The organism is Paenibacillus sp. GCM10023252 (assembly GCF_042653305.1).
Classification (GTDB): Bacteria; Bacillota; Bacilli; order Paenibacillales; family Paenibacillaceae; genus Pristimantibacillus.
Genome location: NZ_JBHSHW010000022.1, coordinates 1 through 115,343, shown reverse-complemented (window position 1 = coordinate 115,343; position 115,343 = coordinate 1). Strand labels below are relative to the sequence as shown.

Genomic DNA, 115,343 nt, shown 5'->3' with positions numbered 1-115,343 from the left:
GCGGTCCAGGAACGCCATCCTGATGTAGATATCTACATCGCAGCGCTGGATGAGCGCTTGAATGATAAGGGATATATCGTCCCGGGTCTTGGCGATGCCGGAGACCGGATGTTCGGTACGAATTAGTAACTAGCATGAGGAGTGAGAGATCAGGATGTCTAAGCTTAAGGTAATGACCATCTTCGGGGTGCGCCCGGAAGCGATTAAGATGGCTCCGCTCATCTTGGAGCTGCAGAAGCATCCCGAAGAGATTGAATCGATTGTATGCGTAACAGCCCAGCATCGCCAGATGCTCGATCAAGTGCTGGAAGTGTTCAACATTACGCCTGACTATGACCTGGACGTAATGAAGGATCGCCAGACGCTGAATGAGATTACAATTCGCGTGCTCCAGGGGCTGGAGCCCGTGCTACGCGAGGCGAAGCCGGATATCGTGCTCGTACACGGCGATACGCTGACGACGTTCCTCGCGAGCTATGCTTCCTTCCTCCAGCAGATTAAGGTTGGCCATGTGGAGGCAGGCCTTCGGACATGGAACAAGCTGTCGCCTTATCCGGAGGAGATGAACCGCCAGCTGACAGGTGTCCTTGCAGACGTTCACTTCGCACCGACGGATTGGTCGGCCGGCAATCTGCTCAAGGAGAACAAGTCGGAGGAGCAGGTCTATGTGACGGGCAATACTGTAACGGACGTGTTCCAATATACGGTGAAGCCGGACTTCGCGCATCCTGTGCTCGAATGGGCGGAGGGGAAGCGTCTTATTCTAATGACCGCCCATCGCCGGGAATCGCAGGGTGAGCCGCATCGTCAGATCTTCCGTGCCGTACGACGTATAGCTGATGAGTTCGAGGATGTCGCGATTGTGTATCCAGTTCATCCAAGCCCGGCCGTTCGCGAGCCGGCGCAGGAGCTGCTCGGCGACCATCCGCGTATTAAGCTGATTGATCCGCTGGATGTCGTCGATCTTCATAACTTCTACCCGCACACCCACCTCATTCTGACGGACTCCGGCGGATTGCAGGAAGAGGCGCCTTCCTTCGGTGTTCCTGTGCTTGTCCTGCGGGATACAACGGAGCGTCCAGAGGGAGTCGGAGCAGGTACGCTGGAGCTTGTAGGTACCGATGAGCATGCGGTATACGACAGGACTCATGCTTTATTGACAGACTCGCAGCTATACGACAAGATGAGCGAAGCCGCTAATCCTTACGGGGATGGACAAGCGTCAGTCCGAATCGTGCAGGCGATCCTGCATCATTTTGGCAGAAGAGACCAGCGCCCGGATTCGTTCACACAACGTTCATAGTTCCTGCATGAAGATACGGATGCCAGCCTAATCTACAGCATACAGTGCTACTGTACGGTTTGGCTGGCTAAGAACACTAGTGATATCAAGGCTTCTCAGCCTTTTGTTCACGGAATGTTTGCAGTTATTACAATTGACAAACCTTGCAACGCTTCGATAAAATATATGAGGATTGACAGGGGTAGACCATGAACAAGAAGAGCAATAAGGATAATCCGCTCATAGCCGCTGGCTTGGTCGGAGTGATGGGAATTTCTGTCGTTATTTGTATCTTTTTGGGTTACTTGATTGGTTCATATGCCGGAGACCGCTTAGGCGGAGAGAAGGCGTGGATCGTTGGAGGAATTCTTGTTGGTCTGGCTGTCGGCATTCTCTCAGCCATCATGCTGGTGAAGAAGGTTCTGGAGGACACCGATGGATAACATCATGAAGACTGCAATGCAGGCTGTTCTGGCCATTGTAACCGCTTGTCTGCTTCTATGGGCGCTCTTGCCTGACTTGCGGACGGTTGCAGCAGGCATAATAGTCGGTCTGGCAGCAAGTTCCATGAATGCGCTTTTGCTGAGGCGCCGGGCTGAGATGGTTGGCCATGCGGCAGCAGGGCAAGGGAAGCGAAGAATGGGACTTGGATTAGGCAGCCGTATAGCTATGATTCTCTTAGCCACTATGGTTGCTTATAAGAACCCGGAAACGCTTCATCTCCCTTCCGTGCTCGCAGCTTCAATCGTCGTCCCTCTCCTGGTATTGGCATCAGCTTATTATCACAATAGTCGTCAATCTTAGCGGAAAGGGGTGAAACAATTACATGCATGAATTTCCCATAGTACCAGTTGAACTAGGTGGCTTGACGCTCAACTTAGACCTCTCTGCCATCCTGGCTATACTGGTATCGTGTGTGGTCACATTCTTGATTGCACGTCTGGCTGTCAGCAATCTGTCGGTAAGCAATCCGTCCAAGATGCAGAACTTCCTGGAATGGGTCGTTGACTTCGTTCACAACACGATTGCGAGCACGATGCCGCTGAACAAGGTTAAGCCTTACCTGTCGCTCGGTATGACGCTCATTATGTTCATCTTCGTCTCCAACCTGCTCGGCTTGCCGCTGGGTGTGGTAACGGAAGTGGACAAGCCGATTGAGTGGCTTCATATTACCGAAGAAGATATTAAGGTTGCAGAAGAGAACCACGAGCACATCGCGATCGCTTGGTGGAAGTCGCCAACTGCTGACCTCTCGGTTACAGCCGGCCTCGCGCTTATCGTCTTCGTTATGATTCACTTCTTAGGTCTGAAGCTGAACCGGAAGTACTACTTGAAGCACTACTTCGAGCCGTTCCCGGTATTCTTCCCGCTTAACCTGATCAAGGAGATCGCGAAGCCGATTACACTGTCGCTTCGTCTCTATGCCAACATCTTTGCCGGTGAGGTTCTCATCTCTACGATTCTGATGCTAGGCATTATCGGTACGCCGTTCTTGATTGCATGGCAGGCTTTCAGTATTTTCGTAGGTGCGATTCAGGCGTTCCTGTTCACTATTCTAACGATGGTGTACATCTCGCAAGCGACGATCCACGACGAGCATTAAGATTGTACAAGGGTTCAGGTTTCACCCCGGACGTACGTTCGACATGAGTAGCTGGAAATACATGATTCACCCAATATGAGACCAATTTGAGGAGGATTTTTCACAATGGAAATGTTAGCAGCAGCTTTAGCAGTAGGTTTGGGCGCACTGGGCGCAGGTATCGGTAACGGTCTGATCGTCAGCAAGACAGTAGAAGGTATCGCTCGTCAACCAGAACTTCAAGGTAAGCTTCAGACGACTATGTTCATCGGGGTAGGTATCGTAGAAGTTGTGCCTATCATCGGCGTAGTTATCGGCTTCTTGGCTTTCTTCAGCTAAGAATAACCGAGCTATATTTGGCGGGGAAGGCCTTTAAGCCCTCTTCGCCTTCGTTATGATTAATGGTGTAGATGGTTCAAGAAAGGAGAGGCAGCTATGCATTTTTTACCTGAATCAACAATAATTGCGATGGTGGCATTCGGAATCCTGTACTTCCTGCTGAGCAAGTACGCATTCGGCCCGTTGTTCGCTATTATGGAGCAGCGCCGTCAGATGGTTCTTGAGCAGATGAATACAGCTGAGTCAAGCCGCAAGCAAGCTGAGTCTTCCATGGAAGAACAGAAGCAAGCCCTTCAGCAAGCCCGCAAAGAGGCTTACGATATTATCGAGCAAGCTCGCGTAACGAGCACGAAGACAGCGGATGAGATTGTTCAATCTGCGAAGTCCGAAGCCACTCGTCTGAAGGACGATGCGCTTAGAGACATCGAGAGTGAGAAGAACAAGGCAGTTGCCGAGCTTCGCGGCGAAGTGGGCAGCATCTCCGTTAAGATTGCGTCCAAGATTATCGAGAAGCAGGTTGACGAGAAGTCACAGGAGCAGATCGTTAATCAATATCTGAAGGAAGTTGGAAGCAAATGAGCCGCGATGCGGTCGTAGCGAAGCGCTACGCTAAAGCATTGTTCGACATCGCTCAGGGACAAAGCCTCGTTAATGAGATTGAAGCCCAGCTTAAGCTGATTGTATCTGCTATCGAGGAGAACAAGGACCTCGGCAGATTCCTTGCCTCACCAAGCATCGGTACGGAACAGAAGATTGCCCTGCTGCGCGGAGCATTCGGAGATCAGATCTCGGTCATCCTGAACAACACGCTTGAGCTGCTTGTCACACGCGGCCGCCTTGATATCCTCTCGGACATCGCAGAGACGTTCACGAAGATTGCAGGCGAGGCGTTAGGCCAAGCTCAAGCTACCGTATATACAGCCCAGCTGCTGACAGACTCCGAGCTATCGGATGTTGCTGCACAGTTCGGTGCAATCTCGGGGAAGAAGATCCTTGCACAGCAAGTCGTTGAGCCTTCCCTGTTAGGCGGCATTCAAGTCCGCATCGGCAATCGTCTGTATGACGGAAGCCTGTCGGGTAAGCTTAGCCGTCTTGAGAAATCATTAAAATCACTAGCACTGTAGATAGGGGTGAACGAATTGAGCATTAGACCTGATGAAATCAGCACGCTGATTAAACAACAGATCGAACAATATAAATCCGAGATTCAAGTCGTTGATGTCGGTACAGTCATTCAAGTCGGTGACGGTATTGCCCGCGTTCACGGTCTTGAGAACGCAATGGCAGGCGAATTGCTTGAGTTCTCCAACGGTGTTGTCGGCATGGCCCTCAACCTGGAAGAGAGCAACGTCGGTGTCGTTATCATGGGACCATACAAAGGCATCCGTGAAGGCGACCAAGTGAAAAGAACCGGCCGTATCATGGAAGTTCCAGTAGGGGAAGCTCTCCTTGGCCGCGTTGTTAACGCACTGGGTGAGCCTGTTGACGGCAACGGCCCAATCAACACGACGCAATCCCGTCCGATCGAGTCTCCGGCTCCGGGCGTAATGGCTCGTAAATCCGTATTCGAACCGATGCAGACGGGTATCAAAGCGATTGACGCGATGATTCCAATCGGCCGCGGTCAGCGTGAGCTGATCATCGGTGACCGTCAGACTGGTAAGACACAGATCGCTATCGATACGATCGTTAACCAGAAGGACAACGACGTTATCTGTATCTATGTTGCCATTGGTCAGAAGCAATCAACGGTTCGTACGGTTGTTGAATCGCTTCGTAAGCAAGGCGCGCTTGATTACACAATCGTGGTAACAGCAAGTGCTTCCGAGCCTTCACCATTGCTCTACATCGCACCTTACACGGGCTGCTCCATGGGTGAGTACTTCATGTACAATGGCAAGCACGTTCTTGTCATCTACGATGATCTCTCCAAGCAAGCAGCAGCATACCGTGAGTTGTCCTTGCTGCTTCGCCGTCCACCGGGTCGGGAAGCTTACCCAGGTGACGTATTCTACCTGCACTCCCGTCTGCTAGAGCGTGCAGCTAAGCTGAACGATGAGCTCGGCGGCGGTTCCTTGACGGCATTGCCGTTCATCGAGACTCAAGCGGGTGATATCTCAGCTTATATCCCTACCAACGTAATCTCCATTACGGATGGTCAGATCTTCCTAGAGTCCGATCTGTTCTACTCCGGTCAGCGTCCTGCGGTTAACGTAGGTAACTCTGTATCCCGTGTAGGTAGCTCCGCTCAGATCAAGGCGATGAAGAAGGTTGCAGGTACCCTTAAGCTTGACCTAGCCCAATACCGTGAGCTTGCAGCATTCGCACAGTTCGGTTCTGATCTTGATAAGGTAACTCAGTCCCGTCTTAACCGCGGGGAGCGTACGCTTGAGATTCTGAAGCAGGGCGTTAACCAGCCGCTTCCGGTTGAGAGCCAAGTCGTATCCCTATATACGGTAACAAGAGGGCATGTTGATGATATTCCAGTAGCAGACGTTCGTCGCTTCGAAGCTGGTCTTCTGGATTACGTAGGGGCTAACAAGCCGGAGATTCTGGCTTCCATTCGTGATACGAAGGATCTGACTTCCGACAATGAGAAGGTTCTTGTCGAAGCAATCAAGACGTTCAAGAAAAGCTTTGCAGTATCCGTATAAATTGCAGAGCCGGACTTGATCAAGGGGCCCAAGCCCGGCATTAAGGTGGTGACAACGAATGGCTAAAGGAATGCGCGAGATTAAGCGCTCGATCAAGAGTAAGCAAAATACGAAGCAGATCACGAAGGCAATGGAGATGGTTGCAGCTGCCAAGCTGAGAAGAGCTCAGGAGGCGGCGGTTGCAGCTAGACCCTATACCGACAAGATCAAGGAAGTTGTTGCCAGCATTGCATCGAGCGGAGGCACGATTAAGCATCCCATGCTGCAGACCCGCGAGATTAAGCGGACGGCTTATCTAGTCGTCACTTCAGATCGCGGCCTCGCAGGTGGTTACAATGTGAACGTGCTTCGTAAGGTATGGACGGCAATCCAAGAGAATCACAAGTCAGCAGCCGAGTATGACATCTTCGTCATCGGACGCAAGGGCCGTGATTACTTCAAGCGCCGCAATGTCGAGATTGCAGGCGAGACAATCGGCTTGTCCGACTCGCCGAAATTCTCCGACATCAAGTCCGTAGCAGCAGCTGCTGTCAGCGGCTATGAGAATGGTGACTACGACCAGCTTCACCTGGTGTACAACCAATTCTATAATGCAATTACACAAGTACCGGTCATCAAGCAATTGCTTCCGCTGGATGCTTCACAGCTCTCCGGGGGATCCAAGTCCGACTACGAGTACGAGCCTTCGGCGGAGGAAGTGCTAGATGTACTTCTTCCTAAGTATGCGGAGACGTTGATCTACAGCTCCGTATTGGAAGGCAAGGCGAGTGAGTTCGGTGCACGGATGACGGCAATGGGCAACGCAACGAAGAACGCGACGAAGATGATTGCCGGCCTGACATTAACGTACAACCGTGCGCGTCAAGCAGCAATTACGCAAGAGATTGCAGAGATCGTCGGCGGAGCGAACGCGCAAGCATAGATATATGCAGAACATGAAGGAGGGACAGCAATGAGTAAGGGACGCGTAGTCCAGGTACTGGGACCGGTAGTCGATATCGAATTCGACAAGGGTCATCTGCCTGAGATTCTTAATGCGATTAAGATTGAACGTAAGGCTCAAGGTGAGAATGAGCGCGAGATCAGCCTGACCGTTGAAGTAGCGACTCACCTGGGCGACAACACGGTTCGCTGTGTTGCCATGTCTTCCACTGACGGACTAGTTAGAGGAACAGAAGCACTTGACCTGGGCCAACCGATTACTGTACCTGTTGGACCTGCGACACTGGGTCGTGTATTCAACGTACTAGGTGATCCAATTGATAACAACGGTGAGGTTGACCGCACGATTGTGAACCCAATTCACCGTCAAGCTCCTCCATTCGAAGAGCTGTCGACTCAACAAGAGATCCTTGAGACAGGTATCAAGGTTATCGATCTCATGGCTCCTTACTCCAAGGGTGGTAAGATCGGCCTCTTCGGCGGTGCCGGCGTTGGTAAGACGGTAACGATGCAAGAGCTGATCCACAACATCGCTCAAGAGCACGGCGGTATCTCTGTATTCGCCGGTGTAGGCGAGCGTACTCGTGAAGGTAATGACCTATACCACGAGATGAGTGATTCCGGCGTTATCGCTAAGACAGCAATGGTATTCGGACAGATGAATGAGCCGCCAGGCGCGCGTCTTCGCGTAGCTCTGACTGGTCTGACAATGGCTGAGTACTTCCGTGATCAGGAAGGCAAGGACGTGCTTCTGTTCGTCGATAACATCTTCCGCTTCACGCAAGCTGGTTCTGAAGTATCCGCCTTGCTAGGCCGTATGCCATCTGCCGTAGGTTACCAGCCAACGCTGGCAACTGAGATGGGTCAGCTGCAAGAGCGTATCACTTCGACGAAGAAGGGTTCCGTAACATCCATTCAAGCGATCTATGTACCTGCCGATGACTATACGGATCCGGCTCCTGCTACAGCATTCGCTCACTTGGATGCAACAACGAACCTTGAGCGTAACATCGCGGCTATGGGTATCTTCCCAGCGGTAGATCCGCTCGCTTCGTCATCCCGTATCCTGACGCCTGAGATTCTAGGCGAAGAGCATTACCAAGTCGCTCAAGGCGTGAAGAAGCTTCTTCAACGCTACAAGGAGCTTCAAGATATTATCGCCATCCTAGGTATGGACGAGTTGTCCGAGGATGACAAGCTGCTCGTACTGCGTGCGCGCCGGATTCAGTTGTTCCTGTCGCAGCCGCTGCACGTTGCTGAAGCTTTCAACGGCATGCCTGGCGTCTATGTACCGGTCAAAGAAACCGTCCGCAGCTTCAAGGAGATTCTCGAAGGGAAGCACGATGATCTTCCAGAACCGGCTTTCCATAACGTCGGATCGATTGAGCAAGCGGTCGAGAAGGCGAAGAAGCTGGCTCAAGAGGTTTAATTACCTTAGAGCTTAGGGAGGTAAGGTTATGAGCTCCTTTTTAGTAGAGATTGTTACACCAGAGCGCAAGGTGTACGCAGAGCAAGCAAGCATGGTTAGCGTGAAGGGTGCGGAGGGTGAGCTAGGTATTCTGCCTAACCACATTCCACTCGTAACACCGCTTCGCATTGCTCCTGTCGTCATTAAGCGCAATGGGCAAGAAGACGTCATTGCGGTGAACGGCGGCTTCATCGAAGTTCGCAAGGACAAGGTTGTCATTCTCGCTGAGAGCGCAGAGCTGCCGGAAGATATTAATATCGAACGTGCAGAATCCGCGAAGCAGCGTGCTGAACAGCGTCTATCCGCGAAGAAGAGTGAAGTTGACCAGCGCCGTGCAGAGCTCGCTCTGCAGCGTGCCCTGAACCGGATTAACGTCAAGCAAGGCTTGTAAGTCATGAATTGGAAGCGTCGCATCAGTCAGCTAGTCTGACCGTTGCGGCGCTTTTTTTGTTATGAGCTTGACCTAGTAGGAGTGGGAGAGCGGACGAGCGAATAAGGTGCATAAGTGCACCTGGATGGCCGAGTGAGTGGATAGCAAGCGTGAACGAGAGTCATCCTGAAGGAAGGGGATAGTGGGGCAAGGGGGTAAAAAAGGCACCCACCCGAGATTGGAGGTGAAGAGGAGCACCGGGGAGACTAGCCTACTGTTTTTACCAAATTTATACACAGGACCAAAAAACATAGCGCCAGCCTATGATATAATAGAATCATCCTGATATAAATGAGGAGGTGCCTGCCATGATTGATATTCATACGCACATCTTGCCCGGCATCGACGACGGTGCCAAAAATCTCGATGAAAGCTTCGATCTCGCCAGAGCAGCAAGCGATGAAGGAATTACAGATGTGATTGCCACTCCCCACCATTACGATGGGCGATTCAGCAATATTGCTCAGGACGTGAGAGATCGGGTTCAATCGCTGAACGAGAAGCTCCAGAAGGAGCAGATTCAGCTAACCGTTCATCCCGGACAAGAGATTCATGTACATAAGGAATTGTTGCTAGGAATAGAGAGAGGCACACTAACAACGTTAGCTTCTACATCCTACTTATTACTAGAGATGCCGCCAGCAAATATCCCTTCGTACTTGGAGGAGCTAATCTATGAGCTTAAGCTGCAGGGAAAACAGGTCATTATCGCCCACCCAGAGCGAAATGCTGAGGTGGCCAAGCAGCCGGAAAGGCTTGCTGAGCTCATTGAGGCTGGAGCCTATGCGCAGATGACGACCCACTCCCTCCTTGGCGGATTCGGCAGAGGGGTGGAGAGAACGGCTTGGAGCTTATGCAGGCAAGGACTCATTCATTATGTCTCATCGGATGCCCACCATCTGGATCGCAGAGGCTTCCGAATGCGGGAAGCCTACTTAAGGATTGAGAGCGAGCTTGGACGGGAGTGGTCGGACTATTACCAAGCCAATGCCAGAGGCTTGCTCAGAGACATTCGGCCTGGTGAGCAGCCGGAGCTGCTAGCTGCTCCGGCGCCGAATGGCTGGAGCAAGCTGAAGTCATGGCTTGGGAGAGCCTGAATCTATAGCTCAGCAACAGTCCCTGTTCCTGTCCCTGTCCCCATAACAAGAGCGAATGACCGCAGAACCTAATCAGGTTCTGCGGTTTTTGCTTGTTGTGCATACTTTTACCAAGGGGGAGTTATCCTATTGTGACAAGATGCGGTACGCAGGGGGGCGGACACATGAAGCCCAAGAAGAAGGAATCAGGCAAGGCGAAGGAGCTGGAGGAGAAGCAGCTAGGGGAATACGAGAGCAAGCTGATCTCAAGCAGCCTTCAGGGGAACATGGACTGGTTGAAGCAAGAGATGGGTGAGAGCGACGATCTCATCTTCCGTGAGCTGGAGCTCGAGGGAGGAGAGCAGACGCTGAGGGTGACAGTCATCCATGTGCAGTGTGTAGCGGATGATGAGAAGCTGGATGAATATGTAATCGGTGCACTGCAGAGCAGGAAGATTAGGTTAGAAGAGGAGGTCAAGCCTCCGCTGTCTGTCATTAAGAGTATGCTCGTGACGACAGGTCTGCTCGAGGAGTATAACAACTGGAAGGAAGCCTTCGCTGGACTATTCATTGGACGGGCTCTCATCCTAGTGGAAGGGGTCAATGTCGCTCTCGGCGCGAGCGTCCCAGGCGGTGCGAAGAGGGGAGTAGAGGAGCCTAAGACCCAACTGGTCATCCGAGGTCCAAGAGAGGGCTTCACCGAATCCATCCGCACGAACACTTCCTTAATTAGAAGGAAGATTCGTTCTCCCAAGCTATGGCTGGAGCAGCTAACCGTAGGGGAGATCACGCAGACTCCGATTGGTCTGATGTACATCAAGGGGCTAGCAGACGACAGCCTTCTTAGCGAACTCAAGAAGAGGCTTGGCGAGATTGAGATTGACGGCGTTCTCGAGTCCTCCTATATTGAGGAGCTTATATCGGATCAAGTATGGACGCCGTTCCCGACTCTATTCAATAGCGAGCGTCCAGACGTTATCGCGGCTGGCCTGCTAGAGGGCAAGGTGGCCATTCTCGTCGATGGAACACCGTTCGTATTGATGGTACCGGCTGTTCTTAATGTTTTTTTTCAATCATCAGAGGATTATTATCAGCGGTTCGATATTGCGACCCTAATACGCTTGCTGCGCTACGTATCCTTCTTCATCTCCTTAATGCTGCCCTCTGTGTATGTCGCAATTCTCGGATTCCATCAAGAGATGATTCCGACTCAGCTTCTGCTGAAGCTGGCCGCCCAGCGAGAGGGGGTCCCCTTCCCTGCCTATCTAGAGGCGTTCATCATGGAATTCGTCTTCGAGATTCTGCGAGAGGCGGTTATTCGTATGCCCAGCACCGTAGGAAGCACAATATCTATCGTAGGCGGTCTCGTCATCGGACAATCGGTCGTAGAAGCAGGAATTGTGTCGCCGGCAGTCGTCATTGTCGTCTCCTTGACGGCCATTACCAGCTTCGTCTCGCCTTCCTATAATCTTGCCATTGCCGCAAGGATGCTTCGATTCCTGCTGCTGGCAGCAGCCTCTACCCTCGGATTCTATGGCATCGCCTTGGTGCTGCTGTTCCTGGTGCTTCATCTCAGCTCGATCAGATCCTTCGGCGTTCCGTATCTCACACCATTCGCGCCAACGATACTAACCAACCTGAAGGATACGATCATTCGTGTTCCGATGTGGCAGATGAAGACGAGGCCGAAGCCGATGGCGGAACAGAATCCCGTCAGAGGGAATATGGACGCAGCCAAGCTGGAAGGGGAGGCCCCACAGGAATGAGCAGGCGGATTAGAATAGCGGCCCTGTGCAGTCTCCTCCTGTTCTCGGCGATAGCTGTGACAGGCTGCTGGGATCTTCGTTACCTGGACCGTATGGGAGTTGTGCTGGCGGTAGGCGTAGACAAGGATCCGACGGAGCGATACAAGATGAGAGTTACTGTCCAGGTTGTGCTTCCGCAGAGAGTAGCATCCAAGGACAGCGGAGGCGGAGGAGCACCAGTCATGACGGTAACGGATTCCGGCGATACGTTGTTCGAAGCCTTCCGCAAGATGACAGCGAAGACGTCTAGGAGATTGTTCTTCTCCCATGCACAGCTGCTTATCGTTGGTGAGAGTATGGCGAGAGAAGGCATCTACCCGCTGCTCGACCTGATTGAACGCAATCCGGAGATTCGCACGAACAGCTATGTGCTGAATGTCAGAGGCAGCTCCGCGCTTCAGATTCTGCAGCTCACGACAACGATGGAACAGATTCCAGCCTCACAGATTCATCAGTTGGTTGAAGTGACACAAGAGGCGCAGGGCGGCACTTATCCGGTAACGGTGCAGGAGCTGACCCGCATTGGCTCCTCTCAACAATTCGAGCAGGCGCTGATTCCGACTCTTGAGATTGAAGGAGACAAGTCGCAAGGGAACACATTAAGCAATATTGAGAAGATTAAGCCGAGCGCGTTCCCTAAGGTGGTGACGATGGCCGCTCTTCGAGACGGTAAGCTAATTGGCTATCTGAATCGCAAGGAATCACGAGGCATAGGCTGGTTGAAAAACAAAATAAAAAACACGGTCGTCAAAATCCCATGTCCGGATCTAGACGGCTATATTAGTATGGAAATCGGGAGCTCATCTGTAGAAGTCAAGGCTAAGCAGACGGATTCTCCCTATCCTGAGATGAATATGAAGATTCATCAGACAGGCAGCATGCACGAAATTATGTGTCCCAATGTCAATGTGTATGACGAGAAGGTGTTAGAGGAGGCAAGCCGCCTCACAGAGGAGGCTGTCAAGTCTGAAGTGAATGCGGCGATTCAGAAGGTACAGAAGCAGATGCGTGTCGATGTACTGGAATGGGGCCACGTTGTCTATCAGCAGCAGCCTCGCCTATGGAAGAAGATTCATCGCGATTGGGAGCAGATCTATCCGAAGGTGAAGCATAAGGTAGAAGTAATAACGACCATAACGGATGCAGGGGTAAGAGGCGAATCCGTTGTAAAGTGAGGGGCAGAGCATGGGAATTACAATAATTACTACAGCAGCGGTCCTCACGGGTGTGTTGACGGTTAGATGGAGGATGAGTCAGGGCAAGGGCGGGGAAGGCACAGCAGCATGCTTGCTGCTCCTCCTGGGAACGGTATTATCTGCTGCATTGCTGCTTCATGTACATGTACCGAACCCGACGAACATGGTAGGTTATGTGCTGAAGCCTATCTACACACCGATTAACAGATGGATCTATGAAGAGGTGTCTCCATGAACAGAGGGAGAACGATGAATGACGGCCTCATTAGCGCAGCGCAGTGGGGCAAGATGCTCTATCTGTTCGCTCTCGGCAGTGCCGCTCTCCTCATTCCTTCCGCTGTCATCTCCATCGCGAAGCAAGATGCTTGGCTGTCGATGCTGCTTACTGTACCCTTCAACTATCTCGTTATTGTATTGTACTTCGCATTAGCGAGCCGGTTCCCCAGCCTGTCTCTCGTGCAGATTCTGGAGAAGGTGCTTGGCCGGGCGGGCGGGAAGCTGGTAGCGGTTAGTTATATCTTCTTCTACCTGCTGCTCAGTGCACTCGTCTTAAGGAATATTACCGACTTCCTGGGCAGCTCTGTATTGCCGATGACCCCGCCTTGGTTCATCGCGGTTACGTTCATGAGCGTCATCGTGTATGGCGTCATGCTGGGAGTGGAGACGATCGCTCGAACAGGAGAGATTCTGTTCGTCTGGGCGGTGCTGGTCATCGGATTCATCTCTATCCTGCTGCTTAACCAGTTCCAGCTCAAGAACTTCGAGCCGCTGCTGTATACGGGTATCATGACGCCGATCAAAGGCATCTATCCCGTGCTCGGCTTCCCGATCGGAGAGTTCGTATTCATGGCGATGCTGCTTCAGCTGATTAAGCCGGAGGAGCGATCGAAGCTGAAGCGTACGGCTAAGCTGAGTGTCCTGATTATTGGAATCTCAAGTGTGCTCATAGCCATATTGCTCATAGGTGTGCTAGGAGCAGACTTGGTTGTACGCAGCCCGTTCTCGGTCTACGACATGGCGAAGCAGATCAACATTGAAGAGATTCTGGTCAGGGTTGAGATTCTGGTCGCTGTCGTATGGGTGAGTACGGTGTTCATGAAGCTGATCCTGTGCTTCTATGTGCTCACCTTAAGCACGGCTCATCTGCTCCATCTGTCCAGCTATCGTGCTCTCGTCGTGCCCTATGCCTTTATCGTATGCCCCCTGGCCGGCTATGTGTATCGTAATGCCGCCCATGCCAGGTGGTTCCAGACGGAGGTGTGGACGGTCTATTCGGTTGGGATGGGTTTCATCATTCCTCTCGCTGTGCTGATCCTTGCCAAGCTAAGAGGACTGAAGGAGCTGCCAGGAGACAAGCCGAAGGGAAGCCCTCCTCCAGTGGACACAGGGGAATCGGCCAAGACAACTCCATCATAGACGACAGTGACCGCATTTGTTAAAATAAGGGGGCAACGTTACCATGCGATTAACGGAGGCGATAAGGTGGAAGTCTACTTCAACAATTATGTCGTTGTCTCGCTATTTATCGGCCTTGGTATTTTGCTCCCTGTTGTTGCGCTGACTGTAGGCAAGCTGCTGCGTCCTAGCAAGCCTACGGATCCGAAGCAGTCTACCTATGAGAGCGGCAATGAGCCGGTTGGGGAAGGTCAGGTACGCTTCAATATCCGTTACTATTTGTTTGCGTTAATGTTCGTTATCTTTGATGTTGAGACCGTTTTCTTATACCCGTGGGCCGTTGCTTATGATAAGCTCGGCTTATTTGTGCTCGTTGAGATGGTTATTTTCACCGGAATGCTGCTCATTGGACTTCTATATGCCTGGAAGAAGAAGGTGCTAAGATGGAATTCAATCTAGAGTCGATTACGCTCGAGGAGCGCAAGGAGCTGGAGCGCAACGTATTCATGGGAACGCTGGAGCAGCTGAAGGCCTGGGCGCGGAGCAACTCGCTGTGGCCGCTCACCTTCGGGCTGGCATGCTGTGCGATTGAGATGATGGGCACGGGCGCTTCCCATTATGACCTGGACCGGTTCGGTGTGATGTTCCGGACGTCGCCGCGCCAGTCGGATGTCATGATTGTGGCCGGCACGGTGACGAAGAAGATGGGACCGCTGCTGCGCCGCCTGTATGACCAGATGCCGGAGCCGAAGTGGGTCATTGCGATGGGCTCCTGCGCGACGGCTGGCGGGCCTTATATCAAGTCGTACGCCGTCATTAAGGGTGTGGACCAGATCGTACCAGTGGATGTATACATACCAGGCTGTCCGCCTAACCCTGCTGCGCTGATCTACGGCATTAACAAGCTGCAGGAGAAGATTCGCTATGAAGCGAAGACCGGGAAGCGGGTGACCGGCCGATGAGGAGCGACGGGAAGGACGAAGGGAAAGCGCTTACGAAGGCGGTGGCTGAAGGCACCGCTGGCGTGGAGGGCGAAGCTGGGGGAGCGGGCGCGGCGGAGGCCGGCGGAGCGGCGGCAGCTGGCGAGGCTGTGAGCGGAGCGGGCGGAGCTGGCGAGGGAGCAGGTGAAGCTGTGAGCGGAGCTGGCGGAGCTGGCGAGGGAGCAGGTGAAGCTGTGAGCGGAGCAGGCGCGCCGCCCGTGGACGCGGAGCGCGAGGCGAAGCTGAAGGCGGCCGCCGAGGCCAGGGCTGCCCGAGCGGCGGCGAAGGCCGCGGAGGAAGCGCAAGCAGCGGAGGCTCCTGAGGAGCCGAAGCCGCCTTCACCGAAGCAGCCGCAGCTCGACCAGGCTGCGGCGCTGATTAGGGCGCTCGTCGCGGACGACGCGGTCGAGGAAGCGTACGTGAATGAGCTGAACAGCGATATGCCGACGCTGGTCATTAAGAATGAGCGATGGCTGCAGACGGCTGAGCTCATGAAGAGCCCGAAGGGCCTCCAGTGCAACTACCTGCGTAACCTGTCTGGCGTCGATTATGAGACGCATCTGGAAGTGGTCTACCACTTCGTGTCGCTAGAGACGAAGCTGGAATATGCCGTTAAGGTCCGCACGGATCGCGAAGCTCCCTCCGTTGCGTCTGTCACCCCGCTGTGGGCGACGGCGAATTGGAATGAGCGGGAGGTGTATGACTTGCTTGGTGTTACTTTTCACAACCACCCGGATCTGCGCCGCATCATGATGTCTGATGAATGGGTGGGGCATCCGCTGCGCAAGGACTATGAACCGTTAGACTCGGAGGTGTAAGGCTGAAGTGATTCGGACGGAAGAACTGCTGCTCAACGTAGGCCCTCAGCATCCCAGCACACACGGCGTGTTCAGGATTATTGTGAAGCTCGACGGCGAGGTCATTACGGAAGCGACCCCTGTCATGGGCTATCTGCACCGCGGCACCGAGAAGCTCGCTGAGAATCTGAATTATACCCAGATCATTCCCTATACCGACCGGATGGACTATGTGTCAGCGATGACGAATAACTACGTGCTCGTGCATGCGGTAGAGACGATGATGGGTCTTGAGGTGCCGGAGCGGGCGGAGTTCATGCGCCTCATCGTGATGGAGCTGCAGCGGGTTGCCAGCCATCTCGTCTGGTGGGGGACGTATCTCCTTGATATTGGCGCGATGAGCCCCTTCCTCTATGCCTTCCGGGATCGGGAGACGATTATTAATCTGTTCAACGAGCTGTGCGGGGCTAGGCTTACCTATAACTACATGCGAGTGGGCGGAGTGAAGTGGGATGCGCCTCCAGGCTGGATCGACAAGGTTGCGGAATTCATCCCTTACATGAAGAAGAAGCTGCAAGAGTACGACAATCTGGTCAGCGGCAACGAGATCTTCCTGGCGCGCATTAAGGGAATCGGCACTTACGATGCCCAGACTGCCATTGATTATGGGTTATCAGGCGCCAACCTGCGCTGCACCGGCGTGGATTGGGATCTGCGCAAGGCAGAGCCTTACAGCTTGTACAGCCGCTTCGAATTCGATGTGCCCCTCGGGCAAAAAGGTGACTGCTACGACCGCTATGTCATACGGCTCGAAGAGATTCGCCAGAGTCTGCGAATTCTAAGGCAGGCGCTTGAGCAATTCCCCTCTTCCGGCGAGGTCATGGGCAAGGTGCCACGGGTCATCCGTCCTCCGGCAGGAGAAGTATATGTTCGCATTGAATCTCCGCGCGGCGAGATTGGCTGCCATATCGTCTCCAAGGGCAAGGCAGAGCCGTACCGGCTTAAGTTCCGCCGGCCCTCCTTCGTCAATCTGCAGATTCTGCCCAAGCTGCTCGTGGGCGAGACGATGACCAACCTCATTACGATTCTTGGCGGAGTGGATATTGTCGTCGGGGAGGTGGATTGCTGATGGGCCAGCTGCTGGCGGAAGCCTTAACGTGGAGCAATGCCCTGATCATGCTGCTATGGGGAGTCGTGCTGCTCCTCGTTGTGCTCGGATTCGTCACCTATGCGATCTATTTCGAGCGGAAGGTCATCGGCTGGATGCAGCTTCGAATCGGGCCTAACCGAGTAGGCCCGCTTGGTCTGCTCCAGACGGTGGCTGATATATTGAAGCTTCTGATTAAGGAGGATACGATTCCTCGCAAGGCCGACAGGACGCTTTTCATCCTTGCGCCTGTCCTAGCTTATGTTCCTGCATTCTCGGTGCTGGCCGTCATTCCCTATACACAGAACCTATACTTCGCGGATCTGAACGTTGGACTGCTCTATTATGTGGCGCTGTCGGGCATCTCGACTCTGGCGATTGTGCTGGGGGGCTGGGCTTCGAACAACAAGTATGCGCTGCTCGGGGGGATGCGTTCTGCCGCACAGATGATCTCCTACGAGGTACCGCTGGTCATCTCCGTGGTGGGCGTCATCATGCTGAGCGGGAGCCTCAATCTCCGAGATATCGTTGCCGCGCAGGATGGCGGATGGTTCTGGAATTGGCACTTCCTGCCCCAGATTCTAGGCTTCGTCATCTTCATCATTGCTGCCGTATCGGAGCTGAATCGGACGCCGTTCGATCTGCCGGAGGCGGAGTCCGAGTTGGTCGCGGGCTATCACGTGGAATACAGCGGCTTCCGCTTCGCCTTCTTCATGCTGACAGAGTACGTCTACGTCTATGCGATTGCGGCGCTGACGACCGTCCTGTTCCTAGGCGGCTGGCAGGCTCCAGCGCCGTTCCTGGACTTCGTTCCGGGCATCATCTGGTTCCTGCTGAAGTTCGCGTTCATCGTATTCTTCCTGTTCTGGATTAGAGCGACCTTGCCCCGCATTCGAGTCGATCAGCTCATGGGACTCGGGTGGAAGGTGCTGCTCCCGCTGTCGCTGCTTAATGTGTTCACTACGGCTGCATATATCGAATTCTTCATTAGAAGGTAAGGGAAGGGGATGAGGTTATGAAGGGATTGCTGAAGGGGATGGGCGTGACGCTTGGCGCCATGACGGCGAAGAAGGTAACGACCTCCTACCCGGATGAGCCGTTCTTGATGCCGGACCGATTCCGCGGGATCCAGCACTTTATACCGGATAAGTGTATCGTATGCAATCAATGCGCCCGGATCTGTCCGACTGATTGCATTACACTCACGGGCAAGCCCAATCCCGATCCTGATCGTAAGGGCAAGGTTATCGACACATTCGATATTAACTTCGAGATCTGTATCCTATGCGATCTGTGTACGGAGGTATGTCCGACGGAAGCGATCGTCATGACGAATCACTTCGAGCTGTCGACCTTCAGCCGCGACGACTTGTACAAGGATGCCGACTGGCTGTCGAGCAACAATACCTTAGTCCGTGAGGATAATAACAATATCGGGGCGCCTGCTCCCGCTGCGAAGGGAGGCGCCAAGCCCGGTGTCTAATCTGGTGATTACAGGCGAGACAGCAGCCTTCTTCATCCTGTCAGCTGTGATGATCTGCGGCGCTGTGCTCATGGTGACCTTAACGAAGGTCGTTCATATGGTCATCTCCATGGCCGCAGCCTTCCTCGGACTGGCAGGAATGTTCGTCCTGCTGGAGGCGGAATTCGTCGCCTTCGTGCAAGTGCTGATCTACGCCGGAGCGGTCTCCATCCTCATGATATTCGGCATTATGATGACGAATCATGGGTCAGCCCAGCAGGAGCCGACTCGGCCTCTTCATGAGGCCATGGCTGCTACAGCAGCTATCTCCTTGTTCGCCTTGCTGTTCTATGCGATTCGGAGCACGACCTTCCCCGCTGCCGAGAGCTCCATCTTGCCGGCAGAGGCGGACAACACGATGGAGATAGGGAAGCTGCTCTATACGGGCTACGTTATTCCCTTCGAGCTGCTGTCTATTCTGCTCACAGTGGCCTTCATCGGAGCCATTGCCATTGCGCGTAAGGAGGAGGAATAATTCATGCTTCCATCTTATCTGACTATGGCAGCCATTCTATTCTGCATTGGACTGTACGGCGCACTGGTGAAGCGTAATGCAATTGTCGTTCTTCTCTCCATTGAGCTGATGCTGAATGCGGTGAACCTGAACTTGATTGCCTTCTCGAAGTACGGAGTCGTTCCAGCGCTTACCGGGCAGATCTTCTCCCTGTTCACCATTACAGTCGCCGCAGCTGAAGCGGCGGTAGGGGTAGCCATCCTCATTGCCTTGTTCCGGGCTCGCGGTACGGTTAACGTAGATGAATATGATGAGATGAGGAGGTAAGGCAAGCCCATGGATACTTATACTAGTCTGGCCTGGCTAATCCCCCTCTTCCCGCTCGTATCCTTCGTGCTTACCCTTACGCTAGGACGAAGCTTCCGCAAGGCAGGCATCCTTATCGGCTCAGCAGGCTCCCTTGCGGCGCTGGTGTTATCGCTTCTTATATTAATCGAGCGATCAGGGGGAGGAGCAGAAGATTACAACAGCAGCTTCCAGTGGATACAGATTGGCGAATTCACGCTTAGTATGGGCTTCGAAGTAACGAATCTGACCGCCCTGATGCTAGCGGTTGTCACGCTTGTCTCCTTCCTCGTGAACGTCTATTCGGCAGGATATATGCGAGAGGATGAACGAATTACCGTCTACTACAGCTACATTGCGCTGTTCAGCTTCTCCATGTTGGGCCTTGTATTAGCGGATAACCTCCTGTCTCTGTACGTGTTCTGGGAGCTGGTAGGCGTATCATCCTTCCTCCTTATTGGATTCTGGTATGCGAAGCCGGGAGCCCGTGCAGCAGCGAAGAAGGCCTTCATCGTCACTCGCATCGGAGATGCCGGATTGCTCATCGCGATTCTGCTCTTATTCTGGTATATGCCGGATCATGCGCTTGACTTCGTAAGTCTACATAATGTGTTCGAAGGCGCAGCAGGCAGCATTGCCTCTGAGATTACAACGCTAATCGCGCTCCTCATCTTCCTTGGTGCAGTCGGCAAGTCCGGCCAGTTCCCGCTTCATGTGTGGCTGCCCGATGCGATGGAGGGACCGACGCCAATTAGTGCGCTGATTCACGCCGCTACGATGGTTGCGGCTGGTGTCTATCTCGTAGCGAGGACATTCGATATATTCCAAGCCTCTGAAGCAGCCATGGGGACGGTCGCCTACTTCGGCGGGTTCACCGCTATCTTCGCAGCGACGATCGCGCTAACTCAGAACGATCTGAAGCGCATCCTTGCGTATTCAACCGTGTCACAGCTAGGCTACATGATGATGGCGCTCGGTCTTGGTTCGCTGACAGGCGGCATCTTCCACCTGTTCACCCACGCCTTCTTCAAGGCGCTGCTATTCCTCGCTGCAGGAAGTGTCATCCACGCCGTTCATACGCAGAATATTCAGGAGATGGGCGGCCTAGGCACCAGGATGAGAATTACCGCATGGACATTCGCGATTGGTGCGCTTGCTCTATCCGGCATTCCGCCATTCTCAGGCTTCTGGTCTAAGGATGTGATACTAAGCGCGGCGCTTGACCATAACCCGCTCCTATTCGGAGTTGGACTCCTTACCGCCTTCTGCACGGCGCTGTATATGACGCGGTTATACTTCCTCGTCTTCCTTGGCAAGCCTGGCAAGCCTGGGCCTGGCAAGCCCCAAGGGGAAGGGCAGCATAGCGGGCAGGGACGAAGCAGCCATACGGGTGTTAAGGAGTCTCCGCCTGTCATGACAGTTCCTCTCCTAGTCTTAGCCTTCCTTAGCCTAACTTCAGGCTTCCTTGAGACCCCTTGGAACCCGATGCTGGGCAGCTGGCTAAGCGGTGAAGCCGAGGAAGCCCATGCGAGCGGGCTCGTCATCATTGCATCCATTGCCGTCAGCGTATTAGGGATCTATATCGGCTGGCTGCTCTATGGCAAGGGGAGCATTCGAAGAGATCTAGTGAGCTCTTCGGCGCCTTGGCTCGTGAAGCTTCCCCAGCGCAAGTATTATATCGATGAAGTCTATGAGGTGCTGATCGTAGCGCCGCTGCGAGGCATCGGCCATGCGCTTACAGCCTTCGACCGCTACGTGGTCGACGGTGTTGTTAGAGGAATTCAGTCGATGACCAGCACATTCGGCATGAATACTGCTAGAGTACAGAATGGCCAAGTCCAGACCTACGGACTTGCGGCAGCACTTGGGCTGGTCATTATGATCATCGCCATTGTCGGAAGGAGGTTCTGGTAATGGGCAGCCTGTCCGAAGTGCCAATCTTATCCCTAATCCTTGCATCTCCGTTGTTAGGTCTGCTTGTCCTTCTCTGCTTGCCGAAGCATCGGACCCGGTGGCTGCAGACGACGGCTATTGCTGCCACGCTGCTGCCGCTGCTCTTCTCTCTATGGCTATATGTAGATTACAACAAGACCCAAGGGTCGGAGTCCTATCCCGAGAGCTATACATGGATGGATGTCCCGCTGAACCATGAGACACAGGAGGGGGTGCAGGCTTACCGGCTAGTATTCGACTACTCGCTTGCGGTGGACGGCCTCTCACTGCCGCTTGTGCTACTGACTACTCTGGTGACCGCCATGGCAGCACTCGCTTCTATTCATATCCGCAAGCGTTGGCAATCCTTCTATGCCTGGTTCCTCCTGCTGGAGTTCGGCATGCTCGGCGTCTTCTTGGCCAGAGACCTGCTCTTATTCTTCGTGTTCTTCGAGCTTACGCTCATCCCGATGTTCTTCCTGATCGGCATCTGGGGCTATGGGAACCGGGAGAAGGCGGCGAACAAGTTCCTGCTCTACAACGGCGTCGGATCTGCACTCATGCTAATTGCCTTCGTCATCCTGATTAATATGGCCGGCTTCCGTCTGGAGCAGACCGCGGAGCAGGTTCAGTTCATCTACAGCGGCAGCTATGAGGTGATTCAGCAGAATCTGAGTAATCCGGAAGCCTGGGTTAACCTAAGCCCAGCTCAGACGAACGGGATGAACCCTTGGCATATGAGCGAGGGGATGAGCTGGACGATCTTCCTCCTGCTGCTGGCCGCGTTCGGCATTAAGCTCCCAATCTTCCCGTTCCACACGTGGATGCTTAAGGTACATACGGAAGCACCGCCGTCCGTCGTCATGATTCATTCAGGCATCCTTCTCAAGATGGGCGCCTACGGCCTTCTCCGCTTCGGCATCCTCCTCTTCCCGGAACAAGCGAGAGAGTGGGCAGGCGTATTAGCTGTACTAGGTGTCATTAATGTGCTCTACGGAGCTGTGCTAGCCCTCGTGCAGAAGGAGTTCAAGCTCGTGCTTGCCTACTCTTCCATTAGTCATATGGGCATCGTGCTGCTCGGCATCGCTTCCTTGAATGAGATTGGAATGGGCGGAGCGGTATTCCAGCTTGTCTCTCACGGCTTCGTCTCAGCTCTGCTGTTCCTCGTTGTAGGCAGTCTCTACGAGCGCACCGGGACGACCGAGCTGCAGGAGCTAGGCGGACTGGCCAGATCTCTACCATTCCTGAGCGGCATTCTGCTGGCAGCAGGCATGGCTTCGCTAGGATTGCCAGGCCTGTCCGGCTTCATCGGCGAGTTCCTCTCTATACTGGGCCTGTTCGAATCCATGCGCTGGCTCGGTGCAGCAGCGGTAATTGGCGTGATTATAACGGCAGTCTATATTCTGCGGAGTGTGCTCGGCATCACCTTCGGACCTATCTCGGAGCGGCACAGCGCCTTGAAGGATGCCCGGCTCATTGAAGCCGTGCCGATGATTGTACTGCTGGCCTTCATCATTCTGCTTGGCATCTACCCCTCCATCTTAATGGATGTCATTCAGCTCCATATGGGGGACTTGTATCAAGACATCATAGCCGGCATGGGCGGAGGGATGAATCATGGTGGATAGCTTAACGATGGCCCCGCTCACCTGGACCGATATGCTCGTCTTAGCTCCTGAGCTTAGCTTGGCAGCCGTTATGCTGCTTCTCGTCGTTCTGGATCTCGCTCTGCCAAGGCAGGTGAGCAGGGAGCTCATAGGCTGGCTCAGCCTGACGGGCATCCTACTATCTGCGGCGATCATTGTATGGGATATAGTGGAGGGAAGCGGGGCAGCAGGGCAGGGGAATGAGATCATTCGACTGCTTGCAGACAGTTATCGTGTAGATGACTTCGGCCATATCATGAAGCTGATCTTCCTCGCAGCGGCGGGCTTCATCGTCCTGCTAGCCATTGGCTCGGTGAAGCGGGACCCGTCCATTACAGATCATGCGGAGTACTATTACTTGCTCCTCCCAGCTGTCATCGGCGCGATGATCATGTCGTCCTCGGGCAATCTAGTTACCCTATACGTCGGGCTGGAGCTGCTTAGTATTACGACATATGTTCTCATTGGGCTGCGCAAGCGGTCCACGAAGTCAGCGGAGGCAGCATTCAAGTACGTGGTGACAGGGGGCATATCCTCAGCCTTCATCCTGTTCGGCATGTCCTATCTATATGGCGTGACCGGATCGGTTGCTCTCAATGAGATCGCGGCGGCCCTTCCGACTGCCTACGACAATTATGAGGCGCTCGTCTACGTCGGCTTCTTCTTCCTCATAGCGGGCTTCGCTGTGAAAATCGCCGCCGCCCCGTTCCACGCCTGGGCGCCCGATGTCTATCAAGGAGCATCCACGCCTGTGACAGCCTTCCTGGCCGTGGTCTCGAAGGGCGCAGCGCTTGCGGTTGTGTTCCGCATCGTATATAGCACAGCCTTCGTCGCAGGAGGCGGCGAAGGGGTATTCCTCAGCAAGGATGTATTCTTCACCTTGCTCGTACTTGCTGCCGCTGCTATGATTGCAGGCACCACAGCTGCTCTGCGGCAGCACCAGATGAAGAGGCTGCTGGCCCTCTCCGGCGTAGCTAACGCCGGTTACCTGCTCGTCCCGATCGGTATCTCTATTACCATTGTACACAGCAACAACTTCGGAGAGTTCGTCTATTACCTGATCGCTTATCTATTCATGAACATTGGGGCGCTGGCTGTAGTGATGGTGGTAAGCCGGTCCGCCGGGCATGAAGAGATGAGCAGCTTCGCCGGGTTGTACTACCGAGCTCCATGGACAGCGGCTGCAATGGCTGTATTTGTTTTATCTCTTGCCGGACTGCCGGTAACTGGAGGCTTTCTTGGCAAGCTGTTCATTCTGCTGGGAGCGGCCAGCGCCGGTGCGTATTGGCTGGTCGCGATTATGGCGGCAAGTACCGTTGTGTCTTACTACTTTTATTTTGCAATCATTCGCCAGATGTTCATGCGCTCCGGTGAAGAGGACCGGCGGATTGACGTACCATGGGTAATTGGAATGGTAATCTGGCTATGTGCCGGAGTTACTGTGGCGATGGGATTGATTCCTGGACCCATTATGGAGGGCATAGAGAAGGTGTTCTCCATTCCTGCTGATCTGCTCGTAAGATAAGGATGCCTTCTTGGAATAGAGGAATGCCCCAGCTGCTGATGTGCTGTTGACTTGACCCCTTGTAGGGGCGGCTCCGGCCTTCGGGTCTGGGGCCTTTTTTTGTCACTTGCCACACTATCCCCTTCGCTCAGAGGAGGGGATAATGGCCTAAGTGATGCTCTATACGCCTTAGCATTACCTTCTACTACTAACCCGTTCTGAGCGAAGGGGATAGTGGAGGTGGGTAGCCGAACAGGTACCCGAGAGCTGTAGATTAAGCTTTTTTGGACCCGTACATAGACCGATTACTTCCATCATATGATTAAGCGAATTCCTTACATCCTCGCCGCTGACCTCTTACCTCCACTACCACATTGTCGCAAATCATTCATATCATCCGTTTGACACGAAGAAATATTGGTTTAATATTATAGCAGAAGGAAACTGAAGTGGGTGAGCAATTGTGAATGGCGAAGATATAAGCACCCAGCTTGGGACGCTGAGCGGGGTATCTGGCCTGCTTTCCATCGTGACCGCTATCCTTAGTATTCTGTTCATATGGGTCTTACTGCAGGAGTTCAAGCTCGATGTGTTCTTCCGCCACCCTCGAAGCCCTAAGGCTAGAATGTTCCAGGTGGTCCTGGCAATCGTGATTGGTCACGCACTGGCACGCTTCATTCTCGACTACTGGGAATGGTCGGTTATGCTTAGGAACTTTGTCGAATAACTACGTCGAAATATGTCAACAATGGGTAGTAAAACGACGGTCTTAAACGAAGAACGAGATACGAATGGTATATTTAGTCCTATTTTTAGTCGCTAACGTCAAAAAAAAGTATCCAGTCTCGTATCCATACGATGGATATAAATAACGCTTGTCGATTTATGTAGCTGGATGGTAAGATGAAATTTGGAAATTGAGGAGAATCTCATATTCTTCTGAATAAGGGAATTGGATATTCCAGTTCGCGGAGGGAACATAAGATGACCAAAATAATCGTCCGCGGAGGCCAGCGTCTATCGGGAACGGTCCGTGTCAGCGGTGCAAAAAATGCAGTACTTCCGATATTAGCAGCCTCATTGCTAGCAAATGAAGGAGAAAGCGTCATCTGTGACGTACCCCTCCTCGACGATGTGATGACGATCCAGAAGGTATTAGCCTCTCTGGGTGCAGAGCTTACTTACAACAATGAAAAGATGCGGATATCCGCTCAATCTCTTACTTCTTATGAAGCGCCATATGAGTTCGTCCGGAAGATGAGAGCTTCCTTCCTCGTGATGGGTCCATTGCTTGCTCGACTCGGTAAGGTTAGAATCTCCTTGCCAGGCGGTTGTGCCATTGGTACCAGACCGATCGACCAGCATCTCAAGGGCTTCGAAGCGATGGGAGCAGAGATTACGCTCGGACATGGGTATATAGAAGCAAGTACACCGACACGTCTGAAGGGTGCTAAGATCTATCTCGATGTAGCCAGTGTCGGAGCGACCGAGAACATCATGATGGCTGCAGCACTTGCAGAAGGCACTACGCTGCTTGAGAATGCAGCGAAGGAACCAGAGATTGTAGATCTGGCGAATTACATCAATGCAATGGGCGGCAAGGTTCGGGGTGCAGGCACTGGTCTGATCCGAATTGAAGGCGTCGACAGCTTGCGCGGTGTACAGCATACGGTCATTCCTGACCGAGTGGAAGCGGGAACCTTCATGATTGCAGCTGCTATAACAGGCGGGGATGTATTCATTGAAGGAGCAATTGGTGATCATCTCGCACCTGTCATCTCGAAGATGCAAGAGATGGGTGTCGAGATTATTGAAGCGGATAATGGACTTCACGTTCGTGCGGGTTCGCGTCTGAAGTCAGTCGATGTGAAGACTCTGCCTTATCCAGGCTTCCCGACCGATATGCAGTCTCAGATGATGGCGTTGCTGCTTGCCTCTGAAGGTACTTCTGTCGTGACAGAGACCGTGTTCGAGAACCGGTTCATGCATGTCGAAGAATTCCAGAAGATGAGTGCAGAGATTAAGATCGAAGGCCGCTCTGCTATTATTAGCGGAGGAGTTCCGCTCACAGGGGCTAAGGTGTCTGCAACAGATCTGCGTGCTGGCGCTGCCTTAATCTGTGTTGCGCTCATTGCTGACGGAGAATCTGAGATTACCGGTCTGCACCATGTCGACCGTGGATACGTCGATATTACTGGCAAGCTTGCTGCGCTTGGTGCTGATATCAGACGCGTTGCAGATGGTCAGAGCTCGAAGCCTTCGGCGACTGTGGCAATACTGAAGGAAGCTGTAGCAGCGGCCGCAGCGCCTGCTCTGGAAGCGGAGCCAGTAGCTGTCTATGCCTCAGCAGTTGCTCAGCAAGACCATGCAGCTGCAGCTTACAAGCGCGACAAGGATACCGCACCTGCCCTTAAGGTGCAGCCTACCTGGGCTTAACGATTCATAATAATTATTAGTATATAGCAGTGCTGGATGGGTACCCATAGACTGGACACTTTTTATGAGAAGTGTGCGAGCTATGGGTGCCTTTTTGTTTTGTCTAATAGTTTGGGTATGCATAAATTGGGCTCATTAGACCAAACTACCCCATGTGGAGAACAGGTGTAATCGATAAGTAAAAGTTTTAGTAAAAATAATTGACAATTAGTAAAAAAATGAGTAAATTCTATGTAGTGATCGTAAACGCTTTCAAAAAGGTCACACGATATCGAAAGGGGATCCCACCGATGAAGAAGGCAACACAATGGATGGTCATGCTTCTTATGATTTCCTTATTTGTAACGGCATGCGGCAACTCCGGCAACAACGAAGGAAATAACGGTGATGGGGCAGCAGATGGGGATAAGAAGGTTACCCTAACAGCATGGGCCTGGAACGTGAATGTTGGCGCAATGAACGATGCAATCAAGCTATACCAGAAGGACCATCCGAATGTGTCTCTGAAGGTTGAAGATATCGGCCGTCTTGACGTATATGACAAGCTGTCGACGGGCCTTGCGGCCGGCGGGGCAGGTCTGCCAGACATCGTTCTGGTCGAGGATGACCGGATTCAAGGTTACTTGGACGCTTTTCCGAAGGGATTCGTTAACTTAACGGACAAGGGCTTCGACAAGAAGATTAGCGAGTTCCCTACCTTCAAGCAAGAGATCGTGTCTAAGGACGGCAAGGCTTATGCCTTCCCATTCGATGCAGGTCCTACCGGTATGTTCTACCGCACGGAACTGTTCGAGAAGGCTGGCGTAGATCCAGCGACGATTGAGACATGGGATGACTTCTTCACAGCAGCCAAGACGATTAAGGACAAGACTGGAGCCAGCGCGTTCCCTATTGATAAGTTCAAGGACGATGCACTGTTCCGTATGATGATGAACCAAGCGGGCGTGTATTACTTCGATAAGGACGGCAACATCGACTTCAACAATCCTAAGGTTGTTCAGATTATGGAGCTCCTTAAGAAGTATAACGATGCTGGCCTAATCAAGGACGTTAACGGCTGGGATGGTACGGTGTCGGCAACGATTGACGGTTCTGTAGCGACTGTGCCATTCGGCGCCTGGTACTATGGCACCATCATCGACCAAGCGAAGGATCAGAGCGGCAAGTGGGGCGTGTTCCAGCTGCCGGCACTGGAGAAGGGCGGCAACCGCGCAGCTAACCTCGGCGGCAGCGGCTGGATGATTCCATCAGCATCGAAGAACAAGGATGCGGCTTATGCATTCGCTGAGTACTTCGCGACAACTCCTGAGGTGCAAGAGATTGCCATGAAGAGCTACGGATTATTCCCATCACTAACGAGCGTTTATAGTGCGGAGATTTTCAAGAGCAAGGACGAGTTCTTCTCTGGTCAAGAGATCTTCAAGCTGTTCAGTGATGAGACGAAGAACATCCCGACAGCTTACTTCACGAAGGATTACTCCCTTGGCTTAGACGAGGCGGTTAAGGCACAAGCGGATGTGTTCAACGGTGCTAAGCCGGCCGATGCGCTTAAGAAGGCAGCCGATCGTCTAGCTGATCGTACGAAGCGTGAAGTGAACAAGTAAGTTATAGAGCAGGATACAGCGGGAGATGGCGAGGGATTAATCCCTTTAGTCTCCCGCCTTTCATTTTTTCCAAGCGGAGGTGTCGCAGTGAAGACGAAGACGTATGTCCCGTATCTATTTCTAATGCCTGCTGTTGTGTTATTTGCCGTATTCATGGCTTATCCGATTATTTACTCGTTCCTCCTAAGCTTCCAGACAAGCACAGGGGGGGAGATGGCTTACACTGGCTTCGACAATTACAAGCGACTGTTCAGCGATGAGATACTGGGAACCGCGCTTAAGAATACGTTTATTATCTTAATCATTCAAGTTCCCCTTATGTTGTTCCTATCCATCGTACTCGCGGCTGGACTGAACTCCATTAAGCATCTGAAGGGGATCTTCCGAGTCTCGTTCTTCATGCCTGCCGTCACATCGCTGGTTGCTTACTCCATCATCTTCTCCATCATGCTGATGGGGGATGGTATCGTGAACCAGTTGTTGAACTGGTTCGGTATAGCTTCCGTACCGTGGCTGTCTCACCCGATATGGGCCAAGGCCGCCTTGATCCTAGCCATGACATGGCGCTGGACAGGATACAACATGGTCATTCATCTTGCAGCGATGCAGAATATTTCAGAAGACCTGTATGAAGCAGCATCGCTGGACGGAGCATCGAAGATCAAGCAGTTCTTCGCCATTACGATTCCGCAGCTTAAGCCTGTTCTGCTGTTCACGGCGATTCTGTCTACGATTGGCACCTTGCAGCTATTCGATGAGCCGTACACGTTGACCAAGGGCGGTCCAAGTGATGCAACATTAACGATCGGCATGTACTTATACCAGACAGGCTTCCGGTACTTTGACTTCGGCTATGCCTCTACGCTCGCTTATGTCATCGTTATCCTCATCGGAATCATGTCCTACATTCAATTCAGAGTAACGGGGGATGAGTGATGAGAACGAATCAAGCAAGGTCGTTTGGGCTATATGCTCTGCTTTTCCTCGGAGCTGTTATATCGTTATTCCCATTCTATTGGGCCGTTATCGGAGCGACGAATACGAGCGGCAAGATTTTTGCGAAGCCGCCTATCCTTGTGCCAGGCAATCTGTTCATTGAGAACTTAACCAACCTCAATGAAGCGATAGGCATTGGACGTGTCTTGTTCAACTCCGTGTTCGTAACGGTAATCTACACCGCGCTGAGCTTAATAATCTGTTCAATGGCCGGCTATGCGTTCGCGAAGTTCAGATTCAAGGGCAGGGAGCTTATCTTCGCCATATTCCTGCTGTCCATGATGGTTCCATACCATGCCTTAGTCATTCCCCTGTTCAAAATGATGGCCGCATGGGGCTGGCTGAACTCTTACCAAGCGCTCATCGTGCCAAACCTGGCTTATACCTTCGCTATCTTCCTGATGCGTCAGAATATGATGGCTGTCCCTGACGGACTAATGGAAGCCGGCCGTATAGACGGTGTAGGTGAATGGCGGTTGTTCACTAAAATTATATTGCCGTCTGTGAAGCCTTCCTTGGCTGCAACAGCTATCTTCTTGTTCATGTACCAGTGGAACAGCTTCCTCTGGCCGCTCATTGTCATCAATACGAAGGAAATGTACACCTTGCCGATTGCGCTGTCCTCACTGTTCGGCCTATCGCGCATTGATTACGGCCAAGTGATGGCGGGAGTGACCATCGCCACGGGACCAATCATTATTTTCTTCTTGTCCCTGCAGAAGTACTTCATCTCGGGAATGCTCGGATCAGCGGTGAAGGGGTAGAGCCTTACACTCGCACATAGACACATACAGATAGAGGAGAGAGACCTACATGTATCTAGGCGTAGATTACTATCCAGAATATTGGCCTGCTGAGCTTATTACAGAGGATCTAGACGGTATCGTCGATCTAGGCTCGAATATGGTGAGGATTGGAGAGTTTGCATGGCATCTGATGGAGAAGCAAGAGGGGCAGTTCGACTTCTCGTTCTACGATAACTTGCTTGTTCAGGTTAGACAGCGGGGGCTGTCTGTCATGTTCGGCACACCGACAGCGACCTTCCCCGCGTGGCTGGCCAAGAAGCATCCGACGATCTTGTCCAAGGATGAGTCAGGAGTAACCCGGGTATTCGGGGGGCGTCGTCAATATTGCTTCAATTCCGCTGAATACCGGAAGTACAGCGCAATCATAACTAGGAAGCTTGTCGAACACTTCAGCAAGGAACCGTCTATCGTATCTTGGCAGGTGGATAATGAATTCGGACATGAAGGCAGTGATATGTGCTACTGCGAGCAATGCCATAGCGGGTTCCAGCAGTTCCTGAAGTCCAAGTACGACAGCATCGATAACCTTAATGAGACCTATGGCACCATCTTCTGGGGTCAGACTTACAATGAATTCGATGAGATTCCAATTCCGACGAAGACCATAACGACACATAACCCATCCCTTCAACTGGACTGGGCCAGATTCCGTTCCTACTCCGTGAATGAATATGCAAGAGAGATGGCGGACATTGTGCGTTCTTATAGAGGAGACCATCAGTCAATCACAACTAACGTATCTGGCGGCTTCTTCGGCAAGTGGTTCGACCATGACGAGCATATGCGGCCATTCGACTTCGTCTCCTATGACAACTATCCGGTGTGGGGAGGTCTCGTTGAGCCGATTGCACCGGCGGCGATTGCGATGTCTCATGACTTCAATCGCGGGCTCAAGGATCGTAACTTCTGGATCGTTGAGGAGCTCATGGGAGCTCAAGGCCATAACATTATCGGTTATCTGCCGAGACCGAATCAAGCGAAGATGTGGTCATTCCAGGCGTTCGCCCATGGCTGTACGGACATGCTCTACTTCAACTGGAAGGCCATGACACGCGGTGCCGAGCAGTTCTGTTACGGTGTGGTAGACCATGACAACAAGCGAGGCAGGAAGTACGAAGAAGTGCAGAGAGTGTTCAAGGAGATCACTCCCCATGAATCGGTTCTGAATGCGGCCATTACGTCTGAGATCGCCATCCTGTACGATTACGACAACATATGGTCCTGGCGCGCTCAGCAGCAGAGCAGCTCGTTCGACTTCACCAACGAGCTTCTACGGTTGTACACGCCATTCTATCACCTGAACAGTCATATCGATGTAATTCCTGTGTCACGAGACTTTGCGCGATACAAGGTGTTACTAGTACCTGCTCTACAGATTATTGATGCGGAGTTAGGCGAGAGGCTCTCTGCCTTCGCTGAGGGGGGCGGAACCGTCATCTTCTCCTTCCGTACCGGGCTGAAGGACAAGAACAACAACATCCACTACGGGATGGAGCTGCCAGGTTATGTGGCTGACATGTGCGGTGTCGTCATTCACGGGACAGAGGCGCTGGCTGAAGGAATTGCGGAGCCTATAGTTGCCGTCTCCTCCGGAGGCGATGGCCGCATTCAGCACTCATCCTGTACGGTCTGGCGAGATCTGTTAACACCGACAACGGCTGAGGAGCTGTACCGGTTCGATGACCCGTTCTATCCGGAGGCTGCCCTCACACGTAATCTCTATGGCAAGGGTACGGTCTACTATGTCGGCGGGGGAATAGCGGAAGAAGTCTTGCTCGAGATGGCATCGAATGTTGTCAAACATCATGATATCTGGCATATTGAGAGTGAGCCTGGCGTTGAAGTCTATGCCAGAGTGGAAGGACAGAGCCGTATATTAGTTGTCCTCAACCATACTGCTGAGACGAAGCAATTCCGGGATGTAACCCTTATGCCTTACGAGAGTAAGATTATTAACGCATAGACTTGTGGGACAAGCAGGTAGGTTTCGTCGGTTGAGCAAGGAAGGATACGAGATATGGCAACGATCAAAGACATTGCAAGCAGAGCAGGTGTGTCCATAGCAACGGTGTCGCGGGTGCTTAATTATGATCCTACACTATCAGTGGCGGATGAGACGCGGAAGCGAATTATTGAAGCTGCTCAGCAGCTCAATTACAAGACGCTTCGCGAGCGCAGCAGCCAAGCCGTGAAGGAGCGTTACCGAATCGGACTCTTGAATTGGTACTCCGAGCAGGAAGAGATGCTTGATCCTTACTATATGGCGATACGGCTAAGCGTGGAGAAGGAATGTTTTCACCGTCAGATTGACCTGGTTAAGCTATTCTTGCATCAAGAGAGTTCAGCCGGGCAAGACTGGGGGGCAGAATCACTAGACGGAATCATTGCCATAGGACGCTTCGAGAAGGACGATCTTCTAAGGTTCCCTGTTCATATGGAGCCCCTAGTGTTCGTAGATTCATCACCTGATGAGGGCTTATATGATTCGGTTGTTATTGACTTGCGCAAATCAGTAGATGATGTATTAGGCTACCTCACGAGCCTCGGACACCGTGAGATTGGTTATATTGGTGGACATAACTTAGTCAACAACAAGCGAGTTCAGGATGAACGTGAGCTGGTGTTCGTTCAATGGCTCGAAGCTGCGGGTTACTATAAGGCTGAGTATGTATTCACAGGAGAGAACCTCTATTCCGAAGATGGATATCGGCTGATGAAGCAGGCCCTTCTGTTAGACAAGACGCCGACTGCTTTCTTTGTGGAGAATGACTCCATGGCCGTAGGGGCTCTTCGCGCGATACATGAAGCTAAGCTGCGAGTGCCCCAGGACATCTCCATCGTAGGCTTCAATGATATAGCCATATCGGGCTTCCTCCATCCTGCCTTAACGACCGTCAAGGTTCATATGGAGTTCATGGGGGAGACAGCAGTAGAGCTTATCTCCGAGCGAATGCTAACGAAGCGTGAGATCCCTAAGAAGGTTGTCATCCCTACTAAGCTAACCTTGCGTGAGAGCTGCCAAGCAATCCCCGCTACTCCTTAATCCGAATCTGATATATTCCATCCATTCATATCCTGTAGACCAGACCGTTGTCTCCTTTATTGAAGGGGGTTGCAACGGTCTTTTTCATTTATGCTGTCGTGATGCTGCTCGATAACTGCTCAATGACTGCTCGAGATGTGTTCGCGGCAGAGGACCTCCCTCTTATTTTCCCCTTATGTACGCTATCCCCTTCACTCAGGAATGAGGTGTACAGGATAATTCGTTATACTGTGTTATTCTATCCACCGCTCCCCCAGCCTTAACTTGAACAATGTAACATTCCCAGCGCATGACTGTTAGATACCTGGCGAGGGGGGATCAGGCAGCCTTAAGCTCATTATTATTAATAGTCGTCAGGTTCTGCATCCTATAATCTCTAGCGACAATGTTCTTATAAGTAGGGCATCTATGAATCATACAAGCCTGAACCAAGGTGTTGAATGAGGATGATTGTTGAGCAAATCTGTTGAATCGGAAGCAATATTCATGAAGATAGGCTTGGAGATGCTTACCGCCGATTCCGTTGAATCTCCTGTTCATCCATCGGAAGGATTCCCTTGCATAGTGACGTAGAATTGGCACTCCTCTAAGCCTACCGTACCTCGGTATAATAGTAACCATTGTTGCGGAATGCTCTACGCATCGTTCTAGATAGTCAGCAATGCCATATCTCGTCGGGCGATTCCCATCTAGATCGGAGAAAGTTAACTGATATAGCTTAAGAAGCGTGAGACGGTCCTCATCCTCATCCATATGGCTGGAACCAATCAGTACAGGATGCTCATGAGGGACACGGTCAAGGGTGGGCTTGAATATCTGATATCCATAAACTTCAGAGTCGATTCGCACTTGGTCCGTGAGCAGCTGCGCCTCCTCCACCTGAGACATAGCATCCCGAAGCTTGTGCAGCATAAGCCAAGCAGTCTTGTAAGTAACTCCAATAACCTCTGCGAGGCGTTCTGCATTGATGCTATCCTGCTGGGAGACCAGATACATCGTGTGAATCCACTGAAACAGCGAGGTGCGGGTATTGTGCATCACGGTCCCGGCGGTAAGTGAGTTCTGATAGCCGCAAGACGCGCACTCGTATAGAGGCAGTCGGCGAGTTGAGATTGTGTAGCCATGGGAGTAGCCGCACTTCGCACAGCTGAAGCCATTCGGCCACTTCTGCTCGAACACCCAAGTGCAACAGACCTCTTCATTATGAAAAAACTGACAGAATGCATCAAAGCTCATCTTTTCAAAATGAATGTCCACAGCCCGCCACTCCTTCGAAAGGAACACTTGTTCTTGTTTCATTATAGCAAACATACGTTCTTACTTCAAGAGGTAATTATAAAATAATGTAAATTCCTGAGCGAATGGGATAGTGGTGTGTCGGTGATAAAATGCTCGGGATAATACCTGAGCGAGGGGGATAGTGTGGCAAGGGAGTGAAAAAGGCACGCTCTTCTGAGCGAGGGGGATAGTGAGGCAAGGGAGTAAAAAAAGGCGCCGCCTTCTGAGCGAAGGGGATAGTGGAGCAAAGGAGCGAGAAAGCCATGCCGTGCCTGGAACTCAGAACATACACTAGAACATAATTAAGACCAGCTAACTATATCAGGTGTCGAACTGATAGGGATTTGCTAGGTTCTAGCCTATTATTCGTACTCATAGAATAAATTATCAAGGCTGGAATGAGAGAGAGCCGGTGGTTCTATGCTCTTACTGGCAGCCGATATGGGGAAGGAGAGCACATGAACAATAGAGTTAGATGGAAAATAAGCAAAAGAACGAAATCTAGCAGCAGATTGAGGCAATGGCAATTATTCGGCATTGGCATACTGGCAGGGGCTGCGGTGCTCATGCTTCGCCTGACTGCAGATAAGCTGAATCAGAGCGAGGCGGTAGTGAGCCCCTCCATTCAACAAGTACATGCTCCCATACAAGCTGCGGCATCTCCCCCAGACCTCCCACAGAGGCCGTCGACAGACGCAGCTAGTATACAAGAGAACCGTGAGTCGAAGCCAGTTACTCGCAGTGTCGTGGAGAATGTAAGAGTGAGAGTGTACATTAACGAAGATAAAAGGGTAGAAACCCTTCCCCTAGAACGATATGTAAGAGGGGTGCTGGCAGGGGAAATGCCAATCACCTTCGAACTGGAAGCCCTTAAGGCACAAGCGATTGCTGCTCGTACTTATATCATTAGAAGACTTGAGAACAAAGAACATAAAACGGATATGTCTGTTCCGAATGCGGATGTGACGAACACGGTGGAGCATCAAGTCTATATTCCGCAGCTGAAGCTGATGAAGCTGTGGCCTGCTGACAAGCGGGCAGCTAACTTGGAGAAGCTGAACCGGGCTATTGATGAGACTCGAGGATTAATAATTACCTATGATGGGAATCCGATTGAGGCGGCTTTTTTCTCAACGAGCAATGGGTATACGGAAAATTCTGAAGAATATTGGGACATGTCTGTGCCTTACTTGCGAAGCGTGGCCAGCCCTTGGGATCAGCTCATCTCGCCAAAATATATGGCAACTCAAACCTTCAAGCTAACGGAATTCTATCAGTTGCTGGGAGCTGGCAAGAAGGCAGGGGAGCTTAAAGTACTTGCAAAAACAGCAGGAAATCGGATTAAATCTATTCGGATAGGAAGTAAGGTCTATACAGGCAGAGAGGTTAGAGAGAAGCTCGGTCTGGCATCCTCTGAATTCTCTTGGAAGAAGAGCGGTGACTCTATTACGATTACGACCTATGGGTATGGACATGGAGTTGGTATGAGCCAGTGGGGCGCGAACGGTATGGCTGAGGCAGGCGAGGAGGCGGCAGACATTCTGCGGCATTACTATTCGGGTACGAAGGTCGAGCAGGCTCGTAAACTACCGACTCAGAAGTCATAGCTTCGAATCTTCTGAAAATTCACTATCATCTCACGTATAAACCTAGCAGTTCTGGCAACAATGGCTAGTGAGGTGATAGCAAATGAATGATCAGAACAAACCAAAATCAAGACCAGAAGAAACTCCCAAAAATGCTCTGGGAGGCACGCCCGCAATCAAGTCTAGCAATGGATTCAAGAGACTGCTGTCGAGAAAATGGGTAACGCCTGCTATGTTCATGGCCGCGGCAGCAATTATCGTAACCTTAATGTGGATCTACCAAGGAGCGGATCAGAGTACACCGACAACTGAGAAAGCCAATCCTACGGAAGTATCCCAAGGGAACGATGAAAATGCTGGTACCGAGGAAGAAGCAGTAGGCGTAATCTCAGGCAATGAAACGATGCGTTGGCCGGTTGCTAATAAGGATGAGCTCCAGGTAGCCATTCCTTACTATGATGAGAAGGGCACCGAGGCTGAGAAGCAAGCAGCTCTGACCGTGTCGCAAGACGGAAGCACGTACACACCGCATACCGGAGTAGACTTTGCAAGCAAGGATAACATGCCGTTCGATGTCATGGCTGCCCTGAGCGGTAAGGTAACGCTTGTAGAGAAGCATCCTACGAATGGCAATGTGGTAGAGATCACTCACAGCGACGGTCTGGTTACGATGTATCAGAGCCTCAGCAACGTCACCGTTAAGCAAGGTGATGAAGTGAAGCAGGATACTGTTCTAGGTCAAGCGGGACGAAGCGACCTGGAGAAGGACCTTGGCATTCATGCCCACTTCGAGGTACGCAAGGATGGCAAAGCCATTAATCCGGCAAGCTTGATTCAAGAGGAGCAGTAAACAGCAGCAATTCGTAAGTTAGGGCTTTAGCCCTTGCAGGCAGTGGATTTATCCACTGCCTGTTTTTGTTTTCATGAAAATTTTCGGCTTAAACAGCTTGTCACGCTTGACAACTTAGAATATCTACCCACTCGACTCATATAATGTACCAAACTATCTCGAGTAGGGAGGCGGGAACGTGCACGATTACATCAAAGAACGGACGATTAAGATAGGCCGCTGCATCGTCGAAACGAAGCATACCGTTCGGACGATTGCCAAAGAGTTCGGCGTTTCCAAAAGCACGGTGCACAAGGATCTGACCGAGCGTCTGCCAGAGATTAATCCTGATCTGGCTGACCAAGTGAAGCACATCCTGGAATACCACAAGTCCATCCGCCACTTACGCGGAGGAGAAGCGACCAAAATCAAATATAAGAAAACGAGCTCCAGGAAGCGAGAAGTCATTGCAGCAGGCAAAACGTAAATAATTTTTTAGTAAGGCAGTAGGATTTTGATGGTTTTTAGCGAATAATGTACGTTAGCGGTCTCTATGTCAATAGGACCATGTGGTATGACGGTGATTACATTATTCGTTGGGGGACCTAAGCCTTATGTGGAGCAAGGATATTGGTATTGATCTCGGGACTGCAAACGTCTCTATTCATGTGAAAGGGAGGGGCGTTGTTCTTGATGAGCCTTCGGTCGTTGCGATTGAGAGCGATTCAAAACGCGTGCTTGCTGTCGGTGAAGAAGCGCATCGAATGGTCGGGCGGACGCCCGGTAACATCATTGCCATTCGCCCTCTCCGGGATGGAGTAATTGCAGACTTCGAGATTACGGAAATTATGCTAAAAGCATTCATCGACCGGGTGGAAGGACGGAAATTCGCAAGCCGCCCGCGTATTCTCATCTGTGCCCCAACGAACATTACATCTGTAGAGCAGAAGGCCATTCGCCAAGCGGCAGAGCGAAGCGGTGCGCGAGAGGTGTATATGGAGGAAGAGCCTAAGGCTGCAGCAATCGGCGCGGGGATGGACATCTTCCAGCCAAGCGGCAATATGGTCGTAGATATTGGCGGGGGCACAACGGATGTCGCCGTCTTGTCGATGGGCGATATCGTAACGGCATCCTCAATTAAGGTAGCTGGAGACAAGTTCGACGGCGCCATTATGAAGTACATCAAAAATAAGTACAAGCTGCTTATTGGCGAGCGCACAAGTGAAGACATCAAAATCAAAATCGGCACGGTATACGGTACGGGCCGAGGAGCAGAAATGGACATACGCGGACGTGATATGGTGACAGGGCTGCCGCTCACGATTACGATTCGGTCGAATGAAGTTCGTGAAGCGCTGTGGGACTCCGTGTCGTCGATCGTGACGGCAGCCAAAACGGTCCTGGAGCAGACACCTCCTGAGCTGTCCGCTGATATTATAGATCGCGGCGTCATCCTGACGGGCGGCGGAGCGCTGCTGGACGGGCTCGATGCCCTGCTGGCAGAGGAGCTTAAGGTTCCTGTGCTTATTGCCGAAGATCCTATGCATTGTGTCGTCAAGGGAACGGGCATTATGCTGGACAACCTGGATAAGTTAGGAAAGAAAAAGTCAATCCGAGCTTAGGTTCGCACGGGTAGGACGCCATGGGGAGGCGTGCCGAGGTGTGAATGGGCCAAAGGTCGCATGGACAAGCTATTCACCCTTCATGGATAACAACCGATAAAGAAACAATAGGTCAAAAAAGACAACGGGGAATCCGGGAGGAACGTCCATGCTAAGAGGATTGTACACTGCAGCAGCCGGAATGGTTGCTCAGCAGCGCAGACATGATACCGTTACAAACAATATTTCAAATATTAATACGCCTGGGTATAAGCAGACGAATGCGGTCACCCGTTCTTTTCCCGACATGCTGCTGTCCATGACAGGTGTCAACAATCTGCCGGACAAGCAGATCGGGAGGGTAAGCACTGGAGTATTCGCTGAAGAGAGTCTGGCGATCTACTTGCAGGGCGATCTGATGCAGACGAATAAGGCATCTGACTTCGCCATTATGTCTGAGATTCAAGTGCCTGGAGTGAACTTCGACGCCTCTGGCAAAGCAATCTCGGAGGATGGTGAAGTGATCTTCCAGCCGCAAGCCTTCTTCACGGTGCAGAATAGCGATGGTGAGGAACGCTACACTCGGGGAGGCAAGTTCACGCTGACGGATGAGGGATTCCTCATTACAAATGACGGCTCGAGTGTGCTGGGAAGGAATGGACAGCCGATTCGGTTCGCTCCAGGAGTTGGGCTAGAGGGGCTGGTGCTGACCGAAGACCAGCGCTTCGTTAATGCGGTGACCGGTCAAGATACGGGAGCAGCACTGCTGCTCACTCAGATTAATAATCCGAATGAGCTCGTGCGGGACGGGGATGGGAAGTTCCGCTTGACTCAGGATGGAGGCACGCAGCCTGTTGCTGCTGATGCGAGGGTAGAAGTGCGTCAAGGATATGTGGAGCGATCCAATGTAGATGCCGCTCAGTCATCCGTTGATCTGATGGCTGCGCTTCGCGCCTATGAAGCGAATCAGAAGGTCATTCAGTTCTATGACCAGAGCTTGAACAAGGCAGTGAACGAAGTCGGCCGTATCTAAGCGGAATAGATCTGGGAGGTACTCACGATGAACAGCTCCATGATTAATGCAATGGTATCGATGGGCGGCTTGCAGCAGAAGCTGGATCTGCTCGCTGATAACATAGCGAATGTGAACACAGTAGGTTATAAGCGGAAGGAAGCTTCATTCGAGGATCTGCTCACGAATGCGAAGCGTCAGCCTGAAGCATTCAACCAGCCTGGGCGATTGTCACCGATGAACTTCAATCAAGGCTGGGGCGCGAGGATGACTTCCATACAGCCTGATCTGGCACAGGGCTCGCTCCAAGAGACTGGCAGCGCTGGTGATATTGCCATTGAAGGTAATGCCTTGTTCGAGGTCATTGTGAATGAAGAAGGCACTAGAGCCTATACGCGCGGTGGAGCCTTCCAGTTGACGATCGCGGCAAACGGTGATACCATACTGGCAACAGAAGACGGTTATCCAGTAGTAGCGAACTTGCCTGGCGGCGGTGAAGGAAGCATTAAGATTCCGAATGGTTATTCCCTTCGTGTGAATCCCGATGGCTCTGTACAAGGCGTCAAGGCTACAGGCGAGACGATCCAGCTTGGCAGCATGAAGCTCGTGCAGGCAGCAAGGCCTGCTGCGCTCACTGCCGTAGCAGACAACCTGTACGCAGTCGCTGAAGGCCTTAACCTGCAAGATGTCCTCCGGCCGGTAGACGATGCAGCTGCCGAAGGCATTGCACTGCGTCAAGGGTTCCTGGAGCAATCCAATGTGAACCTGTCGGATGAGATGACCGAGCTGATTAACGTGCAGAGAGCTTATCAACTTGCTGCTAGAGCGCTAAGCTCCAGCGATACGATGATGGGTCTGTCGAATAATCTGCGCGGATAGATAGGGATGATGGTATGAGTACAGCTGATGAACGAGCTGCGAGCTTGTCCCGCAGTACGCGGAATCAGGAAGAGAGTGCTCGAGAGAGCGATCAGCGGGGCGATTCACGAGAGCACGCGGATAAGACGCAATCAAGAGGCTCCCGCACTCTGCTATGGATGTTGAAGAAGGGCATCGTACCAATTATCGGATTCATCATACTGATGGTTGGATTATATATCGGTTACTCGGTGATTGGTAAGCAAGAGGGCAGCGAAGTATTCCGTATCTCCACATGGAAGCATATGTGGGATCTGATATTCGCTGATTCCTAGCAGCCATAGCCTCTTACGGGAAGCTGTCCTATTGGGCAGCTTTTTTTTGCAGTTTATTGTAGTTGCTGAGAAGGTGATGTGCAAGTGCAGTGATAGTGAAGTGCAAGTGCGAGTGCAGAGCAGGTGCAGTGCAAATGTGTGAAGGTAATGGCGATTGGGTTAGGATAAGTCTAATCCTAACAAGGTGATGCCGAGCAGCGCACAGTGGCGCGGTGTACAGCAGAGCGGCCCACAGATACAATCTGTGGGCCGCTCTGCTTGTTGTGCCTTATTGGTCTAGGATATTAGGATACCGTTACTCTCAAGGTGACGGACTTGCCATTATAGGTTGCCTTAATGGAGGTAGAGCCCTTGCTGACGGCTGCAATCTGTCCATCGGCTACGGTGGCAATCTTCGTATTGGATGACGTCCACGCCGAAGCTGCGGTCACATCCAGCGTCTTGCCATTGTCATAGCTGGCAGCAAGCTTCAAGCTATACTTCTGTCCGGCGGCAAGCTTGAGCGACTTGTCAGAGAGGGTCAGCGACTTCAGCTTCGCCGTGACTGTAATTGGAATGGATATCGTCTTGCCTTGGTAAGTGCCGACCAGCTTGCCAGTTCCCTCTATGAGAGCCTTCACGCTGCTGCCCTTCACACTCGCGAGTGCAGCCGGGGTCACTTCCCATCCCATCTTGGAGCCGATGGATACCTTCTTCCCGCTCTTGTAGTAGCCCGTCACACGAACGCTCTTGGACCGGCCGGGGTTCAGAGCGATGGCTTCCGGTTCCGCAACCAGCTTCACGATCTCTTCCTCTATCGTTACACGAATGCTCGTAGACTTGTTCAAGTAAGTAGCGGTCAGCGTGACGGTGGAAGCGACCAGCCCTCGCATCGTCGTAGGCTTCACTAGCAGATTAGCGCTGGAAGCCTTCCATGTGACCTTATCAGTAACGATGGCTTCGTCCCCATTCTCATAGATTATCGTGACAGCTGGAAGGGGCACTTCCTTGTTCAGAACGACGCTGAGGGAGCTGGCTTCGGTCTGCAGCACCAGCGGCTTAGCGTGCACTTGAACGGTCACCGTCACGGTCTGGGACTGGACCTTGCCTGTGAGCACAGCCTCGCCGATCTTCAGCGCCGTCCACTTGCCATCCTTCACCTCGATAATATCATCATCGCTGGTGGTCCAGACGGCCAGCTTGCTCACATCCAGCTCTTCGTCGCTAATGGACTGGGCGATCAGCTTGGGCAGAGACTCGCTCGCCCCTACGAATCCGTCGAGCTCGTCCTTCTCCACGTCCATATCCTTGATGCTCGGATAGACGGTGACATTCAGGCTGCGCGATACACCCTTGTACGAAGCTGTAATCTTGGACGTCCCTGGAGCCTTAGGCGTAATGACGCCGCCTGCGACAGTTGCAGCCATAATGTTCGATGAAGTCCATGTGGCGTCGTTGCTCACGAAATCCACTTCATCCTTATCATCAATAACCGATACTTGGATCGTCTTGGTCCCACCCTGCAGCAGCATATGAATATCCTGGCTAGGGGTGAACTTCATCGCTTGGTAAGCGGGTCTAACGACAACTTCAACTGAGTCGGAGACCCCATAGCGAGTTGCAGTAATCATAGCCTTACCAGCGGCCACTGGGGTGACTATTCCCTTCTCTACCGTTGCGATGCCAGCATTGCTGCTTGACCATACGGCTGAGTCGGTTGCATCCAGCGGACTCCCGCCTGACTTCGGCTGAACAGTCGCGGCTAACTCCTTCGAATCACCCTCTACCTCGAGCTCCAGCACATCGTCGGGCTCTATGCTAAGTGACTTGTAGGGAGAAGTGACGTTCAGCTTCACCGTGTCGGACTTGCCCTTGTACTTCACAGTAATCGTAGCGGTGCCGACACCAGTTAAGGTAAGGGTTCCCTGATCAACCTTCGCAATCGCAGCATTCGAGGTCGACCAGACCGCTTCGCTAGTAATGGTTACCGCAGAGCCATTGCCCTTCTTCCCCTCTGCGGTGAACGCAATCGATTCATTCATCTCCAGATCTAAGCTGTCTGGTGCAGCTGTACCGTTCCGAAGCAGCGTGACTGTGTCATAAATATAATCGGAAGACACATTCATAGAGATGGTCTTCGTCTTATAGGTGGCGCTGATAACGGCAGTACCTCTGGCCAGGCCGCTAATAATCCCCTTATCTACCTTGACGATGCTGGCATCAGAGGACTTCCAGGCGGCGCTGCTCGTGACATTCACCTTGGAGGTCGAGCCTTCGAAGGCTGCCAGTACGCCTAGCTCCAGCCGGTCTTCTTCCACCAGCACGCTCAGTGAAGAGGAGGACGTATCGAACTCAATGCTGCTGAGCACCTTGTCCTCTGCTGCGCTTGTGAGTCCTGATAACGGAGTCATAACTAATAATAAGGCAAGAGTGACAGACAGCGATCTCTTGCAGAGACGCCCTGAGAAGCTGCGAATGGTATGGAGGTTCATCATCCCTATCCTTCCTGTACAGTTGAGTATGGTATGTGAGGTATAACGGCTGCTGAAGCGAGGAAATGAAGTCATTTTGCATATATTTACAATTAACTTTTTGTGATTGGTCACACGTTAGACGCAGAAAATGATCGAGGCTTGCGGGGGTTGCAGTTTTTTTTTTCAAAAGGTAGTTGTATAATGGTTGGGAACCTTAGAAGGCTGCCATTCATGGGACAAAAACAAAGAGGCTTGAACCCACAGACGCTTCTGGTCGCGGGCCCAGCCTCTCTATCTTAACCTCCATGAACTGCAGTACCATGAAGGATAGTTATAGCTTGGGTTGTAATGGACATTATTATACTTCGCTTCAAGTAGAAAGGGGCCTAATCGCCGCATGTTAGATATTGTGCAAATTCAAGAAATTATTCCCCACCGTCCCCCGTTCCTGCTCATTGACCGGATTCTTGAGGTCGAAGCAGGCAAGAGTGCTGTCGGGATCAAAAATGTCACGATGAACGAGCCGTTTTTCGTGGGACATTTTCCAGGATATCCGGTTATGCCCGGTGTGCTTATCGTAGAAGCCCTTGCCCAAGTGGGCTCTGTGGCACTGCTCAGCCTCGAGGCTAATCGCGGGAAGCTCGGCTTCTTCGCCGGCATTGACGGCTTCCGCTTCCGCGGGCAAGTGAAGCCAGGAGACACACTGACGCTGGAAGTGACGATTACTCGCTTCAAGGGTGCCATTGGCAAGGGCCAAGGAACCGCTAAGGTCGGCGATCAAGTGGTAGCTGAAGGTGAGCTTATGTTCGCGCTGTCTAATCCATCCTAGAATGAACTATATAGATAAAAAATAGGGATAAGAGAGGAATGGTTGTATGACACAACATGCTGCAGAACGTTACGAGGCTTGGCTTAAGGATCCGTTAATTGACGAGGTGACGAAGGAAGAGCTTCGCGGACTGGCTGGACAAGACAAGGAGATTGCCGATCGCTTCTACCGGGATCTGGAGTTCGGTACGGGCGGGCTTCGCGGCGTCATGGGTGCGGGAACGAACCGTCTTAATGCTTATACGGTAGGCAAGGCGACGCAAGGTCTGGCGAACTGGATCGTTGGCAAAACTCCTCAAGGAGGAGCGTCTGTAGTCATCGCACATGATTCGCGCAACAACTCTCCGGAGTTCGCCCTCGATTCCGCGCTTGTACTGGCTGCTAACGGCATCACCACTTATCTGTTCGAAGAGCTTCGTCCGACTCCTCAGCTGTCCTATGCGGTTCGCGCTCTGGGCGCAACCAGCGGCATTGTCATTACAGCCAGCCATAATCCACCTGAATACAATGGGTACAAGGCTTATGGAGCCGACGGCTGTCAGCTCATTCCTGAGGAAGCAGAAGAGGTGATCTCCTCTATTGGCGCCATTCAGAGCTTCGGAGAGATTAAGCGCATCTCTCGTGATGAGGCAGAGGCAGCCGGACTGCTGCGTTGGCTGGGCGAAGAGGCAGATCAGCAGTATGTAGACACGGTCGTGTCGCATAGCTTGAATGCGGAATTGCTGCGAGGCGGGCTGGGCGAGCGGTTCGGCGTTGTTTTCACCCCGCTGCATGGGACAGGCAATAAGCCGATTCGCCAGGTGCTGGCTGCGGCCGGGTTCACGAATGTACATATCGTTGCGGAGCAAGAGCAGCCGGATGGTTACTTCAGCACGGTGAAGTCGCCGAATCCGGAGGAGCGTGAAGCGTTCACTCTGGCTATCGAGCTGGCTAAGAAGACCGGTGCAGATATTATTGTAGGAACGGATCCGGACTGCGACCGAATGGGTGCCGTCGTGAAGAACAATGAAGGCGAATACGTCGTGCTGACAGGCAACCAATCCGGTGCGCTCATGGTGAACTACGTGCTGAGCCAGCTGGCTGAACGCGGGGAGCTGCCTGCGAACGGGGTCGTCATCAAGACGATCGTAACGAGTGAGATGGGCGCGGATATCGCGAAGTCATACGGAGCAGCTGTAGAGAATACGCTGACGGGCTTCAAGTATATCGGTGAGAAAATGACAGAGTACGAGAAGACTGGCGAGCATAGCTTCCTGTTCGGCTATGAAGAGAGCTACGGCTATCTGACGGGCACCTATGCAAGAGATAAGGATGCAGTCATCGCTTCGTTATTAATCTGCGAAGCAGCGGCATACTATAGCAATCAAGGAAAAACATTATACGACGTCCTGCTCGAGCTGTATGCCAAGCACGGCGTATATATGGAAGGCTTGGAATCAAGAACGCTCAAGGGTATCGACGGCGTTGAGAAAATTCAGTCGATCATGGAAGCTTGGCGAGCGGATGCGCCTGTAGAGGTTAACGGAGTGAAGATTCAAGAGGTGCTCGACTATCGCTTGGGCATTCAGGGCCTCCGTCCGGAGAACGTGCTGAAGTTCCTGCTTGCGGACGGCTCTTGGTTCTGCCTGCGTCCTTCAGGGACGGAGCCGAAGATTAAGGTGTACCTGGCTGTGAGAGGCGACTCGACAACTGAAGCTGCAGCTAGGCTGCAGGAGCTGACGGCAGCCGTCATGGAGCGCGTGGACAACCACGGATAATGGAACGGAGGAACAACGTGCTAGCGCAATGGCAACAATGGAATCGCAGAGCTAAGCTATGGCTGTGGGTGCTCGTATTAATCGCCGTCATAGCGGCTCTGCCGATTGGCTCCACGCGAATGAAGATGGAGCGAACCTCTTCCGAGGTAGAGTATGTATTCGATTATCGTGACCTGGTTGAGATTGCGGAAGTGCAGCCGAAGCCGAGGGAGTTCGTATCCCAGCAGCTTCTCAGAATGAAGCAGGCTGGCATCACTACGCTATCCATATATGAGAGTTCACTCAGAGAGCTGGCAGTCGCCGGCAGATTGTCTTACTATAGTGCTAAGGATGCGGCGATGCTTCAAGGGCTGCCTCCGTCCAATGTGGAGAACTTCACGTATGTGATCTTCAGCGGCGGGGACGAGCAGCAGGCAACGAAGCAGCTCGTGCAAGAGGCTTATGATCGATTAGGAGTGGCGTACAAGCCTTGGAAGTTTGGAGGCCGTGACGGCCTGATCATCGAGCTTGGGGTGCAGGATGCTCTGCTTAAGCCGATGGGTCCTGACCAAGTAGCTATGAAGCAACTGACCGATGCGGGCTTCAAGCTGCTGCCGCGCTTCTCGGATCGTTCTCGTCCTTATGATCAAGAGGAGACGTCAAAGCTGCTCCAGCAGTTCAAGGAGCTTGGCGTAGACCGTATCTTGTTCGACGGGGATAATGTGAAGGGTTATGCGGATCAGGGGGAGATGAACTCCTTAACCGGCTTCGCCGAATTGTTGAAGCAATACGATCTGGGCATTGCAGCCATTGAGAACTTGAAAAAACCGCAAGGCGGCATTAATAAAATCGCCTATCTAACCAATTATAATGTAACAAGGCTATATTCCTTGTCAGCAGACGATGCCGCGCAGGTCACACCGAAGACGATATCGGATCGGTTCCTCCTCGCGGCGAAGGACCGTAACATCCGCATGTTCTTCATGAATGGCGGGGCGCAGTCCAGCCTGGAGAAGGCAGGAGTTGTGCATCCGCTGGACAAGCTGTACGAAGCGCTGGAAGGTCCAGACGGAGCAGTAGCAAGGCTGACTGATGCTGGATTCCCTGCAGGGTCAGCTGAGCCGTTCGAGGTGGAGCGCCCTTCATGGGCGAAGCCGCTTAAGGCAGTTGTCGCTGTCGGCGCGGTTGCGCTGATTGCCTTGCTCGTCGGAGCTTATGTTCCGCTCGTATTGATTCCTGTGTTCTTAATCGGCGCTGCCGGCAGTGCTGGACTGTTCGTGCTCGGGAAGAACTCGTTGCTGGAGCAGGCTCTGGCGCTTGGGGCAGCGATAAGCGCACCGACGCTTGCGCTCATCTGGGTCATGAACCGAATCTATGCGAGGACCGACGGCATGCGCCGGTTCGTTGGCGGCTCGGATTGGTCGGTCGGTCGGAGCGGCGGAGATCGTGTCGTCTCGGGTACGGGTGAAGAAGGCCTGGCAGCTGCCAGCGGCATGCGCTGGGTATTCCCGGGGCTGACGTGGACGAGGCGGCTTGGGATGGCTGTGATGCTTTTCATCATGACCTCACTAATCTCGCTCGTTGGCGTGCCATTCGTATTCGGATTGCTGAATAATGTCACTTACAGCCTCGTGCTGGAGCAATTCCGCGGAGTGAGCCTGCTGCACCTGGCACCGATTGGACTCGTTGCTCTGTATGTGTTCCTCTATACAGGCCAGTCAGTCATTGGGAATGTTCGCAAGATTCTCCGCACACCGATCACGGTCATGTGGGTCGTGCTAGGGGTCGTCCTTGCGGCGGCGGGTGTTTATTACCTGTCACGTACGGGTAATGAGGGGCAGGCATCATCCATTGAGCTGCTGTTCCGCAATTGGCTGGAGTCGACATTCGGGGTTCGTCCGCGTACGAAGGAGTTCCTGTTGTCTCATCCGCTGCTCTTGCTAGGCATCTTCTTGTCGCTGCGCTACCGCGCAGCATGGGTGCTCATCATCGCAGGCTCAATCGGACAGCTATCAATGGTTGATACATTCGCACATATTCATACACCGCTCTATATATCCATCATTCGTGTCTTCCTCGGACTTGGATTGGGCGTACTATTCGGAGTTATCCTGATCGGCGTGTGGCAGGTAGTGGAAGGGGCATGGAAGCGATGGGCAGGCAAGCTCACAACGAAGTCCGTCGACTCGTAATCTCGGGTTATTACGGCTTCCGCAACAGCGGGGACGAGGCGGTGCTTCGTTCGATTCTGCTGGCGCTGGAAGAGGAGGGCAAGGAGCAGGGAATACGGATTCAGCCGATTGTGCTGTCCGCCGACCCTGCTTGGACGACAGAGATGTACGGAGTAGAGTCCGTGCACCGGATGCGTCCGAATGAGTTAGTGAAGGCGATTCGCAGCAGTGATGGCCTCATTAGCGGAGGCGGGAGCTTGCTGCAGGATGCAACGTCAGCGAAGACGATACCCTACTATGTAGGGGTGATTAAGCTGGCTCAGCTGCTGGGCAAGCCGACCTTCATCTATTCACAGGGCATCGGCCCGGTGAATCGCCGCTGGATGGATCCGCTGATCCGCCATGTCATGCGGCGGAGCGCGTATGTGTCTGTGCGGGATGCCGAATCCGCCGCCCTGCTGGGGCGGATGGGCGTAGATCGTGACCGGATCGAGGTTGTACCCGATCCGGTCATGGGCTTGCCGCTGCCGGCTGGGGCAGCAGCGGCAGGGGGGGTGCCGCCGGCGCAGAGCTCGGCGGCACCGGGGCCTGCGGCGCTCGGCGAAGCCGCGCCGCGGCCTGGGGCGCAAGCTGCAGCTGGCGAAGCCGCTGCAGCAGCGCTTGCGGGCTTGCCGCCGGCGGGGCCCGCGGCGGCTGCGCCCGAGGGCGCGGACACGCCGCCGATCCTCGGCGTGTCGCTGCGCCGCTGGCGCAAGGACGGCGCGGACCTCGTCCGCGCCGCCGACGCCTTAGCGGCGCTCTCGAACCGCCGCGCGGTGCGCCTGCGGTTCCTGCCGTTCCACACCCCCTTAGACGCGGATGCGTCTAGGGAGGTCATGGAACGGCTCAGCGGCAAGCTCGGCAGCGGAAGCACCGCCGAGCTTGCCGCCCCTGGCGAGGACCCCCAGCGAATGCTGCTGGAGGTGTCCCGCTGCGATGCGCTTCTAGGCATGCGCCTGCATGCGCTCATCTACGCGGCGAACCAGAGGGTACCGATGCTCGGCCTGTCGTATGATCCGAAGATCGATCAATTCCTCCACCGGCTCGGGCTGACGCCCATCGGCACAACCGAGCGGCTGGACGCCGAAGCCTTCGCTGCAGCCGCGGCCGACTTGCTGGATGGACGCGAGGCATGGCTTGCCTCGCACTCCCCAGCCATCGAGACGCTGAGGAGCGAAGCATCGAAGCCGGCGCAACATATTGTGCGCCTGCTCCGTCATTAATAACTGAGGTGATCTTGGCTTGACCAGAGTTCAGACGACTAACCTAACTTATAAGGAACACTCGGAGGCAGATAGGATGAGTACAGCGACCGAAGCTGGAAGTCATGCAGAAGGCTCACTTGAGAACAGCAGGCCAACCAATCAACCTGAAGCAGCAGCAGACACGGCTTCCACAGCAGTCACTGCACCACTTGCTTCTACTCCTGCAGCTCCAGCTGAAGCGGCTGCAGCTCGGGGTCCATCCGTCGACGTCTTGCCGCACGTTCCGAAGGTATCCATCTATGGCATCCCATTCTCCAAGATGAGCATGGACGATACCGTTGACTACCTGACGAATGCAATCGAGGCAAGGCGGCTGACGCATGTCATCACTGCCAACCCGATTATGATTATGTCGGCCGTGGAGAGCGAGACTTATTACAACATGATACGCAAGGCTGATCTCATCGTTCCTGACGGAGCAGGCGTTGTCTGGGCGGCAAGCCATGTCGGTCAGCCGGTAGCCGAGCGGGTACCGGGCTTCGACCTGATGCATCGTCTCATGGCTGTTGGCGAGACTCGCAGGTGGAAGGCCTACTTGCTGGGCACGACCCAAGAGATAATTGAAGCCGCAGCGGAGAAGCTGCAGCTCCAATACCCCCAGGTCAAGATTGTCGGTTACCGCAACGGCTACTTTGGCGAAGCCGAAGATGCTGAGGTTGTCCGCGAGATTAAGGAAGCTGCACCTGATCTTCTTTTCGTGGCGAGATCTGCTGCGACTCAGGAACCGTGGATTGCGCGATACAAGCAAGAGCTCGGTGTTCCTCTCATTATGGGTATCGGCGGCAGCTTTGATATTATTGCTGGCAAGCTGAAGCGCGCTCCGGTTATTTTCCAGCGGCTGCGTCTGGAATGGTTCTATCGCTTGCTGCAGGAGCCTAAGAGACTCCCGAGAATGCTTGTTTTGCCGAAATTCGTCGTCAGAGTGCTTCGCGATAAGGATAATGTACTAAAACCTCGCCCAACACCGTGAATATGGCCTAATTCGGATGAAAACAGCATGAAAACGGGATTGGAGTTTCTTTTTCGAACGGAGTATAATTCACTTCGGTAGAAAGAAAAGGGGAGTTGTCAACCATGCCTCAGGGCTTACTGTACTCACTAGGATTCGTGATTGCACTTATACTTGCTATAATAATGACACCTCTGGTGAAGAGATTCGCATTCTTCGTCGGAGCGATTGATAAGCCGAATCACCGTAAAGTTCACACACGCATCATGCCGCGAATGGGCGGACTTGCGATCTACACCGCCTTCGTCGGAGCGTTCCTGGTGCTCGTGCCGTTCCTTCCAGACAATCTGCTAAGCGCAAGAGACCTTAATCTCATTAAGGCGCTGCTTGCCGGCGGTACGATCATTATCATCATTGGAGCGCTGGATGACCGGTTCGAGCTATCCGCTAAGGTGAAGCTGCTCGGGCAGATCGCTGCAGCATGTCTCGTGGTGTTCGGATTCGATGTGAAGATCGACCTCTTGAACATTCCGTTCGGAGAGTCCATGCAGCCAATTGCCGCCTGGATCTCCATTCCGCTCACGATTCTATGGATCGTCGGCGTCACGAATGCGATTAACCTGATTGACGGCTTGGACGGGCTCGCTGCAGGGGTATCCGGTATTGCGATTGGTACCATCCTCGTGATGGCCTGCATTATGGGCAATGTGCCGATCATCTTGCTTAGCTCGCTTCTGCTAGGTGGAATCATAGGCTTCCTCGTCTTCAACTTCCATCCGGCCAAGATCTTCATGGGCGACTCAGGCTCGCTATTCCTAGGATTCAGCCTGGCGACGCTGTCCATGATTGGGTTCAAGCAGGTGACGATCGTCTCCTTCGTTACACCGCTGCTTATTATTGGTGTACCGCTGTCGGATACATTCTTCGCCATCGTTCGCCGCTGGGTGAACAAGAAGCCGATCTTCGCACCGGATAAGGGCCATCTTCACCACTGTCTTCAGGAGCTGGGCTTCAGTCATCGCCGCACCGTCCTCATCATCTGGGGCGTTGCCGCCATCTTCGGAGGCTTCGCAATCATGCAAGCCACTGTGGTCCAGTCCAGCGCTGCTAACTGGGTGACCTTCCTCGTCATCTGTCTGCTCATGTTCTGCCTGCAGATTGGCGCGGAGCTCATCGGCATCGTAGACAAGTCCCGCCGTCCGCTCATCAACTTCCTGGCCCGCCTGCGTGTCCGCGCGAAGGTGGATGCGGGTTCACGTACGAAGTAATTATATTATTTTTATGTGAAAATAAAGAGCAGCGCCCCACACACAGGGCGCTGCTCTTTTTGTTGAATTTCCAATTCACCTAAAGTTTCCTCCGGCCTATTCCGATAAAAAAACTACGTAACTTTTCATGAGGAGGAAAACAGTGTGACAAGATTGTGGAAACAAACCTTGAGCTTATTGGTTGCTCTCGCACTACTCGTAACCATTGCTCCAATCGCCCCGGTCAAGGCGGCAGGCTCCTACTTCACATTTACCGATTTCAGTCCAGAGGTGAACAACCCGACGATTGTTAACAACAACACGGTTAACTTGGGCGGTTCCTTCAGTGATGTGTCTCCTAACTCAATCACATTCCGAATCGAACGCCTTGTTAATGGAGCGGTCGTTGAATCCTCGAACGGCTCTAACAATCCATTAATCAACGGCAATACGTTCTTATTCGCTGGTGTTCAATTGTATGAAGGTCTCAACAAGATCACCGTACTCGGTACGAGCGTGAACGGCAACATCGTTGAGGGGGCTTGCTATGTCTCCTTCGGCAACGTGCCTGTTATTACGGAAGTTAAGCTTGCAAGCGGCGTACCACTAGTAGATGGCAAGTCCGAGATCGTGACGACGGCTAACCCATCTATTCTGGTTAAGGCGAACAATGCCACGGAAGTAGTCATCAACGGCCGTGTTATGTTCAATGGTGGTGCGGGAACGTTTGTTATGTCTGACCTTAACTTGCGTCCGGGACTTAATAGGCTTGAGATTGTATCCCGCAATGGGAATAAGAGCTATACCTTGATTAGACAATTGACTTACTTTGGCAGCACACCAACTGCAATCAATGTATCCACGGTTGCTACACCGACCACCATTCTAGATGGGAAGCCTACGGTGGCGCCATTCGATGCTGCAATTAGCGGTAAGGTGGTATTTGCAATTCCAACTACTACCGTCCCAACAGCCCCTGATTTTACTCTAGAACTGTTCAGAGATGGTGTGTCTGTTCAATCAGCAATTCCAGCAACAAGCGGAGCATTGGTCGTGAATTCAGGATGGCATGAATTCTCATTCGTAACGGATATTAATGTTGACGCACTTAAGAATGGTAACTATACACTATGGATAAGATCGGATTCTTATGGAACGAGTGCTAACTTCCCGCTCGAGTTCACCGTTCGTAATGCTAGCGGAGCCTACATCCGTGACATTAGGCAAGTCTACGGAGTGATTACATCTGGATCGGATGTCAGCTACACATCAAGTACTACTTTTTCGAATAACAACACAGTTAGTCAACTGCCGTTATACCTGGCAATTGATGCAGCGAATTTCACGACAGGTACTTCAAGCATCACAGCTAAGGTTAACGGTGTAGCCGCGCCTGCTGGATCATTTGAAGCAACATTATTGAAGAACGGCACACAACATGTGTATCGTATTGATGCGATGCCTCAAGGGGAGGTGGAGTTATCATTCAGTGTCACTCAAGGCAGTAATACAGATACAGTTACTAGAGTGATAAGGTATTCTCCCATATCAGCCATACAGATTACTAACACCTATGATGGAGACATTTTCTATGATGGAACTCCCTTCAAGAAGGTTGCAGGTAAGTTAATTAACTTTAATCTTAATTCTCAGGCTGACAAGGATTCACTTACAATCATGCTCAATGGTGTCACTACGAAGCTTGATACCTTCAATTCCGATGGATCATTCGATGAGGATCTCCCAGGTGACTTAGTATATGGTCCGAACGAGCTTATCATCTCAGGTAATGCGAATGGTGTTGCCGTATCAACTAGAATTACTATATACCAGTTCTCTTCAAGGCAACCTATAATTGCGCAGGTTAAGCCTGTTCCATATAAGGTACATCCTAAGTACGATGGGAATAATGAAAGGTACTTTACCGATATAGACCAGAAGTTCAAGTATGTCTCTCTGAACAACTATACAACTACTGAAGAATATGTAGATATTCTCTTCAATGTGAGGAATGCCTTGAATCTTGTGGTTAAGGTTGATGGTCAAGATTATGCTACAGCCAGTGTTGCCGTAGGAGCACCTAATGACGGCAAGATGAGTATTCCTGGGGCTGACGATTTCAAGTTGTATCTTGAGAATGAAGATGTGGTAGAGAAGTCTTATGAACTGCGTTTATTCAACTTAGCAATGCCAACATCGGGAGCAAAAAGCATTACTATATCTGCACAGATTGGCTCAGAAAATGTGAGCCAAACGATAACCATTACAAGAGAATTCGTTCCTTATGAGTTGCTCTCACCTAAGCTCCCTCAACAAAAAGTAATTAATCAAAATTTCCTGCCGGTTAGTATTAAGGCTCAGGGTGCGGATCGTGTTGTCATTGGTAAGGCAGAGATGGTCTTAGAACGACCTGATGATTATATCTTCCGCTATGAGTTGAAGAACTTAAAAGCTGGCGTGAATAAAGTTAAATTTACTGTCTACCGCGGAGAAGAGAGTCTTAACGGGGAGTTCTCTGTTAATTATGCGGCAGATAACTCAATTGGTGCACAATACAAGGCATCGGTCACTGCAGGTAAAGTCTCAGCATTTAAAGGTGAGCTTGCTCTAACCTTCCCTAAGAACACATTCCTGCGACCTGCTAATGAGTTCCCGGGCCAAGATGTAGATACAATAGATTTATTTGATTCTCAACAAATTCTATTCGGTATTGCAGACCGCACAGATGGAAGAACGGTCAAGGTATACAATGCAGTAGGTGAATATGATAATCAGCAGCCAAAGCCTCAGGCACTTGATGGAACTTTTAAGAACATAGGCTACAGTGAGTTCGGAGCTTCTGTACTCCGCCCTACAACTCACTTCGGCTTCGCGTCCAACCTGTTCTGGATTGACCCAGGCGCAGTTCAAGGAACGATGCAGACGGGCTACAACTTCGTAGAAGGACAGCAGCCTTATGCACCCGGCAACGAGTTCCACAGCAGAGCTCTAAGCAAGTGGCTAGAGCCATCTAACCAAGGCAAGATTACGATCAAGTACGATCCAGCTATTCGCGATGTTAACGCCAAGCTCCTCAGTGTATGGCGCTACTATGCTGGGCAATGGTCCAATGTGGGTGGAATAGTCAACACTGGACAGAAGACTGTAACTGCACCGCTGGACGGCTTCGGCTACTATGTCGTCAGCACGCTGCGTTACAGCTACAATGATATTGTAGGTCATGAGTATGCTCGTAACTCCATTGAGCTGATGTATGCTCGCGGAGTTATGAACCCGAAGGGCAACAATGAATTCGGTGTATATGACAACATTACACGTGGTGAATTCGCTCAATTGCTGGTGAAGGCATTCCAGATTCCGCTGGAATATGATCCGAATAATATGACGTTCGACGACGTTATCCCGCTAATTGGCCTAAGTCCATTCTGGGATTATCGTTATATCGAGACCGCAGTACGCAAGGGGATTGTACGTGGTAAGGGACCAAGAGTATTCCTACCTAACGAACCGCTCACGCGTGAAGAAGGAGCAGTCATGATTGCACGTGCAGCTAACCTGGTGAAGAACGGTGCTGAGAACCAGACGAAGGATCGCGCTACGTTGCAGAAGCTGTTCACAGATGCGAATATCATTGATGTGTATGCCTTAGCTTCCGTCATAGCGGTTAACAAGGCGAAGTATATTGAAGGCTTGCCGAATACAACGACGGGTACAGCGAAGAAGTCCTTCCGCTTCGATCCGAAGTCCAACTTGAAGCGAGCAGATGCAGCCATTATTGCTGAGAGAGTCATGAGGAAGCTGAAGCTTATCTAATAGAGAACAAGAGCCGGGGGACGATCGATCCACCGGCTCTTCCTCTTAGCTGTCTTATAGGGCTTGTCTCAAGGTGCAAGATTATCCATGGAAAAACTTACGCATCGACGTAAATCTAAGGAACAAGCTATACTAGCAATGTAAGAGCGGCTTAGATTAAGAATTATACATAAGCAGGACAAGGATTATTAAATTTTCAAAAGTTTTTCCTAATCTAACGCAACTTTTCCGAAAGCAGTGCGTTTATATAGATGTCACTGTCACAAAGCGACACAAGTTTGCCCTCATTTTAAGTATAAGGTTAGTAAGTTGGGACTAATTCTCAACTTTCCCTTTACGATAGAGAGAGCCCATTGTATAATGTATAGTGGTATAGCATCTCTACCATATTTTTCTACCCTAGTTTACGAGTTTCTGCGACATGTTATTACATACCGGGTTAAACATGGCGACAGACATCATTTATACTTAATTTACGCTCAACTCTGGAGAGGGGGTGAATCGACAATGAGGGAATCGAGCAATTCATTATTTTCACAAAACTCTCAAGAAACAAAGGTACTTAGAGGAGGAGAAAAAAAGGTTATGAAAAAAGGATTATCCATTCTAACAGCAGCTACGGTTGCATTCTCAGTTATGTCATCTGCGGCATTCGCAGCTGAAGTTCCAGCAAAACCATCCGTAGAAGATCAGTACAAAGCACTAGTTGCAGCAGGTATCTTCGAGGGTGACGAGAACGGCAATGCTAACCTTGACAAAGCAATGAACCGTGCACAAGCAGCTAAAATCGTTGCTCTACTTACTGGCTACGAAGAAGGTACTGAAGTAGAAGATGCAGGCTACAAAGACTTGACTGGCTACGGCTGGGCTAAAGACTACATCAACTACGCTACTGAAGTTGGCGTACTAGAAGGTAAAGGCGGCGCTAAATTCGATCCAGGCGCGGATGTAACCATCCAACAACTGGCTAAAATCGCTGTAGAAGTTCTGGAAGCTTGGAACATCGAAGTTCCAGCTGGTGAAGAAGTAGAAGGTGACGTTGATGCATGGGCTGCTGAGTATGTAGCATCTGCTGTGTCTGCTGGTCTTCTTGAAGAGCAAGACGACTACACAATCGAAGCACTTCGCGGTCTTCTAGTAGTTGCAGCTTACGAAGCGGTTCAAGCAATTGAAGCTGCTGACGAGCTGAAAGTTACTTCCGTTAAACAAACAGGCGCTAAAAAAATCACAGTAACTTTCAACAAAGAAGTTTCTGCTGAAGCGAAAAAAGATCTTACTTTCGCACTGAAATACAGCTCTGTTGATTACAAAACTACTGCTACTTACGCAGCTGACAACAAATCAGTAGTACTTGAAGCTGCATTCCTTCCAGCAGCTGAATACACAGTAACAGTAAAAGGCTATGAGCCAGTAGCAGTTACTGTAGCTGATGAAAAAGTATCTAAACTAGACATCGCTGCTGTAGCAGTATCAAAAGCTGCTAACCAAGATCTTAAGGTTAAAGCTTTTAACCAATTTAATGAAGAAATTAGCAATGTTGCACTGAACTTGTCCGTATATAATGCTACCAAAGGTGCTTCAATTACACCTGCAGGAAACGTTATTGACGCATCTGGTACTGACCTGAACGATAACATTATCGTAACAGCAACTCATGCTTCGACTGGCACCACTGTTTCGAAAACATTTAAAGTCGTTTCTGGTAGTGCTGCTACTGTTGTTCAACTGAGCGCAGTTCAACCACTTGAAGGGAAGTCACGTATTTCCATTAACGAATCAGGACTGGTACTTCCATACAACCTAGCTGATCAAAATGGACAAAAGATTCTGCTTCCAGAAACACCAGCAACTAACCTAACAAATGGTTCGGTTACGATTGGTGGGATTACGTTCATCGTTAGCAATCCGTCTGCAATTGATACATTTGCAGTAGATAGCAAGGGTGTTCTTACTTTCAAAACATTAGCTGCTTCTGGTACAGTTACAATTACAGCTATTAACAATGTAAATGGCCAATCTGGCTTCACAACTGTTAAAGTTGAAGCAGCAGCTAAAGTTAAAACCTTCCAAATGAGCCATCCAGGCGTACTAGTTGCTGCTGGTGAGGATGTTAAAATCCCATTCGTAGCTGCTGATACTTATGGTGCTGCAATTGCAGGAACAGATCTTGTTCTTTCCCAAATCAATCTTGTATCATCCAATGGTGCTGTAACATTTACTAAAGCACTTAATAACAAAGGTGAACTGGTTGTCAAATTCACTGGTTCAGGTGTTACAACATTGTTTGCTTACATCGATGGAGCGCTTGCTAGCCAAGTTCAAATTGACGTTAAAGCTACTGCTACACCTGTTAAAATTGTTGGTATCGAAAACGTTCTAACTACCTTTACAAAAAATGCTGAAGTTGGTTTTAATGTCGGGAATATCAAGTATGTTGATAACTATGGTCGTTCAAAGAATGTAGCTGCTAACTCTTACACTGTAGAATCCAGCAATGATTTAATCGTAAGTGATGCTACTGCTGGTAAATTGATTGGTGGAACAACTACAGGGACTGCTACAATTAAAGTATCACTGAACGGTGTTACTGGCTCGGATTACACATTCAATGTTTCTAATGTTGCTACTTCTGACGTTAAATCGTTTGAAATCAACGACATTGGTACACTTTATGGTAAAGATTCAAATGGGTTTGTTGCTCCTAAAGTAACTTCTTATGTAAAAACTGTATCTCTAACTGGTAAACTTGCTAACGGTACTAAAGTGGCAATTGTACAAGATGATTTCCTTGACTTTGTTACTACTTCTGATGCAACAATTGTCCTTGCTGATGGTGCTAAAATTGCTGCTATCAAAGCTGGCGAAGTTACAGTATCTGCTTGGAAAAATGGTAAAGTTGTAGCAACTGCAAAAGCAACTGCAGCTGATGCTGCGCCTGTAGCAAAAACAGTTGAATTTGGTGCTTCTTCTTACACAGTAGGTAACACTGCTTCTGTAACTGTAAAAGATCAATACGGAGTTGCTGTTGCTGCTCCAGTTGGATATTTCTACAGTGAAGATGCATCTGTAGTAGCTGTGAACCTTACTACTGGTGCCCTTACTGCTGGTACTAAGAATGGTGAAGTAATTATCACTTATGTAACAGCTAACGGAGTAACTGCAACAACAACAGCTACAAACTAATTATGTAAATAAAGAGGACAGAAGCATAAGCTTCTGTCTTTTTTATTTTAATTAATTCACATAGAAACTATTCCACCTCAACCTGCGTCTATATAGTAACAAGTCACAGGAGGAATGAATGTGAAACAGAACTGGATGAGGGTAAGTGTTGCGACATTGGCTACCTGTGCATTGTTGGCTCAAGGAGGTCTGCAGAGCTTCCCAATGCAGCACTCTAATGTAACTCATGCGGCTACATCAATTGCTAATCAAGTAATTAAGCTTAGTAGCTCAGCAACTTTAACCGTTAGAGATGGAAATATGCTCATGCAAGATGCAGGTAAAGTGTTTGCCTACACCATAACTATAACGAATAATGGATCAACGGAAATTAACATGAGAGACTATTTTGTTAGACTTAAGTCTAAGTCAGGCAAGAAATATACCTCTACCGTTATTGAAGCGGATAAAACAAAAGGACGAATCTCACCAAAGACTACTCAGAATATGACTTATTATGCAGTGGTAGATAACGCTGCAAAGTTATCAGATCTTACCTTCGATATTATTAAGTGGGACTTCAATGCTTCCAATTATGAGCGTAAGCTTGGTACGATCTCTTACCCTTCTGGATCAACAGATAAAGTAACCGCCTATCAAGCAAAAACCTTCCTCTACAACAACACAAATATTAAAGGCTCTCTTAAGCAGTACACGGTAAACAAAGACAATAACAACCTCTATGTTACGATGAACATTCTTCTAGAAAATGCTGGTCTCAAAAGTGTAGACCTCACAAATATGAAGTTCTACGGTCAGGCCGATACTCTAGCTGTATATAATGTGAATAATACCTCTCTTAGCGGTGTTGTAGTCCAACCAAAAGAGAAAAAGGTAGTCACCATAAGTGCTACATTCCCATTGTCTATGGCAGGAAAGCCGTTCTCATTAATTGCGGCTGTAACGAACGAGGCTACGGTTAAGTCGGAGGTTCCGGCAGGTGTATTTGCTATGCCACTAATCACACCTTCAGCAGCGGTAGTTCATGGAGTCAAAAGAGCCATCTATATGAACGGTGAATCTGTTAATACGAATATTGGTCTTGCTACATTAAGTGATAATGAAGAAAGCCAAAATGTTGAGCTTGACTATACTCTTGAGAATACTGGCGGTTCATCAATAGCGATGCCAGAATTCAACTTTACATTGATAACTTCAAGTGGGGTAAGCTATCCTCTTGCGTATAATAAAGAACAATCTGGCACTACCCTTCTTCCTAAACTCAAGAAATCAATTTCACTGACTGGCCAGATACCAGAAGCAATAAAACTTGATACAGCCAAACTAATTGTTAGAGCTGGGGTAACGGAAAAAGACAAAGGATACGTGATTGGTACTTACCAGATGAAGCAAACAAGCAATAGTGGTAATTCTAGCAATTCATTTATATATAGCACCAGTTATAACATCAAGCTGAATAGCATTGAGAGACTGCCAATGGAAGATAATGATGTGATAGTCGCTGATCTTAGCGTGCTTAACATAAGCAAAGAATCCAAAAAGGCTCCTAAATTAAGTGGCTATTTTATTATTAATGGAGTCAGACTAGATTCGGAACATCAAAAGGTCCTGTTAGACAACTCCGTAAATATTGAGCCGAACGCGAACTACAATCTAGCTGTGTATGCACCTGTTCCTTATACAACAGACATTAAAACAATCTCATTCGTAGTCACAGATCAGCCCGCAGCAACAACGGATCCTGCAAAGAAGCTATATCAATACGCGGGACAGTCTGTAAATAGCATCTCGTCTAGAAATCTCACACAGCCATATCACATTAATAGCCTTGGGAAAAGAGCTGAAATATCAGTAATTAAATCTAACTTCTACGTAACAGGTAAAACTACTTACTTCTACAGTGAATATGAAGTGACCAACAAAGAAGCTAGAGCAGCATTGCTGGCAAGCTTAGGCGGATACTTGGAAGATTCCAAGAGCATAACGGTTCCATTACAGTTCACGGACATAAAAGAGAAAATTATGCCTAATGGGAAAGTGCTAATTACAGCATGGTCGAAGGTGTCCAAGTATTTTGACAGAAAAGACTTCAAGCTTATTATTGGTCAATCCGTTACTTCAGGAACTGCAGGTCCTAATCCACCGACTGAGGGTTCGCCACAGACTCCAGAACAGAAGGTGATTGTTAAACCTGTAGCCTATAAGTACAAAAATCTTGAATCATCAGCTGCTCTAAAAGAGTTATTGAACATTCCAATAGCAGGAAATATCTTGAGCTTTAAGCGAGTTCAGGCGTATCTAAATGTTACGGGAGACTTCAATGTTAGTGGTCTAAGAATCAATCTTAACTATGATTACTTGCGAGACGAGAAATATGATTATGTAGCTGGAGATCATCAACTACAGATAGAGTTCGTGGATCAAGGAACGAACAAGACCACTTACTCAAAAACATTCGCCTTAAAAGCTAATGATACAAACACACCAGTTCTGAATGAAGCGGTAGATCAATCCTTAACGATAGATTTCGAAGATTCAGCGATTCAGACTAAGGTACAGAACTATGAGAATTATGTCATGAATATCTATGATGTATTCCAAGGGGCTAAAGTATTAGTTGCTACAAAACAATTAAGATGGTTCTATGTGGAGTAAACAAATGCTAGATCATCCCCTCCAAATCTAGTATCCTAGTAACAGGAAACATTTAGGCAATGACTAGTGAAAGAGGGGAACACCGCGATGAGGAACAAGACGATGAGGCTCGCAGCTGCTGCAGCAGTCATGGGGGCTGGAATATGGGTAGGTACGTTATGGCCTTCTATAGTGGAAGGTGATGGAGTAGAGCTGACTCCAGGCTCCGTGGATGACCCAGTCGTAACGAAGAGCTACGTGGACGAGGCGATAGCGAAGCTGGGCGGAGGTACTGCTCCAACTCCTGCACCAGGCGGCGGAACGGGCACAGGCACCGATGCCCTAGCCTTAGATGTAGTAGAGCTGCTGAGCGGAGAGAAGCTCATGGTGAAGGCAGGCGGAGAAGTCATCGTCCGAGTGGGCAAGGCTGTAGCCTACAGCTCAGATACGAACGGTATTGCAGATGTAACCGGGGGCAAGGATCTGAAGTTAGGTACGACAGTACCGAATAACCACTTAATCTGGTTCCCTCGAGACGGACGAGGAGTAATGCCGGACCCAACTGGAGCTGCTGGTATCACTTTAATCGTGCGTGGTGAGTATGAGATTAAGTAAGGTTAGTTAATTTTACCCGCGTTAGCAAAAGGTTATACGCTTCAGAATCCCTGCTTCGTAGCAAAATAACGACAAGTTCCTAAAATCATCAGGAGGTGTCGTTATTATGAGTCGCACTAATCGTACGAATAAAGTTGTCGTTCCAGCGTCTAAGGACGCGTTGAAGCAAATGAAATATGAGATTGCTGCGGAATTCGGCCTATACACGCCAGCTGCTAACCTTAGCGGTATGGATACCGAATTCGCTGGTGATCTGGGATCCATTGGCGGAAGCGCTGGAGCTGGCAGAGTTCATTGGGATGAGATCTCCACCCGGCAAGCGGGTTCTGTTGGCGGCGAGATTACGAAGCGGCTCATTCAGCAGGCGGAGAAGGTACTAGGCGGATATTAAGGTTTTGTAAATGTCAGGTGTTACGACTCCGTTCATTGACACCAAGCGACATTTTCTGTATTATACTGAGTTAGAAGAGTTGTCTAACAACCTTTTCCTTAGGGAAAAGGTTCATTTTTTGTGTAGAAAGTCTGCTCTTATTCCATACTAGAGGTTGTAGGAGGTTGAATACAGATGTCGGTTAAAGGTCGTCATTTATTTACATCGGAATCCGTTACCGAAGGCCATCCAGATAAGATCTGTGACCAAATCTCGGATGCGGTCCTGGATGCTTTCCTTGAAGTTGATCCATATGCACGTGTAGCTTGTGAAGTGTCCGTAGCTACGGGCCTTGTGCTCGTCATCGGCGAGATTAGCACAACAGCGGATTATGTTGATATTCCGTCCATCGTGCGCCGCACGATTAAGGATATTGGTTATACTCGCGCGAAGTATGGCTTCGACTCCAGCACATGTGCCGTACTTACTTCCCTGAACGAACAGTCCGCAGATATCGCTCAAGGCGTGAATGCAGCGATTGAGACTCGTGACGGTAAGGATATTCGCCAGGAGAATGAAGACATTGGAGCAGGTGACCAAGGTCTCATGTTCGGATTCGCTTCGAACGAGACACCTGAGCTCATGCCGCTTCCAATCGCACTGTCTCACCGTGTAGCTCGTCGTCTGTCTGAAGTTCGTAAGAATGGTACTCTGGAGTACCTACGTCCGGACGGCAAGACGCAAGTCACGATCGAGTACATTGAAGGTAAGCCGAAGCGTGTAGATGCGGTTGTCGTATCGACCCAACATGCGGAAGAGATGACGCTGGAGCAGATCCAGTCCGACATTATGGAGCATGTCATTAAGCCGGTTATTCCTGCTGAATGGCTGGATGATGCAACCAAGTATTACATCAACCCGACTGGCCGCTTCGTAATTGGTGGCCCTCAAGGGGATGCTGGTCTTACTGGTCGTAAGATCATCGTCGATACCTACGGCGGCTACGCTCGTCATGGCGGCGGTGCGTTCTCCGGCAAGGATCCTACGAAGGTTGACCGTTCAGCTGCTTACGCTGCCCGCTATGTAGCTAAGAACATCGTAGCAGCAGGCTTGGCTGAGAAGTGCGAGATCCAACTGGCTTATGCCATTGGAGTAGCTACACCGGTATCCATTAACGTGGACACTTATGGAACAGGAACGGTAGCGGATGATAAGCTGGTTGAAGTGATTCGCAACAACTTCGATCTTCGTCCTGCAGGCATTATTAAGATGCTTGACCTGCGTCGTCCGATCTACAGCCAGACAGCGGCTTACGGTCACTTCGGCCGTACGGACATCGATCTTCCTTGGGAGCGCGTAGACAAGGCTGACAAGCTGAAGGCAGACGCTCTAGCTTAATACACAATCATAGATGAAGCCAGCGATCATTCGCTGGCTTCTTTGTGTTGTCTAAACTTTTTACCTCCAGATGCCGACAAAAAAGGTACTAGTGTCTTCTTAGGGAGTGAATATTGTGTTACGTAATCAGAAATCGCTCAGCATATTGGTAGTCGTGTCCATGATCGCACAGCTCTTGTTAACTGGATTAGCACTTGGGCCTCAAGAAGCGAAGGCTGCTGGGTCCAGCGGTCCTGTCCTTAATGGCATGTATCCGAATGGGGCAAGTGTGCCGAGGAATACCGATCTTATTCTTACCTTCGACGAACCGGTCAGGAAGGGTACAGGCAGTATTCGAGTCCGGAAAGTCAATGATAACACGGAGGTTGCTGCCTACGAGGTTAGCTCCAGCTCCTATGTGGCGATTCAGCCCTCGGAGAATGTAGTTCGTGTCAATCTGTCATCGAATCTGGTGGAAGGGACATCCTATTATGTTCTCGTGGATTCGGGCGCCTTCATCAGCAAGTCAACCAGTATCAACTATCAGGGGTTGAATAATGCTTCACTCTGGAAGTTCACTGTCGTTGCCTCAGATAATACCGCGCCCACCGTTAGCGTGTACAATCCTGCGATCTCACCACCTTCCAATACTGTGCCGGCAGCATCGAATCTGTCGCTTACCTTCAGCGAGAATGTGTATGCCACCAGCGGATATATTACGGTACAGAAGCGAAGCGGAGATGCGCAAGTATTAGATGTGAATTCAACAAGCGTGCAAGGAAGCGGAAGCAGCACCATTACGATCATCCCTAGTACCCCATTAAGTCCTGCAACTACCTATGATGTAACCATACCTAGCGGAGTGTTCATAGATGGTGCAGGCAACAGCTATACAGGAATTAGCGGGACAAGCTGGAGCTTCCGTACAGCAGACCCAGCTATGTTAACGACGATGATGCCTGAGGACAACGCATTAAGCGTCTCTCCAACAGCACCGCTAGTATTGTCTATTAAGGATCCTAGCAACAATCCTATTCCTATTAGCAAGGGCACTGGAAGCATCATGATTAAGCGAATCTCAGATAATAGTCTATTTCAGCAATTCAATATTACAGATAGCTCTCTAACGATCTCTGGCCACACGTTAACTATTCCTCATAGCAGCTTCCAAGCGAATACCGGCTACTATGTGCTAGCTGATCCAGGTGTACTGAAGGATGCGGCTACCGGATTCATCTCTTATCAAGGAATAACGGATGCTACTCTATGGAACTTCTCGACGACAACTGGCTTAGACACGATTGCTCCAACAGTATCCCTGCTTAGCCCACTCAACAATGCGAATGTGAATGTGTTGTCCGCTAATCTGGAGATGACATTCAGTGAGTCTGTCTATGCGGGAACAGGGGATATCGTCATTCGTAACGCTTCGACAGGAGGTGTCCTCGAGACGATTCCTGTTACCTCTTCCAAGGTTACCGGAGCAGGCAGCAACAAGATTATTATTAATCCTGCTGCGTCCTTCGCCAACAACACGACCTATTATGTAACGGTTAGCAGCCAAGCCTTCCGCGATCTTGTCGGCAATAACTATGCAGGGATATCCAGCTCCTATGGATGGACCTTCCGTGCTTCGCAGGATGCAGCTGCACCAATAATAGCGGCCTTGTCCCCGGATAATGGGGCTATTAATATGGGAACCGGATCTACGTTGACGGCTACCTTCAACGAACCGATATCGATTGTGAACAGTGTTGGGGAGGCCTTCATCAGGAAGAACGGAACCACAGCAGGAGCTGTTAGCGCTGTTCTCTCCCTTGACCCGAATGATAGTACGAAGCTGATTATCACCCCGTCAGCGCAGCTAGAGGCGAATACTGCCTATTATGTGGAGATTGGCAGCGGAGCCATTGAAGATCTAGCGGGCAATGACTTCGTCGGCATACTGAATGAGTATAGATGGTCGTTCCGTACGATAGGTTCGGATACCGCTATTCCGCAAGTGAGTAAGGTTGAGCTTACGAACAGCACACGCATCGTGTTGACTTACAATGAGGCGCTCGATTCCGTCTCGATTCCATCGGCCGCGAGCTTCTATGTGACAGTTAATAACTTGGCAAGGGCGGTTACGGCTGTTGCAGTCAGCGGACAGACGGTCAGCTTGACGCTGCAGAGCGGAGTCGTGTATGGACAAGCTGTTAAGCTAGCCTATACGAAGAGCACATCAGGGGGAATCAAGGACTTATCAGGCAATCAGGCGGCCAGCTTCTCCTCTAGAGATGTAACGAATGCGCCGGACAGCACCTTGCCAGTACCGTTAAGCGGATCAGCTAATGGAAGTCTGGTCACCCTTGTATTCAATGAAGAGCTTGCTGCCGTGAACAGTGCTGCCAATTCGCAGTTCTATGTGTATGTGGGCGGAACGTATTACAGCGTCCTAGGTATCTACGGAGTAGGCTCAACTCTCATGTTGACCATGAACGGAACCGTCGCTTCGGGTCAGACGGTAAGTGTAGGGTATACCCCAAGCTCCTATCCCATCAGAGATCTGGCAGGGAATGCGGTTGCCGGCTTCAGCTCCTTCTATGTTACGAATGGACTTGATGCAGCAGCTCCTGTCCTGCAGACCATCGCAGCCAGTGGAACGAAGGTAACGCTAACTTACAGTGAAGGGCTGAACAGCAGCTATGTACCGCTTGCCAATCAATTCACGGTGCTTGCAGGGAACATAGTGAGGGCGGTTAGTTATGTAGAGGTAGTCAATAATCAAGTGATATTGACGCTCACTTCCTCCCTTACAGCAGGCCAGAGTGTCTTGGTCAGTTATATGACAGGAAGTGTGAATACGCGCGACCTCGCAGGTAACCAAGCAGCAGCCTTCACCTCAGTTCCTGCGGGTTCTTCATCGGGAACAGCAGGTGTTCAAGGGGCTGTCGCTAAGGGAGCAACGGTGACGATTACCTTCAATGAGACGCTGAACGGGGCATTCGTGCCAACGATCTACCAATTCATCGTGAAGGTTAAGGGAGTTCCTTACTCCATCTCTAGAGTAGAGGTTGCAGGGGCAGCAGCTAAGCTTACCCTAGCAACGCCGGCAAGTATCGGGGAGACGGTAACGGTATCCTACACGAATACCGGACTTGGCCTGCGAACGGTGAGCAATAAGGTCATTGACAGCTTCTCTGACCTGAGTGCAGCCAATCAGACGACTTGGCTCGATTCGTTATCCGGAGACTATGAGGCGGCAGATGGCGGCGGTATCGGACTCAAGACGTCGGCGGCCAGCTTATCAACAGCATCGTCCCCAGCGGGATTCACAGCCAATCAATACCTCATCTCGGGTGAAAAGCTGACCACCGCCTACCAAGCGGCTCGTACAGCCGGTCAGACCAAGCTTCGCGCAGTATTCAAAGTGCCAAGCACGGAAAAGGCTGCTATTGTAGCTTTGCCGCTTAGTACATTACTGCAGGAATATCGTTATGGCAGTCAGTCTTCCTTCGCTGTTCAATATCAGGGAGCAACTTATGAAGTGCCTCTGTCTACACTAGACTTCGAGGAGCTTGGTCGCTTATTAGGGGCAAGCGCAGGTCTCGGCAACCTGTTCATTGAGATTGAGCAGGGAGCAACTTCCTTAACTAGTGGTCTCACGACTGCCATTACGAGAGCGAAGGCCCAGGTTATCGCCGGACCAACGAACTTCGAGGCATCGGTCGCCTATAGCGGTGCGAAGCAGCCGATCAAGGAATTCAAGAGTTATGTGACGAGGAGCTTCGAGACGACCTCGCCGGTTACACCCGGTCAGACAGCAGTTGTCTGGGTTGACCCACAGACGGGCGTATTGTCCTACGTACCGACTACCGTTACGACGTCTGGCGGTAAGTCGGTAGTCACCTTCAAGCGCAAGGGCAACAGCGCCTATGCACTTGTGCGTGGCGCAGTGACCTATACCGACATCTCCAAGCATTGGGCGAGGGCGGATATTGCAGCGCTGTCGAACAAGTACATCGTGGAGGGTCGCTCCGGCGGACTGTTCGCACCGGATAAGGCCGTCACTCGTGCCGAGTTCGCCGTCTTCATCGCCAGAGGCTTGGGACTGACGGGTGACAAGAGCGCAGCATCCAAGTTCGCTGACGTGAATACGGCAACGACACTTGCCGCTTATATTGGAGCAGCCTCCAAGGCTGGCATCGTGCAGGGCAACCCTGACGGCACCTTCAAGCCGAACAACACGATTACCCGCCAAGAGATGGCGGCCATGATGGTTCGTGCAGCGAATGCTGCCGGGGTGAATGTGCAGTTGTCCTCTACGGGCGCCTACCTTGGCAAGTTCAAGGATAGCAGCCGAATCAGCTCATGGGCTCAGACGGATGTAGCGAAGGCCGTCTATGCCGGCATTATTAATGGCAAGACTACGACGACCTTCAGCCCAGCTACGAACGCTACTCGCGCTGAAGCAGTGGTCATGATCAAGCGTATGCTCGACTACGTTGATTTTATTTCACTATAACAAGCAGGTTTAGTTATTAATTCGAGCTGTACTCCGATTGTTCATCTTGAAAAAGATGAGTCGGAGTATGGCTTTCTTTTATACGGGGAGGCACATGATGAGCGGAATCACTATATACATGGTTGCAATTATTGCACTCGGGGTACTTGCTGGACTATTGCAGCCACAGAAGAAGCGAAGAAGGAAAAAGAAGCGGACACAAAAAACTGCAGCCCAAAAAAGCAGCAACCTTAGTAAGCAAGTGGGGCATCGAGCTAGTAAAACGGTTAGACCCGATGAAAGGATTCTTGCCAGTCCGTTAGATGATCTAAATGGGGTAGAGTTCGAGAGATTGCTTGCATTGTATTTCCGGGACCAGGGATATATCGTTCATGAAGTCGGAATTGGAGGGAATGATGGCGGGGTGGACTTAGTCATTGTGGACAAACGCGGAGAGCGAACGGCCGTTCAGGCTAAATGCTACGCTAATCACAACCTGGTTCCCGTGCAAACGGTTCGTGAGCTAGTCGCTGCAAAGCGAAATCATAATTGCATGCTGACTCTGCTGATTACAACCTCAGACTTCACTGGACCGGCAAAAAAGGAAGCAGAGCAATTCCGCGTAGAGTATTGGCACGGTGGAGTAATAGAAGAAAAGTTATTAAGATGGGATAAGTGGGCCGTGAAAAAGAGTGTTAGAAGAAGAGGAAGCCTACAATAACTCGCGTTCTATTGGAGATATCATGTTGAGCCTAGCTTGTTGGATGACGGTGCTGCCGCCCTCCCGCTTCCTTCTGTAGTGAAGGAGTGAGAGGGCGGTCTTTTTTATGAAAATAGGTATGTTCTATTTTCCTTTGCTACACTATCCCCTTCGCTCAGAGGTTAGTCTCCGGCTCCTGATTAACGGGGATAGTGGGGCAAGGAGGGGGAACACCCCCTGCCTCTCCTCCCTGACGGAAGGGGATAGTGTCATAAAGGGACAAGAAAGACGGCCCCCAGGTACTGAACTGAGCGAAGGGGATAGTGTCCTAAGGGGCTGGAAGCCCCATAGCTAACAACATACTCTATCACTATTAGGAATTCAATAGTAATAATCTATCGACCGTAACTTTTGACAAGGTTAGGTAGTCTATATCTATTAGATTACGGATGGGAGAGTTGCGCTTACGATGAGAGATGTACGTTTACATAAGGATAATGATAGTCAGAAAACTGCCGGAAGCTCAGGTCTAACTAGAAAAGTGCTGGTAGCGGTAATAGGAGGATCCATCATGATCCAGTCTATGTCGGTCGTGGCACCGGCTAATCTGACGAAGGCTGGCAGCTGGCTATTGACAAATGCTGCGTCAGCAGCAGCTTCCAGTGCGTCGGAACAACAAGCAGACGGTTACGGGCAGATAACGGACAGCAGCGCTGAGGCATCGGATACGGAAGCAACGTCTGAGGGCACAACTGGTGCAGCTGATGGCACAGATGAAGTGTCACCAGCAGCTGGCGGAGCAGGAACAACAGGAACAACAGGGACTGCTGGCGGTTCCAGCAACGCAGAGGCCGCTAATGCGGTGACGCCACTGACTGCAACTGCTGCAGCGTCGGCACTGAAGTTAGTGACGCAGGAGAATATTGCTGCTGGAGCCAAGCGGATTGACTACCTATGGACAACGACAAGGAACAGCAGACCTGCAAGGGCAGACGTTCACGTGATAGAGATTGATCTAACGAACCCGTATGTGAAGCTCGATGTGATGAGCGGGAAGAATAATACGGTCGGCTCTGTCAACACAGTGATGAACATGGCTAAGGAGAATGGTGCGGTGGGCGCCATTAACGCCGATGTGTTCATCATGGGCTCAGAAGGCTCGCCTATGGGCTCCCAGATCTCGAAAGGTGCCATGATCTCCTCGCCGATGCAGTTGAGGGGAATGTTCGCCTTCGGCATTACGAAGGACCGCAAGCCTACAATCGACCGTTACAACTTCGATGGCAAGATTACGACGGACGCCGGTCTGACCTACCCGCTAGCGGGTATTAATCAATCTGCCTACAACCCGGAGTCCACTCCGGATACAGCGTATAGTCATGTAGATGCCATGTACATCTACAATAGTGCTTGGGCGGGAGCCGAGCGGCCGAGGGGCTCGTCTACGACACCGACAGAGGTGCTCGTAAGGAACAATGTCGTGGAGAAGATATCCGACGGCAAGCCGCTCCCGGACAAGCCTCCGGCCGACGGATATATCCTGCGGTCGCACGGCAAGGCCGCTAAGTTCGTTCGGGACAACATGAAGGCAGGGCAAGTGATCACTGCTGCTTATTCCTTAATCTCTCAGACTAGCGGCAATAAGATTGACCCGGCTTCCTATGATATGATGGTCGGCGGCCATACGATATTGGTAGACAAGGGGCAGCCGTCTTATTTCTCACGGGATATTAATGGGGTTAGCGGCAATTCCTATCGTTCACGTTCATCCGTAGGATACTCGCAGGATGGAACGAAGGTGTACCTCATCACGACAGAGGATTACGGAGATAGCACAGGAATGACGCTGAAGGAGCTTCAGAAGGTTATGGTTCAGCTTGGCGTCTACCAAGGGATTAACCTCGACGGCGGCGGATCTACGACTATGATTGAACGGCCATTAGCTGAGACGGGGCTTACGTTAGCTCACCCGACGGAATACGGGTCGTCTATGCGCAGTGTAGCGAACGCGATCGGCGTATTCAGCTCCGCTCCACAAGGACAGCTGAAGGGCGTGAAGGTAAGCGGGAGCCGGCTCGTCTTCATCGGTGGGACAGCGTCTTATACAGCCAAGGGCTACGATACATACTATAACCCTATTGCGGCAACTGGTGCTCAAGTGAAGTGGGGCGTAGACAACACAGCTGTCGGTACGATGAATGGCAATGTGTTCACGGGCCGCAAGCCAGGCAAGGCGAACATTACGGTGCAATACGGCGGGACGACAACGAAGCAAGCGGTCGAAGTGGTTGGTCAAGACCAGATAGCCGCAATGACCATTGACGCTGGCTCAGCTATACTTGCGAAGGGAGCAACGCTCTCCACGGCGGTAACCGTGAAGCTGAAGAACGGCAGCAGCTACAAGCTGTCCGGAAGCTCACTCACGTGGGAGTATGTAGGCTTCAAGGCCACGAATACAGGCAGCAGCATTACGATTGACTCGGTGGATGCAGGAGCGAAGAATGGCTACGCCATAGCGCGTTACGACGGTTACGGCACGATGGTCCCTCTCACGACTGGCGGCACCCTAAGGTCGGTGGAGACATTCGAGAAGCCTGCCTACGGCATTACTTCTCAGGCAACACCAGCTACGACGAAGGGCAGCGTTAGCCTAGTCACCGATCTGGAAGGCAGCGGAGGTTCCAAGGCGCTGCAGATCTCTTATGACTTCAAGGCGGGTACGGGGACGAAGGCTGCTTATGCCATTTTCAACGGGACATCTGGTGTACCTCTATCTGGGTCTCCTAAGTCCTTGTCGATGGATGTCTATGGAGACAACAGCTTGAACTGGCTGCGTGCGGAGATGACGGATGCGGATGGGAAGGCTCATCTCGTTACGATTGCGAAGCAAGTAGATTGGAGCGGGAAGAAGCAAGTGAAGGTTGACCTGTCCTCCTATGCCATGAAGTACCCGGTGAAGCTGAAGAAGATCTACATCGTAACGATTGAAGAGGGCTGGGATGAACGGGCCCTGACCGGAGCGGTTGCGATAGATAACATTACACAGGAGAATCCGCCAAGCGTGACAGAGCCGGCACGTGCTGTCGTCACGATGAACATAGGAAGCAAGACCGCGACGGTGAATGGCAAGGCGTTAGCACTCGAGACCGCGCCAATCCTGGAGAAGGGTACAACGTACGTACCCATCCGCTTCGTAGCAGACAGCATGGGTTCTAAGGTCATGTGGGACGGCAAGGCTTACCGGGTGAGCGTGCTGCGCGGAAGCAAGCTGCTGGAGCTTGTTATTGGACGCAAGGACATCGTAGTGAATGGGGTTAGGAGGACTTCAGATGTGGCTCCGATGATACGTGGAGGTCGTACTTTGGTCCCTATTAGACTTATCTCTGAGCAATTCGGACTAGAGGTCTCCTATGAGGAAAAGACTAAAAAAATTACAATTCAATAATATGGAATGATTAAGAAGGTTTAAGGAAGTCTTCGGCTAATCTATGGTATGATAGAAAATATAACCTGTGATGACGGCTATGCCCGCTTATGCCTGGTTAACGCTCGCTTAGAAAGGTTGCCGATTGCTCTTGGACCATCGAATCGTAGACATTAACCGAGTGATTAAGAATGCCATTCAGGTGATGGAAGACAGCAAATATCAAATTTATGAAATATGTGAGAACGCGCGCACCGAATATGAATCCCTTGAGCTGGAGCTTACCCAAGTGCTCCAAGAGACCGTCTCAACCATTGAGAAGGTGGATAAGCTTGAGCTGGATTATCGGCGCGCGCGTATCCGCTTGACCGAGGTTAGCCGTGACTTCGTCAAGTATAAGGAAGATGATATCAAGTCTGCTTATGAGAAGGCTACACAGCTGCAGCTTGATCTGATGGTCTACCGAGAGAAGGAATCCTATCTGAAGGCCCGCCGCGATGATCTTCAGAAGCGGGTTAAGAATGTGGAGAATTCAATCGAGCGGGCCGAGACGATCGGTTCGCAGATTAATGTCGTGCTTGATTATCTGTCTGGCGATCTCAACCAAGTGACTAGAATACTAGAGTCAGCGAAGAATCGTCAGCTTATAGGTCTTAAGATTATATTGGCCCAAGAGGAGGAGCGTAAGCGCATCGCTCGGGAGATTCACGACGGTCCGGCCCAGTCCATGGCCAATATAGTGCTTAGGACGGAAATTGCGGAAAGAATGCTCATAAAGCAGGAATTCCAGATGGTGCAGGACGAATTAATAGATTTAAAAGGCCAAGTCCGTTCAGGACTCGAGGAAATTCGCAAAATTATGTTCAATTTGCGCCCAATGGCGCTGGATGACCTAGGACTTGTGCCTACCTTACGTAAATATGTGCAGGATTTTGAAGAAAAAACTCGAATCCGCACAGTTTTTGAAATGGTAGGAAAAGAGATGCGAATGCCTTCCGCTATGGAAGCCGGCATATACCGATTGGTGCAGGAAGCCTTCACCAACGCAATGAAGCATTCCAGCGCAAGCTACGTATCGCTCGAGATTATCTATCAATCACAGATGGTGAAGATCTCCATTCAAGACAACGGCATAGGCTTCCAGAGCGAGCTCGTAGAAGCGAGGGCGGATCATAGCTCCCACTTCGGACTAGTTGGTATGCGCGAGCGTGTCGAACTTCTCGAAGGGAGGCTGGACATTTTATCTGAATTGGGTAAGGGAACCAAGGTTACGTTCCATATCCCCATCACCGCAGAGCATAGAAAGGAGTAAGATGACGATGGACCAGAAGGCAGCTGGCGGTAAGGGAACGATAAAAATTTTACTTGCCGACGATCATCAGCTTTTCCGAGAAGGGTTAAAGCGGATTCTGAATATGGAAGAGGATCTTGAAGTAATTGGAGAATGCGGCAACGGCATTCAAGTGCTGGAATTCTGCAATCATACACAGCCGGAAGTCGTGCTCATGGACATTAATATGCCGATTGAGAACGGCGTGGTCAGCACAGAGAGGCTGAAGACGATCTTCCCGGAAGTAAAGGTTATTATTCTATCCATTCACGACGATGAGAGTTATGTGTTCGAGACCCTTCGCAAGGGCGCGACGGGTTACCTCCTGAAGGACATGGAGGCGGAAGCTCTTATTAATGCCATACGTTCAGTAGCGAACGGCCATGCTTATATTCACCCTAAGGTAACAGGCAAGCTCATTAATCAATTGCGCCGAATGACTTATCTCGATGAGATGGGCGTCGTATCCGGAGCAGCTGCTGCTCAGGAGACAGGCGTGAAGTTCATTGCAGGCGAAGACAATCCGCTCACTCGCCGCGAAGCCGAGGTGCTTCGATTAATGGCAGAGGGCAAGAGCAACAAGATGATTGGCGAATTCCTCTTCATTAGTGAGAAGACCGTGAAGAACCACGTGAGCTCCATCCTTCAGAAGATGGAAGTGGACGATCGTACCCAAGCGGTGATTACATCCATTAAGTGCGGCTGGGTGACGTTGTAGACCAATGATCTCTTGAATACATATAACCTGGAAGCCCCTTGCTGCAGCGCAGCAAGGGGCTTTGCTTATGCAATCGGTGAGACATAATAGTGAAGAGCCGGATGAAGATTCTTGAAGGGTTAACCCGGTTAAGGCAGCTATGCTATCATCCGGCGCTTTTTCGTAGAGGGGTATGAGAGGTCGTCTGGGAAGCTGGAACAGCTGCTTGAGCTGGTGGAAGACTCTGCGGTGAGGGGGAAGCGGATGCTGATCTTGGTCAGGAGCTGGATGAGAGGCAGCAAGCTTACTTCTGTGTGACGGATGGTGGTAAGGCGGTGAGCCTTGTCCGTCCTTGCCTAAGAACCCTTGGGCGGAGCAGAGCATATATTGTCACATAAAAGAGGAGGTGGCCGCCATGGTTGAACTCTTATTGTTGATCATATGCTGTTACGTTGCAGCTGCAATGTCGGTGCATCTGGCTTATTGGCTGCTGAGCAGAAGGCTTCGGCCAAGCAAGCATTATGTACTCGTTGCAGGTAATGAACAGAAGAAGATTGAATGGTATATGCGATCGTTCTATGTATTCTCGAAGAGTACCGGGACCGATGTGAAGCTGACCTTAATTGACCATGGGGCATCTGACGAGACGCTGGATATTGCAGAAAAGCTGGCTAGATTGGGAACCGGTATTACCGTTAGGAAGGCAAAGCATCGCGGAGACCCCAGCGGAGAGCAGGCATTCGGGCATCTCCTTGAGGAGCCGGATCACCTCATGTGGATGCTTCAGGCCGAGGGGATTGTGTCGAATGCGGACCATGCGGTACTCGTAGACCTTCGCAACCCCAATGATTTGTCGAAGATGCCTTTTTGAGCTATACTGAAGGCTGATAGAGCGTTGAGAGTTCTGTAATGAGTGATGAAGAGAGAACAATTAAAAGAAAACAAATAATTGAGAACAAATAAAAGAGAATAAATAAAAGTTCGGAGTGAAGCACACCCGTTGGGCGCCTGAGGAAGGCGCTCTGGGTGTGTTTTTTTGCGTCCTTAGGACACTATCCCCTTCGGTCAGGGGGGAGGGGGGTTGTGGTGCTTGGGTACACTATCCCCTTCGGTCAGGTGAAGAGGGGGAGGTTGCTCCTGAACGAAGGGGATAGTGAGCAAAAGAGAATTAGGAGGGATGCCCGTGAAGGCTAATGTGTATGCCGTAGAAGTAAATGGGCTTTGGCAGGTTCATTTTACAATAGAGTATGGGGTTGACAGGTTATTCTGGTTGGATGCTGGCTATCGTGACGTTGTCATGAAAAAATATGCTGAAGTAGGCGCAGAGGCAGCGAGTGGAATTGGGCAAGCATCGGTAATGCTGTTGTGGGTCAAGCCTCTCCCTCTCGGGGATGCAATTCGTGTGAAGGAGCTGTGGGAGGAAGCAGGTAGAAGTATGCTGGGGTGGAAGCTGTTCAAGCTTGGTGCAAGTAAGGAAAGGACGAAGCTTGCTGGCTCGGGAGATGGGGATGAACAGGAGGTGCAATTGCTGGTAGACCGCTGTATGGAGCAAGTTGAGAGAGAGGCGGCAGATAGGAGCGGGAACGGGAGCAGAAGCATGAGCAAGAGTAGGAGTAGGAGTAGAGACAAGAGTGGGAACTTGAGCATGAGCAGGGGGTTTGGGATTGGGTTGGGGTGGATTGGGAGTGGGATTAGAAATAGAGATAGAGATAGAGATAGAAATATTAATAGCAATGAGAAGGGGGTGAAGGGTAATACAAAGAAGCTAGACAGGGATTATGAGGTGTTGAGACTGCTTCCAGATTGTCATCCTCATGTGAGTGAAGGGGAGGAGGAGGGGGATGCTGCTGTGCAGGCGAAGCGCGCCGAGGGCAAGGGGCTGGCTGCGCAGACGAAGCGCGCGGTTGCTGCCCTCCAGGGGCGTGCGCTGCTTCGCAGTGAAGCGCACGCCCTGCTCGCAGGCGCGGCGGGCGATGCTGCCGCGCCCGCGAGCATCCGTGCCGCGCTGCAGCTCGCGGCACGGCTTGGGGGGCTGCGCCTCGCCGGGGCAGTTGCCCCCGTGCGAGGGCGCCCGGGCCTCGCGGCGCTTGCGCTGCTGCGCGCGCCGCGGCGGCCGGGGCTCCGCTGCCAGCGATGCGGCAGCGGGGAGGCGCACCTGCGCCGCACGCCATGCGCGGCGTGCGGGCGGCTGTGCGCCTACTGCTCGGCATGCCTCACTATGGGCCGCAGCCGCGAATGCGAGCTGCTCGTGCTCGGCATGCCTTCGCAGCTAAGCGGCCGCGCTGCGCAGGCGGCCGCCCTTCATCCGCGCGAGCAGCGCCTCGCGCAGTGGGGCCTCAGCCCTGCCCAGACGGCTGCAGCCGGGGCCGCGCTCCAATACATAGAAGAGCTGCAATTCGCTCGCCGTAGTATCAGTGTACCTGTACACGCAACCGGATTATTGCGCAAGGAACAACAGCGCCTCGCCTCGCTGTTCCCGACCGCGGGGTCAGCATGTGGATTACGACAGCGAACTATGCCGTCCTGCCGCTTCCTTCTATGGGCAGTGACCGGAGCGGGCAAGACAGAGATGATCTTCCCGCTCATCGAGTCCATCCTGCTTCGAGGAGGCAGGGCCCTGCTCGCCACTCCCCGCCGAGATGTCGTGCTGGAGCTCGACCCGCGGCTGAGGAGGTCCTTCCCTTCGGCAAGCGTCGTCACGCTATACGGCGGGAGCAAGCAGCGCTGGGAGACGGGCCAGATTACACTGGCCACAACCCATCAACTCATGCGATTCCGTCATGCATTCGACCTCGTCATCATTGATGAATTGGACGCCTTCCCTTACCACGGCGATCCAATCTTGCACTACACCGCCCAGCGTGCCACCGCGCCGGAGGCGGTAACCCTGCTGCTGTCCGCAACTCCTCCCGCGGATATGCAGCGTGAAGCCCGGCGCGGCGCGCTGCCCCATGCCCGAGTGCCCGTGCGGTTCCACCGCCGTCCGCTTCCGGTCCCGAAGCTGCTCGCCGCGCCGTCAGTTGCCCAGATGCTCCTCAAGCGTCGCATCCCTCGCCAGCTCATTCAAGCGATGCAGCAATCCGTCGCGCGCGGTGCACAGCTCTTCGTCTTCGTCCAGCGTATCGCTCAAGTCGAGCTCATGGCCGCGCTGCTGCGTGAAGCTCTCCGGCTCCCAGAGGTCGCCTCGACCTCATCAACGGACCCGGACCGCGCTGCCAAGGTCCAGCGCTTCAGGAATAGAGAGACCCGTGTGCTCGTCACAACGACGATACTCGAGCGCGGCGTTACGATCCCGAAGAGTGACGTCTATATTCTGGACGCAGGAGGCAAGCTCTTCGACGAGGCGTCCCTTGTTCAGATGGCAGGCCGTGCCGGAAGGTCCGCTGACGATCCCTATGGTCGCGTCTACTTCTGCAGCCGAGAACGAACGAAGCATCAGATATCTGCCGTGCGTCATATTCGTTCCATGAACCGCCTAGCCGCACGAAGCGGTTATCTCTTGCCCTAATCTCTTGCCCTAATCTCAAGCTCTAATCTCTGCTCTAATCTCTGCTCTAATCAGCTCTAATCTCTGCCCTATTCACTGCCCTATTCTCATGATCTAATCTCTCGCTCCATCTCATCCCCACCCTCACCCAACCCAAGGAGGAACGCCCAATGAACATAAGCTGGCTCACATCACTCATCCGCCGAACAACCGAATCTGCGCGTCATACGGTTCAACTGCTGCAGCCCTCGGCCGTGGACTGCCTCTTCTGCCACAAGCCGTTCCCCATGGGAAGCCGTCCTTCATCGCATCATGCCCAGCACGCAGCCATCAACCTAACCCAGCTCTGCCCCAGCTGCCAAGCCGGAATTCCGTGGATTCGCCATATTATGTGCAAGGTGTGCGGCCGCGGCATCGTGTGCAGCGATTGCACCAGGCGGAAGCACGCCTATATCACCTGCAACAGGAGCTCCGTATTCTACAACCCCACGATGAAAAACCTCCTAGCCCTCTACAAATATCGAGGCAACGAAGACCTAGAGCCGCTGCTGGCCGCCATGATGCTGCCCGCTCTAAGAGAGCTCACGCAGCATGTCCAGCTGCTCGGGCAGCTGCGTCAATCCCGCCTAACCGACGCTGACCTGTCGGCCAGTCATAGTCACTCCATTGCCCCCAGGCCGCACAGCCCAGAGCAGCCCAACAAGCTAGGCCGATCCATGAATCCGCTACTGAGATCGCCAGCGCCAAGCCCTTTTCACGCGATTACCTATGTGCCAGTCAGCCCGTATCGGGAAGAGGAGAGAGGGTTCAACCAAGCGGAGAGGCTGGCTGCCCGCCTATCCACAGCTAGCGGTGTGCCCTTAATGAACCTGCTGGAGCGAAGCCGCCATACCGAGAAGCAGAGCTTTAAGTCACGGTCCGAGCGGATCCGGGATATGAGGGGGCTTTTCAAGGCTAGACAGATTGATCTGGAGCAGTGGCTCTCTTCACCGTCGTCCCAGCCATCTGAGCCGAACCTATCTCAGCTCCGCATCCTCCTCATAGACGACATCTACACGACAGGCAGCACGGTGAACGCCTGCGCCGAAGCGCTGCATCAAGCAGCGGGCTTGGTCAAGCTTGAAGTATACAGCCTAACGTGGGCGCGCTGACCCATTGCCTTCCTCAACCCACTCCAATCACCTCGGCCATGCTCCTCCTAAACTTCCTAGTGCAAATATTGACAGATTTCGATAGAATAGAGCATACATAACAAGTTGATCGAAGAGGAAGAGGGGGCGGCAAGGGATGAATCTGGATAATTGTCCTCGTTGCGGCAAGCTGTTTGCCAAGAACTTTCGTGAGGTCTGTCCAACCTGTATTCGGGACATAGATAAGGAATATGAGCGCTGCTCAGACTATCTGAAGGAGAATCGCGGAGCGACGATCTACGAACTGGCGGAAGCGACGGAAGTGTCGACCAAGCAGATTACGAAGTTCATTCGGGAAGGACGCATCTCCCTCATTAACGCACCTAACATGGCATATCCGTGCGAGCTGTGCGGGACGCTCATTCGTGACAACCACATGTGCGAAGGCTGCCGAACGAAGCTCATGAAGGATGTAAGCAAGCTGACGATGCGTCAGGAGGAAGACAAGCCGACCTCGACCCAAGCAGCCTTCCGGATTAAGGGAAGACATTAGCATTTTCTCATTTAGTCCATCCCTATTAACAAAATACAAATCAACCGCCGATAATACTATCATTAGTGATTATCGGTTTTTAATTATAGGCTAGGAAAAGAGGTCTCCACTATGAAGATTAATGAGAGCGGACGCATAGGGGCAATTCATTCATACCAGAAGCAGAGCGAACAGCGCGCCCAGGCAGCTAACCATAAGAAGCAGATTGACCAGGTCAAGATCTCACCCGAAGCGAAGGAGCTTCAATCGACGCAGCAGGCACATTCGGCCGGCCGAGCGGAGAAGGTAAGTGACCTGAAGCAGCAAGTACAGACCGGAACGTACCATGTGGAAGCAGGCAAGATTGCCGAGAAGCTGCTTCCTTACTTGAAGCAATAAGGCACTACACTTCTAAGATAAGATGCAGGTGAGACAATATGGTGTCCCAAGTTGTGAAGGCGATTGACCAGCTGGCCGAAGTCCACGAGCAGCTGATCCAGACTGGCCTTGCTAAGAAGCAAGCAATTCTGTCTAAGGAGCTGGACGAACTCATGCGCCTCATGCGCATCGAGTCGAAGCTGAGCCGAGAGATTACCGAGATGGATCAGGAGCGCAGCCTCGTCAGCCGCAAGCTGATGATGGACAAGGGCGTGAAGAATCGATTCAACGTGACCTACCGGAATCTGATGGGCGTTATACACGACCCGGAGGAGCGTACGGAGCTGCAGCGCGTGCATGAGAGACTGGAGCGAGCTATCGTACAGCTGAAGCAGGTTAATGACCTGAATCAGACGCTGCTTCAGCAGTCGCTCGACTTCATCGCCTTCACGATCGACCTGTATCTGAATCCGGAAGACGAGAGCTACACCTACAAGCATCCCGCCAGTCCGACTGGCGACCCGAAGAATAAGTCAGGGCTGTACAATACGCGAGCGTAAGGGAGCGACACAAGAGAATGAGATCGACATTCCATGCCATAGAGACCGCCAAGCGGAGCTTGTTCACACAGCAGGCGAACATTAATACGATCGGGCACAACATTGCCAATGCGAACACACCGGGATATTCCCGCCAGCGGGTTAATATGGTTGCCTCACGGCCGATCGAAGCACCAGGCTACATGCGCTCGAACACACCCGGCCAGCTGGGCACAGGGGTCGAGTTCGTCTCCATTACGCGGATTCGCGAGCAGTTCCTCGACGATCAGTTCCGCAACGCGAACCGAATGCTTGGCGATTGGAATATCCAAGCGGACACGCTGGCTAAGCTTGAGACGGTTTTCAACGAGCCCTCGGATTCCGGTCTTCGCACCGTGATGGATAACTTCTGGAAGTCCTGGACGGACTTAAGCAAGGATCCAGAGAACATCACTGGTCGTAAAATCGTCAGAGAAAACGCTCTGGCGCTAGTCGACGCCTTCAACGAAACAAGCAAACACTTGTCCGATCTCGAGAACGATCTGACGACGAATATAGATGTCAAGGTGTCGCAAGTGAACTCGATCTCCTCCTCCATCGCTTCTCTCAACTATGAGATTAAGCGTCTCGAGGACTATGGCGACAACCCGAATGACCTTCGTGACCAACGGGATTACTTGGTTGATCAGCTCTCCAAGATTGCCAATGTGAGTGTCGTTAACACACCGCAAGGGTACAACATCTCTGTTGGTGCGCTCGCTGTCGTAACGGGAGCTGAGGCAACACCTGCTACATCCGCTCAGATGGAGACGGAGTATGCAGCAGGCCGTCTAGTCGGCGGCGAGATTGCCGGTCTCATTACTTCTCGGGACAAGTATGTGGGCGATTACCAGAGCCAAGTAGATGCCCTTGCGGATACGCTGGTGAATGGCGATATTACGGTTACGATTCCGAAGGGATCCACTTACAATGGAGTCGCTCTGGCAGCTGACCAGACGGTCACCGTTAAGGGGATTAACGGCTTGCACAAGCTCGGATACTTGTTCACGAATCCTCCTGTTCAGGCGGGGAATATTTTCGAATCGGTTAATGGGGTTGGCACGGCCATGACCGCACAGAGCATCAAGCTCGCTCAAGCAATCGTTGACGATCCGATGCAGATTGCAACTTCCATGCGGACGGACGTCATTGGCGGCGTTAACCAGACCGTTAAGGGGAATAACGTACTTGCGAACCTCATGGCGGGCCTGAAGGACACGTCCTTCAAGTTCAGCCCAACGGCCAGCGGCAACGGCATTGCTAACGGCACGATCGATTCATTCTATCAATCGATGCTCGGCCAGCTTGGCGTGCAGGCGCAGGAAGCGACCCGCCAATATATGAACCAGCAGGACATCGTGACCCAGGTCGAGTCCAGCCGCCAGTCCGTCAGCGGCGTCTCGCTCGACGAGGAGATGTCCGAGCTCATCAAGTTCCAGCATGCCTACTCCGCCGCTGCCCGCTTCATGACCACCGTCGACGAGACCCTCGACAAGGTTATTAATGGCATGGGTATTGTAGGGCGTTAATAATCGGACATTATAGCTGACATATATCATTAGTCACTACGGCCAATATTCAGCATTGTATATGAAGGAGGAACTTAAGCCATGGCACTCCGCGTAACCCCAGGCATGATGCACAGCCAGCTCATGCGCAACATCAATCACAATATGGTCCGCATGGACCATCAGCAGAACACGCTCTCTACCGGCCGCAAGCTCAACAAGCCATCCGACGACCCAGCCGGCATCACCTATTCCCTCCGCTACCGCAGCGAGCTGTCGATGAATGAGCAGTTTGACAAGAACATTGCACAGGCGAAGTCTCAGCTTAATTTCACTGATTCAATTATTGGGCAAGTGAATGATATGGTGCAGAAGGTTCAGGAACTTACTGTACAAGGTCTCAACGATACGAATCCACAGTCCGCACTTAATGCTATTGCGATTGAAGTGGGACAGATCTATGAGCAAGCTGTTATGGCTGGTAACGAAACGTTGAATGGCAAGTTTATATTTAATGGACAATTTACTGATATTAAGCCTTACGATACTCTAAATGCTCAGACTCAAGATACGGATACTCAAAAATTCTCAGTAATTTTTTCAGCAGGAATTAACATACCCGTTAACGTAACTGGCAATGAAGTGTTTGGTGCATCTGGTGACAGTGATAATTTATTCAAGGTATTAAAGGATATTGAAAATGCATTAACATCCAATGATAAGCCAGGATTAGCCAATGCTAGTGCATTACTGCAAAGTAGGTTTGAGAAAGTCATTAATATTCGTTCTGAGGTTGGTGCACGTACAAATCGTGTCGAATTAATTGGGACAAGGCTAGAAGATCTCAATGTAAACTTAACAGGTCTTCAGTCACAGACAGAAGATGCTGATATGGCTGAGACCATAATGAACTTTAACCAAGAGCAGTCTGTTTACCAGGCATCACTGTCAACAGGTGCGAAAATTATTCAACCCTCCCTCATTGACTATTTAAGATAACGGATTTGAGGTGATAGCCTAGTGAACGACTCACGATTGTCTATTAGACAGACCTTTGCAGCAATTGGTATTCATGCAGAGAGAGCAAGACAAGAGATCGTCTCCCCCCGAGGGGAGCAATCTATTAAGCAGCCAAGTGCAGCAATGAATTTCTCATCGGAGCCATCTAAGCTTGAAGTGGACTCCTCACAAGCTTGGCATGCTCTAGGGAAAGGGCCGAATCTAGAGTGGAGCTCAGCCATCTACAGTCAGATGGATTCTGTATATCTTCAGTTATTGGCTCACAAGGTTGATCAAGGGAAGCGTATGGCTGATATTACAAACTCAAGATCGGCATTTGCTGACCTGGCTAGAGCTAACATGAATACACCTAGTACTGTGAAATATCAGATTGCAGCTCCTGGCTTCAACAATGTTAAGCTTAACTTCCAGCCAGGTTCAATCACTACAGAGATTGAACCTTCCCAAGTAGATATTCAATATAATCCACGTAAACCTGAGATTACAGCTCAGAGAGGTAATCTGGATATTTATTTAAGACAGCAGAATTCTATTTCCATTGAAGTGACGAATTATGATTTATATAAATGACAATGCTATAGCTGATGCTATAGCATTGTTGTTTTATTACTAGGAGGTTGAAAATTTTGAGTAATCCGTTTCAAAGCATAAGCATAAATGTCGGACGGAGTATTATAGGCTTTGAACATTTAAGTGAATTTATCTTGCAAAGTCTTTCGGATTCAGAGGATAGTCCTTACTTTATTCTTAAAAGTGTAGATGACCCAACTGTTGAGTTTGTCGTAATCTCGCCTTTTCACTTCTATCCACAATATGAGATAAAGCTCTCTGTTGAATTACAGGAAACACTTCAGGTGCAAACATATGAAGAGGTGTTGATCCTAAATATACTTACTATCCATCAGCCATTCGAGAAATCCACAGTTAACTTACTTGCTCCACTAGTAGTCAATATTAGTAGCTCGATTGGGAGACAATTCATTCCAAGCGGGCAAGAGTACGTTGTAAATGCTCCATTATTTCCCAGCAAAAATGGAGGAAGATAAATGCTTGTACTTAGTCGGAAAAAGGGCCAATCCATCATTATAAACGGAGATATAGAGATTGTTATAACGGCCGTTGAGGGAGAGCAAGTGAAAATTGGAATCTCTGCACCAAAGGAATACAACATTCTTCGTAAAGAAGTTGTAGATGATGTGCGTTCAACTAATCGGAATTCGATTATGTCAAAGGATGAGATGGTGAAACTAAAGGACTGGTTCAAAAGTACTGAGAAAAACCAATAAAATAGAATCTATTTTCGTAGCTGCTATAAACATCTACAACAAAACCTCCGATAATATTTAAGTAAGGCGAAAGCCTACTCCACAAGGAAGTGGAAACCTACTATTTCAAGGAGGAACACATCAATGATTATTAATCACAATCTTAATGCAATGAATTCACACCGTAACCTGGTATTCAACAACATTCAATCCGGTAAGTCTTCGGAAAAATTGTCATCCGGGTACAGAATCAATCGCGCTGCTGATGATGCAGCTGGTCTATCGATCTCTGAAAAAATGCGCTCCCAAATTAAATCCTTAAACCAAGGTATGCGTAATGCACAAGATGGTATTTCAATGGTACAAGCTGCTGAAGGTGCAATGAATGAAGTATCTGACATGCTGACTCGTATGAAAGAACTTGCGGTTCAGTCTTCCAATGGTACGTATAATGATACAGATCGTGCAGCTATGGATGCAGAATATCAAAATCTTATGACTGCTATTACTGATATCTCTGACAACTTCCAATTCAACGGAGTTACATTGCTTGATGGTTCTGGCGGTACTGTTACAATTCAAACAGGACCAACAACTAACGATGCAGTAGCTATCGATTTCTCAGGAATTGATATCGATGCTGCTACACTTGCTGTTAATGGTGTATCTACTGCTGCTGATGCTGTTGCTGAACTAGCACTTGTTGACACAGCTATTGAGACAATTAATACTCATCGTTCTGCACTAGGTGCTGCTCAGAATCAATTGGAGCATGTATACAATAACGTTGGTGTGAATGCAGAGAACCTGCAAGCTGCTGAATCACGTATTCGTGACACAGATATGGCTGCTGAAATGATGAAGTACACGAAATTCAACATTCTACAACAAGCATCAACTGCAATGCTTGCACAGGCTAATCAAGCTCCTCAAGGCGTTCTGCAACTGCTTCGTTAATTTTTAATTAATTAGAGGCCCACTCCTATTGTGGGCTTCTTTTTCATTCCTGGAGGCTACCACCATATGAAAATCAGTGTGTGTATGATTGTCAAAAATGAAGAAGAACATTTGCCGCGTTCGTTATCTAGCATCCCGACTACATATGAAACCATTGTTATAGATACGGGCTCCACAGATCGCTCGATTGACATAGCGAAGAACAAAGGCGCTACAGTTATTCATCATACATGGACTGATGATTTCTCAGCAGCAAGAAATCTATCATTACAACATGCCACAGGTGACTATATTCTTGTTCTCGATGCGGATGAAGAATTATGTACAGATATTGAGCAGCAAGTAGAAGATTACTTACAAATATGTGAACAGAGGGTCGGGAGTGTAATCATTGAAAATGTAAATGACAATGAATCTACTAGACACCGTACATCTAGAATTTTCCCTTCCCAGAATGGATACAGATATGTAGGTGTTGTTCATGAGCAACTAGAATCTATTGACAATATTGCAGGACAAGAAGTAGATACCAATATACTTATTTACCATTATGGATACACTGCAGAGGAATATAAAAAGAAAGATAAATATAACCGGTATAGTCAGCTTTACCTAAAGATTCTGGAGAATGATAAGAATAATGGTTATATGCTGTATCAATTAGGTAAGCTCCATTACTCTAACAAAAACTATAGCGATGCTTATAAAGCATATATAGCTAGTATGGAGCTTGGGCAATTTGGACATTATTATTTTCCAGTCATGCTTGTTCAGTTAGCTTATACGCTTAAAGAGCTTGGATTTGCAAATGAAGCAATTGAATTGATTTCTCCATTTATAGATCAGTATCCAAGGTTTCCTGACTTACCATTCGTACTAGGGGTATTATCTATGGAAGTAGGTAACTTTCAACAAATGGATAGGTATTATAAATTAGCCTTATCTATAGGAGATACGGATAAATATACTACAGTAGTTGGTACGGGGACCTTCCGTGCAGCACATAATCTGGGGGTATATTATGAACTATTAAATCAAATGTCAGATGCTGCTAGCTATTACTCCTATGCTGCACAATATCACTTCAAACCTTCTATAGAGAGACTCAGTAAACTTTGAAAAAAGACTAATAATAATAGAAAAATATAACGATATATTATGTAGGAATATAAAAAAAGGAGTTGGTTACCGCTATGGTAATGAGACTTACGGGTATGTCGTCCGGGTTGGATATAGATAAAATTATTGGAGATCTCATGAAAGTCGAAAGAATGCCACAACAGAAGTTAATACAAAAGCAAACGCTACTTAGTTATGAGTCGGAATTATACAGAGAGATCAACACAAAGATGTCTGCTCTTCGAGAGTCTCTAAATACAATTCGGTATAGCTCTAACATGACTGGATTAAAAGCTAGTTCATCAAGTACCGAGGTATTAGTTAATGCATCGTCAATAACGGGTACAGGTACAAAAACAATTAATGTAACCCAATTAGCGGAAGCGGCCGTTGTAAATGGTACTGAAGATATAACGAGGTTAGGATTAAAAGGCAGCGTAGTATCATCCCCCGTAGAGGTTATTGCAGGTGATAATGACAAGCTCGTTGTAACCTTAGATAATATGGCCAAAATGGTCACATTGGCACCAGGTGTCTATAACGATGCAAACGAACTAGCTGGTGCTTTGCAGAATGGAATAAATAATGCATTTGGATCAAATAAAATAACAGTATCAACAGATGCAGGCAGCATAAAGTTGGACCCGGTTGAAAAGTCAGGGTATATGCCGCAAGTTGTTGTTAATGATAGCAATGGTGCCTTAACAGCCCTCGGCTTTAATGAGAATCAGATGTACAGATTAAATATGAATACAAAACTCAGTGACTTGAGCTCGAATAATAAGTTTAATAAAGCGTTACAAATTGATCCAGTTCAAAATGACTTTAAAATCAATGGCGTAACCATTAGTTTCACAGGTGATGATACCTTGCAGTCAATTATGAACAAGGTAAACAGTTCTTCAGCAGGTGTTACAATGAGCTACAATGTGAATACAGATCAATTTCAATTTAAGAGCAGACTAACAGGACTGTCATCTGAAGTGAATTTAGAAGCTACAGGAAATGGTAATTTCCTCCAAGTCATTACGAATGCATCAGGATCATTGCCATCTGATTCCTTGATTGGTAACGTGGATACGGGTCTTGATGCACAATTCACTTATAACGGGGTAGCCTATAGTGAAGCATCAAATTCGTTTAACAAAGATGGGATAGGCTTTAAACTCAATCAAGCAACTGGTACAGATATAACGATTACCCTTGCTGCAGATCCTGATACTATAGTTGATAAAGTCAAAGGGTTTATAACCGCATACAATGACATGATTGACTTAGTAAATAAACGTCTGTCTGAAGATAAATCAAGAGGATATCTTCCGCTATCTAGTGAGGAAAAGCAAGAAATGAAAGACTCTGATATTGCGTTGTGGGATGCTGAAGTGAAGAAAGGTCTATTGGGAAATTCTATTGTGTTAAAAAATGTGAAAAGCTCACTCAGAGAGCTGTTTAGTAAAACTGTGGATGGTCTTCCTGAAGAGTTCAATACACTGTCAGCAATCGGAATATCTACTGTACCATACATGAGAGGGTTTCCACAGGATGCTGGGAAAATAAAAGTGGATGAAGCAAAACTCAGAGAAGCTATCGCTGCAGATCCAGAGTCTGTTAATAAGTTACTGACAAACAATCCCGGGTTCGAAAGTCAAGAAGGTATCATGGTCAGCATGTATAATCGTGTAGATAGTCTTATTGGTGGATTAATTGATAAGGCTGGAAGAGTTGGAGCATCTAATAGTGACTCAACAGCAGAAATAGGTAGAAGAGTTAGTCAGTTGGAGTTCAAAATTAAAGCTATGGATTCAATGTTGTCGAAAAAAGAGGACAGTTATTATAAAAGATTCTCTGCAATGGAGACAGCAATAGCAAACAGTAACGCGACAATGTCATGGTTATCGCAACAATTAGGATAAAGAGGGGGCTACGCAATGAGCATTCAACCCGTACTGCCTCAAAGTCAGTCAGCAACTGCTAGAGATACTGCAATCCCTATCGTTAGAGTAGCAGGAGAATATGACGTAATTAAGGAAAAGAGTAAGTTTGAAATATTGTCTGTATCTGAGAGCGCATTGCTTCAGGCAATCGATAAAGCAAATCTTGCTGTAGCTGGAACGCCTCATGTTTTTAATTATAAGCTGCATGATTCTGGGCATCTTATTGTTCAGGTGCTTAACAAAGATACACAAGAAATTATTAGAGAAATTCCATCTGAAAAATTCATTGAGATAGTTGAAAAGCTGCAAGAGTTAACCGTTGGGGCCATTATTGACGAGAAAAGATAAGAGGTGCCGTGATGCTTCAAGCGCAAAGCAGTTATATGAACAGTCAGATTCAAACTGCATCGCCTGGTGAGTTAACATTAATTCTAATGAATGGCTGCTTAAGATTCATTAAGTATGGAATATCTTGCATTCAAAAGAATGACATTCAAGGCAAGCATACCAATTTTATTAAAGCACTAAATATTGTTGATGAGCTACAAGCTACATTAGACATGCAATATGATCTATCGCAGGATTTATACAAATTGTACGAGTTCATTCAACATAAATTATCTCTAGCAAATATCAATTTGGATATTAAAGCAGCTGAAGAGTGCATCAGTCTAGTGTCGGATCTTCGCGATACCTGGGCCGATGCCCTCAAAAGCTTAAAGGTGTCTAGTTGATGGGCATGGGGGCAGAGGAAAGAAGTAATATACTAGTCTCAATGGTGAAAATATCAGAAGAGATAATTTCTATGGATATGAAAAATGAAGACTCAGCAGAAAAGTTATTAAAACTTCAGTTAGAACATTTGAATCTTCAGAATCAATTGTCATTACAATCTGATATTAGTTGGTCTGATGATGACTATATCATAATAAGAGAATGTCTCCAGCTTGAGAATGAAGCTAACAAAGCAATCCAATCAGAATTAACAATACTTCGACAACACATTAATCAAGCCAGCAAAGTAAAGAAAGCTAGATCAATGTACCTATCAGACATACCGCAAGTCGAAGGATACTTTATAGATAGACAAAGATAGGACAAAATCTTGTCCTATTTTTGTGTAAAAGTAGTACTTTTATACTTTATTGGATTGATATGTTGGGAGACTAGTAGTATAATACTACTATAATAGTTGGTAAAAAATACATATTGGCAAAACTGTAGAGATGCAGTGACGCAAAGCTATGGGTCTTAATTCTTATATGAGAATAAGATTGCCAGGTTGCCCATTTGTTTTTTAAACAATAGCAATCTGCTATTGTTTTTATTTTTATAACACTCTAGGAGGTTATGTGATGAAGAAGGTAAAACCTTTACTTTTATTGATGTTTACATTTTTGTTGGCATTAGGAGGCACGATAACTGCTCCATCGGCAGAGGCATCAGCGAATTATGTATCTATTGTCAAACAGGTTAATCCAAGTACAATTACAACAGAAGAAGAAGCAGAGGTTAAGCTGCAAATTCAAGGAACCCCGCCAGTTAGTGTTGTTGTTCCGAATGATGTTATTCTGGTCATAGATAAGTCAGGAAGTATGGCTCCTACTTACGAGCCAAATGCTGGCGAGGACAAAATGACCAATGCTAAGAATGCAGCAAAAGGCTTTATTGATTTGATGGATTTAACAAAACACCGAGTTGGTATTGTTGATTTCTCATCCTCTAATCAAATAGGCTCATTTCCTCTCTCAACAAGTAAAGATGATATAAAGAACTATATTGATGGAATTTCTTCTAATGGATCGACTGCAACAGGAGATGCAATTGGTACTGCGATACAACTCTTACAAGATCACCGTCCTGAAGCTCATCCAGTTATTCTGCTTTTAACTGATGGTGATGCAACACAGCCACAAGGTAATCCTTATGAATATGCTAAATCTAAAGCGTTAGAAGCTAAAGAAGCGGGTATTGTGTTCTACACAATTGCACTTCTTAGACCAACTGAGGATCCTGCGACTAGTGGTCCGAACATTTTGCTAAAAGAAATGGCGACGACTGCAAATCATCATCACTTTGTATTAGGTTCCACAGGATTAAGCGAGATATATTCGGCAATTGTTAGAGAAATTGGATTAGCTAGTGCATATGATGTTACTGTTACAGACATAGTTGCACCAGATTTTGAGATAGTTCCTGATTCATACCTTAATAATATTCCAAAACCTGAAGTGAACGGCAACATCCTAACGTGGACTTTCAATGAATTAAAGGATCAAACATTAACGTTTACTTATAAAATTAGGCCTGTTGATAAGACCAAAACAGGTTCACTAGCAGTTACAAACGCTGGTTCAAACATAGTATATAAAGACTATGCTGGGGCAGTTCGTACAAGAGTTACTCCAAATGTAAATCTAACTGTTAAGCTGCCTAAACCAGAGATAACATCAATAGTTGAGGCAGAAGGTCATCCAGCAGGCGGAGAAACGGTTGTTATTAATGGAGAAAATTTTGTTAATGGTGCTGTAGTTAAGTTTGGAGCAAACACAGCTCAGAATGTACAGTATAATAGTTCATCACAACTCACAGTAACTACACCAGCTGGTGAACAAGGTACTGTGAATGTAACGGTAACGAACCCAGATAATCAGAAAGCAACATCTGCGTTTCAATACAAGGCTGATCCAATTGTAACATCTATTTCGCCTAATTCTGGTCCATTATCTGGCGGTAATTATGTACTAATACAAGGTAGTTACATGATGAATGGAGTCCAAGTAAAAATCGGTGATAAAGTTGCACAGAAGAATTTTCAACCAGACTCAACATACGTAAGGGTGTTTGCACCGATTGGGGAAGCAGCAGGAGCAGTTGACGTGACAATCAACAATCCAGATGGAACGAGTACAACAATAACTGGTGGATATACTTATGAAGCCCCACCTAAAACGGACCCAGTAATCACTAATATTTCCCCCAATACAGGATTAACTACAGGGGGTAGTAACTCATACATTAATGGTTCAAACTTCAAGTCAGGTATGAAAGTTAAAATTGGAGATTTCGAGGCAAGCACCACTTATATCTCAGATAGTCGCTTAAGAGTAATCATACCAACTGCATCAATTCCAGGAGTTGTTGATGTTACCGTACTAGATTTAGATAACAATTCATATGTTCTTGAAGATGCTTTTACTTATACCGAACCTGTTTACCCTACTCCAACAATTACTAGTGTTTCTCCAAGCAAGGGTCTGACAACTGGTGGAGAGAATGTCTATATTGACGGTTCAATGTTCTCATCTTCGACTCAAGTGTTCTTTGGTAATCTAGAAGCGCAGTCAGTAACTTATATCAGCAGTACAAGACTAAGAGCAAAGACTCCTGCAGCAACAGTTGGTACTGTTGATGTTACAGTTACGAATGTAAATCAGTCAGCAACATTACCAAGTGCTTATGAATACACTGAGCCTGTGCCCGAACCAGTTACGATATTAAGTCTATCTGTAACTACAGGTACAACTTCAGGCGGAGAGCAGATTTATATTGATGGCATTAATCTTAGAAGTGGAGCAACTGTTAAGTTTGGCGCTTCCAATGCGACGGGTATTACAGTAATTAGTTCTGAGCGTGCAAGAGTTACCGTTCCTGCTAATCTATCTATTGGAAAGGTAGACGTAACTTGGACGAATCCTAATGGACAGTCAAGTACTCTAGCTGAAGCATATGAATATACAGGTGTAGTGCCTACAATTACTTCACTCTCTGTAGGTTCGGGTCCAATCGCTGGCGGGACAACTGTGTACATTAATGGAACGAACTTTGTTAGCGGAATGACAGTTACCGTCAATGGTGTAAGTGTTCCAGTTAACTTTATAAGTGATGTGAGATTGAAAATTGTAACACCTGCCAGTGTTGCAACTGGGTCTGTCCCAATTGTTGTTACACACACGAATGGACAATCAGCGTCGTTCAATTTTGTATACGAGGCACCTCCTCTAGCCCCAGCACCTGTAATCACATCGTTGAGTGTTACTAGCGGTGCAGCAGCAGGTGGAAACACAATGTATATTAATGGGAGCAATATCCAAAGAGGGGCAAAAGTATACTTTGGATCTATCGAAGGGTTAAACTTCTACTATGTAAGTGATACTAGAATAAGAATTAAAGTGCCAGCTGGACTAGCTGGACCTGTAATCGTAACAGTCGTTAATCCGGATAATCAACAGAGTAACGGAGTTGTATATACGTATAATTAAGTTAAAGAGACCAGCCGCTTCGGCTGGTCTTCCATTTTATTTGAGGAATGTATAGTTAGATGCTTCAGGGTAAAGAGCCAGAAACTTGGTATGAAGGATTTGATATTGGTCATCACTGCAATAATGACGAACGGCACCCAATGCATCATAGGAACTTACTGATGAGATATACTCATCAATAAGGATAAGACCAAGCTCCACTTCATTCTGTTGAAGTTGCCACACTCCAACGTTTTTTATTCCATCCAAATCAACCACACCGTTATCAATGAGCATAGAATATAATGGCATAGATAGTTGGCTGTACCCTCTAGTGTGCAGCAAGTGAGCTAGTTTATTTACAGTTCTTTGATCTGCCACAGATTGCAATAGGTTGTAATACAGATCTTCATAATTCCATGTAAGTAATAGAACTAGAACCTTTGGAAGTAATATATTTGCAGTTTGTTCTGATAAACTGTTAGATGAATATTGATTTGAATGATGAACATAGGTCCAAAGTTCCATTGTACCTTCTATATCATGACTTATTTGCTCAAGGTACTGTTGCTCATTATATACTAATGCAGCGACAAAGCCGACTTCAGGAGAGAGCGTTGATATCTCAAACCTGTTCATGTCATGAGTTCTTTTGAAGAGTAAGTGATACATAATCATTTCCTGATTGTTAAACACATAACGCAAGTTAATTAATATATTCCCATAATAGTCGGCTAACTCTTTATGACCTGTTTTGAGTGAGAGGTTAAAAAGAATATTGTATTCAATAATACCGGCATTTTTGTATAGGAGATTGAATAAATGGATTACCTCAAGTGTAGTGTAATTATGTATAAGTTGTTCGAACATTTTACTTAATAGAGTAAAGTTCTTGGGTTGCAATTTCAGAACGTTAATCCATTTCTCAATTGCTAACTTACGATCATTCCTAGCTAATGCAACATATCCAAGCATCTGATTAGGAACTACAGTGCCGTACATTGAGTAAACTTTCCAATGAGGCACTTTACTATTGTTTGCTTCATTTGCAATTCTAATGGCATTCTCAAACGATGAACAGGCTTGATTCCATAATGAAAATTGATTATAAAGAATACCTAGCATACAGTAATATTCAGAAATATTAGGGTTTAGCTGAATAGCATCTAAAAGCAATTGATAAGCAGCTTCGTAGTTTTCCACTTTCATTTCCAATGTGATGTATGAGATGAGTAAATGATGATACCAGCTATCGGTATCTTTCGTCATACTCAAGGATCTACTATACATATTAATGGCCATGGCAATAGAGCTATCCATTTTCTTGTATTCATTTCCGAGAATAAAGTTATAGTATGCTTCATTCATCATTAACTGCTGTTTGTTTTTTTCTAATATAGATAAGTTTCTTTCCGTTTTTTGCTTCTTTATAACAGTTGTCTCGATGTATCCATCATGATGAACCGATAGTGGATAACTTAAATATCGGACAGGTACTGTTCCGGCAGTTAGCTGTTCGTGCAGGGATCCTTCATAATATAATCCCTTATAATTGGGAAATATCCGCGCTGCCGAAGAGTCCATAATTTGCGATGTATCTTGACCAGCTCCTAAGTAGTTAATTACCCTTACTGAATATAGTGTTGGGTGTGTATTAGTTTGTTGCAACAAAAAAATTCTCAGATCATCATGGTCTTCCTTTAGAATAAATTCGTCAGCATCAAGAATTAATATCCATTTTCCTGTGGCGTACTTAATGGATTCATTTCTAGCTGCTGCGAAGTCATCTATCCATTTAAATGTGTATACCTTAGATGTGTAAGTAAGAGCAATCTCTATTGTTTGATCAGATGATCCAGTATCAACAATAATAATCTCATCTACAAGATCTTTAACGCTCTCTAAGCATCTACCGAGAACTTCTTGTTCATCTTTTACAATCATACATAATGATATTAATGTCTCCATTATGCCTCCACGTGAATTCGACATTGGTATAGTATTATCAATATCGGACTTTCCTTCTCTAATTATAATGTTTATGGAATTCACATCCGATAATAATGAGTCAGATTGATGATTTTGAGACGGACCAAGTTGAGGTTAGGTTGCAAGCTTCTTCTTGACGTGAGTAAGACAACTCATCATGCAGGAATGGGAGTAACGATGCGGAGAGCGGCAACAATATTGTTTTTTAATTGTCTAATCGTAATCATCACTCATATCTTACTTACCCTAATAGCAGACGCAGCAGGACCGCTGACGGGAATGATTATAAGCTTAAGTAAGCTTTTGCTGCTTCCGGTAGCTGTAGTTGCAATGAATGCTAGGCTCTCGTCTTCGGCGGGGGCCTTGTGGTTTATAACGGTCACCTGTCTGAGCGTACTAGCCCTGCTCGCTGGGCACCTGTTTGCTTTTAATTATCGGGTGGAACCAGCCGATGTTAACTATGCGGAGGAACTTTATTGGTACCAGTCGTTCATGCTGTTTAACCTGATCGAAGTGATCGGCCTCAGCATCCCGGTTGTGATCATTCAGTATTTCTATAGGAGGGAGAGGAGTTCCTAATGTTCATGATTCTTGAATTGTTCATCTTTTTTTGTGTTACGGTAGCCCTGTATGGACTAACCTCATTTTACAGGAACAAGGTGGTCGGCTGCTTGTGGCTGCTAGTAAGCGCAGGATGGTTTTATTTTACGACACTCGTGGTCTCGGGAAACTTATTACCGGTGTATGTTGCCGTTGCGCTGTTTTTAAGTACGGGAATAGCAATCTTATACCGCAAGCAGAAGCTAACTTATCTGCTATGGGCAATAGGCCTGTTGGTAGTTTGTCTTGTTGTGGTTGGGACTAATAAGTTGGTTGGTATAGTTGTCTTAATTGCAGGTGTATGTTGGATTTATTACAGAAGGAAGTCATTTGTTACCCAACGGTAGATACATAGGGGGATTAAGCTTGAAGCGAAGCGTTTTGGCGATAGTCATATTATTAGCTCTAAGTATGAACATGCTTGGATTTGTCCGGGCTGAAGACAGCAATCTCATTAGTAGGAATATTATCAGAAGTATCGAGTGGGATGAGCCGAAAAAGGCCATCTTAATAAAGTCCGTTGTTGTTCAGAAGCAGGAGGACAGTGAGATTGAGGTTTTTGACAAGGTGCATCCTATCTATCTGGAGAGCCTGAGAAAGAAGACGCTGACGAACCGTGAGGCTTCTGATTATGTTCACAAGCATCTGCCTGGGTCGATTGCATCGGACGTTGTGCTAGGCAAGGATGTGGAACCTTTCAAGGACTTATCCCGTGACCCTAACGTTACCGATGAGGATATGCAAGTATGGGTTAATGAAGCGAAGCTTTCCGTAGAATCAGATGACAGGGAAGCCAGTCAGACCAACACACTCACCGTTGATGAAAACAATACAAAGAACCCCATTCAAGAAGATGCAATCTTTGCCATCATCGTCATGGCTGTATTCTGTATGGTATTCACCACGATAGTCTGGTCCTTAACAGGGCTGTTCCTCTACTATAATGCTTCACTTACTGTTCGAGCCTACCGGAAAATACTGCTGCAGATTGTCGGTGTCTGCTCCGCGACCTATGGTTTGTTTTTTGCAATGGGTCTAATGGAAGGGTATACGATGCAGGCTAATATTTATTTAATCGGATCTCTCCTCTTATTTTTATTTTCATTTGCGTTCGTGATTATTAGAAGACGAACGTACATGGTTATTCTAGGTTGGAGTGTGCTGTGCTTTGCCTGGGGTGTCATAGCCCCTATGGAGGCTGAATATCCATTCAGGGGATGGCTTCTTTAAGACTATGATGTTGGGGGTAGAGGTGAGGGTAATTAGTCATTTTCTCTTTAGAACAACGAAGGTATCGAGACGTTTCTGTAATCGAGTTGTGAGAAAGCTTGTCCTTAACTTCAATATCTCCAAGGAGGAGGCAATAGATCGAGTTAATTCCTTCTGGGGCCATCTCGAAGAGATCGGTGATGACAGCATTATTTATCATGAAACTTCTGATTACTGGTCTAAAACAATCTATTACGGCCCGGATTATTGGTGGACGAAGATAGAAGTGCCTCAGCCTTATGAGAAGGTTGATAGAAAGTTAGGGCAAGACAGATGAGGATAGATTATGGGGGATAAGATGATTGCAACGAGTAAGAATAATGAGATTTATGCCTTTTTTATAATTTGGTTCATAAGTACGATTCATTACCTTGATGTGGAGTCCAGAGACTGGATGTCTGTTGGCTTTCCGATGTTGAAGGTTTTAATAGTAATCGGTATTACGGCCATCCTCTCCTCTATCATTCTATTGCTGAGTTTAATCGTATTGAGATCGATACCGTCAGCTACAAGAGGAGTTTTTTTATTTAGGTCATGGGTATGTTTGCTTCTATTATGTGTTCCTTTTTTAGTGAAATGGATTACTCATGGAAATAATCTATTTACTTCTTACAATATGATATTAAATGAGTCCAAATTGTTCGCTTGGTTAGATGTTACGTATTACTTCATTGTTGTAATTGCCATATTCCTCATCTGTAGAATGCTAAGTAAATTTGCTATTTCTATGAAAATATCTTTCGTATATGTATTGTTCATCGCCTCGATTATAACGATATTTATTGTTGTGAGATCGTTGATGTTGTTGCGGTATGGAGCTTAGCCAGTAACGTGGTGGTATATAATAGAGGAGGATGACCATTATTTATAGAATAGTATATTTCGTATTTGTTCTTTTCCAAATATTCGCCTTATATATGTACTTGAATAAGCAAATTTTGTTGTGGGAACTAATTTACATCACGTTTATTACATCTGTTTTAACTTATTTGTATAAAAAGCATTTTGTTAAAGTTATCAATATGAAGTTAAAGGAGAAGCTAATGAGTAGAAAACTACTATTGTACAGCTTTCTAATTTTTGTTGTTTGTTTATTGCTTGTAAACACTTTAGGGGATAAGTAAAAATGGAGCTCCATGGGAAGATAATGATAAGGATATTTATGAATAGTGGACGATGTCAATTTATAGGCTACTTGAAGCTCAAAGCGCTCGCGGACTCGAAAAGGATTGATGCCAATTGTTAGATGAAATTCAGCTTACAACATTACAAATAATAGCTCTGACATTTATATTTAGCTTTTGGTCGAACAGAAAGTTTTTGATTGAGTTTTGGATACATCCTTTCTTTGAAGTTTTAATATTTTTCAGAAAGATAGATAGAAAAGTTTCACTAGAAGCAATAGTATATAGGACTCTATCTAATATTACTTTGGTGGCATTTATTCTAAATGTGCCATTCAGGATAATAAGTATGGAAGAATTAGCTCTTATCACTTATTGCGTGTTTATTTTGTTTTTTATAGCTGCTGTAATCGAAATGATATTACATTTTCTCAAGTGGATATTCAATCGTTGAATTCGCTTTCATTTTTGCGATTGACAAATTTACGGAGACGGTGGTATAGTCGATTTGTGGGCTCCGTAAGGCGTCACAGCATTTGATGATGAAGGGAATGTTGTATGTATGCAAGGTAAAGTGAAATGGTTCAACGCAGAGAAAGGTTACGGATTTATCGAGACTGAACAAGGCGGAGACGTATTCGTTCACTTCTCAGCAATCCAGACAGAAGGCTTCAAGACTCTCGAAGAAGGCCAATCGGTCGAATTCGATATCGTTGAAGGCGCTCGCGGTCCACAAGCAGCTAACGTAGTCAAACTGTAATCATCCGGCTAGTCTAGCCAACGTATAGATGGTTCTATTGACCATACTCACACTACACATAAGCTCCGGGGCTTCCCGGGGCTTTTTTCTGTGTTGCTTAACATAATCCTTGCGCAAGCGGCATAGCCATGAGAAGAGATGCTGTACTCGGCTGGAAGTATGGCGAATGACAGGAGTGTGTGAATGCACGCAATGGGCATAGGTTAGGAAAAAGCCCGCGTGACGACAAGTCACCAGTCAGGAGGGGCAGCATGGGGAGTGAGCCAGCTACGACGAAGATCTTGGTGACGGGAGCGGGGGGACAGCTGGGGCTGGAGCTCTGCGCCATGGGCGAGCAGGCGGCAGCAGGCGAGCGAGGGAAGGCGCCGCATGGGAACCGCGGCGCTGGAGCAGCCGGCGCCTCGGGGCTCCACATCATCGGGCTGTCGCGCAGCCAGCTCGACATCACGGATCTGCAGCAGTGCCGCGAAGCGCTGGCCCTGCACCAGCCGCAAGCGGTGATCCACTGCGCCGCGTACACGGCGGTGGATCAGGCCGAGGCTGAGCCTGACGCGGCCTACCGCATCAATGCTGCCGGCACGCGCAACCTTGCGCTGGCCGCGAGAGAGCACCATGCCAAGCTGGCATACATCAGCACCGACTACGTTTTCGACGGGACGTCCGCCGTGCCCTATAACGAAGCAGACCGCCCCAATCCTCGGACAGTCTATGGGAAGTCCAAGCTTGCGGGAGAGCAACTCGTCCAGACGCTTCATGACCGTTACTTCATCGTGCGCACCTCTTGGGTATACGGCCGCTATGGGAGAAACTTCGTCCAGACGATGCTGCAGCTTGGCGAGCTGCGCGACGAACTCAAGGTCGTGAGCGATCAGCTTGGCTCGCCAACATATACGTTCGATCTGGCCCGATTCCTGCTGGAGCTTGTCCAGACGGACTATTATGGAATCTATCATGCCTCGAACCAAGGGACCTGCTCCTGGTATGAGTTTGCGCAGGCGATTTTCCACTATGCAGGCAACACCCGCACGCAGGTGCTGCCCTGCAGCACAGACGAGTTCCCTAGACCCGCGCCGCGCCCGGCCTACTCCATGCTGGACCACACGGCGATCCGTACGAACGGCTTCACCCTACTCCCGCCCTGGCGAGAGTCCCTGCAGCACTGCATCCACTCACTGAACACAGCCCCCTAACCCCTCTATTACCCATATTCAGAAAATTCTAAATTAATAGAAAACAGTTTGAGACAGCCCGTCTCCTGTGCTATAATAAGGCTATGTAAAGGAGGAGTGTTACATGAAATACAACATTCGAGGTCAACACATTCCACTAACTGATGCACTCAAAGACTACGCTGAAAAAAAACTGAGCCGCCTAGAAAAGTATTTTGATGCACCGATTACCTCCGAAACAACCGTTACACTAGCCGTGACCAAGGGAAACCACAGCGTCGAGGTGACCATCCCGCTCCGAGGCGTCATGCTGAGAGCCGAGGACAAGAGCCCCGACATGTACGCATCCATTGACAATGTAGTAGAGAAGCTAGAGAGACAGATTCGCAAGCATAAGACGAAGGTGAACCGGAAGTTCCGCTATGACGGCGGGATCCGCACTCTTTTCAAGGAGGAAGGGTCGGCGGTACGAGTACTGGATGAAGAAGATGAGCTGGAGGTTGTCCGCACGAAGCGGCATGCCATCAAGCCTATGGACATAGAAGAAGCGATCCTGCAGATGAATATGGTCGGCCATTCGTTCTTCGTCTTCTCTAACGTAGACAGCAAGGAGATTAGCGTCGTCTACAAGCGGGATGATGGGAAGTATGGGCTGATTGAACAGGGCTGACAGGCCAAGCTAAGCTGACGGAGAGCCTTCCCCCCGCGAGGGGAGAGGGCTCTTTCCTGTACGTACAGGAACGAACTCTTCACTACTGAACTATATAATGTTGGAAAAGCCCTCAGTCGCGTTGCGGCGGTGTCTACAAACTGTTACAATTTAAGGCAAACAGGCGTATTGTCGAAAGGGGAAGACCATGCTCGGACTAGTGAAAAAGATATTCGGTGATGCGAACGAGCGCGAGGTCAAGCGCCTCATGCGCACGGTCGAAGAGATTAATGGCATGGAGCCTACGTATACGGCTCTATCCGATGAACAATTGAAGGCGAAGACTGAGGAATTCAAGGCAAGGATTGAGAAGGGTGAGACAGCCGACGATATTCTGCCGGAAGCCTTCGCAACCGTAAGAGAAGCATCCAAGCGCTCGCTTGGCATGCGTCACTTCGATGTTCAGCTGCTCGGCGGTATGGTGCTGCATGAGGGCAAGATTGCCGAGATGAGAACCGGGGAAGGGAAGACGCTCGTCGCGACACTTCCAGTCTACTTGAATGCTCTGCTAGGCAAGGGCGTCCATGTCATCACAGTCAATGATTACCTGGCTTCACGGGATAGCCAGCTGATGGCTCAGCTGTACAACTTCCTAGGCCTAACTGTAGGCTGTAATCTGCACGGCCTTACTCATGAAGAGAAGCAAGCGGCCTATGCATCTGATATTACTTACGGAACGAACAATGAGTTCGGCTTCGACTACCTGCGGGACAACATGGTGCTCTACAAGGAGCAGATGGTTCAGCGTCCGCTCTACTTCGCGATTATCGATGAAGTGGATTCCATTCTCGTCGATGAGGCGCGTACTCCGCTTATTATTTCTGGACAGGCTGCGAAGTCTACAGAGCTCTATTATGCGGCTGACCGCTTCATCTCCCGTCTGCAGGACGAAGAGGACTATATCATAGATGTGAAGCTGCGCAGCGTGACGCTGACTGAGAGCGGTGTGGAGAAGGCCGAGAAGGCATTCGCCATTGAGAATCTCTTCGACCACGCGAACGTGCTGCTCAACCATCATATTAACCAAGCGCTGAAGGCGCATGTCATTATGAAGCGTGACGTCGACTACGTCGTACAGGAAGATGAAGTCGTCATCGTCGATGAATTCACGGGTCGTCTCATGTCCGGCCGCCGCTACAGCGACGGGCTGCATCAAGCGATCGAAGCGAAGGAGCAGCTCAAGGTTCAGAACGAGAGCATGACGCTCGCGACGATTACGTTCCAGAACTACTTCCGGATGTACCGCAAGCTGGCCGGCATGACCGGTACGGCGAAGACGGAGGAAGAGGAATTCAAGCGGATCTACGGTCTGGAAGTTATCCAGGTGCCTACGAACCGGTCTATGATTCGTCAAGACTCGCAGGACGTCGTCTACAAGACGGTGAACGGCAAGTTCAAGGCAGTCGTGGAGGAGATCCTCGAGCGGCACAAGAAGAATCAACCCGTGCTGGTCGGTACCATCTCCATTGAGAATTCCGAGCGTCTATCTGACATGTTGAAAAAGCGCGGAGTCCCGCACAAAGTCTTGAACGCCAAGTTCCACGCCGAAGAGGCAGAGATTATCTCCCGCGCGGGACAAGCCGGCTCGGTTACTATTGCAACGAACATGGCTGGCCGTGGTACGGACATCCTGCTAGGAGACAACGTCCATGACATCGGCGGTCTGCATATCATCGGTACGGAGCGTCATGAGAGCCGCCGGATTGATAATCAGCTGCGTGGTCGTGCAGGACGTCAAGGAGATCCAGGCTCTTCCCAATTCTACCTCTCTCTAGAGGATGAATTAATGCGCCGCTTCGGTTCCGAGAATATTATGGGCATGATGGATCGTCTCGGACTCGACGAAGACCAGCCGATCGAGAGCCGCATGATTACGCGTGCCATTGAATCCGCTCAGAAGCGGGTAGAGGGCAACAACTTCGATATTCGTAAGGTTGTCCTGCAATACGATGATGTCATGAACCAACAGCGTGAAGTCATCTACAAGCAGCGCCGCGAGGTGCTGGGGTCGGAGAATATCCGTCAGGATGTCATGGAGATGATTAAGCCGGTCGTTGAGCGCATTGTGGATGCACATTGCTCATCGGACGATGTGCCGGAAGATTGGGATCTGCAGGCCATCGTAGATTATGCTGGAGGCAACCTTCTGCAGGAGGGTATGCTGACCAAGGAGCAGATCTGGGGCAAGGAGAAGGAAGAGATCGTCGAGTACATCTTCAATCTCGTGACGAAGCTCTACGACGAGCGCGAAGAGCAGCTTGGCGAAGAGACGATGCGCGAGTTCGAGAAGGTCGTCGTGCTGCGTGCGGTAGACAGCAAGTGGATGGACCACATCGACGCGATGGATCAGCTTCGTCAAGGGATTCACCTTCGCGCTTACGGCGGTACTGATCCGCTTCGTGAGTACCAGTTCGAAGGCTTCGAGATGTTCAAGGAGATGATTGAGCATATCCAAGAGGAAGTCGCGAAGTACATCATGAAGGCCCATGTCGAGAGCAACCTCGAGCGTCAAGAGATTGCCAAGGGCCAGACGAGCACGAGCGGCGGCAGCAGCGAGCCGGCAGAGAAGCGTCCGGTGAAGCGTGACAGCAACCAAGTGGGCCGCAATGACGAATGCCCATGCGGCAGCGGCAAGAAGTACAAGCAGTGCCACGGCAAGTAAGCTCGTTAACCAGCTGAGTCATTAACATGGTTAAGCGAGAGGAATGAATGATGCCGCTGTGTGACTTTTTACACAAGGTATCATAATATAAGGTATAATGACCGGCTGCGCCGTCCCTCGTGGGGCGGCGTATCTGGCGATATATAGGGACTATGTAATCTTACAGATTGAGGTGAAGCACAGCTATGTTAGACGTATCAGTGAAGCAAGACCTGCGTGAGATGGCGAAGCGGCTCCAAGAACTCAGGGGGTCTCTTTGACTTAGATCTGAAGCGGGAGATGATCGCCAACTTCGAGGAGAAGATGACGGCGCCGGACTTCTGGGATGATAATGACCGGGCTCAGAGCACGATTGCGGAGCTTAATGCCGTGAAGTCTGTCGTGGATCTCTACGAGAAGTTCGTCACCGACCATGAGGATCTGCAGACGATGCTGGAGATGGTAGAGGAAGAGAGCGATGAAGCGCTGGAGACTGAGTTAACTTCGGGGACTGCTGGTCTTGTGAAGCGAATTGCCGACTTCGAGCTTACCCTGCTGCTGAACCAGCCATATGACCGATTGAATGCAATCTTGGAGCTTCATCCAGGTGCTGGCGGCACCGAGTCTCAGGATTGGGGTCAGATGCTGTACCGAATGTATACCCGCTGGGCGGAAAAGCACGGCTTCAAAGTCGAGGTGCTCGACTACCTGGACGGAGACGAAGCCGGCATCAAGAGCGTGACGATCTCCATCAAGGGTCACAATGCTTACGGCTATCTGAAGGCGGAGAAAGGCGTTCACCGGCTCGTTCGGATCTCGCCGTTCGATGCTTCCGGGCGCCGTCATACGTCCTTCGCCTCCTGCGACGTCATGCCGGAGATCGACGACAATATCGAGATCGACATCCGCAGCGAAGACCTTAAGGTCGACACGTACCGCGCCAGTGGCGCCGGCGGTCAGCATATTAATAAGACGGAGTCGGCGATCCGGATTACCCATGTGCCTTCGGGCATCGTGGTCTCCTGCCAGACGCAGCGCTCGCAGATTCAGAACCGGGAGCGCGCCATGCAGATGCTTCGGTCCAAGCTCTATGAGCGCAAGATTGAGGAGCAGCAGCGCCATCTCGCGGAGATTCGCGGTGAACAGTCCGACATTGCGTGGGGCAGCCAGATTCGCTCTTACGTGTTCCACCCCTACAGCATGGTTAAGGATCATCGTACGGCGGTCGAGACCGGCAACGTAGGAGCCGTCATGGACGGCGACCTCGACGCGTTCATCGATGGATACTTGCGCAGCCAGATCAAGACGACAACGGAATAGAGCAGTTAGTTGGATGTAGTTCAGTTGTCTGCAGATGAGTGAGTGGAAGGTCCGGCACATGTTCGCATGCTGCCGGACCTTTTTGACCTTGCACCGCAGTGCAGTGGCAGACCGCCTGCAGCGGGCATCTGGCAGCGGGTATGCGCATATGCCTGGCTCGACAATTCACGCACCCAGTCCCACTATCCCTCTCGCTCAGGTGTATGAAGGGTGTGCGGTTACCCACCCCCACTATCCCACTCGCTCAGGGTTATGATGGGTATTGCGTTACCCAGCCCCACTATCCCACTCGCTCAGGGTTATGATGGGTATTGCGTTACCCAGTCTCACTATCCCACTCGCTCAGGGTCATGAAGGGTGTTGCGGTACCCAGTCTCACTATCCCACTCGCTCAGGGTTATGATGGGTATTGCGTTACCCAGCCCCACTATCCCGCTCGCTCAGGGTCATGATGGGTGTTGCGGTACCCAGTCTCACTATCCCGCTCGATCAGGGTCATGATGGGTGTGCGGTATCCAGTCTCACTATCCCTCTGGTTCAGTGGTATGAAGGGTGCTCAGTAACCCAGTTACACTATCCCACTCGCTCAGGTGTATAAAATGCTTAATGGCCTCGACAGCTAGGATTAGACTAAACAGTGCGCAAGTACATCTAATTTAATCGACTGCTGGTAAAGGTCAAATGGTCTGTACAATGCCTGCCTGACTGAAGGGGATAATGGTACTGGGTAACGGAAAGGCACCTGCCTGACCGAAGGGGATAGTGTGACTGGGTAGCGGAAAGGCATCTGCCTGACCGAAGGGGATAGTGTAACTGGGTGGCGGAAAGGCATCTGCCTGACTGAAGGGGATAGTGTGACTGGGTAGCGGAAAGGCACCTGCCTGACTGAAGGGGATAGTGTGACTGGGTAGCGAAAAACAACTGTGTTTCGATGGGTTTTTTATACAGGGGAAGTTGGCATCCTAGAGAAGGTATACATAAGATACGAAGTCCTAATTATTAGAATGCATCAGCAGGAAGAGGGTCGCAGGCACCATGAGAAACAGTATGACGAACGAAAACCGAGGGGGACCTGATAGAGGGGAGCCAGCGCAACCGAAGGATCAGAGGGGCGGTCAGTCCGGGGGCGTAGCCCAGCCGCAGCTTAGGCAGAGGGGGAGCGAGCGTCCGCGAAGGCGTGCTGCCAAGGCTGCCAGTCCGCGCATGGAGGCGGTGTGGAACATTGTGCAGCTGATCATCGGCTCCTTCATTGTAGCTGTGAGCTTCAATCTGTTCCTCGTCCCGAACGGAATAGCCTCTGGCGGGGTATCGGGCATCTCCATCCTCGTGCAGCGAACGCTCTCCATTACACCTGCGGTGACACAGTGGGTCATCAACATCCCTCTCTTCCTGGTGGGACTATGGCTGCTGGGCAAGCGATTCGCGATGAAAACAGCGCTAGGAACCGCCGTGCTCCCGCTCTTCGTCCTGCTTACCGCCCACTGGCCGGCTCCTACCGAAAATCCGCTGTTAGGTGCGATTTATGGCGGGATTGGGGTCGGTCTGGGGTTGGGGCTTGTTTTCCGAGGGAGGGGGTCGACGGGTGGGCTTGATCTCGCTGCGCAAATCCTGCATCGCTATACGGGCATCCCGTTGGGACTTGCCGTCGTGTGCTTCGATGGCTGTGTCATTATCGCGGCGGGCATCATCATCTCACCGGAGATTGCGCTCTATGCGCTCATTGGGCTCTATGTGACGAGCAAGACGATCGATCTGGTACAGAGCGGGCTGCAGCTGTCGAAGGTGGCCTTCATTATTAGTGAAGAGACGGAGGCACTGGCGCAGGTTATTCTGCATGATCTCGACCGCGGCCTCACAAGGCTGGATGGGCATGGCGGCTATACGGGGGCGGGCAGGACGGTCATGATGGTCGTCGTAGGGCAGAACGAGGTGCCTAAGCTGAAGCAGCTGGTGAAGGCGGTAGATCCAGGGGCATTCGTTATTATTAGCAACACGGCTGAGGTGCTGGGCCAAGGGTTCAAGCTGGAGCATTAATGGACAGCTCACGCGGGCACTGACACGGGCACGGGTCTGTGGCTGCTAACCAGGAGTCCTTCATAATGACAGTTAGATTGACGCTCGAGAAGGAGCGACGATTTAACTGTCATTTTTTCATTGTATTCCTATGCATGCCAATGTATAATAATTCACAGTGATGCATGATTCATGCATATAACGAACGGGTTGATGGGAGAGATCAGCATGAGCAGCAAGACCAAGGTAAGAGTGGCGATTATCGGTTCAACAGGATATGGCGGGGTGGAGCTCATCAGGCTGCTCTCTTCCCATCCGCAAGCGGAAGTGACGTCGGTTATCTCATCTTCAAGCGCAGGAGCACCGATTGCTGAAGGCTTCCCGCATCTCTATGAGATTCGAACGGAATTGCTAGATGATATAGATCCGCTCGCGATTAAGGCGAAGGCAGACGTGGTATTCACAGCAACGCCCGCGGGTGTGGCGGCCAAGCTAGCGCCGCAGCTGCTCGCCGCAGGGCTGAAGGTTATTGATCTGTCGGGCGATTACAGATTAACGGCCGCAGATTACGAACAGTGGTATCGCAAGCAGTCTCCGGAGCAAGAGTATCTGGACCAAGCGGTGTTCGGACTATCCGAAGTGTATGGGGACAAGGTGCTTGGAGCCGAGCTGATCTCGAACCCGGGCTGTTATCCAACGGCGACTCTGCTCGGTCTAGTACCGGCAGTGAAGGAAGGCTGGATTGACCCGAACTCCATCATTATTGATGCGAAGTCTGGTATCTCCGGAGCGGGACGCGGCGCAAGCCTGGGTACGCATTACTCGGAGCTGAATGAGAACTTCAAGGCCTACAAGGTCAACCAGCATCAGCATACGCCGGAGATTGAGAAGGTGCTGACGGATGCAGCAGGCGAGCAGGTGACGGCGACGTTCACGACGCATCTCGTCCCGATGACACGCGGTATTCTATCGACGATGTATGCGAAGGTTACGGGTGAGCACAGCACGGCGGACTTCATCCAGCTGTATAGGAACTATTACGAAGGACGCCGCTTCGTCCGTATTCGCCCTGAGGGTAGCTATCCGGCAACGAAGGAAGTGTGGGGCTCCAACTATTGCGATATTGGCTTCCATGTAGACCCTCGCACTGGGCGTGTCACGATCGTGTCGGTCATTGATAATCTGGTGAAGGGCGCAGCGGGCCAGGCGATTCAGAATCTCAACCTCATGATGGGCTGGGATGAGACGCTGGGGCTGCAGTTCGTACCTGCTTATCCTTAAGCTCTGAACGGAACAGGACTAATTCCATATATACTTACGCTTTATTCACCTCATAAAAGGAGACAAAACCAGCATGGGACAGGAGCTATCAGCAGCAAGCATATCTCAACCCTATACCGTCGTGCCGGAAGGCTCGATCACGACACCGAAGGGGTTCAAGGCCGGCGGTCTGCACTGCGGCCTTAAAAAAACAACGAGCCACGATCTCGGCGCGATCGTGTGCGACGTATCCGCGGCTGCGGCCGGCGTGTATACGACGAATGTGTTCCAAGCGGCGCCGCTGCAAGTGACGCGCGAGAGCATCGCGCACGGCGGCACCCTGCGCGCCGTGCTGGTGAACAGCGGCAACGCTAATGCATGCACCGGCAAGCAAGGCGAAGCCGATGCGTATGAGATGCGTGCCCGCTTCGCGGAAGCGGTCGGCGTCGCCGAGCATGAAGTCGCCGTCGCGTCCACCGGCGTCATCGGCGAGCTGCTGAAGATGGACCGCGTACGCAGCGGCATCGACAGCTTGCCAGCCCAGCTGGCAGCCTCCATAGATGGAGCGAACGGCTTCAATCAAGCGATCCTGACGACGGACCTCGTGCAGAAGAGCGTCTGTGTTGCCGTCGAGATTGACGGCAAGACGGTTCACGTCGCTGGAGCGGCCAAGGGATCAGGCATGATCCATCCGAATATGGCCACAATGCTCGGCTTCGTGACGACGGATGCGGCCATTGAACCGGCTCAGCTGCATGGGCTGCTGAGATCCTCAACGGACTTAACCTTCAACATGATTACAGTGGATGGCGATACAAGCACGAACGACATGCTCGTCGCGATGGCGAGCGGACTCGCAGGGAACGCCACGCTGACGCCGCAGCATAACGGCTGGGCAGCATTCGCTGAAGCGCTGCGCTATGTGTGCGAAGTGCTGGCGAAGGCGATTGCCCGCGACGGCGAAGGCGCTAGTAAGCTCGTCGAGGTACAGGTGCGAGGAGCGAACACGGACGCGGACGCACAGGCGATTGCGAAGACGGTCATCGGCTCTTCGCTCGTGAAGTCCGCCGTATTCGGCGCTGACGCGAACTGGGGTCGCATCATTGCGGCGGTCGGCCGCGCAGGTGTGCCGGTTCACCCGGAGACGGTAGATATTCGTCTAGGGGATATAGTGACGCTGGAGCAGTCACGTCCCGTCGCCTTCGATGAGGACGCGGCGCTCGAGTACTTGAAGGGCGACACGGTTGTCATTGCCGTTGACCTGCATATGGGCAAGGGTGAAGCGACGGCTTGGGGCTGCGATCTGACGTATGACTACGTACGAATTAATGCAGCTTACCGGACTTAGGAGCAGAGGGGAGCATACGAGCGATGAGTCATAATGAGCAGCAGCGATTCGTGATGAAGTGCGGCGGCAGCACGCTGGCTGCACTGCCTGCAGCGTTCTTCGACGATCTGCGCCAGCTGCAGGAGTCCGGCGTGAAGCCGGTTATCGTGCATGGCGGAGGTCCCGCCATCTCGGAGACGCTCGCGAAGCTGGGCATCGAGTCGGGCTTCGTGAACGGGCTTCGCGTCACGACAGACGAAGTGCTGGATGTCGTCGAGATGGTGCTGGCCGGCAAGATCAACAAGGAGATCGTCCGGAGGATTCAGACCAGCGGCGCGAAGGCGCTTGGCCTGTCTGGTGTGGACGGCAAGCTCATCCTGGCGCAGCCGGTGGTGGGCACGGCAGAGATCGGCTTCGTAGGCGATGTAACAGATGTGAATGCCGCCATCATTGAGGGCATCATGGCGATGGGATATATTCCGGTTATCGCACCGGTTGGTATAGATGAGCAAGGTCAGCGATATAACATTAACGCGGATACGGCAGCTGGCGCAGTAGCCTCACATCTCGGCGTGCAGCAGATGATTGTCGTCACGGATGTTCCGGGCATTATGCGTACGGTGGACGGGGAGAAGGTAGTGCTGCCGGTTGTCACAGTAGCAGAGATTGAAGAGATGATTGGCAGTGGAGAGATCTATGGCGGCATGATTCCGAAGGTTCGGGCAGCCATTCAGTGCATACAAGGCGAAGTGCAGGAGGTTGTCATCGTGAGCGGTGAAGTGCCCGGCGTGCTCAGCCGAGCGGTGCTAGAAGGCGGAATCGGAACGAGAATCGTGCGATGAGGCTGCAGAGTTAGACTGAGCTCAGAGCAAGCTCAGAGCAGACTCAGAGTTCCGAGCAATCTCAGAGCAACAGACGAATGTTCGTTCAACTATAACTCCGTGGGAGAGAGGCGGTTAGTGAGATGAGTGAGATGAAGGCGGTAGAGGAAGCAGTCCAGTCGAACGCTGCAGCAGTGGCTGCGAGCACAGTGGCAGGGACAGGTTCAGGGAATGCCGCAGGTGCTGCGGGATCCCAGCCGGCTGGCACAAGCGCAAGCGCAGAGGCGCTCCTGCCTACCTATGCAAGATTTCCCCTTACCCTAGTGAAGGGCGAGGGCAGCTACCTGTGGGACGACCAAGGGAAGAAGTACCTCGACTTCATGAGCGGCATTGCGGTCACGAACCTTGGTCATGCCCCGCAGCGGATTAAGGAAGCGCTAGTGAAGCAGCTGGATGAGCTGTGGCATGTATCGAACCTGTTCCGCATCCCGAACCAAGAGGATGCAGCCGCTTTGATTACTGAGAATTCCTGCGGAGACGCAGTGTTCTTCTGCAACTCCGGAGCGGAAGCAAACGAGGCGGCCATTAAGCTGGCCCGCCGCTATCAGCAGCTTGTTGCGAAGAACGGACGGTATGAGATTATTACGTTCGAGCAGTCTTTTCACGGACGGACGCTGGCTACATTGACCGCTACCGGTCAGGAGAAGGTGAAGGAGGGCTTCGGGCCGCTGCCGGAAGGGTTCACGTACATTCCGTACAATGATATCGAAGCATTGAAGTCGGCTGTGAGCGGCAAGACAGCGGCTATCATGCTGGAGATGGTGCAGGCAGAAGGCGGCATTATTCCAGCTCAGCGGGAATTTCTTACCTACATGAAGCAGCTATGCGAGGAGCAGGGCATCCTTCTCATCGTGGATGAGATCCAGACCGGGATGGGTCGTACAGGCAAGCTGTTCGCCTATGAGCATTACGGCATTGAGCCGGATATCTTCACCCTGGCTAAGGGACTTGGCAGCGGCTTCCCGGTCGGCGCTATGGTGGCGAAGGAGAAGCTGCGCGAAGGATTCACCGCCGGTTCACATGGCTCGACATTCGGCGGCACGCCGCTAGCTACCGCCGCGGTGAAGGCGACGATCGAGACGATCGTCGGCGATGAGCTGCCGCAGCGTGCGGCTGAGCATGGCGCATACCTGATTCAGCAGCTGCAAGCGAAGCTTGCCGGCAGCCCGCAGGTGAAGGAGATTCGCGGACTTGGCCTGATCGTGGGTATTGAATGCACAGCACCGGTCGCAAGCCTCATTAAGGGAGCGCAGGAGCAAGGACTGCTCGTCCTGACAGCCGGACCGAATGTCATCCGATTGCTGCCGAACCTGCTCGTGACGAACGAAGAGATCGACCAAGCGGTCGACATTATAGCCTCATTATTAGAGAAGTAGAGGAGGGAATACTCCCCATGACGAATAGTGTACAAGAAGAATTGGCAACGACGATGAAGGGCCGCGACTTCCTCATGCTGCAGGATTATACGCCGCAAGAGATTCGGTACCTAATTGACCTGGCTATTGACCTGAAGCAGAAGCAGAAGGCCGGCGTGGAGCACCACGTCCTGAAGGGCAAGACGCTGGGCATGATTTTCGAGAAATCATCGACCCGTACCCGTGTCTCCTTCGAAGTGGGCATGTATCAGCTTGGCGGGCAGGCGCTGTTCCTTAGCCGCAATGATCTGCAGATCGGCCGCGGCGAGACGGTATGGGATACGGCGCAGACGCTGTCCCGTTACCTCGATGGCATTATGATCCGCACGTTCGCACATCGCAACGTCATTGAACTGGCACGCGGGGCAACCGTTCCGGTTATTAACGGCCTTACAGACTTGTCGCATCCTTGCCAGGCGCTGGCGGATTACCAGACGATTCTGGAGCACAAGGGCCGTCTTGAAGGACTGAAGATTGCGTACGTGGGCGACGGCAACAATATGGTGCATTCGCTCCTCATGGGCGCGGCGAAGCTCGGTCTTCATATGTCGGTCGCGACTCCGGAAGGCTATGAGCCGGATGCCGACGTTATTCGCCAGACGCAGGAGACGGCTGCAGGCACAGGCTCCCGTATTCACGTCTGCCGCGATCCTCGGGAAGCGGTAGCGGACGCAGACGTTGTGTACACGGATGTGTGGGCGAGCATGGGCTTCGAGGCGGAGCAGAAGGAGCGCGAGCTTGCTTTTGCCAGCTACCAGGTGAATGACGAACTGATGAAGGGCGCGAAGAAGGACTACCTCTTCATGCACTGTCTGCCCGCACACCGCGGCGAGGAAGTGAGCGAGGGCGTCATCGACGGCAACCATTCCATCATCTTCGATCAAGCAGAGAATCGTCTGCACGCACAGAAGGCCATCATGGCCGCAATTATGTAAGGGGGAGCAAGGAATCATGGCGAAGGACAAGATTGTGCTGGCCTACTCGGGCGGCTTGGATACCTCAGTCATTCTGAAGTGGCTGAAGGAGACTTACGATGCGGAGATCATTGCGTTCACAGCGGACATTGGTCAAAAAGACGAGCTAGACGGCCTCGAAGCAAAAGCCCTCGCAACCGGGGCTTCCAAGGTGTACATCGACGACTTGCGGGAGGAGTTCGCTCAGGACTTCATCTACCCGATGTTCCAGGCGGGAACGCTGTATGAAGGGCAATACCTGCTCGGCACGTCCATTGCTCGCCCGCTCATCGCGAAGCGCATGGTGGAGATTGCCCGCGCCGAAGGTGCAACGGCTATCGCGCACGGCGCAACCGGCAAGGGCAACGACCAAGTGCGCTTCGAGCTCGCGGCGGCTGCGCTGACGCCGGATATCGCCGTCATCGCGCCTTGGCGCCTTGAAGCGTTCCGGGAGCAGTTCCCGGGCCGCGCGGAGATGATCGCCTACGCGGAGAAGCATGGCATTCCGGTTACGGCTTCGGCGGCGAAGCCGTACTCGACGGACCGCAACCTGCTGCACATCTCCTTCGAGAGCGGCATGCTCGAGGATCCTTGGTTCGACCCGTCCGCGGAAGAGAACGAAGAGATGTATGTGCTCAGCGTATCGCCGGAGCGCGCGCCGGATCAGGCGGAGTACGTCGAGCTGACGTTCGACGCCGGCGATTGCGTAGCGGTTAACGGCGTTAAGCTTAGCCCGCTCGGCGTCATGGAGAAGCTGAATGAGCTCGGCGGCAAGCACGGCATCGGACGCGTCGACATGGTGGAGAACCGCTTCGTCGGGATGAAGAGCCGCGGCGTGTATGAGACGCCGGGGGGTACGATTCTTTTCACCGCGCACCGCAAGATGGAGTCTCTCACGATGGACCGCGAAGTGATGCATCTGCGGGATTCGCTGATCGCGAAGTACAGCCAGCTTGTCTACAACGGCTTCTGGTTCGCCCCGGAGCGCCTTGCGCTGCAAGCCTTGGTTGCTGAGAGTCAGAAGAATGTGACAGGCGTCGTGCGCTTGAAGCTGTACAAGGGCAATGTGATTGGAGCGGGCGTGAAGTCTCCTGTGTCGCTGTACAACCCGGATATCGCTACGATGGAGGCAGATCCTTCACAGGCGTATGATCAAGGGGATGCGACAGGCTTCATCCGTCTGAACGCGCTTCGTCTGAAGGTGTCGTCCGGCGTGGAGCAGAGCAAGCAACAATAATAGGATGGGGCTAGTGTGAGGCTGGGCCGCAGTCATTGTGGAGTCCACAGGTGATGGTGATCGCGACTGCTGTGGCCCAGCACTAGTCTCTCTATTTTTTCATAAGGGAGTGTACGGTGCTGTGAGTAAATTATGGGGTGGACGGTTCACGAAGAAGACGAACCAGTTAGTGGAAGAATATACGGCCTCCATCTTGTTCGACAAGGAACTAGCGGAGGAAGACATACAGGGCAGCTTGGCGCATGTCACGATGCTGGGCAAGCAGGGGATCCTGCCGGCGGATGACGTAGAGAAGATTAAGGATGGTCTGCATCGTGTGCTTCAGCGGCTGAACCGGGGCGACATCGAGTTCTCGGTAGCGGATGAGGATATTCATATGAACATTGAGAAAGCCTTAATGGACGATATCGGTCCAGTCGGCGGCAAGCTGCATACCGGCCGCAGCCGGAACGATCAGGTTGCGACCGACATGCATCTGTGGCTGCGGAAGCGCGTCGTGGAGTTCATCGAGATGCTGGGCAAGCTGCAAAGTGCACTTCTCGAGCAGGCGAAGGCTAATATCGACACGATTGTGCCGGGGTACACACATCTCCAACGGGCTCAGCCGATTCTGTTCGCACATCATCTGATGGCGTATGTGTCCATGTTCGGCCGCGACATCGAGCGTCTGCAGGACAGCTACAAGCGTGTGAACGTGCTGCCTCTAGGCGCAGGCGCGCTGGCGGGCACGACGTTCCCGATCGACCGCCACTTCGTGGCGTCGCAGCTTGGGTTCGACCGCATCTATGAAAATAGCCTCGACGCCGTCAGTGACCGCGACTTCATCCTGGAGTTCCTGTCGCATGCATCCATCATTATGATGCATCTGTCGCGTCTGAGCGAGGAGCTCATCCTCTGGTCGAGTACAGAATTCCGCTTCGTCGAGCTCGACGATGCGTTCTGCACCGGCAGCTCCATCATGCCGCAGAAGAAGAATCCGGACGTGCCCGAGCTCGTTCGGGGGAAGACAGGCCGTGTCTACGGCAACCTCGTCGGCTTGCTGACGGTGCTGAAGTCTCTGCCTCTGGCGTACAACAAAGACATGCAGGAAGACAAGGAAGGCATGTTCGACACCGTTCGTACGCTGCAGGGCGCGCTTCAGCTGTTCGCGCCGATGATTGCGACGATGAAGGTGAACAAGGAGCAGATGCGCCAAGCGGTGAACCAGGACTTCTCCAATGCGACGGATATTGCCGACTTCCTCGTTGGCAAGGGACTGCCGTTCCGGCAGGCGCATGAAGTCATTGGCAAGACGGTGCTGTACTGCATCCAGCAGGGCAAGTACCTGCTTGATCTCACGCTGGACGAGTTCAAGCAGTTCTCCGAGCTGTTCGATGACCGGATCTACGCCGTGCTCCAGCCGGAGCAGGTCGTTAATGCGCGTAACGTGTACGGCGGCACAGCCCGCCCTCAGGTCGAGGGCGCTATCGCCCGCGCGGAGGATGACCTCGCTGCTGTGGACGCGTGGGTAGTCGAGTATGTGAAGCGGAGCAAGTAGCCGCCTGGCGTCTTCATGGCGGGTTAACCTCACGGAACTAGGAGTGAAGCGGCTGGTGCGCCTCAGCTTTTGGTTTCGTGAGGTTTTTTAGGCTGGCTGTGGGGCCGGGCCGGTCAGGCCCGCTGGCCGCTTGGCGCGGCTGCAGCGCCAGAATCTCGCGCTAATGCGCCTGGCAGGTCGCTTGGCGGCGGCTGCAACGCCAGAATCTGGCGCTATAGCGCCAGGCAGGCGGCTTGGCGTGGCTGTAGCGCTAGAATTTGGCGCTAATGCGCCGTGGTGGGCGCTTGGCGTGGCTGCAGCGCCAGAATCTGGCGCTATAGCGCCTGGCAGGCGGCTTGGCGCGGCTGCAGCGCCAGAATCTGGCGCTAATGCGCCTGGCAGGTCGCTTGGCGTGGCTGCAGCGCCAGAATCTGGCGCTATAGCGCCTGGCAGGTCGCTTCGCGGGACTGTAGCGCCAGGCAGGCTACTAAGTGTATGCCGGCGGGGGTGCTGAGGAGCAAAAGTGCACCACATTGGCGCTTGGCGTATGCCGGCCAGAGTAATAAGGAGCAAAAGTGCACCACATTAGTGCTTGGCGTATGCCGGCGAGGGAGATAAGGAGCAAAAGTGCACCAGATTAGTCATCGCCTCTCTAACTCCATCCAGATGGAAGTAGGAGGAGAGGGTAGCGTGACAAGAAGCTAGCTAGTTGGAGGAGCGGAGACACTTTAGCACGGATTATCCGTGTTAAGTCGGTCTGGCGGTAGGCGATAGGAGGGTTTAACGAGGATTCTCCTCGTTAATTCCCCAAGAA

At 50.5% G+C, this 115,343-nt stretch carries 96 protein-coding genes and 1 riboswitch (1 of these 97 running past the window's edge); of the genes, 93 read left to right on the top strand and 3 right to left on the bottom strand.

Annotated features, from left to right (window positions below; translation table 11 throughout):
* The 35 genes from upp to ACFO9Q_RS13700 all read left to right on the top strand — a co-directional run.
* On the top strand, positions 1-126 hold the 3' portion of the coding sequence (gene upp / locus ACFO9Q_RS13870) for a uracil phosphoribosyltransferase (protein WP_379182969.1). The gene continues 504 nt to the left of window position 1, outside the view; 126 of the gene's 630 nt are visible here — the last part of the coding sequence; the start codon falls outside the window, past its left edge; its stop codon occupies positions 124-126.
* A 28-nt stretch (positions 127-154) separates the two neighbouring features.
* Positions 155-1,303, top strand: coding sequence for a non-hydrolyzing UDP-N-acetylglucosamine 2-epimerase (gene wecB / locus ACFO9Q_RS13865; protein ID WP_379182967.1), 1,149 nt, complete (start codon positions 155-157; stop codon positions 1,301-1,303).
* A 188-nt stretch (positions 1,304-1,491) separates the two neighbouring features.
* Positions 1,492-1,725, top strand: coding sequence for an AtpZ/AtpI family protein (locus ACFO9Q_RS13860; protein WP_379182965.1), 234 nt, complete (start codon positions 1,492-1,494; stop codon positions 1,723-1,725).
* Positions 1,718-2,086 (top strand): ATP synthase subunit I, encoded by a 369-nt coding sequence (locus ACFO9Q_RS13855; RefSeq protein WP_379182962.1) that lies wholly within the window; start codon positions 1,718-1,720, stop codon positions 2,084-2,086. Before ACFO9Q_RS13860 ends, ACFO9Q_RS13855 begins: the two co-directional genes overlap by 8 nt.
* Before the next feature lie 22 nt (positions 2,087-2,108).
* The gene (gene atpB / locus ACFO9Q_RS13850; RefSeq protein ID WP_379182960.1) at positions 2,109-2,885 is read left to right on the top strand and encodes a F0F1 ATP synthase subunit A; all 777 of its coding nucleotides are present in this window, start codon (positions 2,109-2,111) and stop codon (positions 2,883-2,885) included.
* Between the two features lie 105 nt (positions 2,886-2,990).
* Positions 2,991-3,203 (top strand): F0F1 ATP synthase subunit C, encoded by a 213-nt coding sequence (atpE, locus tag ACFO9Q_RS13845; RefSeq protein ID WP_379182958.1) that lies wholly within the window; start codon positions 2,991-2,993, stop codon positions 3,201-3,203.
* 96 nt (positions 3,204-3,299) lie between these two features.
* A complete protein-coding gene (gene atpF, locus ACFO9Q_RS13840) occupies positions 3,300-3,782 on the top strand; it encodes a F0F1 ATP synthase subunit B (RefSeq protein WP_379182956.1) in 483 nt (160 codons plus the stop codon).
* The gene (locus tag ACFO9Q_RS13835; RefSeq protein ID WP_379182954.1) at positions 3,779-4,327 is read left to right on the top strand and encodes a F0F1 ATP synthase subunit delta; all 549 of its coding nucleotides are present in this window, start codon (positions 3,779-3,781) and stop codon (positions 4,325-4,327) included. The genes atpF and ACFO9Q_RS13835 overlap by 4 nt, the downstream gene beginning before the upstream one ends.
* A 15-nt stretch (positions 4,328-4,342) precedes the next feature.
* Entirely contained in the window at positions 4,343-5,857 is a 1,515-nt protein-coding gene (gene atpA / locus ACFO9Q_RS13830; protein WP_379182952.1) for a F0F1 ATP synthase subunit alpha, read from the top strand.
* A gap of 58 nt (positions 5,858-5,915) precedes the next feature.
* Positions 5,916-6,779, top strand: a complete 864-nt coding sequence (gene atpG, locus ACFO9Q_RS13825) for an ATP synthase F1 subunit gamma (RefSeq protein ID WP_379182950.1) — start codon at positions 5,916-5,918, stop codon at positions 6,777-6,779.
* 30 nt (positions 6,780-6,809) lie between these two features.
* Complete coding sequence (gene atpD, locus ACFO9Q_RS13820) at positions 6,810-8,228, top strand: F0F1 ATP synthase subunit beta (protein WP_379182948.1); 1,419 nt, start codon at positions 6,810-6,812, stop codon at positions 8,226-8,228.
* Positions 8,229-8,256: 28 nt separating this feature from the next.
* On the top strand, positions 8,257-8,658 hold the full coding sequence (locus tag ACFO9Q_RS13815) for a F0F1 ATP synthase subunit epsilon (protein WP_379182946.1): 402 nt from the start codon (positions 8,257-8,259) through the stop codon (positions 8,656-8,658).
* Between the two features lie 347 nt (positions 8,659-9,005).
* Positions 9,006-9,794 carry a tyrosine-protein phosphatase gene (locus ACFO9Q_RS13810; RefSeq protein ID WP_379182944.1) on the top strand — a complete coding sequence of 263 codons (789 nt, stop codon included), beginning with the start codon at positions 9,006-9,008 and terminating at the stop codon, positions 9,792-9,794.
* A gap of 164 nt (positions 9,795-9,958) precedes the next feature.
* Complete coding sequence (locus tag ACFO9Q_RS13805) at positions 9,959-11,539, top strand: spore germination protein (RefSeq protein WP_379182942.1); 1,581 nt, start codon at positions 9,959-9,961, stop codon at positions 11,537-11,539.
* Positions 11,536-12,753 (top strand): Ger(x)C family spore germination protein, encoded by a 1,218-nt coding sequence (locus tag ACFO9Q_RS13800; RefSeq protein ID WP_379182940.1) that lies wholly within the window; start codon positions 11,536-11,538, stop codon positions 12,751-12,753. The genes ACFO9Q_RS13805 and ACFO9Q_RS13800 overlap by 4 nt, the downstream gene beginning before the upstream one ends.
* 10 nt (positions 12,754-12,763) lie before the next feature.
* Complete coding sequence (locus tag ACFO9Q_RS13795; protein ID WP_379182938.1) at positions 12,764-13,009, top strand: hypothetical protein; 246 nt, start codon at positions 12,764-12,766, stop codon at positions 13,007-13,009.
* Positions 13,006-14,190: a GerAB/ArcD/ProY family transporter gene (locus tag ACFO9Q_RS13790; RefSeq protein ID WP_379182936.1), complete on the top strand. Its 1,185-nt coding sequence runs from the start codon at positions 13,006-13,008 to the stop codon at positions 14,188-14,190. The genes ACFO9Q_RS13795 and ACFO9Q_RS13790 overlap by 4 nt, the downstream gene beginning before the upstream one ends.
* Before the next feature lie 66 nt (positions 14,191-14,256).
* The gene (locus ACFO9Q_RS13785; RefSeq protein ID WP_379182934.1) at positions 14,257-14,628 is read left to right on the top strand and encodes an NADH-quinone oxidoreductase subunit A; all 372 of its coding nucleotides are present in this window, start codon (positions 14,257-14,259) and stop codon (positions 14,626-14,628) included.
* Positions 14,613-15,131, top strand: a complete 519-nt coding sequence (locus tag ACFO9Q_RS13780; RefSeq protein WP_379182932.1) for a NuoB/complex I 20 kDa subunit family protein — start codon at positions 14,613-14,615, stop codon at positions 15,129-15,131. Before ACFO9Q_RS13785 ends, ACFO9Q_RS13780 begins: the two co-directional genes overlap by 16 nt.
* Positions 15,128-15,967 (top strand): NADH-quinone oxidoreductase subunit C, encoded by an 840-nt coding sequence (locus ACFO9Q_RS13775; RefSeq protein WP_379182930.1) that lies wholly within the window; start codon positions 15,128-15,130, stop codon positions 15,965-15,967. The genes ACFO9Q_RS13780 and ACFO9Q_RS13775 overlap by 4 nt, the downstream gene beginning before the upstream one ends.
* 7 nt (positions 15,968-15,974) lie before the next feature.
* On the top strand, positions 15,975-17,075 hold the full coding sequence (locus ACFO9Q_RS13770) for an NADH-quinone oxidoreductase subunit D (protein ID WP_379182928.1): 1,101 nt from the start codon (positions 15,975-15,977) through the stop codon (positions 17,073-17,075).
* Positions 17,075-18,091, top strand: a complete 1,017-nt coding sequence (nuoH, locus tag ACFO9Q_RS13765) for an NADH-quinone oxidoreductase subunit NuoH (RefSeq protein WP_379182926.1) — start codon at positions 17,075-17,077, stop codon at positions 18,089-18,091. The genes ACFO9Q_RS13770 and nuoH overlap by 1 nt, the downstream gene beginning before the upstream one ends.
* Before the next feature lie 17 nt (positions 18,092-18,108).
* Positions 18,109-18,576, top strand: a complete 468-nt coding sequence (gene nuoI, locus ACFO9Q_RS13760) for an NADH-quinone oxidoreductase subunit NuoI (protein ID WP_379182924.1) — start codon at positions 18,109-18,111, stop codon at positions 18,574-18,576.
* Between the two features lie 49 nt (positions 18,577-18,625).
* Positions 18,626-19,090 (top strand): NADH-quinone oxidoreductase subunit J, encoded by a 465-nt coding sequence (locus ACFO9Q_RS13755; protein WP_379183075.1) that lies wholly within the window; start codon positions 18,626-18,628, stop codon positions 19,088-19,090.
* Positions 19,091-19,093: 3 nt separating this feature from the next.
* Positions 19,094-19,396 (top strand): NADH-quinone oxidoreductase subunit NuoK, encoded by a 303-nt coding sequence (gene nuoK / locus ACFO9Q_RS13750; protein WP_379182922.1) that lies wholly within the window; start codon positions 19,094-19,096, stop codon positions 19,394-19,396.
* 9 nt (positions 19,397-19,405) lie between these two features.
* A complete protein-coding gene (gene nuoL / locus ACFO9Q_RS13745) occupies positions 19,406-21,328 on the top strand; it encodes an NADH-quinone oxidoreductase subunit L (RefSeq protein ID WP_379182920.1) in 1,923 nt (640 codons plus the stop codon).
* The gene (locus ACFO9Q_RS13740) at positions 21,328-22,974 is read left to right on the top strand and encodes a complex I subunit 4 family protein (protein ID WP_379182918.1); all 1,647 of its coding nucleotides are present in this window, start codon (positions 21,328-21,330) and stop codon (positions 22,972-22,974) included. The genes nuoL and ACFO9Q_RS13740 overlap by 1 nt, the downstream gene beginning before the upstream one ends.
* Positions 22,964-24,517 carry an NADH-quinone oxidoreductase subunit N gene (locus tag ACFO9Q_RS13735; protein ID WP_379182916.1) on the top strand — a complete coding sequence of 518 codons (1,554 nt, stop codon included), beginning with the start codon at positions 22,964-22,966 and terminating at the stop codon, positions 24,515-24,517. Before ACFO9Q_RS13740 ends, ACFO9Q_RS13735 begins: the two co-directional genes overlap by 11 nt.
* A 442-nt stretch (positions 24,518-24,959) precedes the next feature.
* Positions 24,960-25,223, top strand: a complete 264-nt coding sequence (locus ACFO9Q_RS13730; protein WP_379182914.1) for a DUF1146 family protein — start codon at positions 24,960-24,962, stop codon at positions 25,221-25,223.
* 257 nt (positions 25,224-25,480) lie between these two features.
* Positions 25,481-26,932 (top strand): UDP-N-acetylglucosamine 1-carboxyvinyltransferase, encoded by a 1,452-nt coding sequence (gene murA / locus ACFO9Q_RS13725; RefSeq protein WP_379182912.1) that lies wholly within the window; start codon positions 25,481-25,483, stop codon positions 26,930-26,932.
* Positions 26,933-27,222: 290 nt separating this feature from the next.
* Positions 27,223-28,536, top strand: a complete 1,314-nt coding sequence (locus ACFO9Q_RS13720; RefSeq protein WP_379182910.1) for an ABC transporter substrate-binding protein — start codon at positions 27,223-27,225, stop codon at positions 28,534-28,536.
* Positions 28,537-28,623: 87 nt separating this feature from the next.
* The gene (locus ACFO9Q_RS13715) at positions 28,624-29,472 is read left to right on the top strand and encodes a carbohydrate ABC transporter permease (protein ID WP_379182908.1); all 849 of its coding nucleotides are present in this window, start codon (positions 28,624-28,626) and stop codon (positions 29,470-29,472) included.
* The gene (locus ACFO9Q_RS13710) at positions 29,472-30,296 is read left to right on the top strand and encodes a carbohydrate ABC transporter permease (RefSeq protein WP_379182906.1); all 825 of its coding nucleotides are present in this window, start codon (positions 29,472-29,474) and stop codon (positions 30,294-30,296) included. Before ACFO9Q_RS13715 ends, ACFO9Q_RS13710 begins: the two co-directional genes overlap by 1 nt.
* Positions 30,297-30,345: 49 nt before the next feature.
* A complete protein-coding gene (locus tag ACFO9Q_RS13705) occupies positions 30,346-32,301 on the top strand; it encodes a beta-galactosidase (protein ID WP_379182904.1) in 1,956 nt (651 codons plus the stop codon).
* Between the two features lie 54 nt (positions 32,302-32,355).
* The gene (locus tag ACFO9Q_RS13700; protein ID WP_379182902.1) at positions 32,356-33,381 is read left to right on the top strand and encodes a LacI family DNA-binding transcriptional regulator; all 1,026 of its coding nucleotides are present in this window, start codon (positions 32,356-32,358) and stop codon (positions 33,379-33,381) included.
* A gap of 318 nt (positions 33,382-33,699) precedes the next feature.
* On the opposite strand, the gene ACFO9Q_RS13695 is transcribed toward ACFO9Q_RS13700, so the two are convergent.
* Positions 33,700-34,617 carry a transposase gene (locus ACFO9Q_RS13695; RefSeq protein ID WP_379183073.1) on the bottom strand — a complete coding sequence of 306 codons (918 nt, stop codon included), beginning with the start codon at positions 34,615-34,617 and terminating at the stop codon, positions 33,700-33,702.
* A 500-nt stretch (positions 34,618-35,117) separates the two neighbouring features.
* On the opposite strand from ACFO9Q_RS13695, the gene spoIID reads away from it, so the two are divergent.
* From spoIID to ACFO9Q_RS13660, 7 genes are all read left to right on the top strand, one after another.
* Positions 35,118-36,266, top strand: a complete 1,149-nt coding sequence (spoIID, locus tag ACFO9Q_RS13690; RefSeq protein ID WP_379182900.1) for a stage II sporulation protein D — start codon at positions 35,118-35,120, stop codon at positions 36,264-36,266.
* Between the two features lie 82 nt (positions 36,267-36,348).
* Entirely contained in the window at positions 36,349-37,095 is a 747-nt protein-coding gene (locus tag ACFO9Q_RS13685; protein WP_379182898.1) for a peptidoglycan DD-metalloendopeptidase family protein, read from the top strand.
* A gap of 178 nt (positions 37,096-37,273) precedes the next feature.
* On the top strand, positions 37,274-37,561 hold the full coding sequence (gene spoIIID / locus ACFO9Q_RS13680; RefSeq protein WP_379182896.1) for a sporulation transcriptional regulator SpoIIID: 288 nt from the start codon (positions 37,274-37,276) through the stop codon (positions 37,559-37,561).
* Positions 37,562-37,688: 127 nt separating this feature from the next.
* On the top strand, positions 37,689-38,696 hold the full coding sequence (gene mreB / locus ACFO9Q_RS13675) for a rod shape-determining protein MreB (protein WP_379182894.1): 1,008 nt from the start codon (positions 37,689-37,691) through the stop codon (positions 38,694-38,696).
* 148 nt (positions 38,697-38,844) lie between these two features.
* Complete coding sequence (locus ACFO9Q_RS13670; RefSeq protein ID WP_379182892.1) at positions 38,845-39,708, top strand: flagellar hook-basal body protein; 864 nt, start codon at positions 38,845-38,847, stop codon at positions 39,706-39,708.
* 27 nt (positions 39,709-39,735) lie between these two features.
* Positions 39,736-40,566, top strand: coding sequence for a flagellar hook-basal body protein (locus ACFO9Q_RS13665; RefSeq protein WP_379182890.1), 831 nt, complete (start codon positions 39,736-39,738; stop codon positions 40,564-40,566).
* Positions 40,567-40,580: 14 nt separating this feature from the next.
* Positions 40,581-40,880 carry a DNA-directed RNA polymerase subunit beta gene (locus ACFO9Q_RS13660; RefSeq protein WP_379182888.1) on the top strand — a complete coding sequence of 100 codons (300 nt, stop codon included), beginning with the start codon at positions 40,581-40,583 and terminating at the stop codon, positions 40,878-40,880.
* 284 nt (positions 40,881-41,164) lie between these two features.
* Here the strand turns inward: ACFO9Q_RS13660 and ACFO9Q_RS13655 are convergent, their stop codons facing one another.
* Positions 41,165-43,354: an Ig-like domain-containing protein gene (locus ACFO9Q_RS13655; RefSeq protein ID WP_379182886.1), complete on the bottom strand. Its 2,190-nt coding sequence runs from the start codon at positions 43,352-43,354 to the stop codon at positions 41,165-41,167.
* Between the two features lie 376 nt (positions 43,355-43,730).
* On the opposite strand from ACFO9Q_RS13655, the gene fabZ reads away from it, so the two are divergent.
* The 35 genes from fabZ to ACFO9Q_RS13480 all read left to right on the top strand — a co-directional run bounded on the left by fabZ (position 43,731) and on the right by ACFO9Q_RS13480 (position 92,367).
* Entirely contained in the window at positions 43,731-44,162 is a 432-nt protein-coding gene (gene fabZ, locus ACFO9Q_RS13650) for a 3-hydroxyacyl-ACP dehydratase FabZ (RefSeq protein WP_379182884.1), read from the top strand.
* 46 nt (positions 44,163-44,208) lie between these two features.
* Positions 44,209-45,918, top strand: a complete 1,710-nt coding sequence (locus tag ACFO9Q_RS13645; RefSeq protein ID WP_379182882.1) for a phospho-sugar mutase — start codon at positions 44,209-44,211, stop codon at positions 45,916-45,918.
* 17 nt (positions 45,919-45,935) lie between these two features.
* Entirely contained in the window at positions 45,936-48,089 is a 2,154-nt protein-coding gene (locus ACFO9Q_RS13640; protein ID WP_379182880.1) for a DUF5693 family protein, read from the top strand.
* Complete coding sequence (locus ACFO9Q_RS13635; RefSeq protein ID WP_379182878.1) at positions 48,050-49,330, top strand: polysaccharide pyruvyl transferase family protein; 1,281 nt, start codon at positions 48,050-48,052, stop codon at positions 49,328-49,330. Before ACFO9Q_RS13640 ends, ACFO9Q_RS13635 begins: the two co-directional genes overlap by 40 nt.
* A 301-nt stretch (positions 49,331-49,631) precedes the next feature.
* Positions 49,632-50,342: a WecB/TagA/CpsF family glycosyltransferase gene (locus ACFO9Q_RS13630; protein WP_379183071.1), complete on the top strand. Its 711-nt coding sequence runs from the start codon at positions 49,632-49,634 to the stop codon at positions 50,340-50,342.
* 104 nt (positions 50,343-50,446) lie between these two features.
* Complete coding sequence (locus tag ACFO9Q_RS13625; RefSeq protein WP_379182876.1) at positions 50,447-51,589, top strand: glycosyltransferase family 4 protein; 1,143 nt, start codon at positions 50,447-50,449, stop codon at positions 51,587-51,589.
* 144 nt (positions 51,590-51,733) lie between these two features.
* Positions 51,734-55,381, top strand: a complete 3,648-nt coding sequence (locus ACFO9Q_RS13620; protein ID WP_379182874.1) for an S-layer homology domain-containing protein — start codon at positions 51,734-51,736, stop codon at positions 55,379-55,381.
* Positions 55,382-55,888: 507 nt separating this feature from the next.
* A complete protein-coding gene (locus tag ACFO9Q_RS13615; protein WP_379182872.1) occupies positions 55,889-58,564 on the top strand; it encodes an S-layer homology domain-containing protein in 2,676 nt (891 codons plus the stop codon).
* Between the two features lie 120 nt (positions 58,565-58,684).
* Positions 58,685-61,219: a hypothetical protein gene (locus ACFO9Q_RS13610; protein ID WP_379182870.1), complete on the top strand. Its 2,535-nt coding sequence runs from the start codon at positions 58,685-58,687 to the stop codon at positions 61,217-61,219.
* An 87-nt stretch (positions 61,220-61,306) separates the two neighbouring features.
* Positions 61,307-61,813: a hypothetical protein gene (locus tag ACFO9Q_RS13605; protein WP_379182868.1), complete on the top strand. Its 507-nt coding sequence runs from the start codon at positions 61,307-61,309 to the stop codon at positions 61,811-61,813.
* 106 nt (positions 61,814-61,919) lie between these two features.
* Entirely contained in the window at positions 61,920-62,204 is a 285-nt protein-coding gene (locus ACFO9Q_RS13600) for a small, acid-soluble spore protein, alpha/beta type (RefSeq protein WP_379182866.1), read from the top strand.
* 174 nt (positions 62,205-62,378) lie between these two features.
* Positions 62,379-63,581, top strand: a complete 1,203-nt coding sequence (gene metK, locus ACFO9Q_RS13595) for a methionine adenosyltransferase (RefSeq protein WP_379182864.1) — start codon at positions 62,379-62,381, stop codon at positions 63,579-63,581.
* 115 nt (positions 63,582-63,696) lie between these two features.
* Positions 63,697-68,067: an Ig-like domain-containing protein gene (locus tag ACFO9Q_RS13590; RefSeq protein WP_379182862.1), complete on the top strand. Its 4,371-nt coding sequence runs from the start codon at positions 63,697-63,699 to the stop codon at positions 68,065-68,067.
* A 94-nt stretch (positions 68,068-68,161) separates the two neighbouring features.
* Positions 68,162-68,767 (top strand): restriction endonuclease, encoded by a 606-nt coding sequence (locus ACFO9Q_RS13585; RefSeq protein ID WP_379182860.1) that lies wholly within the window; start codon positions 68,162-68,164, stop codon positions 68,765-68,767.
* 550 nt (positions 68,768-69,317) lie between these two features.
* On the top strand, positions 69,318-72,191 hold the full coding sequence (locus ACFO9Q_RS13580; RefSeq protein WP_379182858.1) for a stalk domain-containing protein: 2,874 nt from the start codon (positions 69,318-69,320) through the stop codon (positions 72,189-72,191).
* A gap of 130 nt (positions 72,192-72,321) precedes the next feature.
* On the top strand, positions 72,322-73,482 hold the full coding sequence (locus tag ACFO9Q_RS13575) for a sensor histidine kinase (protein WP_379182856.1): 1,161 nt from the start codon (positions 72,322-72,324) through the stop codon (positions 73,480-73,482).
* 7 nt (positions 73,483-73,489) lie between these two features.
* Positions 73,490-74,218, top strand: a complete 729-nt coding sequence (locus tag ACFO9Q_RS13570; RefSeq protein ID WP_379182854.1) for a response regulator — start codon at positions 73,490-73,492, stop codon at positions 74,216-74,218.
* 394 nt (positions 74,219-74,612) lie between these two features.
* Entirely contained in the window at positions 74,613-75,068 is a 456-nt protein-coding gene (locus ACFO9Q_RS13565; RefSeq protein ID WP_379182852.1) for a hypothetical protein, read from the top strand.
* A gap of 312 nt (positions 75,069-75,380) precedes the next feature.
* The gene (locus tag ACFO9Q_RS13560) at positions 75,381-77,705 is read left to right on the top strand and encodes a DEAD/DEAH box helicase (RefSeq protein ID WP_379182850.1); all 2,325 of its coding nucleotides are present in this window, start codon (positions 75,381-75,383) and stop codon (positions 77,703-77,705) included.
* 149 nt (positions 77,706-77,854) lie between these two features.
* Positions 77,855-78,835 carry a ComF family protein gene (locus ACFO9Q_RS13555; RefSeq protein ID WP_379182848.1) on the top strand — a complete coding sequence of 327 codons (981 nt, stop codon included), beginning with the start codon at positions 77,855-77,857 and terminating at the stop codon, positions 78,833-78,835.
* Between the two features lie 136 nt (positions 78,836-78,971).
* Entirely contained in the window at positions 78,972-79,367 is a 396-nt protein-coding gene (locus tag ACFO9Q_RS13550) for a TIGR03826 family flagellar region protein (RefSeq protein WP_379182846.1), read from the top strand.
* A 111-nt stretch (positions 79,368-79,478) separates the two neighbouring features.
* A complete protein-coding gene (flgM, locus tag ACFO9Q_RS13545) occupies positions 79,479-79,745 on the top strand; it encodes a flagellar biosynthesis anti-sigma factor FlgM (protein WP_379182844.1) in 267 nt (88 codons plus the stop codon).
* Between the two features lie 38 nt (positions 79,746-79,783).
* Positions 79,784-80,284 (top strand): flagellar protein FlgN, encoded by a 501-nt coding sequence (locus ACFO9Q_RS13540; protein ID WP_379182842.1) that lies wholly within the window; start codon positions 79,784-79,786, stop codon positions 80,282-80,284.
* 17 nt (positions 80,285-80,301) lie between these two features.
* The gene (flgK, locus tag ACFO9Q_RS13535; RefSeq protein ID WP_379182840.1) at positions 80,302-81,831 is read left to right on the top strand and encodes a flagellar hook-associated protein FlgK; all 1,530 of its coding nucleotides are present in this window, start codon (positions 80,302-80,304) and stop codon (positions 81,829-81,831) included.
* 81 nt (positions 81,832-81,912) lie between these two features.
* The gene (gene flgL / locus ACFO9Q_RS13530; protein WP_379182838.1) at positions 81,913-82,809 is read left to right on the top strand and encodes a flagellar hook-associated protein FlgL; all 897 of its coding nucleotides are present in this window, start codon (positions 81,913-81,915) and stop codon (positions 82,807-82,809) included.
* Between the two features lie 21 nt (positions 82,810-82,830).
* Positions 82,831-83,400 carry a DUF6470 family protein gene (locus tag ACFO9Q_RS13525; RefSeq protein ID WP_379182836.1) on the top strand — a complete coding sequence of 190 codons (570 nt, stop codon included), beginning with the start codon at positions 82,831-82,833 and terminating at the stop codon, positions 83,398-83,400.
* Between the two features lie 56 nt (positions 83,401-83,456).
* Positions 83,457-83,876 carry a flagellar assembly protein FliW gene (fliW, locus tag ACFO9Q_RS13520; RefSeq protein ID WP_379182833.1) on the top strand — a complete coding sequence of 140 codons (420 nt, stop codon included), beginning with the start codon at positions 83,457-83,459 and terminating at the stop codon, positions 83,874-83,876.
* Positions 83,877-84,116 (top strand): carbon storage regulator, encoded by a 240-nt coding sequence (locus ACFO9Q_RS13515; protein ID WP_379182831.1) that lies wholly within the window; start codon positions 83,877-83,879, stop codon positions 84,114-84,116.
* Positions 84,117-84,239: 123 nt separating this feature from the next.
* On the top strand, positions 84,240-85,052 hold the full coding sequence (locus ACFO9Q_RS13510) for a flagellin (protein WP_379182829.1): 813 nt from the start codon (positions 84,240-84,242) through the stop codon (positions 85,050-85,052).
* Positions 85,053-85,118: 66 nt separating this feature from the next.
* Complete coding sequence (locus tag ACFO9Q_RS13505; protein WP_379182827.1) at positions 85,119-86,171, top strand: glycosyltransferase; 1,053 nt, start codon at positions 85,119-85,121, stop codon at positions 86,169-86,171.
* A 74-nt stretch (positions 86,172-86,245) separates the two neighbouring features.
* A complete protein-coding gene (gene fliD, locus ACFO9Q_RS13500; RefSeq protein ID WP_379182825.1) occupies positions 86,246-88,084 on the top strand; it encodes a flagellar filament capping protein FliD in 1,839 nt (612 codons plus the stop codon).
* 15 nt (positions 88,085-88,099) lie between these two features.
* On the top strand, positions 88,100-88,453 hold the full coding sequence (locus ACFO9Q_RS13495) for a flagellar protein FlaG (protein ID WP_379182823.1): 354 nt from the start codon (positions 88,100-88,102) through the stop codon (positions 88,451-88,453).
* Between the two features lie 11 nt (positions 88,454-88,464).
* On the top strand, positions 88,465-88,839 hold the full coding sequence (gene fliS, locus ACFO9Q_RS13490; RefSeq protein ID WP_379182821.1) for a flagellar export chaperone FliS: 375 nt from the start codon (positions 88,465-88,467) through the stop codon (positions 88,837-88,839).
* The gene (locus tag ACFO9Q_RS13485; protein ID WP_379182819.1) at positions 88,839-89,201 is read left to right on the top strand and encodes a hypothetical protein; all 363 of its coding nucleotides are present in this window, start codon (positions 88,839-88,841) and stop codon (positions 89,199-89,201) included. Before fliS ends, ACFO9Q_RS13485 begins: the two co-directional genes overlap by 1 nt.
* 105 nt (positions 89,202-89,306) lie before the next feature.
* Positions 89,307-89,395: riboswitch (cyclic di-GMP riboswitch) on the top strand.
* A gap of 65 nt (positions 89,396-89,460) precedes the next feature.
* The gene (locus ACFO9Q_RS13480) at positions 89,461-92,367 is read left to right on the top strand and encodes an IPT/TIG domain-containing protein (protein WP_379182817.1); all 2,907 of its coding nucleotides are present in this window, start codon (positions 89,461-89,463) and stop codon (positions 92,365-92,367) included.
* 36 nt (positions 92,368-92,403) lie between these two features.
* On the opposite strand, the gene ACFO9Q_RS13475 is transcribed toward ACFO9Q_RS13480, so the two are convergent.
* Positions 92,404-94,314 carry a glycosyltransferase gene (locus ACFO9Q_RS13475; protein ID WP_379182815.1) on the bottom strand — a complete coding sequence of 637 codons (1,911 nt, stop codon included), beginning with the start codon at positions 94,312-94,314 and terminating at the stop codon, positions 92,404-92,406.
* Between the two features lie 300 nt (positions 94,315-94,614).
* Here ACFO9Q_RS13475 and ACFO9Q_RS13470 point away from each other — a divergent pair, with 300 nt between their 5' ends.
* The 16 genes from ACFO9Q_RS13470 (at position 94,615) to ACFO9Q_RS13395 (ending at position 115,043) form a co-directional block, all read left to right on the top strand.
* Positions 94,615-94,914, top strand: a complete 300-nt coding sequence (locus ACFO9Q_RS13470) for a hypothetical protein (RefSeq protein WP_379182813.1) — start codon at positions 94,615-94,617, stop codon at positions 94,912-94,914.
* 387 nt (positions 94,915-95,301) lie between these two features.
* Positions 95,302-96,165, top strand: coding sequence for a hypothetical protein (locus ACFO9Q_RS13465; RefSeq protein ID WP_379182811.1), 864 nt, complete (start codon positions 95,302-95,304; stop codon positions 96,163-96,165).
* A 1,725-nt stretch (positions 96,166-97,890) separates the two neighbouring features.
* Complete coding sequence (locus tag ACFO9Q_RS13460; RefSeq protein WP_028608231.1) at positions 97,891-98,088, top strand: cold-shock protein; 198 nt, start codon at positions 97,891-97,893, stop codon at positions 98,086-98,088.
* Between the two features lie 251 nt (positions 98,089-98,339).
* Entirely contained in the window at positions 98,340-99,278 is a 939-nt protein-coding gene (gene rfbD, locus ACFO9Q_RS13455; protein WP_379182808.1) for a dTDP-4-dehydrorhamnose reductase, read from the top strand.
* A gap of 103 nt (positions 99,279-99,381) precedes the next feature.
* Entirely contained in the window at positions 99,382-99,927 is a 546-nt protein-coding gene (gene hpf / locus ACFO9Q_RS13450; RefSeq protein ID WP_379182806.1) for a ribosome hibernation-promoting factor, HPF/YfiA family, read from the top strand.
* A gap of 187 nt (positions 99,928-100,114) precedes the next feature.
* On the top strand, positions 100,115-102,628 hold the full coding sequence (gene secA, locus ACFO9Q_RS13445; RefSeq protein WP_379182805.1) for a preprotein translocase subunit SecA: 2,514 nt from the start codon (positions 100,115-100,117) through the stop codon (positions 102,626-102,628).
* Between the two features lie 185 nt (positions 102,629-102,813).
* Positions 102,814-103,927, top strand: a protein-coding gene (gene prfB / locus ACFO9Q_RS13440; protein WP_379182804.1) for a peptide chain release factor 2 whose coding sequence is annotated in 2 segments (ribosomal slippage) — positions 102,814-102,885 and positions 102,887-103,927 — 1,113 coding nt in all. Because the reading frame shifts where the segments join, the coding sequence is not laid out codon by codon here.
* Positions 103,928-105,130: 1,203 nt separating this feature from the next.
* Complete coding sequence (locus ACFO9Q_RS13435; protein WP_379183069.1) at positions 105,131-105,961, top strand: YitT family protein; 831 nt, start codon at positions 105,131-105,133, stop codon at positions 105,959-105,961.
* Positions 105,962-106,168: 207 nt separating this feature from the next.
* The gene (gene argC, locus ACFO9Q_RS13430) at positions 106,169-107,221 is read left to right on the top strand and encodes an N-acetyl-gamma-glutamyl-phosphate reductase (RefSeq protein ID WP_379182802.1); all 1,053 of its coding nucleotides are present in this window, start codon (positions 106,169-106,171) and stop codon (positions 107,219-107,221) included.
* Positions 107,222-107,294: 73 nt separating this feature from the next.
* A complete protein-coding gene (gene argJ / locus ACFO9Q_RS13425) occupies positions 107,295-108,548 on the top strand; it encodes a bifunctional ornithine acetyltransferase/N-acetylglutamate synthase (protein ID WP_379182800.1) in 1,254 nt (417 codons plus the stop codon).
* A 23-nt stretch (positions 108,549-108,571) separates the two neighbouring features.
* On the top strand, positions 108,572-109,369 hold the full coding sequence (gene argB, locus ACFO9Q_RS13420; protein ID WP_379182798.1) for an acetylglutamate kinase: 798 nt from the start codon (positions 108,572-108,574) through the stop codon (positions 109,367-109,369).
* A 122-nt stretch (positions 109,370-109,491) separates the two neighbouring features.
* The gene (locus ACFO9Q_RS13415) at positions 109,492-110,784 is read left to right on the top strand and encodes an acetylornithine transaminase (RefSeq protein ID WP_379182796.1); all 1,293 of its coding nucleotides are present in this window, start codon (positions 109,492-109,494) and stop codon (positions 110,782-110,784) included.
* A 17-nt stretch (positions 110,785-110,801) separates the two neighbouring features.
* Positions 110,802-111,758, top strand: coding sequence for an ornithine carbamoyltransferase (gene argF, locus ACFO9Q_RS13410; protein ID WP_379182794.1), 957 nt, complete (start codon positions 110,802-110,804; stop codon positions 111,756-111,758).
* 16 nt (positions 111,759-111,774) lie between these two features.
* Complete coding sequence (locus ACFO9Q_RS13405; RefSeq protein WP_379182792.1) at positions 111,775-113,013, top strand: argininosuccinate synthase; 1,239 nt, start codon at positions 111,775-111,777, stop codon at positions 113,011-113,013.
* Positions 113,014-113,134: 121 nt separating this feature from the next.
* A complete protein-coding gene (argH, locus tag ACFO9Q_RS13400; RefSeq protein ID WP_379182790.1) occupies positions 113,135-114,550 on the top strand; it encodes an argininosuccinate lyase in 1,416 nt (471 codons plus the stop codon).
* A gap of 163 nt (positions 114,551-114,713) precedes the next feature.
* Complete coding sequence (locus ACFO9Q_RS13395; RefSeq protein ID WP_379182788.1) at positions 114,714-115,043, top strand: hypothetical protein; 330 nt, start codon at positions 114,714-114,716, stop codon at positions 115,041-115,043.
* Positions 115,044-115,343: the final 300 nt, after the last annotated feature.

Bases quoted from the DNA above. Each gene is read 5' to 3' on its own strand.
- ACFO9Q_RS13580 (WP_379182858.1), top strand. From the start codon at position 69,318: ATGATCCAGTCTATGTCGGTCGTGGCACCGGCTAATCTGACGAAGGCT.
- ACFO9Q_RS13565 (WP_379182852.1), top strand. From the start codon at position 74,613: ATGGTTGAACTCTTATTGTTGATCATATGCTGTTACGTTGCAGCTGCA.
- ACFO9Q_RS13510 (WP_379182829.1), top strand. From the start codon at position 84,240: ATGATTATTAATCACAATCTTAATGCAATGAATTCACACCGTAACCTG.
- argF (WP_379182794.1), top strand. From the start codon at position 110,802: ATGACGAATAGTGTACAAGAAGAATTGGCAACGACGATGAAGGGCCGC.
- ACFO9Q_RS13555 (WP_379182848.1), top strand. From the start codon at position 77,855: ATGAACATAAGCTGGCTCACATCACTCATCCGCCGAACAACCGAATCT.
- ACFO9Q_RS13570 (WP_379182854.1), top strand. From the start codon at position 73,490: ATGGACCAGAAGGCAGCTGGCGGTAAGGGAACGATAAAAATTTTACTT.
- metK (WP_379182864.1), top strand. From the start codon at position 62,379: ATGTCGGTTAAAGGTCGTCATTTATTTACATCGGAATCCGTTACCGAA.
- ACFO9Q_RS13665 (WP_379182890.1), top strand. From the start codon at position 39,736: ATGAACAGCTCCATGATTAATGCAATGGTATCGATGGGCGGCTTGCAG.
- ACFO9Q_RS13815 (WP_379182946.1), top strand. From the start codon at position 8,257: ATGAGCTCCTTTTTAGTAGAGATTGTTACACCAGAGCGCAAGGTGTAC.
- ACFO9Q_RS13505 (WP_379182827.1), top strand. From the start codon at position 85,119: ATGAAAATCAGTGTGTGTATGATTGTCAAAAATGAAGAAGAACATTTG.
- ACFO9Q_RS13655 (WP_379182886.1), bottom strand. From the start codon at position 43,354: ATGATGAACCTCCATACCATTCGCAGCTTCTCAGGGCGTCTCTGCAAG.
- nuoL (WP_379182920.1), top strand. From the start codon at position 19,406: ATGGATACTTATACTAGTCTGGCCTGGCTAATCCCCCTCTTCCCGCTC.
- ACFO9Q_RS13710 (WP_379182906.1), top strand. From the start codon at position 29,472: ATGAGAACGAATCAAGCAAGGTCGTTTGGGCTATATGCTCTGCTTTTC.
- ACFO9Q_RS13475 (WP_379182815.1), bottom strand. From the start codon at position 94,314: ATGGAGACATTAATATCATTATGTATGATTGTAAAAGATGAACAAGAA.
- ACFO9Q_RS13800 (WP_379182940.1), top strand. From the start codon at position 11,536: ATGAGCAGGCGGATTAGAATAGCGGCCCTGTGCAGTCTCCTCCTGTTC.
- ACFO9Q_RS13645 (WP_379182882.1), top strand. From the start codon at position 44,209: ATGACACAACATGCTGCAGAACGTTACGAGGCTTGGCTTAAGGATCCG.
- ACFO9Q_RS13480 (WP_379182817.1), top strand. From the start codon at position 89,461: ATGAAGAAGGTAAAACCTTTACTTTTATTGATGTTTACATTTTTGTTG.
- ACFO9Q_RS13695 (WP_379183073.1), bottom strand. From the start codon at position 34,617: ATGAGCTTTGATGCATTCTGTCAGTTTTTTCATAATGAAGAGGTCTGT.
- ACFO9Q_RS13495 (WP_379182823.1), top strand. From the start codon at position 88,100: ATGAGCATTCAACCCGTACTGCCTCAAAGTCAGTCAGCAACTGCTAGA.
- ACFO9Q_RS13660 (WP_379182888.1), top strand. From the start codon at position 40,581: ATGAGTACAGCTGATGAACGAGCTGCGAGCTTGTCCCGCAGTACGCGG.
- ACFO9Q_RS13860 (WP_379182965.1), top strand. From the start codon at position 1,492: ATGAACAAGAAGAGCAATAAGGATAATCCGCTCATAGCCGCTGGCTTG.
- argC (WP_379182802.1), top strand. From the start codon at position 106,169: ATGAGCAGCAAGACCAAGGTAAGAGTGGCGATTATCGGTTCAACAGGA.
- flgM (WP_379182844.1), top strand. From the start codon at position 79,479: ATGAAGATTAATGAGAGCGGACGCATAGGGGCAATTCATTCATACCAG.
- ACFO9Q_RS13395 (WP_379182788.1), top strand. From the start codon at position 114,714: ATGCGCCTGGCAGGTCGCTTGGCGGCGGCTGCAACGCCAGAATCTGGC.
- ACFO9Q_RS13550 (WP_379182846.1), top strand. From the start codon at position 78,972: ATGAATCTGGATAATTGTCCTCGTTGCGGCAAGCTGTTTGCCAAGAAC.
- argB (WP_379182798.1), top strand. From the start codon at position 108,572: ATGAGTCATAATGAGCAGCAGCGATTCGTGATGAAGTGCGGCGGCAGC.
- ACFO9Q_RS13435 (WP_379183069.1), top strand. From the start codon at position 105,131: ATGGAGGCGGTGTGGAACATTGTGCAGCTGATCATCGGCTCCTTCATT.
- ACFO9Q_RS13705 (WP_379182904.1), top strand. From the start codon at position 30,346: ATGTATCTAGGCGTAGATTACTATCCAGAATATTGGCCTGCTGAGCTT.
- atpF (WP_379182956.1), top strand. From the start codon at position 3,300: ATGCATTTTTTACCTGAATCAACAATAATTGCGATGGTGGCATTCGGA.
- wecB (WP_379182967.1), top strand. From the start codon at position 155: ATGTCTAAGCTTAAGGTAATGACCATCTTCGGGGTGCGCCCGGAAGCG.
- nuoI (WP_379182924.1), top strand. From the start codon at position 18,109: ATGAAGGGATTGCTGAAGGGGATGGGCGTGACGCTTGGCGCCATGACG.
- ACFO9Q_RS13630 (WP_379183071.1), top strand. From the start codon at position 49,632: ATGAGCATGGACGATACCGTTGACTACCTGACGAATGCAATCGAGGCA.
- ACFO9Q_RS13615 (WP_379182872.1), top strand. From the start codon at position 55,889: ATGAGGGAATCGAGCAATTCATTATTTTCACAAAACTCTCAAGAAACA.
- nuoK (WP_379182922.1), top strand. From the start codon at position 19,094: ATGCTTCCATCTTATCTGACTATGGCAGCCATTCTATTCTGCATTGGA.
- atpB (WP_379182960.1), top strand. From the start codon at position 2,109: ATGCATGAATTTCCCATAGTACCAGTTGAACTAGGTGGCTTGACGCTC.
- murA (WP_379182912.1), top strand. From the start codon at position 25,481: ATGACCAAAATAATCGTCCGCGGAGGCCAGCGTCTATCGGGAACGGTC.
- ACFO9Q_RS13855 (WP_379182962.1), top strand. From the start codon at position 1,718: ATGGATAACATCATGAAGACTGCAATGCAGGCTGTTCTGGCCATTGTA.
- spoIID (WP_379182900.1), top strand. From the start codon at position 35,118: ATGAACAATAGAGTTAGATGGAAAATAAGCAAAAGAACGAAATCTAGC.
- ACFO9Q_RS13405 (WP_379182792.1), top strand. From the start codon at position 111,775: ATGGCGAAGGACAAGATTGTGCTGGCCTACTCGGGCGGCTTGGATACC.
- hpf (WP_379182806.1), top strand. From the start codon at position 99,382: ATGAAATACAACATTCGAGGTCAACACATTCCACTAACTGATGCACTC.
- atpD (WP_379182948.1), top strand. From the start codon at position 6,810: ATGAGTAAGGGACGCGTAGTCCAGGTACTGGGACCGGTAGTCGATATC.
- ACFO9Q_RS13795 (WP_379182938.1), top strand. From the start codon at position 12,764: ATGGGAATTACAATAATTACTACAGCAGCGGTCCTCACGGGTGTGTTG.
- secA (WP_379182805.1), top strand. From the start codon at position 100,115: ATGCTCGGACTAGTGAAAAAGATATTCGGTGATGCGAACGAGCGCGAG.
- ACFO9Q_RS13755 (WP_379183075.1), top strand. From the start codon at position 18,626: ATGATCTGCGGCGCTGTGCTCATGGTGACCTTAACGAAGGTCGTTCAT.
- ACFO9Q_RS13670 (WP_379182892.1), top strand. From the start codon at position 38,845: ATGCTAAGAGGATTGTACACTGCAGCAGCCGGAATGGTTGCTCAGCAG.
- atpE (WP_379182958.1), top strand. From the start codon at position 2,991: ATGGAAATGTTAGCAGCAGCTTTAGCAGTAGGTTTGGGCGCACTGGGC.
- ACFO9Q_RS13515 (WP_379182831.1), top strand. From the start codon at position 83,877: ATGCTTGTACTTAGTCGGAAAAAGGGCCAATCCATCATTATAAACGGA.
- ACFO9Q_RS13600 (WP_379182866.1), top strand. From the start codon at position 61,920: ATGAGTCGCACTAATCGTACGAATAAAGTTGTCGTTCCAGCGTCTAAG.
- flgK (WP_379182840.1), top strand. From the start codon at position 80,302: ATGAGATCGACATTCCATGCCATAGAGACCGCCAAGCGGAGCTTGTTC.
- fabZ (WP_379182884.1), top strand. From the start codon at position 43,731: ATGTTAGATATTGTGCAAATTCAAGAAATTATTCCCCACCGTCCCCCG.
- mreB (WP_379182894.1), top strand. From the start codon at position 37,689: ATGTGGAGCAAGGATATTGGTATTGATCTCGGGACTGCAAACGTCTCT.
- ACFO9Q_RS13740 (WP_379182918.1), top strand. From the start codon at position 21,328: ATGGGCAGCCTGTCCGAAGTGCCAATCTTATCCCTAATCCTTGCATCT.
- atpG (WP_379182950.1), top strand. From the start codon at position 5,916: ATGGCTAAAGGAATGCGCGAGATTAAGCGCTCGATCAAGAGTAAGCAA.
- ACFO9Q_RS13720 (WP_379182910.1), top strand. From the start codon at position 27,223: ATGAAGAAGGCAACACAATGGATGGTCATGCTTCTTATGATTTCCTTA.
- ACFO9Q_RS13790 (WP_379182936.1), top strand. From the start codon at position 13,006: ATGAACAGAGGGAGAACGATGAATGACGGCCTCATTAGCGCAGCGCAG.
- ACFO9Q_RS13810 (WP_379182944.1), top strand. From the start codon at position 9,006: ATGATTGATATTCATACGCACATCTTGCCCGGCATCGACGACGGTGCC.
- ACFO9Q_RS13585 (WP_379182860.1), top strand. From the start codon at position 68,162: ATGATGAGCGGAATCACTATATACATGGTTGCAATTATTGCACTCGGG.
- fliS (WP_379182821.1), top strand. From the start codon at position 88,465: ATGCTTCAAGCGCAAAGCAGTTATATGAACAGTCAGATTCAAACTGCA.
- argJ (WP_379182800.1), top strand. From the start codon at position 107,295: ATGGGACAGGAGCTATCAGCAGCAAGCATATCTCAACCCTATACCGTC.
- ACFO9Q_RS13775 (WP_379182930.1), top strand. From the start codon at position 15,128: ATGAGGAGCGACGGGAAGGACGAAGGGAAAGCGCTTACGAAGGCGGTG.
- ACFO9Q_RS13735 (WP_379182916.1), top strand. From the start codon at position 22,964: ATGGTGGATAGCTTAACGATGGCCCCGCTCACCTGGACCGATATGCTC.
- fliD (WP_379182825.1), top strand. From the start codon at position 86,246: ATGGTAATGAGACTTACGGGTATGTCGTCCGGGTTGGATATAGATAAA.
- ACFO9Q_RS13700 (WP_379182902.1), top strand. From the start codon at position 32,356: ATGGCAACGATCAAAGACATTGCAAGCAGAGCAGGTGTGTCCATAGCA.
- rfbD (WP_379182808.1), top strand. From the start codon at position 98,340: ATGGGGAGTGAGCCAGCTACGACGAAGATCTTGGTGACGGGAGCGGGG.
- ACFO9Q_RS13470 (WP_379182813.1), top strand. From the start codon at position 94,615: ATGATTATAAGCTTAAGTAAGCTTTTGCTGCTTCCGGTAGCTGTAGTT.
- ACFO9Q_RS13635 (WP_379182878.1), top strand. From the start codon at position 48,050: ATGGGCAGGCAAGCTCACAACGAAGTCCGTCGACTCGTAATCTCGGGT.
- flgL (WP_379182838.1), top strand. From the start codon at position 81,913: ATGGCACTCCGCGTAACCCCAGGCATGATGCACAGCCAGCTCATGCGC.
- ACFO9Q_RS13625 (WP_379182876.1), top strand. From the start codon at position 50,447: ATGCCTCAGGGCTTACTGTACTCACTAGGATTCGTGATTGCACTTATA.
- ACFO9Q_RS13780 (WP_379182932.1), top strand. From the start codon at position 14,613: ATGGAATTCAATCTAGAGTCGATTACGCTCGAGGAGCGCAAGGAGCTG.
- ACFO9Q_RS13485 (WP_379182819.1), top strand. From the start codon at position 88,839: ATGGGCATGGGGGCAGAGGAAAGAAGTAATATACTAGTCTCAATGGTG.
- ACFO9Q_RS13540 (WP_379182842.1), top strand. From the start codon at position 79,784: ATGGTGTCCCAAGTTGTGAAGGCGATTGACCAGCTGGCCGAAGTCCAC.
- nuoH (WP_379182926.1), top strand. From the start codon at position 17,075: ATGGGCCAGCTGCTGGCGGAAGCCTTAACGTGGAGCAATGCCCTGATC.
- ACFO9Q_RS13605 (WP_379182868.1), top strand. From the start codon at position 61,307: ATGAGGAACAAGACGATGAGGCTCGCAGCTGCTGCAGCAGTCATGGGG.
- ACFO9Q_RS13415 (WP_379182796.1), top strand. From the start codon at position 109,492: ATGAGTGAGATGAAGGCGGTAGAGGAAGCAGTCCAGTCGAACGCTGCA.
- ACFO9Q_RS13805 (WP_379182942.1), top strand. From the start codon at position 9,959: ATGAAGCCCAAGAAGAAGGAATCAGGCAAGGCGAAGGAGCTGGAGGAG.
- ACFO9Q_RS13460 (WP_028608231.1), top strand. From the start codon at position 97,891: ATGCAAGGTAAAGTGAAATGGTTCAACGCAGAGAAAGGTTACGGATTT.
- ACFO9Q_RS13835 (WP_379182954.1), top strand. From the start codon at position 3,779: ATGAGCCGCGATGCGGTCGTAGCGAAGCGCTACGCTAAAGCATTGTTC.
- ACFO9Q_RS13685 (WP_379182898.1), top strand. From the start codon at position 36,349: ATGAATGATCAGAACAAACCAAAATCAAGACCAGAAGAAACTCCCAAA.